The sequence below is a fragment of the Flavobacterium limi genome (assembly GCF_010645075.1).
Classification (GTDB): Bacteria; Bacteroidota; Bacteroidia; order Flavobacteriales; family Flavobacteriaceae; genus Flavobacterium; species Flavobacterium limi.
Window position 1 is genome coordinate 1 of the sequence record NZ_JAADZV010000015.1, and the last position, 115,343, is coordinate 115,343.

Sequence of the window (115,343 nt, forward strand, 5' to 3'; positions counted from 1 at the left end):
GTGCGCTTTATATAGCGCAACTCTTGAATCTTTTCCATAAGGATACTTTTTGTGTATCGCTATTTCAGGACAAGACAAAGTTTAAAAATAAAAACTCCTTTGTATCTCTATAAAGGAGTTTTTATTTTTAAATATGAGCAACCGATTGTATTTGTAGTCTATTGACTTGAATTTTAAATTTAAAGGCTTTTTATCAATTTTATTATGATGCAACCAATTGTCTTGTGTTATTTCTTTTATATTTTAACAATATTTTACTTTTTAATTTTGATGTTTTTCTATAAAACTAAATATTTATCATTTGTTTAGCTAATCAATAAATTATCTTCGAAATCAGTATTTTTAAAAGGAGATTATATTCTATAAATGAATATATCTTATTTATTTTGGATTTATATTATACAGAACGTTTTTTATTTGCTAAATATTATTAATTATTTAAAAAAAAAATTAAACAACCGATTGTGTGTTAATTGTTTTTTTCTACATTTGTTTCAAATACACTTATTGACTAAACCAAAATCAATTTTAATTATTTAAATCAATTTTTATGACTAACTATTTTGTTACAATTAAATCGAAGCATTTAAAATGCTTTTGTTTTTTGATCTTAATGTTTGGCTTGTCACTCAACGCGGGTGCGCAAACGAAAGTCAAAGGAACGGTATCGGATGCAAATGGTCCTATTCCCGGAGCTAATGTAAATTTAAAGGGTACTAAAAATGGTGTAAGTACCGGTTTTGATGGTACTTATTCTATTGATGTTCCATCAAATGGAGTACTTGTTTTTAGTTTTATCGGCTTAAAAAGTAAAGAAGTAGCGGTAAATGGACAAAGCCAGATCAACGTAAAGCTTGAAGAAGAATCAGGAGTTTTAAAAGAAGTGGTTGTTATTGGATACGGAACGCAAAGAAAAGAAGCAGTTACCGGGTCTGTAGCTTCTCTTGGAGGAAAAGAATTAAATGAAGTACAATCTGCAAACGTGACACAGGCACTACAGGGTAGGCTTGCTGGTGTTGAGCTGACACAGACTTCAACAAAACCAGGAGCAGCAATGCAGATTCGTATCCGTGGAACCAGATCCCTTACCGGAGATAATAATCCTTTAGTAGTACTCGACGGAGTTCCGTTTGGTGGACAAATAGGAGATATCAATCCCGTTGATATTAAGTCTGTGGATGTTTTAAAAGATGCCTCTGCAACGGCTATTTATGGTTCAAGAGGGGCAAATGGAGTTATATTGATTACCACCAACAAAGGTCGTAAAAATCAAAAGGCTACATTTACATATAATGGATTTACCGGTATCAAACAGGTTTTTGGTAAATATGATATGATGGATGGAGCTAAATTTGCTGCACTTCGTGATTATTCTACTTTATTTGCAGATGGAGTGGATGAAACAAGAGATATAAATACTGACTGGCAGGATTCATTATATGGTTCTGGTGAAATGTTAAGCCATGATGTGAGCGTTTCAGGAGGTACTGAGCGTGGTGCATACAATGCAGGTTTAGGATATTATAAAGAAGAGTCTGTTCTGCCTGGTCAAAAGTTTGAGCGTTTCAGTCTTAGAGGAGGTTTAGATCAGCAAATTGGAAAAATTTTCCGTATGGGATTTACTACTAATAGTAATTATACTGTTACCAATGGTGATAATATTGGTACAGGAACTGCCCTGGCAACTTCTCCATTGGCCAATCCTTATAATGCAGACGGATCCCTTAAAAGAACTGTTAGAATGGCAGCTGATGAAAACTGGGTATATACAAGAAAAACTATTGAAGGCTTAGGAGAATCGTATGTAAATCAAACGAGAGCTTTTAGTTCTTATAATAATATTTTTGCCGAGGTAAAAATTCCGGGAGTGGAAGGTTTAAAATATCGCATGAACACGGGATTAAACTTTCGTACTTCTAACAGTGGATACTATGAAGGATTTGGGGTATTTGATGTAAATCCTACAACTATATCAAATGCATCTATCAGTAACTCATTGACTACACAGTGGCTGATTGAGAACTTATTGACATATGATAGAACTTTTGCTGACAAACATACTATCAATTTTGTTGGCTTGTATTCAAATGAACAGCGTACAAGTAACAGTTCGCGTATAACAAGAAACGGTATTACTTCTGATGCATTTCAGTTTTATAACTTAGGACAGAGTGAAGAAGAAGCGGTTATTAGGCCTGAAGATCAGGATTATACTCAATGGGGGTTATCTTCCTATATGGCGAGATTAATGTACTCATATGATAATAAATATTTTATATCAGGTACAATTCGTTCAGATGGTTCGTCAAGATTAGCACCGGGCAATAAATGGTTTACTTATCCGGCAATCTCGGTTGGATGGACAGCCTCAAATGAATCTTTTATGAAAAATCTTTCATGGATTAATTTAATTAAACTGCGTGCCGGATATGGTAAAACGTCCAATCAGGACATCGCACCATATGCAACTTTAGGAGCTTTGGGTACCAGACCGTACAATTTTGGAAGCACCAATTCTACAGGTGTGTATGTTACAGAATTGCCTAATCCGCAATTAGGCTGGGAATTCTCTACTACCTGGAATTATGGACTTGATTTTGGATTCTTCAATAATCGTTTGTCAGGAACAATCGAATATTATAAAACGAATACAAGTGATGTTCTGCAAAAATTGCAATTGCCAGCAACAAATGGTGTGAGTACTTATGTTGCGAATATTGGAGAGACAGAAAATAAAGGTTATGAGATATCATTAAACGGAGTGATCATTGATAATCCAAAAGGGCTAAGCTGGTCTGTTGGTTTTAACTTATATGCCAACGATAACAAGTTAGTCAAACTTGCTTCAGGAGCTACAAGAGATGAAGGAAATTCATGGTTTGTAGGTCATAATATTAATTCTATTTATGATTATCAAAAAGTAGGTATCTGGCAGGAAGGTGATCCTTACATGTCAATATATGAGCCTGGACCAACAGGCATTGACCAACAAGGAACTGTAGTAGGATCTATTAAAGTGAAATATACAGGCGATTTTAATGCAGATGGCTCGCCAACACGTGCAATTAATGCAAGTGACAGACAAATTATAGATACTGATCCGGATTTTCAGGGAGGTTTCAATACAAATTTAACCTATAAAGGTTTCGATTTTTCTGCTGTTGGAGCATTTAGAAGCGGTGGTGTTTTAATTAGTACACTTTATGGAGGTGCAAGTTATCTTAATCTTCTTAACGGTCGTAGAAGTAATGTTGACGTAGATTACTGGACACCGGATAACAGAGATGCAGAATTTCCTAATCCAAGAGGAATCAGAAGTGGAGATAACCCAAAATATATGTCAACAATGGGGTACTTTGATGCATCCTATGTAAAAATCAGAGCCTTGACTCTTGGATATACATTAGATCAGCAATTTATGAGAGATTTGGGTATAGAAAAACTTAGGCTTTATGTAACAGCACAAAATCCTTTTGTACTTTTCTCTCCTTACCATAGAAAATCCGGAATGGATCCGGAAACAAATTCATTAGGTGATGAGAATCAGGCTGTAGCTTCATACAATAGAAGGTTCTTGGTTATTGGAACAAACACACCTTCAACCAGAAATTATTTATTCGGACTTAACTTAACATTTTAATCAGGAACAACCATGAAACGATATATTTTTAAAAAATTAATTATAGGATCAGTAGTATTGTTCTCCTTTGCAGGCTGCTCTGATATTTTAGAAGAAAAACCACACGACTTTTATGAACCGGGATATTTTAAAACAGAGGCGGGAGTAAAGCAGGGATTAACTTCACATTATGCTCATTTACGATGGATATACGGGCAGGCTTATTATTATAATTCTGTTCAGACAGGCACAGATGAAAATACGTATGGACAACAGGCCGACGGAAACTTCAAAGATCATGATTTATCGGGTGTTGGAGCAATTAATCCAAATTCAAGCAGAGCGGATGTAGTTTGGAACAATTCATACAATGATATCAATACTGCCAGTGGGATTATTGAAAATGGTGCATCTGTAGGTGTTGCAAACAGCCTTATTGCTGAGTCAAGATTTTTTAGAGCTTTTGATTACTTTTTATTGGTGCAGAATTTTGGTGGTGTGCCTTTAGATTTAGGAGCAGGTGAACTGAAATTTAACACTAAACCGTCAAGATCTTCTAAACGTAATACCGTATCAGAAGTTTACACCAAAGCTATTTTTCCGGATTTGGTAATGGCTGTAAATGATTTACCTGATGCACCAAGATTAACAGGTACAGCCACTAAAACATTAGCTCGTCTATTTTTGGCAAAAGCTTACCTGACATATGCATGGTGGTTAGAAAATCCAAATAATATTCCAACTTATCCTGATACGCCAAGAACAGATCCAGATGGACACAACGCACAATGGTATTTTCAGAAAGCTTATGACATCGCTTTAGAAGGAATTAATAATCCGGGTTCATATGGATTGTTGGATTATTATTATGATGTTAACTTAGGCTCAAATGATCGCAATAAAGAAATGATGCTTTATGCTGATCATACTGAAGAAAGTGAATATTACAATGGTGCCAGTCTAACTTACGGAAGCGGTGGATCACCTGATAATTTTGCAGGATGGATGGGTACATTCAATTATACTGCTATAAGAAGTAAAAATGGAACTGCTTCAGTTTCATCTGTCCAAAGAGCTGCTGACCAATTTTTAGGACGTCCATGGGTAAGAATGGTACCGCCTATTGAAGTTTTTACCAATACTTTTGCTGATAAGACTAACGACTCCAGATATGATGGAACATTCACTTCTGTTTATCGCGGAAATTGGAATTTGCTTGGAACCGGATTAACAAATGTAGCTACGCTTAACAATGCCAATGGACTGCCTGTAGCACCAAATGGAGCCATTTTAACTTTCTTAAATGATGAACCGGTTACACCAATTACATATCCTTCAGGAGCTGGTGACAGCGGTGTTGGTGCAGGAGTTTTACCAGGCAGGTCTGATTATGTTATTTCACCATCCGGAATAAGCAGAATAGTTTACCCAGGCTTATGGAAATTAGGACCATACCGTACTGATAATGCAGGAGGATTAGGACAGCCGAATGCGGGTAGTACAAGACCTTATCCTGTAGCTAAATTTTCAGAACTTTATTTTGTTGCCGCAGAAGCTGCAGTAAAAGGAGCGACTGGTTCTATGACAGCCAGAAGCCTTATAAATGTAATACGTGCCCGCGCAGGAAAATGGCGTTGGGATAATAATGGCAATGTAGCTAAAAGTGCAGACAATAGTGCTGTATTAACCAGTGCAACACCAGCTGTAATTACTATTAACTATATTTTGGCTGAACGTTCCAGAGAATATTACGGAGAGGGATACCGCTGGTATGACTTAGTAAGAACTCAAAAATGGAATGAACTTGCGGGTACTTACTCAATCAGTGGATCGAATTACGGTCAGCATACACCACAGGTTGTTACCAGAACTATTCAGCCCTATCATTATTTACGCCCAATTCCTCAGGGTCAGATAGATTTAATGGAAATGAGCGCTGCCGAAAAAGCAGAGTATCAGAATCCGGGATACAATTAATTTATACATAAGCAAATTTAGCCGTAATTATAAGTGTTAATTTTACAGAATTGCTTTTAAGTTGGTTATTTTAAGTTTGCTTAGGATTGAAGCCGGGGGATATTCCCTCGGCTTTTAAATTCCCAATTCAATACCTAAGGGCAGGTTTCTTGCATTATCTATTAAAGATGATGACAACACTGATGTAGCTGACATAAAATTGAATACTTTTAAATGTAGGACACTACAAGAAATGTTAATAATAAACCATTACAAATGAAGCAGAAACCAATATTTTTCTTATTATCGATATCATTATTATTTCTTTTTTCTTTTAATGAAGCAACGGTTAAAGATACTCTTCCAAAACTGAAGACAGAAAGAGGGCCGGTTTTTTCCAATGTTATTTATCAGGGAGATGATAACATTTATAAAAATAATCCATTGAAACCGAATGAATTTTATTCTCCAGTTTTGCAAGGGTGTTATCCGGATCCTGCCATTACCAGAAAAGGAGATGACTACTATATGGTTTGTTCTTCATTTGCCATGTTTCCGGGTGTCCCGATTTTCCATTCAAAAGATTTAGTCAACTGGACTGACTTAGGGGGAGTACTAAACAAGGTTTCAGAATTTAACCCTCACGACACAGGTATCAGTGCCGGAGTTTATGCTCCTGGGATAACATATAATCCACATAATGATACTTTCTATATGATTGTTACGGCTTTTTCAGGAGGTTTGGGCAATATTATAGTTAAAACAAAAGATCCTATGAAAGGCTGGGGAAGTCCTGTAAAATTAGCTTTTGAAGGAATTGATCCTTCTATATTCTTTGATGATAACGGAAAAGGTTATGTAGTTCATAATGATGCTCCTGATAAAGGAAAAGAATTATACCAGGGACATCGTGTAATTAAAGTTTGGGAATACGATCTTGAGAACGATAAAGTAATTCAGGGTACTGATAAAATAATAGTGGATGGAGGTGTCGATCTTTCTAAAAAACCAATATGGATTGAAGCACCACATTTATATAAAAAAGACGGTCGTTACTATTTAATGTGCGCTGAAGGAGGGACTGGCGGAAACCATAGTGAAGTTATTTTTGTCAGTGATAATCCAAAAGGGCCTTTTAAACCAGCATCAAACAACCCGATTCTTACTCAAAGATATTTCCCAAAAGACAGAGCCAATAAAGTAGACTGGGCCGGTCATGCAGATTTGGTTCTTGGACCTGATAATAAATATTATGGTGTGTTTTTAGGGGTTCGTCCTAATGACAAGGACAGGGTTAATACAGGACGCGAAACTTTTATGCTGCCTGTGGACTGGTCAGGCGTTTTTCCGGTTTTTGAAAACGGATTAGTACCTCTGGAACCTAAAATAAAAATGCCTCAAGGGGTTACTGAAAACAAAACAGGAAAGGATGGATTTTTCCCAAATGGGAATTTTACGTTTACTGAAAATTTTACTTCCGAAAAATTAGATTACAGATGGATAGGACTCAGAGGTCCTCGTGAAAATTTTATTTCTGTAACTAAAAAAGGATTACAGATTACTCCTTTTGAAGTAAACATAAAAGAAATGAAACCAACTTCGACGCTTTTTTACAGACAAATGCACAATACTTTTTCTTTTGCTGCGACAATAGATTATAAACCGGCATCTGAAAAGGATCTTGCAGGAATTGTATGTTTACAAAATGAGCGTTTTAATTATGTTTTTGGAATAACAAAAAAAGGAAAGGATACCTATATCTTGTTGGAAAGAACAGAAAAGGGGCAGTCGAAAATTATTGCGAGCACCAAAATTGAAATTAAAAAGCCAGTTCGTCTTCAGGTAAAAGCTAATGGAGACAGTTATGAATTTAGTTATGCTGTAAACGGTGCCGATTTTGAAAACTTAGGAGGAAGTGTTTCCGGAGATATACTTTCAACAAATGTCGCCGGAGGTTTTACAGGAGCATTGGTAGGGTTATATGCTACAGCTGCAAACGATGCTAAGGTTGAATAAATGTTTTAATTATACAAATTAAGAAGTATGTAAAATTTAAAAAGAAAAGAAACTACATACTTCTTAATCTTTAAATATCAAACAGGCAGATAACAATAAATATCTATACATGAAAAGAGCATATTTTAAATGGTTATTGTTGATACCTTTCTTTTTTTTGATTTTGGGATGTAAGTCCGGTCAATCATCCATAAAAGAAAAAGGCAGATCAGGTAATGAGAACTGGGTAGGTACCTGGGCAACGGCACAAATGCTGGTAGAGCCCAATAATATGCCGCCTGAACCGGGTCTGGGAGAAAATACGATTCGGCAAATTATCAGGGTTTCAATAGGAGGAAAGCAGCTGCGACTGCGTTTTTCTAATATATTCAGTGATCACCCAACCGTTTTGAAATCGGTAAGTGTTGCCAATGTTGCTGCTGCCCCGGGAATTGATCCCGCCACACAAAAAATACTGCGTTTCAACGGAAATCCTGAAATAACAATGAATCCCGAACAGGAAGTATTTTCAGACGCCTTTGATTTTGATTTAAAACCGGGCCAGCTTTTAGCCATTACCATTCATTATGGATCTGCTTCCCAAAAAACATCAGGGCATCCGGGTTCGCGGACAACTTCTTATATTTTGCAGGGTGATAACATTGCCAATGCAGCTTTTTCAGGCGCAATAAAAACAGATCACTGGTATTCCATTATGGGAGTAGATGTCGTCGCAACGAAAAAATCGGCGAATATAGTTTGTCTTGGAAATTCTATCACCGATGGGCGCGGATCCGGAACCAACAAACAAAACAGATGGACAGACATCTTATCTGCCCGATTGCTGGCCAACAAAAAAACCGATCATATTGGCGTATTGAATTTAGGAATAGGTGGAAATTGTGTGACCAAAGGCGGATTGGGACCAACAGCATTGAATCGCTTTGACAGGGATGTACTATCTCAAAAAGGTACAAAATGGTTGATAATCCTTGAAGGTGTAAATGATATTGGAGGAATTAAAAATCCTGAAAACACAACTCTTAAAGCTCAGGAACTGATTGAAGCTTACAAAGTCATAATTGATAAAGCACATGCTAAAGGAATCAAAGTATATGGCTGTACTATTTTACCTTTTCAGAAATCATTTTATGACGCACCCTACAGACAGGAAGCAAGAGATATCGTAAATGCATGGATTCGAAATAGTAACGCTTTTGATGCTGTAATTGATTATGATAAAGCGATGGCTTCACAAACTGACCCAAAAGCTATTTTATCAGACATGCATGACGGCGACTTTTTGCATCCAAATGAATCAGGTTACCTCAGAATGGGAGAAGCTGTAGATCTGGATTTATTTAAATAAGACTTAATGATTTTTGATAATAAAAATAGCTGTATGAAATTAATAACTAATTTTTTTGCATTTGCTCTCCTTTTTTCAATAGCACAAAAAGGATATTCCCAGGATCCTGATTTTCATGTTTATCTAAGTTTTGGCCAGTCTAACATGGAAGGATATGCTAAAATAGAAGCCCAGGACAAAATGGGGATTGATGACCGGTTTCAGGTTCTGGCAGCGGTTAACTGTCCGGAGACAGGACGTAAAATGGGGAATTGGTATACTGCAGTTCCACCCTTATGCCGTTGTAATACCGGATTAACACCTGTTGATTATTTTGGGAGAAATCTGATAGCCAATCTTCCAAAAAAAATAAAAGTGGGCGTTATCAATGTAGCAGTTGGAGGCTGTAAAATTGAACTTTTTGATAAAGATAAGTCAGCAGAATATGTTGCAACAGCACCTGACTGGATGAAGGGCATGCTTAAAGAATACGACGGAAATCCCTATGGAAGACTGGTTGAAATGGCAAAAATAGCACAGAAAAAAGGAGTTATTAAAGGCATTTTAATACATCAGGGAGAATCTAATACCGGTGATACACTTTGGCCTGAAAAGGTAAAAATTGTCTATGATAATTTAATGAAAGATCTGAATCTGGATCCGAAAAGAGTACCACTTCTTTCTGGTGAGACAGTAAATGAAGACCAGAACGGTAAATGTGGCAGTATGAATAAAATTATTGCGACACTGCCAAAAACGTTAGCAAATTCGTATGTAATTTCATCAAAAGGATGTACAGCGGAGCCTGATTTTCTACATTTTAATGCCTCAGGTTACAGAGAATTAGGAAAACGCTATGCACAGAAAATGCTTTCTTTATTGGGGTATAAATTCTCAGATAACGAAGTGCCTTTGAGAGTGCAGGCTCCTGTAGGTTTTGACCAGTTAAATGCAGGCATACCATCCGGAAAAATAGAAACTATTACTTATGAATCTAAAACGGTGGGCTCCATTCGAAAAGCTACTGTGTACACACCTCCGGGATTTAATAAAAAGAAAAAATATCCTGTGTTGTATCTTTTGCATGGAATAGGAGGCGATGAAAAAGAATGGCTCAACGGAGGTAATCCGCAGATTATTCTGGATAACCTTTACGCAGAAGGAACAATAGAACCTATGATTGTAGTCATGCCAAATGGCAGGGCAATGAAAGATGACAGTGCCACTGGGAATATAATGGCTCCCGATAAAGTACAGGCATTTTCTACTTTCGAAAAAGACTTATTGAATGATCTGATTCCTTTTATAGAAAAAAAATATCCGGTTCTGAAAGATAGAGAACACCGTGCTATTGCAGGTTTGTCTATGGGAGGTGGACAGTCCCTGAATTTTGGATTAGGCAATTTAGATAAATTTGCCTGGGTTGGTGCATTTTCTGCGGCTCCTAATACTAAAATCCCGAAAGAACTCCTTCCTAATCCTGAAGAAGCAAAAAAGAAATTAAAATTGCTCTGGATTTCCTGTGGCGATAACGACTGGCTTATCGATAACAGCAAACGCACTCACAATTATTTATATAAAAATGATGTTCCGCATGTCTACTACATAGAACCGGGAGTTCACGATTTTAAGGTATGGAAAAACGGTTTGTATATGTTCTCTCAGTTTTTGTTTAGGCCTGTAGATACTTCAAGTTTTTCAAAATATACTATCTTGGGAACACAGGCAGAAACGAATATCCGCAATGCTAAATATCCTCAAATACTGCCGGATAACAGGGTAGTTTTTAAAGTCAAGGCACCGGAAGCAGCAAAAGTACAAATTGATTTAGGAAAAAAATATGACCTGATAAAAGATGGAGAAGGAACATGGAATGTAACTACTGATGTCATTAATAAGGGATTTAATTATTATTCATTGCTTATTGATGGTGTTGCTGTTGCTGATCCGTCAAGTGAAAGTTTTTATGGTATGGGGCGTATGGCCAGCGGAATTGAAATCCCGAATAAAGAGGGTGAATTTTATGCCTTAAAAGATATTCCTCATGGTGATATCAGAATTAAAAAATACTTTTCAAAAACTGCTAATTCATGGCGTGAAATATACGTGTATACACCGCCTGGTTATGAGAATAGTACCGAAAAATATCCGGTTTTATATCTGTTGCACGGTGGAGGTGAAGATCAGAGAGGATGGGCAACTCAGGGTAAGGCTAATTTAATTTTAGACAATCTGATAGCCGATAATAAGGCAAAGCCAATGGTAATAGCCATGATTGACGGTAACATGGGAGGAAGTGAAGGTTTCAATGAAAATGCCCTGAAAGCTTTTGAAAATGAATTGAAATCGGGAGCCATACCATTTGTAGAAAGTAATTTTAAGGTTGCAGCCGATGCTAAAAACAGAGCTTTAGCCGGATTATCAATGGGCGGATTGCAGACTCTTTATACCGGTGTTAAAAATTCAGATATGTTTTCTTATATAGGTGTATTCAGTTCAGGCTGGTGGGCCAATAATAAAACACTGTCCGAACCTCAGTATGAATTTATGAAAAACAATACCGCTGTTATTAATTTTAATATTAAAGAATTTTGGATTTCGATGGGAGGCAAAGAAGATATAGCTTTTGAAAACTGCAAAATAATGATGAGCAAATTTGACCAGATAGGTATTAAATATAAATACAGTGAATACCCGGGAGGTCATACCTGGCCGGTATGGAGACACGATTTATTTATGTTTGCACCTCTGTTGTTCAAATAGAAGGAGTAATTTTTTATAATTGATTTTTAATAAAATACAATGAATAGATTTTCAATATTTATCATAACACTGCTCACCATTTGTATATCGGGAACGTCAAAAGCAGCCCAGCCTTTTATAACAGATAAAAAAAGTGGTGATATTCTTGTTCTGAAAGAGAAATCAACATCTCTTTCTTTTTTTGTCAATATCGGAACAGATCCCGGTATTGGGCGTGCAGTAAGCAATCTGCAGTCAGATTTTGAAAAGGTAACCGGTCAAAAGCCAGCCGTTTTTAATCAGAATCCAAATTCGTCTTCACCACTGATCATAATTGGAGCAATAGGAACCAATTCTATTATTGACGACTTAGTAAAACAGAAAAAAATAGACGAAAAACTCCTTAAAGCAAAAAATGAAAAATTTATTATTCAAAGTGTTAAAAATACATTCAGCGGAGTGGAGGAAGCTCTTGTAATTGCAGGCAGTGACAAACGGGGAACAATTTATGGTATCTATGAATTGTCCAGACAAATTGGTGTTTCTCCTTGGTATTACTGGGCTGATGTACCTGTTGAAAAAAAAGAAAACATCTATTTCATAAAAGGAACATACAGCGATGAAGAACCAGCCGTAAAATACAGAGGGATTTTTATAAATGATGAAGCACCTGCATTAAGTGGCTGGTCTAAAGCAACATTTGGAGGTTTTAACAGTAAGTTTTATGAAAAAGTTTTTGAATTGCTGCTTCGTCTGAAAGCCAATTATATCTGGCCGGCGATGTGGGGAAATGCTTTTTATGACGATGATGCAGCCAGTGGGCCTCTCGCTAATGAAATGGGAATTATTATTGGTACCTCACACCATGAACCAATGGCTTTAGCTCAAACCGACTGGCATCGGTATATTAAAAAAAACAATCTTCCAAATGTTTGGGATTATGCTAAAAATAAAACTGTTTTAGACGAATTCTGGAAAGGAGGCATAGAACGCAGTAAGAATTGGGAAAAACTGGTGACAGTTGGAATGCGCGGAGACGGGGACGAGGCAATGAGCGAAGGAACCAACATAAGCCTGCTGGAGAATATTGTAAAAGAACAGCGTAAAATTATTGCAGCCGTTACTCAGAAAAAAGCTGAACAAACACCTCAGGTATGGGCATTGTACAAGGAAGTACAGGATTATTATGATCAGGGAATGCGGGTACCCGACGATGTTATTCTGTTATTTTGTGATGATAACTGGGGAAATGTGCGCAAGCTTCCGGACCTGACAAAACCTATGCACAAAGGCGGTTACGGAATGTATTACCACTTTGATTATGTAGGAGGACCAAGAAACTCGAAATGGATTAATATAAATCCGATACAAAGAGTCTGGGAACAAATGAATCTTACCTACGAACACGGGGTAGATAAAATCTGGATTGTCAATGTAGGAGATCTTAAACCAATGGAATTTCCAATTAGTTTCTTTTTAGAAATGGCCTGGAGTCCTAAAAAGTTCAATTCTCAGAATCTTTTTGAATTTACCGAAAACTGGGCAGCAGATCAGTTCGGAAAAAAACATGCAAAGGAAATTGCCAGACTATTAAATACGTATCCAAAATTCAACAGAAGAGTTACTCCTGAAATGCTGGACAGCAGAACATACAGTCTTGAAAATTATAATGAATTCCAAAACGTGGTTACTGATTATAAGAATCTGTCACTTGACGCGTATCGAATTTATAATGATATTCCGCAGCAATACAAAGATGCCTATTTTCAGCTTGTTTTATATCCTATTGATGCCTGCAGCAATCTTTACGAAATGTATTTTGCTCAGGCAAAGAACAGAAAACTGGCTTCAGAAAAAAACATTTTAGCGAACACTTTTGCAGATCAGGTGAAAAGCAATTTTGCGAGAGATTCCATTCTTCAAAATAAATACAATAATGAAATTTCCGGTGGAAAATGGACTCACATCATGGATCAGATGAGAATTGGATATAAAGCCTGGCATGATACCCCAAAAAATATCCTTCCTGAAGTTACCTATGTGGCTGAAGAAAAAATTTCTAAAAAACCTGTTTTTCAGGAAAAAAACGGCTATGTCTCTATAGAAGCTGAAAATTATTCAGCTTTGAATAATTCTAAAAATATTCACTGGGAAGTCATTCCTGGCTTTGGGAAAACAAAATCAGGCATAACTACTTTTCCTCAAAATGCCTATCCAAAAAAAGATGAAAATATTTTTCTGGAATACGATATCAATTTTGAATCTAAAGGCGAAATGAGTGTTCAGCTCTGGTTGGCTCCAACACTAAATTTTAATAGCAACAAAGGCCTGAAATATGAAATTTCTTTTGATGGGAATGCGCCTCAAACTATAAATTTTAATGGACATTACAAAGGCGAGTTAGGAAAATGGCAGGCTGAACATATTATTAAATCCGTTACCAGGCACAGTATTTTAAATTCAGGGAAACACACAATGCGTATCCGTGCATTAGATCCTGGAATTGTATTGGAAAAAATCATTATCGATTGCGGCGGCTTAAAGCCCTCTTACCTTGGAGCTCCGGAAAGCGAAATTATCTATCAGGATAAATTCTAATTTTTGAATTAATTAAATTTTAGTAACCAAATAATAGTAAAGAATATGAAAAAATTATACCAGTTAAGTTTAATATTGTTTGCAGTTTTATTCGTGTTATCTGTTCAGTTAAATGCACAGAATGCGAAAGTACAGATTGATAAAAATAAAACATATCAAAAAGTTACCGGTTTTGGAGGTTTTGTCTGTAGTCCCCAGTTTGGCTATAATTATATGTCTGTTGAGGAAATCAAAAAAATGTGGGGAACAAACAGCGATGCCGGCTATACTATTATGCGCCTTTATATTCCCGGAGAAAGCAACTGGCCCTCTACACTTGCAACTGCCAAATTAGCCAAAAATGAACTGGGATTAACGATTTTTGCAAGTCCCTGGACAATGCCGGCAGAATGGAAAACCAACAATAGCGAAGTGGCCGTTTATACAGATGAAAACGGAGTTCAGCAAATTGGCTACCTGAAAGAAGAGCATTATGAGGATTATGCTTTGTATCTGAATCGTTATGTAGCCTATCTTCGTGATAACGGAGTAGAACTAGATTATATTTCAATTCAAAACGAGCCTGATGAAAGGGCAACTTATCAGGGCTGTATCTGGACACCTGTACAAATAGCTAATTTCGTTAAAAATTACGGTCATCTTATTAATTGTAAAGTTATTGCACCTGAAAGTGTTGGTTATTCAGATTCTTATGCAAATGCTTTTCTGGATGCCAGTGTAATGCAGAATTTTGAAGTTTACGGAGTTCATCAGTATGGAGGCATCCAGTCCAGATACAAACAGTTTCAAAATTACAATAAGCAGATATGGATGACAGAATATCTCATTAACTGGAATTCGGGAGGTACGGTTCGGGATTTCAATTGGGGAATTGATGCCTTTAGTTTCGCAAACAGCGTCAATGATGCGATGCTGGGAAATGTCAATGCCTGGATTCACTATGCTACTAAGCGATATTATGCTCTGATGGGTGACGGATCAAACGGAACAGTTGCCGGAGAAATTACCAAAAGAGGACATATACTTTCGCAATATGCAAAATTCACCACAGGTACAACACGTATAGAATCTACATGGAGTGATGCTACTGCACAGCTTAAAGGCTCATCGTACATCAATGATGCCGGTGATAAAATTATTCTTACCATAATTAATCCATCACAGAACACCTATAATCTGACTGTAGATTTGCCTTTTTATACTGTAAAAGGAACTAAAACAATTACCACCCAGAGTATTGATGTACAGAATACTGCGACTGCTTTTGCGGAAACATTTCGTCCGGTAGTGAGTATTGATGCTTCGAGTTTTATTACTTTGACTTTTGAAAAGAGAAAGGAAAGAGTACCCTCGCAAATGACCAGCAAAGAAGTTCATTATGCTAAAATTGAAAATCAGCCTGTTACAAATCCTGCCTTTGGAACAGCCTACCAGATTAGTGGCAAAACCGTGACATTTGCAAACGCAAATCCACTGATAAGTGCCAATATGACTGATTCTAACGGATATTTGAAATTAGACAACCGTTACAATAAATTGATAATACATGTTAAAAGTTTTACTACTGCTAACCAGTCTAATACTGATAATACAACATTGTATTATATCAATGATAATGGGGAAGTAAAATCGAAAAATTATGGAAAATTCAATTTTCCTACAGGGGTTGAATTTGATTTGACATTTGATATTTCTAAAGCGGTTCTAACAGATGGATGTACCGGAATTATTGGCTTGAGAAATTCTAATTACAGCTCAGTACTTACCTTGAATTTAGGTGATGTGTATTTTAATGTTGCTGACGAAAAAGCGGCTGAATTTGGAGGGATATATTCAGATGATGACAGTCTTTTGATGGATGCCCTGCAAAGCACAAACTATGTATCATTAGATTTTAGAAATACCGCAGGTATCAGTTCATCTCAGGACTGGCACACCAAATCAGCCAATAAAAACAGTATATTTTATGTGGTGGGCAATAATACTGCGACAAATGTAATATCCGGGACTTCGGGCAATAATTTAAGCCTTATTGATCAGGGCGGTGATTTTAATGTTCCTTTCGCTTTTTCAGCTACAACTGCATCTTTTACCAAAACGATTGCGGATTACGATATTTTAGTTCTTCCATTTGAAGCCAGTATACCTCAGGGTGTAACAGCTTACACGATGCAGCCTTCATCTGCTAAAATAACCTGTACTAAAATTGACGGTGTAATTCCGGCCAATACCCCTGTTCTATTGAACGGTTCAGGTACATTTGTTTTCAATGGTACCGGAAATGTTTCAACTCCAAAAGCATTAACGGTGAATCAGATGAATCCGGTTTATATTGGCATTAAAGCTCCTGCCGGAAGTTACACATTGAAGACAGTAAATAATATTACGGCATTTTATCCTGTAACAGCCGGAAGTGAGCCGGTAATTTCATCATTTCGTTTTTACTTAAGTGAAAAAAGCGGATATAATGCTGCCGTTCTTCCTTTTGAATTCACCACATTAAGTACAAATCAAAATGAGTTCAGCGAAGCAAATTTGAGATTGTATCCAAATCCTGCCGGATCGGAAATTTTTGTTGATATGATGTCTTCTGATTTTGATTATAAAATTTTTAATGCTCAGGGAAATTTAGTGAATTCAGGAACTTTGAAAGATGGTAATACCAGAATAAGAATTGAGTCATTGCCTGCCGGAGTTTATTTTATTAATGGAACAAACGGTCAGTCTAAAATAGCGAAGAAGTTTATAAAAAGATAAGACTGTAATAAGTAAATAACAGTAAAGGAGTTTTAAACTAAAGCTTTTGCTGAAATTTTTACCCTGCGATAATTTAATATCGCAGGGTTTTGTTCTAAAAAAGATTAAAGCCTTATCTGTTACGGGTAAAAGGTAAAATAATTGCAAAAGGAAATTTTTACATACTAAAATGCTAATTTTATATCGTCTGAAAAGAATCATTCGAACTGAATACTTATGAAAATTTATTTAATGAATAGTATGAAAAAAGTTTTTTTGAGGTATGAAATTGTATGTTTTGTACTGATATTGTTTACAGGATATTCTGCTGTGGCTCAAATGCAGCCATTTGATTTAAAACAGGTAAGATTAAAGAGCGGAATCTTTAAAAATGCTCAGGATGTTGACCTTAAGTATATTTTAGAACTGAATCCTGACAGGCTTTTGGCTCCTTACCTTATAGCTTCTGATATACCTGTAAAGGCAGAACGATACGGGAATTGGGAAAGTATAGGACTTGACGGGCACATCGCCGGACATTATCTTTCGGCACTGGCTATGATGTATGCTTCAACCGGAGATACAACTCTTAAAAATCGTTTAGATTACATGATTGATGAATTATCCTTATGCCAGAATAAGAATGGTAATGGTTATGTAGGAGGAATTCCACAGGGAAAAATTTTTTGGGACCGAATTCACAATGGGGATATCGATGGCAGTAACTTCGGACTAAACAACACCTGGGTTCCACTATATAATATCCATAAACTTTTTGCGGGTTTAAACGATGCGTATCATTATGCGGATAATAAAAAAGCAAAAGATATTCTAATAAAACTGGGAGACTGGTTTATAGAATTAATCCGTCCTCTTTCTGATGAGCAAATACAGAATATACTAAAAACAGAACATGGAGGAATAAACGAATCTTTTGCAGATTTGTACATTATTACAAAAAATAAAAAATATCTTGAAACAGCTGAAAAAATTTCACACTTAGCCATACTGAACCCACTCATTAAAAAGGAAGACAAATTAACAGGGTTGCATGCCAATACTCAAATTCCAAAAGTGATTGGTTTTGAAAAGATAGCTGTTCTTTCAGGTAAAAAAGAGTGGTCAGATGCCGTTGGGTTTTTCTGGGAAAATGTGACCCAAAAACGCAGTGTTTCTTTTGGAGGGAATAGTTTTGCAGAACATTTTAATCCTACTGATGATTTTAGTGGTATGATAAAATCAAATCAGGGACCGGAAACGTGTAACTCTTACAATATGGAGCGTTTAGGCAAAGCTTTATTTCTGGATAAAAATGATGTGTCTTATCTCGATTTTTATGAACGTACGCTTTACAATCATATTTTGTCAAGCCAGCATCCTGAAAAAGGAGGTTTTGTTTATTTTACACCTATCAGACCTAATCACTACAGGGTGTATTCACAGCCGGAAACAAGCATGTGGTGCTGTGTAGGTTCCGGGCTTGAAAATCATTCAAAATACGGAGAATTAATTTACAGCCACACTGGTGATGATATTTTTGTAAATCTTTTTATTCCATCCACATTAGACTGGAAAGAAAAAGGTATTTCTATAGAACAAAGCACAGAATTTCCCTATCAGAATAGTACAGATATCAGTTTAAAAATTAAAAAAAATAAAACATTTTCGCTGAATATCCGCTGTCCGGAATGGGCTGAAAATTTTGAAATTCTAATTAATGGAAAAATTCAGAATATAGAAGCCAAACCATCTAATTATTTGATTTTGAAAAGAAAATGGAAATCAGGAGACCAGATTACGGTTCAATTCAAAATTTCAACTCGTTTAGAAAGTTTACCGGACGGTTCAAATTGGAGCGCTTTTGTCAACGGCCCAATTGTACTGGCTGCCAAAACATCAAACAAAGACTTAGACGGATTATTTGCTGATGACAGCCGGATGGGACATGTTGCGGCGGGTAAATACTATCCTCTGGATCAGGCTTATGCTATCATAGGAGAAAAAGCAGATTATATTTCAAAACTTAAGGATTTAGGAAATATGCATTTTCGTCTGGATTCATTAGAGTTACAACCTTTTTTTGACCTCCATGATTCACGTTATCAAATGTATTTTCAAAACTATACCAAAGAACAGTATAAAGAAAAACATGACTTATTAAAACAGCAGGAAATCGAGGAGCTGGCTATAGAATCAAAAACAGTAGATAAGATTAATTGTGGCGAACAGCAGTCAGAAGTTGACCATGGTTATAAAGGTGAAAAAAGTGATTCAGGTTACGAAGATACAAAATCGTGGCGAAGTACCCGTTCCTATATTTCCTATCAGTTATTAAATAAAAATAAGGCAGGAAAATTTTTAGATATAAGCAGTATAAATGAATTTAAAACAAAGAACATTACAATTCTTGTAAATGAAAAACCAGCACAGGTAATTTCTTTAAAAGATAAATTGATAAGATTAGATATAGATAAAATTGAAACAGTAAATATTAGAATAACGGCTAATCCCGGTAGTAATAGTCCAAAGTTCCATCAGTTAAGAATTTTAAAAAATTAAAAAAGGATAATTTTTTAAAGTAAATCCTGAAATTCAAAAAATTAAAGAAGTTTCATAAAATAAATAGTTTAGAATTGATCGGTTAAAATTGCCATTGAATCCACTCAAATACACAAATTATTATAAATAACTGTTTTTTTGAATCATAAAAGTAATTCAGGATTATTATCTTTCACTTCTTTTACAAATAAAAATAAAGTAATTAATCTATCTAACCGCGTATTATGAATTTGAAGTATATTTTATGGTTATGTCTATTTAGTTTTTTAAAATTAAGTGCACAATCAGTTCTAAAAAGTCCTGATGGAAAACTAAAGGTTTCTGTTTCTGTAACGAATGGAATGCCCTTGTATAGTGTTTCATATAATGAAAAAAACTTCTTAGAAAATTCTCCTCTGGGTCTCAAAACCAATGTTGGTGATTTTACAACAGGATTAATTTTAAAAAACGATGCAGATCAAAATAAAATAGATGAAACCTATCAGCTGCCTAATATAAAGCAAAGCAGTGTGCATTATGAAGCTAATGAAGCTGTATTTTCTTTTACTAAAGATAACAAAGCAGCTATTGATATACTATTTAGGGTAAGCAATAATAATGTAGCTTTTAAATATAGAATACATCCGCAGAAAGAAGCCCGCGGATGTGTAGTTGAGGAAGAAGCTTCAGGTTTTCTTCTGCCTGAAGGAACCACTACATTTCTTTGTCCGCAAAGTAAGCCAATGACAGGGTATGCCAGAACAGCCCCAAGTTATGAAACGTCATATATATTAGATGCTCCAATGGGTAATAACGGTATTGGAGAAGGCTATACATTTCCATGTCTTTTTAAAGTTAATAATAATGGATGGGTTTTGATATCGGAAACAGGTGTGGACAGCGGTTATTGTGCAGGCAGACTAATTGGGCATGATAAAGGATTGTATACTATAGGATTTCCAATGGCAGGAGAGAATAACGGAAGCGGAACAACTGCTCCGGGAATACCGCTTATTGGAGAAACTCCCTGGCGTACTATTACAATTGGAGAAACCCTTGCGCCAATTGTAGAAACGACTATTCCGTTTGATTTGGTTAAGCCAAAGTATCAGGCTTCAAAAGAATACCAGTATACAAAAGGAAGCTGGAGCTGGATAATGAAAATGGATAGTAATACAACTTTTCCGGTACAGAAACAATACATCGATTTTAGTGCTGCTATGGGATATGAAACCGTCCTGATAGACGCACTTTGGGATACTCAGATAGGGAAGGATAAAATAGCTGAACTGGCTCAGTATGGCGCAGGAAAAGGCGTTGGTTTGTATTTATGGTATAATTCTAATGGATACTGGAATGATGCACCTCAGGGACCGAGAGGGATGATGGATAATATGTCAATCCGTCGTCAGGAAATGGCGTGGATGAAAAGTATAGGTATAAAAGGAATTAAGGTTGACTTTTTTGGAGGAGACAAACAAGTTACTATGAAATTATATGAAGATATCCTGACAGATGCTAATGATTTTGGCATAATGGTTATTTTTCATGGTTGTACATTGCCAAGAGGATGGGAAAGGATGTATCCGAATTACGCTTCCAGTGAAGCCGTTCTAGCCAGTGAAAATTTGCATTTCGGACAAGCAAGCTGTGACAATGAAGCTGTGAATGCCGCGACACATACTTTTATCCGAAATACAGTAGGAAGTATGGATTTTGGAGGGAGTGCGTTAAATAAATTTTATAACAGTGATAACACTCCCAATAAAGGATCAAAACGTAGAACTTCTGATGTATTTGCTTTAGCAACTGCAGTTCTGTTCCAAAGTGGGGTTCAGCATTTTGCTTTAGCACCTAATAATTTAACTGATGCTCCTGACTGGGCAGTTAATTTTATGAAAGAAGTGCCAACAACCTGGGATGAAGTTCGTTATTTAGATGGATATCCGGGTAAGTATGTTGTGCTTGCACGCCGAAAAGGAACTGAATGGTACATAGCGGGGGTAAATGCTCAAAAAGAAACACTAAAACTTAAAATAAAACTGCCTATGTTTGTTTCGGGAGCATCGTTAACGTACTATCATGATGATGAGCAATTAGAAGGAAAAATAAAAACAATAAAGCTAAAAAATACTTTGGAAGCTGAAATAATAATTCCGGGTAATGGAGGCGTACTTCTTTTAAATTAATGTTTATGTGATTTACTTAGGTTTAATAAATATGAAAAAAGCTGCTTATTTGCAGCTTTTTTTATTATTGAAAAGTGGTTTTAATCAGTCTGAAAACTTGTTACTGGATAGTCACAGCCAGACTGTTCACTATATTTTTAGCTGATGTAGCAGTGTAAAGTACAAATTCGCCTGATTCAATTTTCCATCCGGAAGTTTTTTCATCGTAAAAAGCCAGGTCTTTTACTTTCACTTTTAATTCAGCTGTTTTTTGTTCTCCCGGTGTCAGGAATATTTTGTCGAATGCTTTTAATTCCTTTTTAGGCCTTAAAACAGATGGGGAAGTTTGGCCTGCATACAATTGAACTACTTCCGCACCATTGGATTTCCCTGTGTTTTTAATGTTGAATTTCACTGTTATTTCATCATTAATTCCATAAACTTTTTTGTTAGAGGTAACGTTAGAAATTTCGAAAGAAGTATAAGAAAGACCATAACCAAAAGGATATTGAGGCTCAATTTCTTTAGTGTCAAACCAGCGATAACCCACGAGAATATCTTCATCATAATTCACTTTTAAATTATGTCCGGGATAAGCTCCTAAAGCATGGGCAGGAGACTGGCTTAAAGTGACCGGAATAGTAAAAGGCAGTTTTCCGGAAGGAAATTCTTTGCCGCTCAATACATCAACAACAGCATTACCGGCCTCCATTCCGCCATACCATCCCCAGACTAAAGCCGGAACACGGGATTCAATGCCAGCTAACTCAAGTGGAGAACCTGCAATAATTACGACAATCGTTTTAGGGTTTGCTTTGGCTACTTCCTGAATCAAAGTCTCTTGTCCGTATGGCAAACGCATGTGTAATCTGTCAAATGACTCTGAATCAAAATCATGGTTCAAACCTGCAAAAACGATGGCTACATCAGATTTCTTGGCTTGGGCTACTGCTTCATCGATTAATTTCCAGTCTGCTTTGTCGGTATTTAACTGACCGGCGCTGCTTCTTTCTACAACATGAGATTGCTTTTCATAACCCTGGGCAAAATTGATCTGCAACGATTTTCCGTATTTATTAGTCATAGCCTGAAGTGGCGTTACTTCGTATAAAGCTTTGATTTCTGAACTAAATCCTCCACCGCAATGTGTACGGGTGGCATTATCACCAATAACGGCTACTGATTTTAAAGTATTCATATTTAAAGGCAAAATTTCCTTTTCGTTTTTTAGTAAAACAACCGCTTCTACTGCTGAACGATAGGCAGCCTGTTGATGCTCTTTTGTATTTATAGAGCCTTTTACACGGGTTTCAGGATCGAAAACTTTGGTTTTGATCATAACTCTTAAAATGTTTGCCACTTTTTCATTCACAACGCTTTCTTTTACGCGCCCTTCCTTTACTGCTTTAATCAGAGGATCTGCGAAATACCAATCGCTGTAGTTTTCTTTTTCAGTTCCCATTTCTAAATCCAAACCAGCCAAAGCCGCTTTTTCAGTACTGTGTACAGCATCCCAATCAGACATATAAACGCCTTTGAAATTAAATTCATTTCGCAAAAGTGTTCGTCCCAGATAATTATTTTCAGTACAATATTCGCCTCTGAATTTATTATAAGCACCCATAATTCCTAATGCACCGGCATCAACAACTGAAGACCTGAAACCAGGAAGATAAATTTCACGTAAGGCTCTTTCACTCATAGTTACATCTACAACAAAACGATTTTCCTCCTGATTATTAGCTACGAAATGCTTCACGCAGGCAGCAACATCTTTTGTCTGTAGAGCCTGAATATAACTTGTTGAAAGCTGAGAAATAAGATAAGGGTCTTCACTTAAATATTCAAAGTTTCGCCCACAAAGCGGAGAACGAATGATATTGATTCCTGGCCCGAGTAAAACATCTTTTTTACGAAAACGTGCTTCTTCACCTAAAACAAATCCACGCTGTTTAGCCAGATTCAGGTTCCAGCTTGCTGCCATAGCTGTTCCAGGAGGAAAGCAGGTAGAAGAATCATCAGTTTGTCCCGTATACTTCCAGTCATGTCGGTTTATTTCTGCCCTGACTCCATGAGGTCCATCAGACAAAGCCCATTCCGGAATGCCAAGATGTTTTATTTCTTCGGTGTAAAATTTAGAATTTCCATGCAGCATTCCGACTTTTTCTTTCAAAGTCATTTTCTTAATCAACTGCTGAATTCTTTTCTCAACAGCATCATTTGTTTGTGAAAAAGAATTTTGAAAAAATACTGAAAACAAAACAATAGCCATAAATCGTAGTCTCATTTTATATGTTTTAGAGAACCTTTTGGGTTAAATTAAATAATTGATTTTAATTATAATCAGGGAATAAGACCCGGATTAAAAGTTTTCAAAAATAGCCGAATGACAGGTATCGGAATCATACAAATCGAGCATTTTATATAATAAATGAAGCAACCCTGAAGGAAAATAAGCGTTTTTTTAACCTTGATAAAAAATACATCTTGCCTGTTATTTAGTGTGAAATATTACTTGATTGAATATGATAAAGATGAATTAAACAAACCTATCAGGAAACTTTGAAAGGCAAAAAAATAATAGAATTTACTGTTCAGTGAAATAGGAATATAAAGAAAAAGTGCAATTCATCCTGTAGTGTTTTGCTTAAAAGACTAGGATGTATTTAAGCAATTTTCTTAAAAAGAACTTGAAACAGATTTTGATTTGGATACATGAGTTTATAAAACTTCAGTAAGAAAATGGCGGACAATGTCTTTTATTCTTGTTTAATTAAGAATTATATATTAACAAAATAACCGCCTCAAATTTTTGTATTGAGACGGTTACTTTTCAAATACTAACTCAACCTAACTAACTTCAATCTTTTAGTAACCAGGATTATTATCACTTGGTTTTATATTAGGGTTAGAAGATGTTTCTCTGTTTGGTATTGGCCATAATTCATTTTTACCAACAGTAAAACCAGTTCCCTGCAACTCAGTACTTGCAATTCCCCATCTGATAATGTCATCAAAACGACTTTGCTCACCAGCAAATTCTACCTTACGTTCATGAATTATTGCTTGAAACACATCATCTTTTGTTGCATTAATTGCAGTCAATAAACCTGCTCTGTCCCTAACTTCTTTAATATATGCAATAGCCGCTGTTTGTGAACCTCCTGTTCTTTGGTTTTCACATTCTGCTTTCATAAGTAATACATCTGCGTAACGCATAACCTTGAAGTTAATACTTGATTGTACAGCTTCATCTAGCTTTCGATAATAATTCTGATATTTTTTCCAACCTGAATTTCTAAGGCCTTCAGATGTAGTAAAATCAGTCGTTTTCATAGTGGCTTTTCCATTTAGATATAAAGATCCAGGTACATAAAAAGTATCACCAAAACGCAAATCACCAGTTTCATACGAGTTTATTAACTCATCTGCCGGATATACATTGTACCAGCTTAAATTACCGTATTCCTGGCCCCGAAGGGTTGACTCTTCAAAACCAGTTCCACCACTATTACCAGCATCACCCCATTTATCACCAACTCCATTTTTTTCATTAAATTCAATTTCAAAAATTGATTCTTTACCATGCTCGTTTTCTTCTGTGAAATTATCGAAAAAGTTTCCTTTATCTTCCAGGCTAAATCCAGTAACATTATTAAGTGCAACTAAAGCTTCATCATATTTCTTTTCATATAATAGTACTTTGCCCAAATAAGCATAAGCGGCTTCTTTAGTTGCTCTGCCTTTTTCTTCGACATCCTTAGACAAAAGATTTTGAGAAGCAAATTGCAAATCCTCCTTAATTAAGGTATAAACATCAGCTTTAGGACTTCTGGCTACGCTAATAATCGTTTGTTTTTTATAAATTGGCAAATCACCAAAACGATTCACTAAGAGAAAATAATAATAAGCTCTTAAAAAATGTGCTTCCCCCAAAAATTTATTTTTTTTCTCTGGTGTTAAAACTGAATTTGGTAAGGCATTAATTTTTTGCTCGTTATCTAACACAAAATTAGCTCTGGATATCCCTAAATAACAAGATTCCCAATAATATTGAATAATATCGTTACCTGCATTAAAAGAAAAATCATGGAAGGGTTTTTTGTTTCCTTCTAATTGAGGATTTGGTGACGTATCCTGGCTCATAAGATCCATTGCAAAGGCAAGATTTCGTCCATACAACCCTCTTGTCTGTAAATTTGCATACGCCGCATTGACAGCAGATTGTACCTGCTTTTCGGTTTGAAAGAAAGTATCAGGTGATAATGTGTTTGGATTAGTTAATTCTAAATCCGAAGTGTCACATGAATTTATTGTAAAAATTCCGAACACCATTGTAGCTATATATACTATTTTTTTCATCATTTTTATATTTTAAAATGTAACATCAAGACCAAAAATTACTGATTTTGGTTGTGGATATCGCCCTAAGTCAATACCAGCAGAGTTTGCATTCGTATCTGCACGGGCAATTTCAGGATCTAAACCGGAATATTTTGTTAGTGTAACAAGATTTTGACCACTTACATAGAATCTTATATTAGAAAAATAGCTTTTAAATACGTCTCCGGATAATGTATATCCTAAAGTTACATTTTTTAATCTTGTGTAAGAACCATCTTCAATGTAACGTTCATTGGCCGAAGACCAGTTTATATCAGCTCCCTTTGCTCTTGGAACAGTAGCTGATGGATTAGTAACCGCTCCATTTGTACCAATAATTGCTCTGTCTAAAACATCTGTACCTACGTTAAATAGTCGATTCATACCCTGTAAGTCAAAAATATTAGCATTATAAATATCATTTCCCTGAACTCCTGTTATGAAACAGTTGAAATCAAATTTTTTATATGCTGCTGTAATATTTAAACCGTAGGTAAAATCCGGATATGGATTTCCGATATTGGTTTTGTCATCTGCGGTAATTAATTTATCTCCATTACGGTCAATAATTCTAATATCACCCGGTTTTACAATAGTTTGACCTGGTCCAAAAACAGCATCTACTTCTGCCTGATTTTGATAAATTCCGTTTGTTTTATAACCATAAATATAAAATAATGGCTGGCCAACTTCAAGTCTTGAAAAATTTTCTAAACCGGCTCTTGGCACCGGACCGCCCAATACACTGGTTACACCCGGCGCTAAAGCTGTAACTTCATTTTTACTTGTTCCAAAATTAGCGGTAGCAGACCAGGTAAAATCACCTTGTCTATCATTATAGCTTAATGATAATTCATAACCGCTTACTTTAATATCGGCAATATTCTGCATTTGAGTTCCTCCGCCTGCAGAACCTACAGAAGCAGCTAATGGAACGGCAAAAAGAATGTCACTACTTTTATTATTAAAGTATTCAAAAGAACCTGTAAATTTTTCGTCAAATAAACCAAAATCCAAACCTATGTTTCGGTCATTTTTAGACTCCCATTTCAAATCAGGATTAGAAGCAACTCCAGCAGATACGCCAGGTGCATTTCCTCCGGCAATTGGATAATTGTAGTTTGCAATTAACGTAGCACTATACTGATAGTTGTCTATTCTGTCGTTTCCTGTTGTTCCTGTACTTGCTCTAAGTTTTAATGTACTAAAAACGGAATTGGCCATAAAGCTTTCTTTAGCTATATTCCAGCCTACAGCAACAGAATAAAAATTTCCCCAACGATTATTAGCTCCAAAACGAGAGGATGCATCTCTGCGTCCAGAGAGAGCTAATAAGTATTTATCATCAAAATCATAATTAAGTCGAACAATATATCCAATATTTTTTTCTACAAAATTTGAAGAACCCAGGCTTCCATTATTATATCTCAACTGATCAATTTCATTTGAAATATCATACTGGCTTCCAGCAGCTAAACTTTGTGATTTTACATCAATTTTGGTTATAACCCCTAATGCTTCAAAATTATGTTTTTCGGCAAAAGTAGTTTTGTAAGTTAAACTATTATCAAAAACAATGGTTTGTCCCTGACCATTTGTTTCATTGGTTGTAGAAAAAGCTTGTTTGTGTGCTGTACCGTCATAGAAACTTGGTACAAATGTATGATCTTTCGTAGTGTAATAATCTAAAGAGACTTGTGACCTGAATTTTAAGCCTTTGTAAATTTCTAATTCAGCATAAATATTTCCAATTATAGACAGACCATTAATTTTTTGATATCCCAGATTTGCAACACGCACAGGGTTTTCGGCATCATTAGAATCAACTGCACTAGGTCCCTGAAATCCTCCTGGATTACTTTCATTATAAATAGGAAAATAAGGTGCCATTTTAATAGCATGCTCTAACAATGTTCTTCCCCCTGCAGAGCGTTCAGGGTTGGTTTTAGTAAAAGAAACTCCAATATTGCTTCCTAATTTAAGTTTGCCAATATCTTGTGTATTATTTGCCCTAAAAGAATAACGTTCGAAGCCAGTATTTATAATTGTACCCTCTTGTTTTAAATATTCGGCAGAATAACGACTTGTAGAGTTCTCTGTTCCATTTGAAAAACTTAAATTATAATCCTGCATTAATCCAGTCCTGAAAATTTCGTCCTGCCAATTGGTATTTATATTACCAAATTCAGCAGCTCTTGATGTCAAATCACTTCCTAAATCTTTAGCATATTGGAGATATTGCTGTGTATTTAAGACGTCATATCTTTTAGTGACAGTTTGCGCACCTACGTAAGAGCTAAAAGTTAACTGACCTGGGCCTTTTTTACCTTTTTTAGTTGTTACCATTATAACTCCATTAAAAGCTTTTGAACCATATAATGCCGTTGTTGAAGCATCTTTTAAAACAGAGATGTTCTCAATGTCATTTGGACTTAATCCTGACAAGTTACTGGTTAAAACTCCATCTACTACATACAAAGGAGCACTATTTCCCATTGTGGCTAAACCTCGTATAGTAACTGTAGGGTTGGAACCTGGTGCGCCATTTACAACAGTAACACCAGCTGCTCTACCTTGTAAGGCAGACTCTGCATTCGTAATTGGTACAGCTACAATATCTTTCGAAGTAACTGTTGAAATCGCTCCGGTTACCTTTGCTCTTTTTTGAGTACCATATGCTACAACAACTTCATTTAAGGTTTGTGTAGATTCTGCTAATTTAACATTAATCACAGTCTGATTACCAACAGTGATTGTTTGTGAAGTTAATCCAACGTAAGAAAATGTTATTTTATCTGTAGCGTTAACCCCTTGTAAAGAGTAGTTGCCATCAAAGTCTGTTGATGCGCTATTTGTAGATCCTTCTACATTAATGCTGGCACCGGGTAAAGGAACTCCAGAAGGATCCGTCACTATACCCTTTACGATTTTTGATTGTGCCATCACATTTTGAGTGCTAACTATTAGCAATGCGATTATTGCAAATTTTAATTTCAACATCATAGTTAATTGGTTTTTTTGTTTAGTTAAATAATTGTTTGGCTGTAAAGTTTTTTATTTATTATGATTTAGTTTATAAACTACTTCCTGTCTCTTAAATTTTCAAATATCATTAGTAATATCTTTTTAGGTTAAATTCTTAAATCATATTATTAATTGATTTTTGATTTTAAAAAGGCTGGGTTCTAATAAATAATGTGTTTTCATTTCATGGTTAAATTGTTTTTAATATTTGTTAATAGTTTTATAGCATTATTAATCCAAAAATATAATCTTAACATAAATTTACTTACTACAAATGATGCAAAAACTATCAAATTTGTAGCATAAGACACACAAAAAAGCTAAAATTTATCTTTAGGATTGTTTTTAAGAGAAAAAAAGTAATTGAGAATTATTAATAAGTATTCTTTTAAATTTAAGTATGTAAAAAATAAAGCACTACTTATTAATATGTAGTAATATTGAGGATAAAATCTGAAATTAAATCTAAAGTTATAGTAGAGTAATTTGTTTTAGAAAAACTAATAAAAAGTAGTTTAAATAAACAAATTATTTGTTTCGTATATAACAAAAAAAAAGACGGCTATGCCGTCTAAATAATACTTCATAAAAATTATTGTTTGTTATTATGTTTAGGTAGGTGACCGTATTTTTCTTTATAGCATTTTGTAAAATAGGAAGGAGAGCTAAAACCAACTTTATAACTAATCTCTGTTATATTGTCATTTCCAAGTTCTATTAATTCTTTTGCTTTTTCCAAACGAACATTGCGTATAAATTCATTTACAGATACACCGGTTAGGGTTTTAATTTTTCGATATAATTGGCTTCTGCTCAAAAAAACCTTCGAAGCCAGAATTTCAACGCTTAATTCAGTTTCACTTAAATTTTCAGTAATATAACTAAGAATGTTTTTTATAAATTCATTGTCTAAAGTAGTGGTCTTTTCTTTAGCTTTTGGCGTAATTCCATTATAGAATTTATTAAACATAATCTGTCTGCTGTTAATGAGCCGGACCAGACTTGACCTCAAAATGTCCATATCAAAAGGTTTACTCAAATACATATCCGCTCCGGAATCTATCCCTTCTAATCGGTCTTTAACTAACGCTTTTGCAGACAACATCATTAACGGAATATGGCTGGTTTTTAAATCTGCCTTGATATTTTTGCACAACTCCAGGCCACTCATAACCGGCATAATTACATCTGTCAAAATCAAATCAGGTAATTTCTGCAAGGCTAATTCCAAACCAACCTGACCATTCTCAGCGACTAGAACTTTATATTCTTTTTTGAGTTCATTTTTTAAATAATTTCGTAGCTCAACATTATCCTCAACAATCAAAATGGTATAGACTCTATCTTGCTTTTCCTCATTATCTTGTGATTGTTCCTCGGTTTTTTCAATTACAGGTGTATAGCTTATTTTTTTCTCCTTTTTAAATTCCTCAAATGATATTTCATTGTCATTAAAAAAATCTTTTCCAACAGGAAATAGGAGTTTAAAAGTGGTACCAACTCCCAATTCACTTTCTACCTCGATTATTCCTTTATGTAATTCCACAAATCCGCGAACAACTTCTAATCCTATCCCCGTACTTCCATAATATGCTTTATTTAAGTTGTTTACCTGGTAAAAACGGTCAAAGATTCTCTTAATGTCTTTTTTATCCAGTCCTGCACCAGTGTCTTCAATAATTATCTCAAATGAGGGGTAAGTATTGACTGCACTTATCAGAGGAAAATTTGTATCTTCTTCATTGACTACTATTTTTACTTTTATTATGCCATTATCGGGAGTAACCTTAAAAGCATTTGAGATTACATTAAAAATAATTTTCTCGAACATTTTAGGGTCTATCCAGTCTTTCAAGGATGTTTTGTTAGACTCAAATCGCAGATCAATACCACGGCTGAATGCTTCTTCATCAAAATAACTGACAATTTCTTTTGTAAAGTTAATTACTTCAAGCAGCTGTAGTTTAATGGTCATTTTGTTAAACTGCAATTGATTAAAATCCATTAACTCATTAATTAGCCTGGAAAGCCTGTCTGAACTTTTTTGAATAGTTTTCAATTTATTGAGCACACCTTCTGGTAATTCAGGACTGTGATTTCTGATTATATCTCCTAACGGATTTAAAATTAAGGTGAGGGGAGTTCTGAACTCATGTGATATATTGGTAAAGAACTGCAACTTTTTATTATTTAATTTTTCAATTTGGATGGCTTTTTTCTGTTCAAATTCTATCATTTGTTTTTGTTTAAAACGATTTTGATAGTATTGATTGGCAAAATGAACTGCAGCAAAAAGTAATAAAGAATAAAACAGGTAAGCAAACGATGTTTTCCACCAGGGCGGTAAAATCTCAATTTTTAATTCCAATGGTTTATGGCTCCAGACTCCATTTTTTTCTGAAGCCTTTACTTTGAAAACATAATTCCCAGGTGCTAAGTTAGTGTAAGTGGCTGAACGTTTATTGCCTACATAATTCCAAGAGTCTTCAAATCCTTCTAAATAATAAGCGAATTCATTTCTGGCAGGAAAAGAATAATTGATGGCGATAAAATCAATTGTAAATACAGACTGATCATGTTTAAGGATTATTTTTTTAGTCTCAGATAGGACTTTAATTAAAGGCGAATTTTTTTCAAGTGGCGCAACAGACTTATTAAAAAGTTTTAAATCTGTTAAGTAAATTGGAAGCTGTTTTTTACTTTTAACTAAACTTGCAGGATTAAAGTAATTTAAGCCTTCGTAACTTCCAAAATAAAGCAGTCCGTTTTTATCTTTTAATACAGAATTATTATTAAAATCATTTCCCAAAAGTCCGTCATGCGCAGAATAATTGAAGGAAATTTTGCTTTTTAAATCCAGTTTGGTAATTCCCTTTTTTCCGCTTATCCAAATACATCCATCATTAGATTCAGAAATTGATGAAATTGATTTTTCATGCAGCCCTTTGAAATTAATATACCATTGTAGCAGGTCTGTTTTTTTATTGTAGCTAAATAATCCGGCACCATCAGTACCAATCCATATTTCTTTGTTTGTGGCCTGATATAAGGTGTTGATAGTATGAATGCTTTTGTGATTTTTAAGTTTTTCAGACATTTTATTCCGAAAAGAAGTTACTGAAAAAGTGACGAAATCATCTGTATTAACTTTGTACAGGCCGGTTGTCGAACCAACCCAGACGGCATTGTCAGAATCAGCAATCACTTTTCTGATATCTAAATTAATTAATCCATTTGTATAAAATGGTTTAGAATCACAATGATGAAACTGGCCGTCCGATGGGGTGTAATAATGAAGCCCTTTTGCAAAAGTTCCTATCCAGATTACGCCTCTGGAATCCTGTGCTATGCTCATGATATTGTCTGAAGTCAGACCTGGAGTGTTTTTTGTATTGTAATTAATAAAGTTTCTGCTTCCTTTCTTTAAAACAAAAATGCCTTCATTCCAGCTTGATAACCAAATATTCTGATGTTTATCTATAAAAACATTCGTGATATTATCATTAGTTAATCCGGAATAAAGGCTGTAATCAGATTTGGTAATATGTCTAAAAAGTTTAGTTTTCGGATTATAAACATCAACTCCTCCGCCTTCCATCGAGATCCATAACTGGCCTTCATTATCTTTGGCAATACCGGTGACACAACTGGTTTGTAATGATTGAGGGTTTCCCGGTAGGCTTTCTATAATATTTACTTTGCTGTTTATTTTGTCAAATACACCTAAGCCTTTGTTATAATAGCCCAGCCAGATTCTTTTTTCTTTATCTAAAAATAAAGACCACACAGAGTTTGAACTTAAGCTGCGGGTACTGAATTTACTGTTTACATACTTTTTTTGAATTGCACCCTCATCGTTTACAATGATTAGTCCATCATTTTCGGTTGCACATAAAATTGTTTTAGGATCTGTTGCCAGTAAGGACATGATTCTTTTTTGGGTGATGGGATACAAAACAGCCTGTTTGGTTTTAACATTTAAATCTACTTTTACCAGCCCCTTATAACCATTTCCTATCCATAAATTTTGTTTGCTGTCGATACACATCGATACTAATGTACCAGTAAGTAATTGATCTGCCTGACTAATTTCTAATTTTTTGATCTCATTTTTTACAGGGTCAACTGCTTTTAATCCAAAATTGGTACCTAAATATATAGTGCCATTTTTATCTTTTGCCAGACAATTGATAAGACAGTTTTTTGAATTTGGGATATTGAGTTTTATTTGAGTAATTTTTCGGGACTCTGTATTGAGTTTCAATAACCCCCCATTAAATGTTCCTAAGAAAAGATTCCCATTATTGTCTTCGATAATGCTTTTAACGGAAATTATCGTTTCTCTTCCGTTTTTTTTTTGGATATCAATATTTTCAAAAGTATTCAAATTCCTGTTATACAGGCACAATCCCTCGTCTGTACCTATCCACAATCGGTTGCGTGTATCGACGTATGCAACGTAAATAAGATTGCTGTTAATAGAATTGTTTGCTTTGGAGTTTTGCTCATACGCAATATAATTTACTCCATCGAATTTATACAAACCTGCTCCGTTTGTTCCAATCCAAATGACTCCGGATTGATCCTGTGCAATGGTATAAATACCACTTTTTGAAGTTTCTTTACTTACGAGTCTAAATTGATAGTTTTCAAATGTATTTTGAGAAAACAAACAATGCATTGTAAAGAATAATATGGCACAGATTCTAAAACATTTTTTTTGGGACATTTATATAATAATTAGTAAAATTATAATAAATATATACTATTTTAATTGAAAACCAACTATTTGTTTTTCAATATATTAATTTTTTGCGCTTTTTAATTGTAAGATTTATTGTGTTTTTTATTTTGGATTATTTAGATGTTTCCTTCTTTTTGTAGTGCTCAGAGACGATTTATCTTCTTTCTTTTAAATCTTTTTCAATCTCAATTTCCATGTTTTTGTCTATTACATAGAAACACAATAAAACGGCGCTTATGATAAAAATAAATCCCGGATAAATGCTTATTGATAGTTTAATTCCTTCAAGCGCTGCTGATACCTGATGAAATTCTCCGGCAACATAGCCATATTTAGATAAAAAGGCGGCTCCCAGTGCCCCTCCGATACTTATACCAATTTTTAATCCGAAAATCATAGCCGAAAAAACAGTTGCTGTCGCTCTTCGGTTATTTTTCCATTCGCTGTAGTCAGCTACATCAGCAATCATAGCCCATAGTAAGGGAATTGTTACTCCGTAAATAAATCCGTGTGCTAACTGGGTTAGGAATACCATTGTAATAGCTGTTTTGCTGTAAAAATTAAAAAGTAATAAGCTTATAGCAGATAAAAATATGAATGTAATGTAGATATTTCTTTTGCCAAAGGAATCTGCGAGAGACTTTGAAAACATAATTCCAAAAATCATAAAAAGAATTCCGCCAGCATTAAAGAGACTAAATGCAGAAGTAGGAATATCTTTCGGCCACTGGAGATCTGTTAATCCCATTCCCGTTAAAAAATTATTCAAATAGCCTATAAATGTAGTAAAGCCAATATTTTTCAAAAAAACAGTTTGTGCAGCAGGATCTAAATAATATTTAAAGTAAAAAACATACATTCCGCCTTTCAAGGATAAAGTTATAAATACCAAAATGGTAACTAGTAACATAATAAACCAGGGACCGTTTTTTGATAAATCTATAAAATCCTGTTTTATGGAAGATTCCTGATTCTTTTTGGGAATAATTCTTTCTTTTGTAGTAAAAAAAGTAATAAGCAGACAAATTACCCCGATAATTGCGAATAATAGCATTGTGTTTTTAAAGCCAACAGCTTTGTCGCCATGCCCTAAAATCAGGACTAATGGTAATAGAAGGGACTGAATAATAAACTGAGCAATCATTACAGCTACAAATCGATACGAAGAAAGACTGTTTCTTTCTTTCATGTCGCCTGTTAAGACACCACTTAAAGCCACATAGGGTAAATTGTTTGCCGCATAAATTAATACCAAAAAAAAGTAAGTGAGTAATGTATAGACTATCTTGCCGCTTAATCCAAAATCAGGAGTTAAAAAAGAGAGTACAGCAGCTACTCCAAAGGGAAAAGCGGTCCATAATATCCAGGGTCTGAACTTGCCCCACCGTGTTCTGGTACGGTCAGCAATAATTCCCATAATGATATTAAAAAAAGCACCTATAAAACCACCAATAAAAATAATAACACTTGCCGTTCCTGCAGGAATTTTATAAACATCCGTGTAAAAGAAAGCTAAAAAGGTCAGCAATGTCTGAAAAATCAAATTTGCAGCAAAATCACCTAAACCATAACCTATTTTTTCTAGTACTGAAAGTTTTTGTGATGTATTACTCATAAAGATGCTGTTTTTATTTCATTAGTCATTTATACCGATTTTAAAATTATTTGTAATAGATTTTATCAGAAAATGAATCTTTTTTTATCCATATTAATAAAAACTAAACGTAAAAATAGCTTGAAAGTTGAAATAAGATTGTCAATTTTGAAGCGTTTAATAGCATATTTGAAGCATAATTTGATTGCGGTAAATCTATTAAATATTAATTAGTATTTTACCTTCACAGTTAAAAACACGTACTCATTTCCACTGAGTTAAACTCCTTTTTTATTTCATTTAACTAATTGTAATCAATACCTTTTTTTGTAAAAAATAAGAAACCGGTTGTCTTTTTTATTTGTCGGAATATCAAAAAAGTAAAAACCTATCTGAAAACATAAGTAACATAATCACTTTTGTATGTGCTTCTCTTTTACTCTTAAAAAATTTACAAATTTTTAATGTTTTTATTAATGTATAGATTTGCTTTGGAGTCTTTTTTATTAATATCGATAATATAAAATATTCAATATATAAATAAATAGTATGTTTTTATATTCAATAAATTATTAAAAATCAATAAAAAAATATCAAACAACCGATTGTGTATTGAAATATTATTTTTATATTTGTAATAAACACACTTATTATTATAGATGTATTTTTTTTACTTAAAAGATCTTGAATTTAGATTTCCTTATTTGTGATGTATTGATGCCAGACTTAAGCGTTAGAAATAATTTTAAGCAGAATTTAAAAGTTAATAATTGGTTATGTGCTATTAGTAGTAGTTTATAGCTAATGTTAGTTAGTGTTAGTTTTTAAATTAAAGCCGGAAGTTCAAATCCCTTTCGGCTTTTTCATTACATAATGAATAAAATAACTATATGTAAAACAAAATGTTATTTGCAGTATTGAATATTTCCGTTAAGTTCTGGTTAAAAGAATAAATAAAAATGAGAAAACCACTATAATTAATTATAACACAAAAAACTACGAGCATGAAATTGAATACCAGAATTCTATTGGTGTTTTGCTGTATTTCGACGTTTGAAATAACAGCACAAAACCCTATCATTAAACATATTTTCACAGCCGATCCTTCACCTATTATCCATAAAGACACCTTGTTTTTATATACAGGGCATGACGTAGCAACCGAAGCAGATACCAATTATAAAATGTCAGATTGGCATGTGTTTTCTACAACCGATATGGCAACATGGAAAGACCATGGTGCACCACTCTCGCCAAATACCTTTTCATGGGCTACAGGAGATGCTTATGCAGCACAGTGTATCGAAAGAAATGGTAAATTTTATTGGTTTGTTTCTACATTTCATAAAAAAAGCGAAGTCAGTCAAGGCGGAGCAGCTATAGGTGTTGCGGTTTCAGACAGACCAACCGGACCTTTTAGAGATGCAATAGGTAAGGCGCTTATAATTAATGAAATGACTACAGATATGAAATACGCATGGGATGATATAGATCCTGCCGTATTTATTGATGATGATGGACAAGCTTATCTATTTTGGGGAAATGGGAGCTGTAAATGGGTTAAGCTCAAAGAAAATATGACAGAAATGGTAGGGGCAATTACTACTTTCAAACCCAAAAACTATATTGAAGGGCCCTGGGTATATAAAAGAAAAGATCTATATTATTTAGTATATGCAAGTGCAGGTACAAAACCGGAAATGATAGAATACTGCACTGCTAAGAGCCCGGACGGACCATGGACATATCAGGGAATTATCCAGGAAAATGTAACTAATAGTTTTACAACGCATCCCGGAATTATAGATTATAAAGGTAAATCATATTTTTTTTACCATAACGGAGCCTTACCTACCGGTGGTAGCTACAGACGTTCAGTTTGTGTAGATTACATGTATTATAACCCGGATGGTACCATTCAAAAAGTAATACAAACTACCAAGGGAGTAAATAAAATCAAATAATACATTTTATCTCAATCTCATGAAAAATAAAATCAGTTTCATCCTAATCTGCTTAAGTTTAATTATTCAAACGGCTGTTTCTCAGGAAAAAAAAGTTCACAACCCGACTGTTTTTGCTGATGTTCCCGATTTGGCTATAATCAGGGTAGGTCAAAATTATTATATGAGCAGTACTACAATGCATATGAACCCTGGTCTGCCCATTATGAAATCTACGGATCTGGTTAACTGGAAACTTATTAACTATGCTTACGATATATTAGCCGATATACCGGAATTAAATTTAACTAACGGTAAAAGTACTTATGGAAGAGGATCCTGGGCGAGTAGCCTGCGTTTTCATAAAGGAGTGTATTACGTAACAACTTTTTCGGGAACAACCGGGGAAACCTATATATTTAAAACAAAAGATATTGAAAAAGGAAATTGGCAAAGAATTTCTTTTAAGCCATCCTATCATGACCATTCTTTGTTTTTTGATGATGATGGCAGGTCTTATTTAATTTATGGATCCGAAAAAATAAAACTGGTTGAATTAAATCAGGGTCTCACAGGAATAAAAGATGGTTCTGTCGAAAAAGTCATTATTGAGAATGCCAGTAAGCCTGCAGGAGACAATATTATGCTGGGTTCAGAAGGATCTCAATTATTTAAAGTAAACGGGAAATATTATCTGTTTAACATTTGCTGGCCAAAGGGAGGAATGCGTACTGTTGTCATACACAGAGCTGACAATATTAATGGACCATGGGAAGGAAAAGTAGGTTTACAGGATTTAGGCGTTGCACAGGGAGGACTTATTGATACGCCTGACGGACGCTGGTTCTCCTATCTTTTTCGCGATTTTGGTGCAGTAGGGAGAATTCCTTATCTGGTTCCTGTAAAATGGGAGAACGGCTGGCCAATATTAGGGGAAAATGGAAAAGTGTCTGAAACATTAGAACTACCTGTTAGCAAAGGATTAATTCCTGGTATCGTTGCTACCGATGAATTTAATCGCAAGAAGGGACAAGAAGCACTTCCATTAGTATGGCAATGGAACCATAACCCGGATAATACACTCTGGTCCGTAAAAGAAAGAAAAGGGTACCTGCGACTTAAGACGGGAAGAATTGATACTGATTTTCTTCTGGCAAGAAACACACTTACACAACGCACTATTGGACCCACAAGTGCAGGTTCTGTTTCATTGGATGTTTCCAAAATGAAAGACGGAGATTTTGCCGGATTAAGTGTTTTGCAAAAAGATTATGGGTTAGTAGGGGTGAAAGTTGAAGGAATTCAAAAGTCAGTCGTAATGGTAAACACCAACAACGATAAAGCTGCAGAAGTTCAGCAGATTCCTTTGCATCAGGACCAGATTTATTTCAGGATTGATTGTGATTTTACGAATAAAAAAGATGAAGCTAATTTTTTCTATAGTTTAGATGGAAAGATTTGGAACCCGATAGGCGAAACTTTAAAAATGAAGTACACTATTCCGCATTTTATGGGCTATCGTTTTGGGTTATTTAATTATGCCACAAAAGAAACAGGCGGTTTTGTTGACTTTGATTGGTTTAGAATTAAAAATTAAAATCAAAAAAATATGGTAATAAATAAAAATTCCAAAACCGAATACTTGGTCAAAACGCGATTTTTAATACTCATTTTCGGATTAATAATACCTGTTTTAGCCATCTGCCAGGATAAGAAGAAAGTAGAATCCAAAATACCTCATTGCCGGAATCTGTTTAAAGAAGCAGGTTATAGCCAGGCTGAAATAGACAAGAAAGTAGCAAAAGCCTATTATGATGTATTTGAAGGGCCAAATAAAGTGTATTTTGAAGAAGGGGACTCTTTGGGATATGTTTCTGATGTGAAAAATAAAGATGCGCGTACAGAAGGAATGTCATACGGAATGATGGTTGCGGTCCAGTTCGATAAAAAAGAGATTTTCGACCGTATCTGGCGGTGGTCTGTAAAATACATGCAGCATCAGGATGGACCAAGAGAAGGCTATTTTGCGTGGAGTGTAAATCCACAAACCAAAAAACAAAATTCTGCCGGCTCTGCATCTGATGGGGAATTATATTACATAACCAGCCTGCTTTTTGCGTCTAACAAATGGGGTAATGATACAGGGATTAATTATTACAATGAAGCACGAAAAATATTAGATGCTATGTGGAAAAAAGATGGTACTGGTAATATTTATAATATCATCAATACAAAGCATAAGCAAATATCTTTTGTACCGGAAGGAGGCGGGTATAACTGGACAGATCCATCCTATCATGTTCCGGCATTTTATGAAATATGGGCTTTGTATGCCAAAGATGGCCATGAGCAGTTTTATAGAGAATGTGCAGAAGTTTCACGTAATTTTCTGCATAAGGCATGTCATCCTGTTACAGGCTTAAATTCAGATTATACTGAGTTTAACGGAGAACCACATCCAACACCATGGATGCCTCCCGGATTTCGTTACGATTCATGGCGTGTCCCTATGAATATTGCAATGGATTATACGTGGTACGGAAAAGATAAAAAATGGCAGGAAGAATATGCTGTAAAATTTCAAAATTTCCTCAGGTCTAAAGGAATAGAAACGTTTGTAGATCAATACAATCTTGATGGTTCCACACCAGATTTTATTCTGCAGGCCGGACCGGTCAAAAAACTCAGACACTCAATAGGCTTAGTAGGAACTTCAGCTACAGCTTCATTGGTGAACCCTGATAAAAAAAGTATGGATTTTGTTCATGCACTTTGGAATGCTAAGCTTGAACCTTACGAAGATGGTTATTTTGATCCCTATTATGATGGGCTAATGTATCTCTTTAGCCTGATGCATCTTAGCGGTAACTACCAAATTATTCCTCCGGTAGTTAAATAAATTTAATCTAAAATATAGTAAAAATATGAAACAGTATACAGTCGTAATGTTATACGCATTTATTTTATCAGGTTTTCTAGGTTTTTCGCAGGCAAGTCAGGTTTCCATTGTTGAGGATTTCAAACCTTCATCAGTTAATCAGCCTGGGCAGCAATATCCACAAGTAAATTCACAGAGCAGGGTGCGGGCAAGAATTTCTGCTCCTCAGGCCAATAAAGTACAGCTAGATCTTGGCGGTGTTAAATATGACATGGTAAAAGACGATAAAGGTACCTGGACAGGGGATTCTAATCCGCAGGATGAAGGATTTCATTATTATCAGTTAAATATAGATGGTGCTTCCGTCCCTGATCCGGGAACTTTATATTTTTATGGTGCCGGCCGGTTAGGGAGTGGGATAGAAATTCCTGCTAAAGATCAGGATTTTTTTGCTCTGAAAGATATACCGCATGGTTTGGTAAGTGAAAATATTTATTTCTCCAGGCTAACAAATTCTTTTAGACGCTGTTTCATCTACACACCACCGGGCTATAATGAAAATGCAACAACACATTACCCGGTACTCTATTTGCAGCACGGAAGTTTTGAAGATGAAACAGGCTGGTCTGCTCAGGGAAAAGCGAATTTAATTTTAGATAATCTGATTGCTGTAAAACAGGCAGTTCCTATGATTGTTGTAATGGATAACGGATATGCTTATAAAACACAAAATAATAATCGAGACAAAAAAGAACAGTTAGTTTCTGTTTTCGAAGAGGTTTTAATCACCGAAGTTATTCCAATGATTGACACTAAGTTTCGAACTATTGCTAATCGTGAAAATAGGGCTATAGCCGGTCTTTCTATGGGAGCCAATCAAACCATGAGAATTATGATGAAACATCTGGATACTTTTTCTCAATATGGCGGATTTAGCGGTACATCAAACTATCCCAGTTCAGATGTGATTGACCCTTCTGCATTTTTAAACGGAAAATATAAAGACGGTGATTTTATTAATAAAAAAATCAAACTTTTTTGGTTAGGCTTAGGTACTAAGGAACCTAGCCCTTTTCCTAAATCTGTTGGGGCTTTTCGAGCGATGTTAGACCAGCAGAAAATTAAATATGTATACTACGAATCGCCCGAAACAGCTCATGAGTGGCTTACATGGCGAAGATGTTTAAAACAGTTTGCTTCTAAGTTGTTCAGATAAAAATTACAGTATTGCCTATAAATATAATAAAATAAAATAAAATCATGATCATAATGAAACTATTAGAATAAGTTTAGAAATTTGAAGATTAGCAGTATTTTTTTTAATTGAATAATATTACTTTTTTATGTAAAGTGTTGTTTAAGCGCGTTTTAACTTTTTTTATTAAATTTGATGTAAGAATTTATATCAATAATCATTATGGAACATTTAAATCGCCCAATTTATTTAAAACCTGGCACTGATGATTTTTTTAAAAAGATTCGCAAAGAAGTTAATGAAACTGTTTTACAAAATTCCTCGTTGTACCAGTTTAATATCATAAAGTCTTTAGGACTTGTTGTTTTCTTCTTTTTATTTTATGCCTGTATTCTCTGGCTTGGAAACAGCACTCCTTTATTATTTTTATTTTATATTCTATCCGGAATTACGATGATCGTATTATTTATTAATGCATTTCATGATGCTGCGCACGGAGCATTGTTTAAAAAATCAAAGCATAATAAATGGTTTATGTATCTTTTGGAGCTTTTTGGAAGTAATCACTGGCTTTGGACACGTCGTCATATTAATCTTCATCATGCTTATCCAAACGTTCCCGACTGGGATGTAGACATAAAACAAAGCGATATCATCAGAATTTTTCCTAATAGCCCGCTATATCATTATCATAAATATCAGCATATATACATGTGGTTTATTTATCCACTGTATAGTCTTAATTGGATTTATATCAGGGATTTTAAAGACTTCTTTAGCAAAAAAGATAACTACGTAAAGAAAGTAGTAGATAAAATTCCAACAAAAGAAGTTTATATGCTGTTTACTGCAAAAGCTATTAATCTTTTTTACCTGCTTTTTATTCCAATGTTAGTTTTAAACCAGCCTTGGCATATTATTTTATTGGGCTGGATTACTATGCACATGTGCGGAAGCGCACTGGGTGTAGTAGCGCTTGTTTCTACACATGTTGATGAGGATGCGCATTTTCCCGGAACAGATGATGAAGGAAATCTTTCCGCTACATGGGCTTTGCACCAAATGATTGTAACAAAGGATTTTAGTACCAATAGCAAACTGGCTAATTTTTTATATGGCGGTTTTACACATCATGTAGCGCATCATCTTTTCCCATCAGTAGGCCATACTTACTATCCTTACATTACACCCATAATAAAGCGATATGCAGAAGAATATGGTCTTCCTTATACCTCTTATCCATTTCACCATGCTATACGCTCACATTTTCGAATGTTGAAAGACAAGGGGGGGCATGATAACATTTTGACAGCAGGGGAAATTTGATTGCGCAATAAATTTTAATATTCATAGCCGGAAAGTTTTCTTCCGGCTTTTTGTTTTAAAATCATTAAAGGTTCACTTTTTTTTATTCTTATATTTACTTTTTTAATAAAGCCAGTCAATTTTAAATGTTATTTTATGTCGAAAATCATCAAATTTTTGTTTTTTCAGGTTTCCTTTTTTTGGATTATTTTTTCCAATGCCCAAAATGAGGTCTGTAAATCTGAAGTGGTCATTGCTGATACAACGTTTGTAAATTTGAAAGATTACAGTAAAGATTTTATCTATGATATGAAATATGCTACTGAGGATAATTTTTTGAAAGCTAAAGTTTATGATTGTGCCGAATGTTTTTTACGACTAAAAACAGTTAAGGCACTGGTACAAGCTAACAAGGATTTTATGAAAAAAGGCTATAAAATAAAACTATATGACTGTTACAGACCACTATCTATTCAGAAAAAAATGTGGGAGATAGTTTCGAATCCGGAGTATGTAGCTGATCCAAAAAAAGGCTCCATCCATAATAGAGGAGGAGCCGTTGATATTTCTATTGTTGATTTCAAAGGAAAAGAAGTTGATATGGGAACTCCCTTTGATTTCTTCGGGATTGAGGCTGGACATTATTACACTAAACTTTCGAAAGAAGTTTTATCGAACAGAAAATTCCTTAAAAAAGTAATGATTAAAAACGGCTTTAATTCTTTTGATTCAGAATGGTGGCATTATAATTTAAAAACAGGTTTAAAAGATAAAGTTTCTAACCAAAAATGGGACTGCAAATGATTATTCAACACACCTGATGTTTTCCATAAAATAAGTATCAGGATGATATACTTTTCCGTTCATTTCAGAGGTTAGTTCACTTCTTACAATGTGGTCCTGAGTGTCAGTTAAATATTTAATACGCATAATTGTCACAGGAGATTTTTTCAATTCTTCATAATTATCTTTCACAAACATAAAAATCCCTGTATTGATTCTGTTGTTATATTCTTTATCACGAAGAAGCGTTCCGCAGTTCTCCTGATTAATGTGCATTAAAGTAACAACTTTGCCATTTTGCAATTGTAAAAACACTTTTGAGTTTTTGTCAAAACAATTGGCTTTTATAAAGTCCTTGCTCTTTTGGATTGACTGTAAATTTAATGTAGGCAGACCATCAGTTTGTGCCAAAGAAAAAAAGATATAATTAGAAGTATTACCAAAATTTTTCTCACTGATCAAATATTCATTTGTAACTTTATAAGTACCAATTGAATCCGTTACATTGGTACTATATTCACAAGGTTTTTGGGCAAATGCGGTAAAGGTTAACAGAAAAAAAGTTAGTGTAATTAGATGTTTCATTTTTAAGTTATTTTTCTGCAAATTAAAACTATTTTGTTATCATTTTTATCAGTTGTAAAAAAACAATATAAATTCCCTCCGTTTTTTATTTTCCATTTTTTTCGAATCGTTTCTACAGTGTCAGGAAAATTCCGTGTGGTAATATTGGCCTGTTGATTTAAAAGTTCTGCTTTCATATCATTTTTGCTGTATGAAATCACTTTTTCTATTTCAAAACGGCGTCCGGGAAAATCAATTAATTTATCAGAAGTATACAAATGAGAATGCTTATGAAGTTTACTTATTTGAAAAAAAACACTGACAGCATCAAAACCACCCGATTTCATAATGGCCGAATTAGGTTCATACAGGAACTTCATAGGTAAATCAAATGATGAATATTCTAATTCACCCAGAACAAATTCAAAAGTTTCGGTTTTATCCTTTAAAAGATTAGCAGTTTTTATGGTTATTCTGCCTGAAAAATGATTATGTATTTCAAAAAGCAATTCTTTTACTTCGTTTTCAAAAGCAATAATATGAATGTTTTTTACGAATTTCAATTCTGATAAGCCTGCTGAAATGTCTAATAATGGTGCAGTCTTAATTAAAATTGAATCCGTTTTTTCAAAGTAAAAATCCAAAGATTCAGGAACATTTGGCAAACAGTCTTTTAGCATGAAAACTTTGCCTTTTGCATCATTTCTACGGGATGGATCAATATAAATCCAGTCCCATTTGAAACCTGGTTCTGATTCATTTAAGATATTTGCAGAATCATCTGCATAACAAAAACAATTCTTCACATCTAATTGTCCAAAGTTATATTTTACAATTGCTGATAACTCCTTGTTTATTTCGCAGTGCGCAACGACTTTGAATTTTTTAGAAAAATAATAATCATCTACTCCAAAGCCTCCGGTTAAATCTATCAAAGTTTTTCCTGAAATCAAAGAAGCTTTATAAGCTGCAGTTTTTTCAGAAGAAGTTTGTTCAACAGATATTTTACCAGGATAAATAATGTTTTCTGTCGAAAACCACGTTGGTAATTTATCTTTGGCTTTGGTTTTGGCTTCAATCTGATTTAGAATCAAAATCCAGTCAGTTTCAGGAAAAGGATTTTTCTGAAGTGCTAATTTTGTAACAGAAGCACCAATATTCTGAGATATAAAATCTTGTATGTTTGTGTTTAAAATTGAATTGTTCAATGTTAGATTTTTTCTGTTATAACGGAAACAATTTTATTGTCTGGAAAAAACTCCTTCAGAATTACTTTCAGCATTGTATAAACCGGAATCGCAATAATCATCCCAACAATTCCAAAAGTAATTCCGCTTATTATTGTAATAAGAAATATTTCCAGAGGATGCGAATTTACACTTTTTGATGAAATGATAGGCTGGCTGATATTGTTGTCAATCGCCTGAACCAGTAAAAATCCAATCACAACATATATTGTAGTTGGTAAAATTTCAGACCGGAAATCATTTCCAATCAGGCTGATCATAGTAAGAATTGCAGCTAAGACTGTACCAATAATGGGACCGATATACGGAATGATATTTAAAATAGCACATAAAAAAGCAATAACAAGAGCATTTTGATTTCCGAAAATCAGTAAAACAATTAAGTACAATATGAATACAACAGTTAGCTGCAGCAACAATCCAATAAAATAACGGGTAAGCAAATGATTGATTTTGATAATGGAATTTATGATTTTGTCTTCATTTGAATCCGGAAGAATATTTCTGACGCCTATTTTAAAGCTCTGCTGGTCTTTAATAAAGAAAAATGTAATAAAAAAGACAGAAACTAAACCCATTCCCAGATCAGCCATAAAATTCATGATGGAGTTTATAAAACGGGTAAAATAGTTAAAATCAATTGCCGATGTAATTTTTGAATCTTTAAGAACTTTATTCAAATCCACATGCTGGATATTAAAATAAGCTTCAATATTTTTTTCGGTTTCTATAAACTGCGTCTGAAGCTGATTAGTATCTAAAAGTGCTAAATTATTAGCCTGGGAAATGATTAATGGTACAAATAAGAAAATAAAGCCAACAAGTAAAAGTATAAAAAGTATAATTGCGGTTGTTGCGGCTAATGAATTGCTGAATTTTAATTTGTTTTTTAAAAACAGTACCAGTGGATTTGCAATCAAACACAATATCAGGGAAATACACAGATATACAATTACGGTTTGTATTTCGTATAAAAAGTATAAGATTAGTCCAATGACCAGGATTGTTGCTAAAGCTCTTAAAATCCCATTTGAAATAGTTTTTGATGTTATCATGAATTCAGTTTTTGACTATAAATATAGAAAAAAGCTTTTAGATTGGGGAAGTGTAATAAAAAAAGCGAGATAGAATAATCCCGCTTTAATCATTAAAATCTTAAGAATTTTTAAATTCCAAAAGCAGCTCTTGGACCTCCGGAAGTAAAGATGGCTGCCATTCTGCTTTTTTGTCCATTGGTAAACATATACATGGCATTATCATTAGTGTAATCCATGTAGTTCATCGTCATTTCTACAGGTGTACCGGAGCATGTACTGTAATGTGGATAAGCTGGTACACCATAATTTTCTTCATTATGGGTTGGAGTATCAGAAACTAAATCGCTTCCGCAAGTTGCATCTCCCCAAATATGGCGTAAATTCATCCAGTGGCCTACTTCGTGAGTTCCCGTTCTTCCTAAATTGAAAGGAGCATTAGCAGCACCGGACAATCCAAAAAATCTATAGTCAATCACAACACCGTCTGTTGAAGATGGTCCACCCGGGAATTGGGCATAGCCAAGGATATCATTACCAATAACACATGACCATAAATTAAGTTTTGTTGTTGGTGATGTTGGGGCAATACCGCCCTGAGCAGTTTTTTTCATGGCATCGTTTGTTCCCCATTGAGTTTTGGTAGTTGATTTTCTAATTACCTGCTCTAAAACAAATGTTATTCCTACATTGGCTTTTACACCTGAAAAAAGAGCAGGGACATTGTTGTAATCTGAATTCAGGGCATTGAAATCTTTGTTTAGAACGTCAATTTGGGATTGAATTTGGGCCAAAGAAATATTTTGGGCTGTAGTTCTGTATAATACATTAACGACAACCGGAATTTCGATTTTACCATTTACTAAACGGTTTGTCAAAATACTTTTCTTTGTAAAGTTTTCAATTTCATTCATTCTGAGAGCCAGTGTAGGATCAGCTTTTAACTGTGCTTCAAAAACTTGTTGTGATGCGCATCCACGTCTCGAAACTGCATTTAAATTCGAATTTGAATCTGAAGATTCTGCCTGGTCATTTTGACAGGAAAACAGCATTAAAGCTGTAATTGCGGAAAAAAGAATTTTTTTCATGATAAAAGGGGTTTTTGTTATAAAATTGTTATTCGGTTAAATATTAACGCAATTTTATAACAAAAAATAGATTTAGCAAAATTTTCATAACAATTTGTTTACTAGAATTTTACAAACCCTTATGTAGTCTAGTTCTTATAAAAAGTTAAATTTTTTATTTAGAAGTTAATTCGTACAAAATTATGCTGGTAGCTTGAGAGACATTCATACTACTATTGTTTCCAAACATGTTAATATGAACAATTTGATGTGAAATTTTTAGAAGTTCGTTACTGATTCCGTTAATTTCGCTTCCTATTATAACTGCAATTTTTTTGTTTTCAGGAATTACAACTTCCTTTAATGGCTTGCTGTCACTTGCAATTTCTAAAGCAATAATTTCAAATTCATTTTCGATTAAATAATCAATTAATTCAGCTGTTTCTTCTACTACAGTATGAGGAACATGAAGGTGGGTACTTCTTGAAGTTTTGTTAATTTTTCTGGGAGTTAATGGAATATCTTTCCCTAAAAAGATGATGTTTTCGACTCCAAAAGCTTCACTAATTCTAAAAAGAGAACCAATATTTTGCTGAAAGTAGATATGATCGCAAACAAGGGTTATGGGAAATGTTTTCCTTTCAAATTGATTTTCTTCGTGAGTAAGCTGCACTTCTTGGAGATTAATTGGTGAAAATATAATTGATGATGTTAGCGCCCATTTTTAATGCTTTTTGACGCACTTCTACCGGGTCATTATTTACTTCGGGATCTTCCCATCCATCACCAAGATCACATTCATAAGTATAAAGCAGAACAAGCTTGTTTTCTACAAAAACTCCAAATGCCTGAGGTCTTTTGGCATCATGTTCATGAATTTTTGGCAGTCCGCTAGGAAAAGGAAAAGGTTTTTGAAAAATGGGATGATTTGCCGGAATTTCGACTAAATTGTTATTCGGAAATATTTTTTTGATTTCTTTTCTAATATAGTGATCCATTCCATAATTGTCATCTATGTGAAGAAAACCGCCACCATTTAAATAATTTCTGAGATTGTTTATATCAGCATCGCTAAAAACAACATTTCCATGTCCTGTCATGTGTACAAAAGGATACGAAAGCAAATCAGGATTGCCTGGTTCAACTGTTGAAGGTTTTGCCTTTATTTGTGTTTGAATGTTTGAATTACAAAAACGGATTAAATTAGGTAAGGAGGTAGGATTTGCATACCAGTCTCCGCCACCATTATATTTTAGTAGAGCAATTTCTTGTGAAAAGCAGGAAATGGAAACTAATAAGAACAGAAAAAATATTTTTCTCATAAGGCTATAAATTATCGAATAGTTTTTTTAAAAAATTTAAGACTCTTTTGTCATTTCGACGAAGGAGACCCGAGCGATAGCGAACAGACGAAGCAATCACACACGGGATTTGACAAAGATTGGAAACATACTTTGTGGAGTTTCTAGTGTGATTTCTCCCGAAAAAGCCGAAATGACAAAACTAACTTAATTTAGGATAATAAAACTAACTTTGATTAATATTATTCATTAAAAAAAACAACACTATGACAGGCTACTACGGCAGCAGTTTCTGTTCGTAAACGGGTATTTCCCAACGTAACAGGCTGAAATTTATTTTCAAGAGCCAATGCAATTTCTTTTTCAGAAAAATCTCCTTCCGGACCAATCAAAAGTGTTACATTTTGGTTTTGTTTTAATGCTTCTTTCAGCGATTTTTTATCTGTTTCTTCGCAATGTGCTATGAACTGTAATCCTTCATTTTTTTGTTTGAGGAATTCTTTAAATGAAACAGCTTCGTTTAATTTCGGCAAATAAGTTTCGTTGGATTGTTTCATTGCCGAAAGAATAATTTTCTCAAATCGTTCTTTATTTATGACTTTTCTTTCAGACCGGTCGCAGATGATTGGTGTTATTTCCTGGATTCCAATTTCGGTAGCTTTTTCCAGAAACCATTCAAAACGATCATTCATTTTTGTTGGAGCAACAGCTAAATGCAAATAAAATTTTGGTTCTGTAGATTTTTGTATGGAACGAACTTCTACAATACATTTATTATCTGAAGCAAGCGTAATTTCGGTTTCAAACAATAATCCCAAACCGTTTGTAACATACAGGATATCTGCATCTTTTTTTCGTAAAACCTTTATGATATGACGGCTTTCTTCTTTATCAAAAGAAAAAGTTTCAGTCGTCTCATCTATATTCGGATTATAAAATAATTGCATAATTAAAATTGAATTCGTGCTTTAGAAACTACAGAAGAATCTTCAAAACGATTTGATAAATATTTTTGATAACCAACAATTCCAATCATTGCGGCATTATCTGTTGTATACTCGAATTTTGGAACGAAAGTTTTCCAGCCATATTTACCTTCACTTTCTTTAAGTCGCATTCTGATTCCGGAATTTGCCGAAACTCCTCCGCCAATAGCAATTTGTTTAATTCCGGTTTCTTTTACTGCTAATTTTAATTTATCCATTAAAATTTCGATAATAGTATATTGAATAGACGCACAAATATCATTTAGGTTTTCTTCGATGAAATTTGGATTTGTCTGCTTGTTCTTTTGTATAAAATATAAAATAGCCGTTTTTAGTCCGGAAAAACTAAAATCCAAACCGGGAACTTTTGGTTTTGTAAACGAAAAGGCTTTTGGGTTTCCTTCTTTAGCATATTTGTCAATCAAAGGGCCTCCCGGATAAGGAAGTCCAAGGATTTTGGCACTTTTGTCAAAAGCTTCTCCAACAGCATCATCTGTAGTTTCTCCAATAATTTCCATATCAAAAAAGCCATTCACTTTTACAATTTGAGTATGTCCGCCGCTGATAGTTAAGGCTAAAAAAGGAAACTCGGGTTTGTCAAAACCTTCTTCATCTATAAAATGGGCTAAAATATGTGCATGCATATGATTAACAGCAATCAACGGAATTTTTAAAGCAAGAGATAATGACTTACTAAAAGAACTTCCAACTAACAAAGAACCCATTAAACCCGGTCCTTGTGTAAAAGCAATAGCTGTTAATTGTTCTTTTTGTATATTAGCTTTGCGTAGTGCAGCATCAATTACGGGCACGATATTTTGTTGATGTGCCCTGGAAGCGAGTTCAGGAACAACACCGCCATATTGATTGTGAATTAACTGATTTGCCACAACATTTGACAGTACTTTGTCGTTATGTAAAACCGCGGCGGCAGTATCATCGCAGGAACTTTCGATGGCAAGAATAAAAACCTCTGAATTTTGCATATAAAGGCACAAATTTTGAATTATATTTGACAAATCAAATTTTTAACTTCTTTAATTGTAAAAGAGGAGCCAAAATTAAAGAATTTTTATCAAAAACAGTCGTTCTTTGTCTGTTCAAAATAAATTTAAAAGTAAACTAAAATAAAAGCAGCTATCAAAAAAGTAAAGAAAATAATATCAAGAACCCTTATGGGGTTACTCTTACTTATACTGGTATTTGCAATTACCTTGTCTTTACCAGTGGTGCAAACCCAAATTGCACATTATATTGCTCAAAGACTCAATACCGATTTTAAGACAAATATAAGTATTGACAAAGTGGCAATAAACGCTTTTGGCGGTGTCAAACTTAAAAAAGTATTGATTCTGGATCATCACAAAAAAACTCTAATCTATTCTGACATTATTACCACTGATATTTTAAGTGTAACCAGATTGATTGATGGTGATTTGATTTTTGGAGACGTTCGTTTGACTGGCTTGATTTTTAATCTAAAAACCTACAAAAATGAAGATGAAAACAATATTAATGTATTCATCCGGCTATTTGAATCAGGGAAACCAACAAAATCAAAAAAACACTTTTTGCTGACAGCTAAGAATGCCTATATTTCGCAAGGAGCATTTTCTGCAATTGACGAAAATAAAAATACACCTAAGATTATAGATTTTAAAAAACTTAATACTTATATCAGTGATTTTAAAATATATGGTTCTGAAATAAACACCAATATTCATAGGTTTTCTTTTCTGGATCACAGAGGTCTTTATGTGACAAACCTGAGTTCTAAGTTTAGTTATACTAAAAAACAAATTAAGCTTGAAAATTTAGCCATAACAACTAAAAGATCTAATATTTACGGCAAGGCAATTTTAAATTATAATGTTAAAGACTTTTTAGAATTTACTGATAAAGTAAGATTTGATGTTGCGTTAGATTCGGCTTCACTGGCATCAAATGATATACACCATTTTTATAGCGGATTAGGAAAAAACCAGCATTTTAAAATCCGGACTAAAATACAAGGCCCACTAAACAACCTGAACTTAAATAATCTGAGATTAAGTGATAAAAACGGGACAAGAATAGTTGGAAACATTAATTTTAAAAATCTTTTGGGAAAGAAAACTCAAAAATTTTCTATGACTGGAAAATTCGACAAACTGATTTCCAGTTATGATAATTTAGCTGTTTTACTGCCTAATATTTTAGGTAAAAAATTACCCAAAGAACTTCAAAGAATTGGTAAATTTAATATTGTGGGTACAGTAAAAGTTTCAACCACTGACTTAGAAACAAAATTTAAAATAGCGACTGATTTAGGCAATGGACAAGCCGAACTGAATATAAATAATATGGATTTTATTGATAAAGCTTCATATTCAGGAAATATTGTTTTGGATAATTTTAATATTGGTGCTTTATTAAAAAGAAAAGATATTGGCAAAACCACTTTAAATTTAAATGTTGACGGAGTTGGTTTTTCAAAAAAATATCTTAACACTATTGTAAAAGGTGATATTGCTAAACTGGATTACAATAAATATACTTATAATAATATTGTTGTAAATGGTAATTTTAAGCTGCCTTATTATAAAGGACAGGTTTCTGTTAATGATCCTAATTTAAACTTGTCATTTGATGGTTTGGTTGATTTGAGCAAACGCGAGAATAAATATGATTTTCATATTAATGTAGAAAATTCAGATCTGCGAAAATTAAAATTTGTAAATGATTCGATCTCAAGTTTTACAGGGGATGCAATTGTTCAGGTTAGCGGAAATTCCCTGCAAAGCTTACACGGGAATATTTATATAAAAGATGCTGTCTACCAAAACCCGAAATCAACCTATGTTTTTGATGAAATAACGGTAAATTCAAGTTTTGATTCAGATAAATTGCGCACAATTACCGTTAATTCCACTGATGTTGTAAATGGTAAGATTGTAGGTAAATTTCAATTTGATCAGTTAGATAAATTGGTCATGAATTCAGTTGGAAGTCTTTATACGAATTATAAGCCCTATAAAGTTAAAAAAGGGCAGTTTTTGCGTTTTAATTTCCATGTTTACAATAAAGTTGTAGAAATGCTGTATCCGAATATTGAAATTGATTCTAGTACAGTGCTGCGAGGTAAGATTGATTCTGATAAACAAGAGTTTAAGTTTAGATTTAATTCCAAAAAAATTAAGGCTTCAAAAAACACATTCGATAATGTACGAATTAATATTGATAACAAGAATCCGCTATATAATGCTTTTGTCGAATTAGATAGTATCAAAACTCCCTACTACAAGATCCGTGATTTTAATTTGATTAATGTAACATCAAAAGATACATTGTTCGTTCGTTCTGAATTTAAAGGAGGTAATAAAGGTGAAGATTATTTTAATTTGAATTTATACCATACTATAGATAAGAACAAAAATAATATTGTTGGAATTCATAAATCAGAAATGAAATTTAAAGACTATTTATGGTATTTAAATGAAGATGAACAAGATGATAATAAGGTAGTTTTTGATAAAAAGTTTAAAAATTTCACTATCGATAATATTATACTATCACATGAAAATCAAAAAATCGATTTAAATGGAGTTATAAAAGGAAATGATTATAAAGACCTGGCGCTGAATTTTGAAGATGTTGATATTAATAAGATAACACCTTTAAATAACAAGTTTGTGGTTAACGGTAATTTGAACGGAAGCATAAATTATAAGCAGAATAAAAATATCTATCAGCCTACAGCATCTATTGAAATTGATCATTTAAATTTAAATAAAATTGATTTAGGAACATTAAAATTTGATATTTCAGGAGATGAAACGTTTAAAAAATTTACTATAAATTCTTCAATCGAAAATAATTTCACACAATCTTTCAGTGCAGAAGGAAATTTTGCCATTCAGAATAAGGAAACAATTTTAGATTTGAAATTAAAACTTGACGGTTTTAATCTGGCTACCTTAGGAACCATAGGAGGAAATGTTTTATCGAATATAAGAGGAAGTGTTTCCGGGAATGCAGCCATAGCAGGTAATCTCAAAAAACCGGAAATCAATGGAAGGCTTTACGTAGAAAAAGCAGGTATGACTGTTACTTACCTTAATACAGATTATGAATTAAACAATCGGACAGTTGTAGATTTAACAGACGAAAAATTTCTTTTTAGGAACAATCAGCTGACAGATACTAAGTTTAGAACTAAAGGTTTGTTAAACGGAAGTATTGAACATAAGAACTTTGGAGACTGGAAATTAGATTTAACAATAACTTCAAAACGATTGCTGGCATTAGATACAAAAGACAGTGATGATGCTGCTTATTTTGGAACAGCATTTATTAATGGTACGGCAAGTATAAAAGGGCCTACGGAAGCACTGTTTATTAAAGTTGATGCGAAATCTGATAAAGACACACAGATAAAAATACCAATCAGTAACGTACAAAGTGTAGGTGAAAAAAGTTTCATCCATTTTATAACACCTAAGGAAAAATACAATTTAGCCAATGGTATCGTTGAGAGAACAAAAAACTACAATGGTCTTGAATTGGAATTTGATTTTGATATTACTCCTGATGCAGAAATAGAGGTGATTTTGGACAGGGATTCAGGACACGGTATGAAAGGTAAAGGATATGGATCACTGCTGTTTAAAATCAATACACTAGGTAAGTTTAATATGTGGGGAGATTTTCAGGCTTATGAAGGAACTTATAATTTTAAATACGGCGGATTAATAGATAAAAAATTTGCTGTTAGAAAAGGAGGTTCTATTATTTGGGAAGGTAATCCTATGAGGGCACAATTAAATTTAGAAGCTGTATATAGAACAATAGCAAATCCTGCAGTATTATTGGAAAATTCTTCATTCAATAAAAAAGTACCTGTAGAAGTTGTAATTGGTTTAAGAGGGGATTTAGCGAGTCCTGAACCTAATTTTGATATTCAGTTTCCTTCGGTAAGCAGTGTTTTGAAATCAGAAATACAATATAAACTGGATGATAAAGATATTCGTCAGACTCAGGCTTTATATTTATTGTCTACAGGCTCTTTTATGAGTACAGATGGTTTTAGCCAGGGAGATTTGTCAGGCACATTTGCAGAAACAGCTTCAAGTTTATTGGGAGATATAATTAAGTCTGATAATGATAAAATAAATGTTGGATTTAATTATATTTCAGCAGACAGGCGTATAGGACAGGAGGCTGACGGTCAGGTAGTAGCAACTGTGTCATCACAAATTAATGAGCGTATTACTATTAATGGAAAAGTTGGAGTGCCTGTAGGCGGTATAAATGAATCGGCAATTGTAGGCGATATTGAAGTACAATACCGTATTAATGAAGACGGGACTGCAAACTTGCGTTTGTTTAATAAGGAAAACGATATTAGTTACGTGGGACAGGGAATTGGATACACTCAGGGTGTTGGTATTAGCTATGAAGTAGATTTTGATACTTTTAGTGAATTAGTTAATAAAATTTTCAAGAAGAGTAAATTAGGAAAACCAAGTAAAAGCACAAATGATATACAGGATTCTAGTCTGAATCCGGATTATATAAATTTTACAAACGCTAAAAAAGAAGCTGAAAAAGATAAAAAGAAATCTGACAAGAAGGAAGATGAGAAAAAGCCTCAACAAAACAACAACAACCAGGGACTAATCCCTGATAATGATTTCTAACTAAAATTATCTAATATTACTTTTTTGTGATCGTATTAATATTTGCGAGTTTTTATAAATTATCATAATTGTAAAATTTTATAACACTTGATTTACCGAATGTTAATTTTACATTATTAATTAAAAAAGACTACTTTTATTATTTTTAATGAATTTTTAGGTATCTAAAAACTTATTAACCGAAAACGTTTGAATTTAGTGGTTTTTACTAATTTATTATAATCATCAACTGAAAAGTGATGAATGTTTGCTAATTTTACACTTTAATACTTAAATAATGCCAAAAACAATAAAAAAAGTAGGTGTTCTTACCTCAGGAGGGGACTCACCAGGAATGAATGCAGCAATACGATCAGTTGTTCGAACATGCGCTTATCATAATATAGAATGTTTGGGAATTTATAGGGGGTATCAGGGAATGATTGAAGGAGACTTCAAAGAGATGGGACCACGAAGTGTAAATAATATTGTAAACAAAGGAGGGACGATTTTAAAATCGGCACGCTCAGTTGAATTCAGAACGCCTGAAGGTAGAAAAAAAGCTTACGATAATCTTGTAAAAGCAGGTGTTGACGCTCTTGTAGTTATTGGAGGAGATGGAAGTTTTACCGGAGGATTGATTTTTAATTCTGAATATGGTTTTCCTGTAATGGGTATTCCGGGTACAATTGATAATGATATTTTCGGGACTAGTCATACCTTAGGTTATGATACAGCCCTTAATACAGTTGTAGATTGTATTGATAAAATTAGAGATACCGCAAGTTCACATAACCGATTGTTTTTTGTAGAGGTTATGGGGAGAGATGCAGGGCATATTGCACTTAATGCAGGTATAGGTGCAGGTGCTGAAGAAATTCTTATTCCTGAAGAAGATTTAGGTCTTGAAAGGCTTTTAGACTCTCTTCAAAAAAGTAAGGCTTCAGGAAAATCATCAAGTATAGTAGTTATTGCAGAAGGCGATAAAATTGGTAAAAACGTATTCGAACTAAAAGATTATGTTGAAGCTAATCTGCCTGAGTATGATGTGCGTGTTTCGGTTCTCGGGCATATGCAGCGCGGTGGTTCTCCTTCATGTTTTGATCGTGTTCTTGCAAGCCGTTTAGGAGTAAAAGCGGTAGAATCATTACTAGATGGTAAATCAAATTATATGGTTGGTCTGCAGCAAGATAAAGTTACTTTGACTCCATTAGAACAAGCAATTAAAGGAAAATCAGAGATTGACATGGAACTGTTAAGAGTTTCTGATATCATGTCAACATAAAAGAAACGAAGTTTATAGTGAGAAAATTAAACTTTAAATTAGTAAAATAAGAACAAAAACAAAATCGAGTAAAATGTCAAAAGTAAAATTAGGAATAAACGGATTTGGACGTATTGGAAGAATCGTTTTTAGAGAATCTTTCAACAGGGATAACGTAGAAGTTGTTGCAATCAATGACTTATTAGATGTAGATCATTTAGCTTATTTATTGAAATATGATTCAGTACACGGTCGTTTCGACGGAACTGTAGAAGTTAAAGAAGGAAAACTTTACGTAAACGGAAGAAATATCCGTATTACTGCTGAAAGAAACCCTGCTGACTTAAAATGGAATGAAGTTGATGTAGATGTAGTTGCTGAATGTACTGGTATTTTCACAACAATCGAAACTGCAAGCGAGCACTTAAAAGGTGGTGCTAAAAAAGTAATAATTTCTGCTCCTTCTGCAGATGCTCCAATGTTTGTAATGGGTGTTAATCATGAAACTGCAAAAGCTTCTGATTTAGTTGTTTCTAATGCTTCTTGTACTACAAACTGTTTAGCTCCTTTAGCTAAAGTTATTAATGATAATTTTGGAATCGTTGAAGGTTTAATGACTACTGTTCATGCTACAACTTCAACTCAAATGACAGCTGACGGACCTTCTAGAAAAGACTGGAGAGGTGGGCGCGCAGCTGCAATAAACATCATTCCTTCTTCAACAGGTGCTGCAAAAGCGGTTGGAAAAGTTATCCCTTCTTTGAATGGAAAATTAACAGGTATGGCTTTCCGCGTTCCTACTGCTGACGTTTCTACAGTAGATTTAACTGTAAAATTAGCTAAAGAAACTTCATACGAAGAAATTATGGCTGTTTTGAAGAAAGCTTCGGAAAATGAACTAAAAGGTATTTTAGGATATACTGAGGATGCGGTTGTTTCTCAGGATTTTATTTCTGACAAAAGAACCTCAATTGTTGATGCAACTGCCGGAATTGGATTAAATTCAACTTTCTTTAAATTAGTATCATGGTACGATAATGAGTACGGATATTCTAGCAAATTAATTGATTTATCTGTGCATATCGCAGGTTTAAAATAATATTTTATAGAGTGAGAAAATCCCGTTATTTCCAAATAACGGGATTTCTTATTTTGTTACCTCTTTAATTAATGTAAAAAACACACTTTTAATTAAAGAAACTAATTAAAAAACTAAACTAACATGAAATTAATAGTTGATAGTGGATCTACCAAAGCTGACTGGATTGCAATTGATGATAGTGGGAAAGTGTTATTCACAACGCAAACTTTAGGGCTAAACCCTGAAATTCTTGATGGTCCTGAAATTATCGAAAGAGTAAATGATCGTTTTGATATTTCACAAAATAGAAAAGAAGCTACTCATTTGTTCTTTTATGGAGCAGGATGTGGTACTGATAGAATGCAAAAATCTTTATCTCAGGTATTCAGGGAGTATTTTGAAAATGCTATTGTAGAGGTTCACGAAGACACTTATGCTGCAGTGTATGCAACTACACCAAAAGGAGAAGAAGCGATTGTTAGTATTTTAGGAACAGGATCTAATTGTAGTTATTACGATGGTAAAATTTTACATCAAAAAGTACAATCATTAGGTTACATTGCGATGGATGATTGCAGTGGGAATGTGTTTGGAAAAGAATTGATCAGAAAGTATTATTTCAATAAGATGCCTAAAGAACTGGCTGTTGAGTTTGAAAAAGAATATAATTTAGATGCAGATTACATCAAAAACAAATTGTATAAAGAACCAAATCCAAATGCTTATCTGGCAACATTTGCTAAATTTCTGATTCAGCACAAAGATTCCGATTTTTGCAGAAAAATCATTTTCAAAGGAATGAAATCGTTCGTTAAAAACTATATTAGGCAATATGATAATTGCAAAGAAGTTCCTGTTCATTTTGTTGGCTCTATAGCTTTTTATTTAAAAGATGAACTACAGGAGATATTTGATAAATACGAACTTAAATTAGGTAATGTTTTAAGACGTCCAATTGACGGCCTTATTGCGTATCACGTTGCTAATAAATAAAAGAATCTGAATGGAAATTGCAATTATTGCGCATGATGGTAAAAAAGCAGATTTGATTAATTTTTTAATTAAAAATACTGAGGTTCTGCAAAATGAAAATATAAGTTTAATAGGTACAGGCACTACCGGAGGAAAAGCGGAAGCAGCAGGTTTTAAAACAAGACGAATGCTTTCGGGACCGTTAGGAGGTGATGCACAAATAGCAGGAAGAGTAGCAGAAGGCTTAACACATATGGTTTTCTTTTTTAAGGACCCTTTGTCGAGTCATCCTCATGAGGCGGATATTAATATGCTTATCAGAGTTTGTGATGTGCATAATGTGCCGCTGGCAACTAATGAAGCAACGGCACAATTATTATTAGACGCTATAGCTCTGCAATTATAGAAATCTCGACATTAACATTTTTTGGCAAACAAGCCACCTGAACCGTTTCACGCGCTGGAGCGGTTTTTTCATTAAAATAGGATCCGTAAACTGTGTTTATTGCAGCAAAATTATTCATATCCATTATGAAGATAGAAGCTTTTACAACATTCTCAAAAGTCATGTCTGCAGCTTCTAAAATAGCCGCAATATTTTGCATAACCTGATGTGTTTCGTCGTTAATGTTTGCTGTAATCAATTCTCCTGTTGATGGGTTTATCGCTATTTGTCCGGATGCATACAATGTATTTCCAGATAGTATAGCCTGATTATAAGGTCCGATAGGAGCAGGTGCTTTGTCGGTAAAGATTATTTTTTTCATATCTCATAAAATATTAAAATTGTAAGTAGGAATTTATCTGTTCGTATTGCTTCTTTTATCCCATTTAATATCGCTAAGCATTCCGGATTTTATTCCGATAAAGAAATTCCAGTTTGAATAAGTGCCAAGAGGCGTCCAGTTAAACGACATCCTCCAGCTTAGTAAATCTCTTTCAAAACGTAATTGTGTAAAAGTGACCCCTTTTTGTACAAAATCATAACCAGTTGAGATCCCGCCCTTCCATTTAGGGGTAATGTCCATATTTGCAGAAACCATGATAGAATTTCCTGTGATTTTATTTTCTCTGTTTGTATTGGAGTAAGTTAAGGAATAAGCCATAGTCATGTCCCAGGGAAGTTTCGAATTAAAAAATTCGGTAATTACATTTTCAGAATCTTCTTCGGCAAATTGACTTTTTCGGGTATCATTAAGGTCAGTATTAGTTCCAAATAAATCGTCACTACGACCACCGTTTCGCTCACTTTGTTTATTTTCTTCCTTCTTGTCATTTTTATTTGAAAATGAATAATTCAAAGTCATATTAGCACTTGTCATTCTAAATAAACTTCCACCGTTGTTGATGTTGAATTCATTTATTTGCTGACCTGAATTATCAATTGCATACGGATTTAGTGTGGCTGCAAAATTAACATTCATTTTGTTTTCAAATAATTGAGTTCCCCCGCTAACACGGACTGGTTCAAGAGCAAATGTCGTTTTTCCGTCAGCATTAAAATTATAGCTGGTGCTAAAATTTAGATTATTTAAAAGCATCATCTTTTTAGGTTCTGTTTTAGTACTGTCTTTGTCAGTTACTTTCGCTTCAAAAGTGTTGCTTAAATCAAATCCTATTATGTTTGAGTTAGATTTTCCGGGCTGTCCATAGACTCCATTTTCAAATCGGGTATAATCTTTATAAGTTGTGCCAGTGGCATCTATGGCATAAGTGTCATAATATTTTTCAAAACTTGGGGTGTATGAATATGAAAACGATGGACGCATGACGTGGCGTATAGCCTGTATTTTCTTAGTCTCTCCAAATTTAAAAGTACCATAGATAGTGGTTCCTAAGCTTGAACTGAAGTTGTATGTTCTAAAGGCATCGAAACCATTTACTGTTTTGTCTACAACTGTATTTATGTTGTTGTCATAAAATCGGTTAATTGTTTTTGTTACCCAGGTTTCCTGATAATTCGTAGAGGCACTGGCGCTAAAATATTTAAATATTTTAAAGTTGGTACTGAGAGGGATACTGTGCTGCATTCCAATTTGTGCATTCTCAAACATTTGAGGCTTAAAAAATAGAGAATCGGTTGTTACAAAACTGTTTTTACCGCTCACATTGTATTGTAAGTTGATGTTTTTGATCAATCCTTTTTTTACACCATCTTTGCCAACAAAAGGATATATACGATCAATACTTCCCTGTAAGGATGGTAAAGTCATGTTGATCTGTTCTGTTTGTGTGTTTTGGGAATGTGTTGCTGTTAAGGCTATTCTTGCCTGCGGAATTGTATTAAAAGTTTTATTCCAGGAAATAGATGAGCTAAGTGTGTTATTCAGGCTTGAACCAATATTAGCCTGATTAATGGATTGCTTGAAATATTTACTGCTTCCCATATTCACAGAAGCAGAAAAACTGGAATTAGGATTAGACTTTGAATCTTTTGAGTGTGACCACTGGATATTGTAAATGTTCTGTTTTGAATAATCAGGATAGCCTCTCTCGCTTGTAATTAAATTCTCAAACCTGAAGTTGACGTTTCCTCTATACTTGTATCTTGTGGCATATGAAGATTCAAAACGCATGGCATAGCTACCATTTGTATAATAATCACCTAAAGCTGTTAAATCGTAATTATCACTTAAAGCAAAATAATAACCTCCGTTTTGTAATGAAAAACCTCTGGTATTAGAGTCGTTATAACTTGGTATTATGATGCCCGAGACACTTTTTTCCTGACTCATAGGAAAATAGGCATAAGGGAGTGCTAGAGGTGTAGGTACGTCTGCAATAACCATATTAGTTAATCCGACTACTACTTTTTTTCCAGGAACAAATTTCACTCTGCTGGTTCTAAAATAATATTCAGGGTTGTCAACATCTGTAGAAGTTGTAAAACGGGCTCCCTTTAAAAAGTAAACAGAGTCATTTTCTTTTTTGGTTATTTGTGCTTTTATTTTAAATTCTCCCTGTTCGGTTCTTGAATTATAAATTAGAGCTTTTTTAGTTTTAAAATTAAAGCGAATTGAATCTGGCTGAACCTCATTTGAGCCTTGTTTGAAATTAGGATATTGTATCAGGACACCTGCAGAATCTTTTATTCTTCCGGCATATACTTCATCTTTATCTATGTCAAGAACAATGATACCGGATTTTAGCTCAATATCTTTATAGAATAATTCAGCTTCATCGTAAAGTGTCAGGGTATTCTTTTTTTTGTCTATTTTTTGATACCCTTTTGCTGTACGTTTTACTATTCCGTCCAGAAAGGGTTTTTTAGTTTTAACAGTGTCCAGTCTGATTGTATCCGTTATAGTCTTTGCGGTATCTGCAGTCGCTTTTTTTGTTTTATCAGTTTGTTTTTCAGAGGGTACTGTATTTTTTTTAGGTTTTATATCCTGAGAATATAATTTACCATATCCTAATGTTAGGAAAAATGATAATAAAACGATATTAAATAAGTTTGTATGCAAAGGTTTTAATGCTATTTTTGTAAAATTATGGCTTGTTTTTTGACATGTCAAACTTACATATAATTTTTTGGCAAAAATAATCAATTGTAAAAATTATAGCTTTGCATTTTATTAAAATTAACTTTTAGATTTATGAACATTTTTAACAAAACGAAACTAATATTCATTTTATTTCTGACCATAACATCTTTTTGTGCTTACTCTCAGTCTAACGTTTTTAAAGTAACCCTTGATGCAGGACATGGAGATCATGATTTTGGTGCTGTTTATAGTGGTCGTATTGAAAAAAATATTGCTTTGGCTATTGTGCTTAAAGTGGGAAAAATATTGGAAGCTAGCCCGAATGTTCATGTTATTTATACCCGAAAAACAGATGTTTTTATAGATTTAGTTGAAAGAGCGAATATTGCCAACAGGGCCAACTCTAATATTTTTGTTTCTATACACTGTAATGCAAATAAAAATACCGCTGCAGATGGTACAGAAACATATGTAATGGGTTTGACAAAATTAGCATCTAATCTGGAAGCCGCTAAAAAAGAAAACTCTGTTATTACTTTGGAAAAGGATTATAAACGTAAATACGAGGGCTTTGATCCTAATTCTCCTGAATCGATGACAGCAATGATGCTAATGCAGGAAGAATATTTAGATAATAGTATCTCATTAGCCAGCAAAATTGAAGATAATTTTGAAAAATTAGGAAAAAAACTTCGTCATGGGGGTGTAAAACAAGCTCCATTTATGGTGCTACATAAAGCTTATATGCCAAGGGTTTTAGTAGAAACAGGATTTGTGTCTAATCCTACCGAAGGAGATATACTTAATTCCGAGGCTGGTCAAAATGATATTGCTGAAGCAATCGCTCAGGCGATTTTGAGTTATAAAAGAGAGTATTTTGGAACGGGAGCACCTGAAGTAAATGATGTGAAGCCGGCAAAAGACACTTCTGTTCCTGTTAAACCAAAAACAGTTGAAGCTGCTCCAAAAGTAGTTAGGGATACTCCTAAAGGAACTTTTTTTAAGATACAACTCATTGCCAGCATAAAAAAAACACCATTAGAACCTAAAAATTTTAAAGGTTTGAAAAACGTAACGATGATTTATGAAAACAATATTTATAAATATTTTTATCAGGAAACCTCAGATTACGAATTGGCTAAAAAATATCTGCAAGAAGCTAAAAGTAAAGGTTATGGCGCTTCTTTTTTAGTGGCAACTAAAAACGGTGAAAAAATCAGTATTCAGGACGCTATCAAATAATACTGGTAAGTTCGAATATTTATATTAATTTTGTACAAACACTTACAATTTTGAAACTAACAAGAGAAATTAAAACGGCTATTTTAGTCATTGCGTCAATTTTATTATTTATTTGGGGTTATAGTTTTTTAAAAGGCAAAGATCTTTTTACGAACTACAAAACATTATATGTAGAATACGATAATGTTGAAGATCTGGCTTCTACAGCACCGGTTACATTAAACGGTCTTGTAATTGGTAAAGTAAATAAAATTACAATCAATGAAACAACAGGTAAATTATTAGTAGAACTTCAGCTAAAAACTGATTTTCCAATTTCTAAAACGAGTAAAGCTTCTTTGTATTCCCCAAGTTTGATTGGAGGGAAGCAAATCAAAATTATTCCAAATTTAGCAGACAAAACTCCTGCTGAAGATGGACAGAGTCTTGAGTCAACAGTTGAGTTAGGATTAACAGAATCTTTAGGAGGTAAAATTGAGCCTATCCAGCACAAATTAGATCTGATGCTTGCTAATATTAATACGCTGGTTTCCGGATTAAACAATGTTTTGGATAAAAAAGGGCAGGAAGATCTAAAAAAGTCATTATCTGAATTAAGTCAGACAATGGAGCAATTTCATAGAGCCTCAGGTAGTCTTAATTCTATTCTGGACACAAACAAAGGTCAGATTAACGGAGTTGTGACAAATTTTAATAAAATGTCAAGTAATTTCAATAAAATATCAGATTCTTTAAACAAAGCCGATTTAGGCAAAACGGTTAGAAACTTAAACCAGACATTAGCAAAAGTAGATGGCATTATGAGTAATTTAAACTCAGGAAAAGGAACTGCCGGGAAATTATTAAATGATGATGCCTTGTATAATAATTTATCTAAAACTTCAAAAGAGTTAGAGTTATTGTTGCAGGATGTGCGTCTTAATCCAACACGCTACGTAAACGTTTCTGTTTTTGGAAAGAAAAACAAACCTTATGTAGCTCCAAAAGAAGAGGAAAATCCGACGACTAAAAAATAACAGCAATGAGCTATCTTGATAATATTGTATTTGCTATAATACTAATAGCCGGTTTTGTTTTTTTTGCTTCAGGAGTAAAGAAAATAATCCGAAATATTAATTTAGGTGTTAACGTAGACAGAAAAGACAATCCTAAAGCACGCTGGACAAACATGGCCATGATTGCGCTTGGACAATCTAAAATGGTAAAACGACCTATAGCAGGAGTACTTCATATTTTTGTATATGTTGGATTTATAATTATCAATATCGAATTACTTGAAATTATTATTGATGGACTCTTTGGTACGCATAGAATTTTTGCACCTTATTTAGGGAGAGCTTATGATGTTTTAATAGCTTCTTTTGAAATATTAGCAATACTTGTGATTTTTTCTGTAACGGTTTTCTGGATTAGAAGAAACCTAATTAGACTGAAACGTTTCATACATTCGGATTTAAGTGGTTTTCCTAAAAATGATGCGAATTACATTTTGTACTTTGAAACCGTTCTCATGATTTTGTTTTTATTGATGAACGCTTCTGATCTGCATTTACAAAATGTTCCGGGTGGAGTTTTTCATAAAGCAGGAAGTTTCCCAATAAGTCAGTTTATAGCACCTGTTTTTAATGGAATGTCAAACGAATTGGTAATATTACTGTTTGAAATTTTCTGGTGGTTGCATATTGTTGGTATTTTGTGTTTCATGAACTATTTATACTTGTCAAAACACCTGCATATTATTTTGGCATTTCCAAATACGTATTTCGCCGACTTAAAACCAAAAGGACAATTTGATAATCTGGCATCCGTTACTAAAGAAGTTAAGCTGATGATGGACCCAAATGCTGATCCTTTTGCAGCTGCTCCTGTAGACGAAAATACTGTTCCTGCAAAATTTGGTGCAAGTGATGTTCAGGATTTAAACTGGGTACAATTATTAAATGCATATACGTGTACTGAATGCGGTCGTTGTACCTCTGCATGTCCGGCAAATCAGACCGGTAAAAAATTGTCTCCCCGTAAAATTATGATGGATACGAGAGACCGTTTGCAGGAAGTAGGGAAAAATATCGATGCTAATAAAGGCGTTTTTGTCCCTGATAATAAAACATTACTGAACGATTACATAACTCCCGAAGAATTGTGGGCTTGTACATCTTGTAATGCCTGCGTTGAAGAATGTCCGGTAAATATTAGTCCGTTGTCTATTATTATGGATATGCGCCGTTATCTGGTGATGGAACAAAGTGCAGCTCCGATGTCGTTAAATGCGATGATGAGCAATATTGAAAACAATGGTGCGCCTTGGCAATACAGCCAGCAAGACCGATTGAACTGGAAAAACGAGAATTAAAAAGTTTAACAGGTTAATTTGTTAACCTTTTGAATGATTAAATAAAATATAGTGAGGTTTTTATTGTGAAGGTTAGTCTTTAAAATGATTAACCAAATTAATGATTAACCGATTTAACAAATAAAGAAATGTCAGAAAGTTTAGTAGTACCAACAATGGCAGAGATGCTAGCCGAAGGAAAACAGCCCGAAGTGTTGTTTTGGGTTGGTTGTGCAGGAAGTTTTGATGATAGGGCAAAAAAAATCACAAAAGCTTTTGTGCGAATTCTAAATCGTACAAACGTTTCTTTTGCAGTACTTGGTACAGAAGAAAGCTGTACAGGTGATCCTGCTAAAAGAGCCGGAAATGAGTTTTTGTTTCAAATGCAGGCAATGATGAATATCGAGGTTTTAAACGCATATGAAGCTAAAAAAATAGTTACGGCATGTCCGCATTGTTTTAATACTTTAAAAAATGAATATCCCGAATTAGGAGGGAATTACGAAGTTATTCACCATACGGAGTTTTTAAAATCATTGATTGATGACGGAAGACTAACTGTTGAAGGCGGTCAATTCAAAGGAAAGAAAATAACTTTTCACGATCCTTGTTATTTAGGAAGAGCCAACAAGGTTTATGAAGCGCCAAGGGATTTGATTCAGAAACTGGATATTGAATTAGTAGAAATGAAGCGTTCGAAAGCAAATGGGTTATGCTGTGGAGCCGGAGGCGCGCAAATGTTTAAAGATGCTGAGCCGGGTAACAAAGAAGTGAATATCGAAAGAACCGAAGATGCACTTGAAACCCAGCCTGATATTATAGCAGCTGGTTGTCCATTCTGTAATACCATGTTAACGGATGGGATCAAAAACAAAGAAAAAGAAGGACAAGTTAAAGTAATGGATATTGCAGAGTTGATTGCAAATGCGCAAGATCTGTAAGTAAAGATGCAAAGGAACAAGGGTTTTGACTTTGAAAATTTAAACCTGAAACCTGAAACAATTTAACTAAAAGAAAAATTAAAAAATGTATATACCTTTTGAAAATTTACCTGGTGAGTCCAGAGTCTGGATTTATCAATCGAACAGAAAATTTTCTGAGGAAGAATTTTCTGAAATCGAAACTGATTTGAAATCATTTGTAGAACAATGGGCTGCACACGGAACAAGTCTTGAAGCCTCTTTTTTGCTTAAATACAACCGATTTATCATATTAGCAGTTAATCAGGAAGTTCAGTCTGCTACTGGATGTTCTATTGATAGTTCCGTAGAATTTATTCAAAGTTTGGAGAAGAAATATAACGTTGGTTTACTGGATAAAATGAACGTTACTTTTAAACTTGGGGAGCACATCGCCCATAAACCATTGATTGATTTTAAGAAAATGGTAAAAGACAAATCGGTTTCTGAAAATACAATTGTATTTAATAACCTGGTAAATAATATCGAAGAATTTAATGAATCATGGGAAGTTCCAGCAGCTGACAGTTGGCACAGCAGATTTTTCTAAGAAAAATTTATAGTATATTTGAGTAGGCATAAAATTTAGTTTTTATGCCTTTTTTGTTTTTTTTAATTTTAAGATAAATAATTTATAAATGAAATAATGAATATTTCTAATCAGAATTTTAGATGGGAAAAGGTTAAAATGGGAGATTGTATTTTGCACTTGTAAATTTACATATTCAAAAGAATGAAACTGGAAATGAAATTATAGAAGATTATTCAGGTTATAAATATTATACAGATTTGATGGATGTCAGATATCAAGGTTTCAATGTTTGGAAAAGCGGACTAAGAAACGGTCTTGAATTTGCACTTTCACACAGTTCGGATTTCTGGACTATTAGAATAAACGGGTTTTGTGCATCATATTTGCATACAAGTGCAACAGTTCTGGGGTATACAGGAATTTTAGCTTTTATTGAAGAAACAGATATTGTAATTAGTAATCTTCAGGAAGTTGAGGATTTTGTCTTTACAAGCTGGAATAATGGAATTATAGGTGAAATTCCAGATTTTAATGAATTGACTTTTACGAATGATGTTTAAAATTGAAAGTATCAAAATAAAATGTTCTTATGAAAACGAAAAACTCTAATCTGGCCCCGATGGGAGTGATATCCTTTTGTGGCGGGGTTCGCCATAAAAGATATAACGGAGAGCGGGACTGGTCGTGTGGTAAATGAAATATTTCTGCTCCTGAAAAGTAAAATTATGAATTATCCGTTGTCAGATTGTTGAACAGAATTAATCTGAATTTACAAAAAATCTAACATTCCAAAGCTTCAATTAAACGTGATTTTTGAGTACTTTCGTAGCATTAAATTTAATACATGAAAATAGCTATAGTTTGTTATCCTACATTTGGCGGTAGTGGGGTAGTAGCCACAGAATTAGGTCTTGAATTGGCCAGACGCGGACACGAAATCCATTTTATTACTTACAGCCAGCCTGTACGTTTGGCACTTTTGAATCCGAATGTTCATTATCACGAAGTAAATGTTCCTGAATATCCACTTTTTCATTATCAGCCTTATGAATTGGCTTTGTCAAGCAAATTAGTTGATATGGTAAAATTATATAAGATTGAACTGCTGCATGTGCATTATGCTATTCCTCATGCTTATGCGGGTTATATGGCGAAGCAAATGCTGAAAAATGAAGGTATTAATCTTCCGATGGTTACAACGCTTCACGGAACTGATATCACATTGGTAGGGAATCATCCTTTTTATAAACCGGCAGTAACTTTCAGTATCAATAAATCAGATTATGTGACTTCGGTTTCGCAAAGTCTGAAAGATGATACGTTGAAATTATTCAAAATCAAAAATAAAATTAAGGTAATTCCAAATTTTATTGAATTGGATAAAGTGGTTAAAGATCCTGCAGCTCCTTGTCATCGAAGTGTTATGGCAAATGAAAATGAACGCATTATCACACACATTAGTAACTTTAGAAAAGTAAAAAGAATTCCCGATATTATTAAAATTTTCTATCATATTCAAAAAGAAATGCCTGCAAAACTGATGATGGTTGGGGACGGACCTGAAAAAGAAAATGCAGAGATTTTATGTCAGGAATTAGGAATTCAGGATAAGGTAATTTTCTTTGGGAACAGTAATGAAATTGATAAAATTCTACTTTTGACCGATTTGTTTTTACTGCCATCAGAAACAGAAAGTTTTGGTTTGGCAGCTTTAGAAGCAATGGCTTGTGGGGTTCCGGTAATTTCGAGCAATTCCGGAGGTTTGCCAGAAGTAAATTTTGATGGTGTTTCAGGATATTTGAGCGATGTTGGTAATGTTGATGAAATGGCTGCAAACGCTATTAAAATTCTTAAGGACGACAACGTTTTAAAAGAGTTTAAAGACAATGCATTAGAAGTTGCAAAAAAATTTGACATTAAAAACATATTACCTATATATGAAGCCTTATATCAAAAAGCAATAGACGATTATAAAGAATAGAATCAACCTCTAAAATAAACGGTAAATGAAAAAAGTAATTTCGGTTTTAACAGTTTTTATTTTGATTTCCTGCGGAGCAAAAAAAACATCAGATTCCAATATGGCATTGTATGAAATTTTAACTGTGCAGCCTGATGGAGGAGGAAATATCAAATTTTTTGAGATCTTAAGTGAGCCAAATGAAATCATGATGCTTCTGAACGATCCTCTTTTAAAGGATAAAATGAAACACAATGATATTAGTACTTCTAATTATGTGATTCTGAATATGGGAGAAAAAAATACCGGAGGTTATTCGATAGAAGTTGAAAAGGTTGAAGAAACGGATAAAAATATTATTATTACTGTGAAAGAAAATGCTCCTGCTAAAGACGCTATGGTGATGCAGGTAATTAGTTATCCTTATACGGTTGTAAAAATACATTCTAAAAAAGAAATAATTATTAAATAAAAAAAATCCAGCTGTTTTTTATAGCGGCTGGATTTTTTTTTTATAAAGTAAGATGTATTTTATTTAGAATCTGAATCTTGCTCCAAACCCAACATCAAAACCAAAGTTGTCATCATCATAATATCCTGATCCAATTTCTGGTCTGGCATCAAATGATAAGGTAAGAGGGAATTCTTTAAATCTGTATTCTATACCGATATCACCAGCTGCAAAAACATATGTTCCACTGTCATCATAATCGGGTCCAGGTCCATTATAATCATAATCCCAGGCAGCAATACCACCACCAACACCGGCATACCAGTTAAAACCTCCTTCAATGTTCCATACCCATTGATAAAGTGCTACTCCTTTAATAGCATCTACATATCTGTGATCTCTCCAGCCTAAATCGAATTCTAGTCTGTTTTTTTGGTTTAGTCCTAATTGATATGATATTTCCCCTCCAAATCCGTTATTGTCTCCCAGACGTAATCCTAATGCGTGTTTGGAAATTTCTTGTGATTGTGCCGTAAATGCTAATCCTAATAGCATGATGGCAGATAAAATGATCTTTTTCATAAAAATAAAATGGTTATTAATTTTTTTCAAAATTATAATTACTGTACATTCAAAACGTATAAAATTGTTAAAAATTGTTATGTAATTCCCATGTTTTAATAAAAAGTACTCTTTTTTTTTATAAGTATTGAGTAAGTTGTTAAAATTGAAAAGGTTACTTTGTATTTATAATTGAAGTAAGTAATTGAGAAGTTAAAATATCTTCCATTTCAAAAAGATTTTCGTCGGTTTCTGCAAACTCTGCATTAGAATAAGAGAATAATTTCCAGCGTTTTTTATGATATTCCAAAGCTGTTAAATTTTCAATCCAGTCTCCTGAATTTAAATATAAGGTTGAGCCATATTTGTTCTCTTTTTCAATAATTTTAGGTTCATGAATATGTCCGCAGATAACATAATCGTATTTTTTTTCTATTGCCAGATCAGTAGCAGTTGTTTCAAAGTCAGAAATAAATTTGACTGCTTTTTTTACACTGGCTTTTATTTTTTTCGAAAAAGAATAAGGTTCTCTTCCTAATTTCGCCAGGCACCAATTTGCAAATCGATTGCACAATATTAAATAGTCATAACCAAGTCCTCCTAATTTTGCAATCCATTTTGAGTGTTGTACCGATGCATCAAAAACGTCTCCATGAAAAATCCATGCTTTTTTATTGTCTAATTCTAAAACTAATTTATCTACCAAAGAAAAATTCCCCATATTCATGTCGCTGAACTTTCTCAGGATTTCGTCATGATTTCCGGTGATATAGAACACTTTTGTACCTTTTGAGGCCATTCCGATAATTCGCTGAATGACTTTTAAATGTGATTTTGGAAAGTAAGATTTTCTAAATTGCCAGGCATCAATGATGTCACCGTTTAAAACTAATGTTTTGGGTTTAATGCTTGAAAGGTAATTGTTTAACTCTTTGGCATGGCTGCCGTAAGTTCCTAAATGCACATCGGAAATGATGACTAATTCTACATTTCGTTTTTTCAATTTTTCTCAATTTGAAGTTTAGCAAATTAAGTAAACCAAAACGGGTTTTGTTTTATCAAAAGGTTATCAAATTAGCTTCAGTTTTAATAAATTATGATTTTTTAAAGGTATTGATCAGCGGCAAATACTAATTTTAAATTTTTTAATTTAATTCATAAAACTTACATTTGCTCAAAACTAATTATAATGGCAGGAAACAGCTACGGCACACTATATAAAGTTACCACATTTGGAGAATCTCATGGGGAAGCTTTAGGCGGAATTATCGACGGTTGTCCATCAGGAATTCAGCTTGATTTTGAAGCAATTGAATTGGATATGGCAAGAAGAAAACCAGGACAATCCGCAATTGTAACACAAAGAAAAGAACCGGATGCGGTTCAGTTTTTATCAGGTATTTTTGAAGGTAAAACCACCGGAACTCCAATCGGATTTATTATTCCGAATACCAATCAAAAATCAGATGACTATTCACATATAAAAGACAACTACAGGCCAAGTCATGCCGATTATGTGTATGATCAGAAATATGGTTTCAGGGATTATCGCGGAGGAGGAAGAAGTTCAGCACGCGAAACAGCAAGCAGGGTAGTAGCTGGAGCAATTGCAAAACAAATGCTGCCGGAAATAAAAATTAACGCCTACGTTTCATCGGTAGGGCCAATTCATTTAGATACACCGTATCAGGAATTGGACTTCTCTAAAATAGAAAGTAATCCTGTACGTTGTCCAGATGAGAAATCAGCGGCAATTATGGAAGAATATATTCGTGATATCCGTAAACAGGGAGATACTGTCGGCGGAGTAGTTTCATGTGTAATTCAGAACGTTCCTGTTGGTCTGGGCGAGCCTGTTTTTGATAAACTACATGCTGAATTAGGTAAAGCTATGCTTTCAATCAATGCCGTAAAAGGTTTTGAATATGGAAGTGGTTTCTCAGGTTCAGAAATGAAAGGAAGCCAGCATAATGATTTATACAATCCAGACGGAACTACAAAAACGAATCTTTCAGGCGGAATTCAGGGTGGAATCAGCAACGGAATGGATATCTATTTCAGGGTAGCTTTCAAACCAGTTGCAACTATTATGCAGACCCAGGATTCATTAGATAATAAAGGTAATATTACACCAATGACCGGAAAAGGACGTCATGATCCATGTGTAGTACCAAGAGCTGTGCCTATTGTTGAGGCTATGGCAGCTATCGTTTTGGCTGATTTTTATTTAATCAACAAGACATATTAATTTAAAAGCAGGCAGTGAGGGTCTTTTTTTAATTTAAACTCAAAAAATAATGGATAAAATCCAAAATCAAAAGAAATCTTTTTTTTCAGGACTGACAGGTCAAATTTTAATAGCGATGGTTCTGGGAGCAACTTTAGGAATTATATTGCACAATACAATTTCATCTGAAGCTGCCCAATCATTCAGTACCAAAATAAAAATGCTTGCTACTATTTTTATTCGACTGGTCCAAATGATTATCTCGCCGTTAGTTTTTACAACTTTAGTAGTAGGAATTGCAAAACTCGGAGATATTAAAACTGTTGGAAGAATAGGAGGGAAAGCATTAGGATGGTTTTTTACAGCTTCATTTATATCTTTGTTGATTGGACTGTTTTATGTAAATCTTTTGCAGCCTGGTGTGGGTTTAAAACTCGAGAATGTAGATATGGCAACTGCTTCTGAGGTTACAGGCAAAACCCAAAATCTTTCTTTTGAAAACTTTGTTGAACACATTGTACCCAAAAGTATAATCGAAGCGATGGCAACCAATGAAATCCTGCAGATTGTGGTTTTTTCTATTTTCTTTGGATTGGCAGCGGCATCATTAGGTTCTACTGTTAAGCCTATTATTGTGGCTTTTGATAAATTATCGCACATCGTTTTAAAGATGGTGAATTATGTCATGAATTTTGCTCCAATTGGTGTTTTTGGAGCTATTGCAGCAGTATTTACAGTAAGAGATGCAGAGGAATTAGTAATTACTTATTTTAAATTTTTCGGATCGTTCTTAATCGGAATAAGTACATTGTGGGTTTTATTGGTTGCAATAGGATATATTTTTCTGAAAGGAAGAATGACTGAATTATTGAAACGTATTACAGGGCCATTAGCAATTGCTTTCGGTACTACCAGCAGTGAGGCTGTATTCCCTAAATTGACTGAAGAATTAGAGAGTTTTGGAGTAAAAGATAAGATAGTTTCTTTTATGCTTCCGCTGGGATATTCTTTTAATCTTGACGGCAGTATGATGTATATGACTTTTGCCAGTATTTTTATTGCTCAGTTTTATAATGTACATTTAGATTTAGGAACACAAATGGCGATGCTTTTGGTATTGATGTTGACCAGTAAAGGAATTGCAGGTGTCCCGAGAGCAAGTTTGGTAGTTGTAGCAGCTACTTGTGGTATGTTTGATATCCCAATTGAAGGAATTGCTTTGATTTTGCCAATTGATCACTTTTGTGATATGTTCAGAAGTGCAACCAATGTTTTAGGAAATGCCTTGGCAACTTCAGTAGTTGGGCAATGGGAAGGGAATAATGATTTAGAATCAGTTGCAGAAAATTAACATAATAATTATTTTAGAATTTCAATAAAATAAAAAACGCTGGTTAATACCAGCGTTTTTTATTTTGTTTAGAAGCATTAGATTTTCTCGATTTATGAGCACCACCGCTTCTGTTTGAATTTTTAGGTTTCTCAGCAGTTGCGTCAGGGCTTCCGGCATGCCATTGGTATGGATGGTCACTGATCGTTTTTACATCAACTTTTATTAGTTTTTGAATGTCTTTCCAATAGGGATGTTCATCTTTGCCACAAAATGATATTGCAATTCCGCCATTTCCGGCGCGTCCTGTCCTTCCAATTCTGTGCACGTAAGTTTCCGGAATATTAGGTAGATCAAAATTAATTACATATGGTAGTTGATCAATGTCGATTCCTCTTGCAGCAATGTCAGTTGCAACTAAAACACCAACTTCTTTGTTTTTAAAAGCATCTAAAACGCGTTGTCTTGCATTTTGAGATTTGTCACCATGAATCGCTTCTGCAGGAATATCTTTTTTACGCAGTGCTTTTACAACATTGTCTGCTCCGTGTTTAGTTCTTGCAAAAACCAATACATTTGACAGGCCTTCGGTTTTAATTAAGTGATATAATAGATTTCTTTTTTCAGTTTTATCCACAAAATAAATACGCTGTTCAATATTTTCTGCTGTTGATGAAACCGGAGATACAGTTACAGTTTCCGGATCAGTCAAAAACATTTCGGCCAGTTCCCGAATTGCAATTGGCATAGTTGCTGAAAAGAATAGTGTCTGTCTGTTTTTAGGTGTTAATTTTACGATTTTTTTGACATCGTTTACAAATCCCATATCCAGCATTTGATCTGCTTCGTCAAGAACTAAAATGTGTAAATGATTTAAATCCAGGAAACCTTGTTTTTGTAAATCTAAAAGTCTTCCGGGTGTGGCTACTAAAATATCAACCCCTTTTTTTAAGGTGTCAACCTGCGGATTTTGGGAAACACCGCCAAAAATTGTCAATTGGGTCAGGTTTGTGTATTTGGCATAAGTGTCAAAACTTTGTCCAATTTGTACTGCCAATTCACGGGTTGGGGTAACTATAAGGGCACGGATTTGTTTAGTTTTTTTTGATGAGCCGACAATTCGGTGTAGCTGATGTATAATTGGAATAGCAAATGCAGCTGTTTTTCCGGTACCAGTCTGTGCACAGCCAATCAAATCCCTGCCGGCTAAAACAATCGGAATAGATTGTTCCTGAATAGGGGTAGGGTTTAGGTAGCCTTCTTCAAAAACGGCTTTTTGTATACTTTTTGAAAGTGATAAATCTTCGAATAACATATCTTAGGTATTAAGAACTTAGTTTTAAGTACTAAAATTCGTTGCAAAGATAGTTTTATTCAGGCAATGGTTTAATTGAATTTAGGTTTATTTGGCAAAAGGGATAGCTCCAAATTTTAATATTAAACTTTTTCGTGATTTGCTTTTATAAAATCAGTAACCAGATAACCGATTAATTTGCCTATTAAATGATTGTTAGGAGAATTATCCAAATCAGGTGCACCTTCACAAATATGCAGATAAGCGGCATTTTTGTGCTGCCCAAAGTAGGAAATAAATTGTCGCAACTGCTCAATTGAAAAACCACTGATTGTCATGGCGCTGCTGGCAATATTAGGGATTGCATCCAGATCAATTTCTATTCCAAACGAATCTGTTTTTATGAACTCCAGTGCTGAAATCATTTCGTTTGTAAAATCTTTTTCTTCACGGATGTTTATACTGTCATATGTATTGTAACGAACTCTGTCTTCCAGCTTTTTTATAATGTCAAGTACGCTTTTTGAAGTATAATTTTCGTGTAAGCCAAAAATGAAGTATTTTTTCAGGAAACCTTCTTCATAGGCATAAGAAAAACCATTTCCACTATGCCGTCCTTCAAGAATTCTGAAATCAGAGTGTGCATCAAAATTGACTGCGTTTATTGATTTCCCTTTGGCTAAAGCCGTACCTTTTATATTGCCGTAAGCATTATTATGGCCTCCTCCAATTATAATAGGTGTTTTTCCGGCCTTAATTATAGTGAAAATAACATGTGATACTTCTTTATCAATTTTTTCAACCAGCTGACTTAGCTTTGAGCGATCATCTATATCATTGAAATCAAGATTTTCAACATCTCGCATTAGCTCGGAAACATTTATTTTGCCTAGAACAATAATCTGACTGCCTTTGCAAAAACGATTGTGCTGTATGTTTGCAATACTTTTTATAGCAGATTCCCATGCAGATGCAGCCCCGGGTCTCCCATAATTAGCACGGACACCTATGTCTTCCGGAATACCCAAAAGAACATATTTAGCCTCACTCTCTTTTAGAAAATCAAGTATATCTGTTCCTTTCGGAATAGTGATCATTTTTTCTCCAAATTTTATTTCACCGCTACGGTGATTAGTGACTTTTGCTAAATCATTAACAGTAAAAGGGATTAATTTATCCATAAAAAAAAATATTATCCAAAAATAATATAATTGCGCTAACTTACGTTATTAGGTTATATTAATTATTAAATTTGTTTTTAAGAAAATTATTAAATATGGAAAACCCAAACAAAAACAACTCAAGTCTAAAGGCGGTAATCGCTGTTTTAGCAGTCCTACTAATTGGTAGTTTAGTATACATTTTTAAACTTTCTTCAGATTCAGATGTTGTAAAAACGGAACTTACATCAACATTGACAGAAAAGGAATCTGTGATGAAAGACCTTCAGGAATTAAAAGCAACTTATGATGCTGCCATTGCTGAAAATACTTCTATGTCAGATGAATTAATTCAGGAAAGAGACAAAGTTGTAGCTTTAATGGATGATTTGAATAAGTCAAAAGGTGATGTTTCTAAATTTAAAACTCAAGTTCAGGGATTGCAGGCTAAAATGAAAACTTTGGTTGCTGAAAATGATGAATTAAAAAAACAAAATGGTGTTTTAACCGTTCAGAGAGACAGTACAATTGTTGTATTGGGGGAGTCTAAAAAATTCAACGAAGTTTTAGTTGGTCAAAATGAGGCTTTGTCTAAAACAGTTGAAAAAGGTTCTAAATTATCTGTTTTAAATACAAAAACAGCAGCTTACAAATTGAAAAGTTCAGGAAAGCAAATTGAAACGGATAAGGCAAGCCGTGCTGATGTTTTAAAAGTTAGTTTTACTATTGCTGAAAATCAAATTGCAAAGTCTGGAGATAAAACATATTATGTACAGGTGATTGATAGCAAAAATAATGTTTTGGGAGATAAAAAAACAGAAAGCTTTGGGGATAATTCATTGACATACAGCTTTAAGACAACTGTGCAGTACGAAAATAAAACTGTAAACGTTTCTGAAGATTTGCCAGGTAAAGATTTTGCAAAAGGAACTTATTTTATCAATATTTTTGATAATGATGAGTTAGTTTCTAAAACAAGCTTTTCTTTAAGATAAGGATTAAAGTATTAGATAAAAAAAAGAGGAGTTTTATACTCCTCTTTTTTTTATGCTAAAATTTCACCTTCAATAATTACATTTTCGATCAGGTTACTTCCAAAAGCATATGGAATCTTGTAATAAGATGAAATAGGTTTTGTAATAATCAAATTAGCCTTTTTGCCTTTTGTGATACTTCCATGAGTTTCTGAAAGTCCCATGGCATAAGCGCCATTTATGGTCGCAGCATTAATCGATTCTTCGGGAGTCATTTTCATTTTTATGCAGGCCGTTGCTACTACAAAATTCATATTGCCGGATGGGGTAGAGCCAGGGTTATAATCCGTTGCTAAAGCGATTGGTAAACCTGCATCAATCATTTTACGGGCAGGAGTGTAAGGAATGCTTAAAAAATAAGAGCATGATGGTAAAGCAACCGGCATCGTTTCAGAGTCTTTTAAAACTTCAATATCTTCTGGTTTCATGACTTCCAGATGATCTACAGAAAGAGCGTTGAATTTAACTCCGGACTGAATTCCGCCAATAGAATTAAACTGATTTGCATGGATTTTTGGTTTTAAGCCGAATTCGATTCCGGCTTGCATAATCTTTTCGGTTTCTTCAACAGAAAAGTAGCCGTTTTCGCAAAAGACATCTATGTATTCAGCCAATTTATTTTTTGAAATTTCGGGAAGCATTTTCGTGACAATCTCCTCGATATAACCTGTTTTGTTTTCTTTATAATGCGGTGGAAAAGCATGCGCTCCTAAAAATGTCGCTTTTATAGAAACAGGATAATTTTCTGCCAGTTTTTTAATAACGCGAAGCATTTTTATTTCTCCTTCAACGGTTAAGCCGTAACCTGATTTTATTTCGACAGCTCCGGTGCCCAAATACATTACTTCTTCCAGTCTAATTTTTGACTGCTCATAAATTTCTTTTTCAGGAGTTTCGTTTAATTTTTTTGCTGAGTTCAGGATTCCGCCTCCGCGATTTGCGATTTCCTCATAAGTTAATCCGTTAATTCGGTCTACGAATTCCTGCTCGCGATTACCCGCGTAAACGATGTGGGTGTGACTGTCGCACCAGCATGGAAGTACAATTCTTCCGGTTGCATCGATAATTTTATCAGCTGTAATTTCAGGAAGATTTTCCATTGCTCCAAAGTCAGCAATAATGTTGTCTTTTATTATCAGAAAAGCATTTTTTATGGTGGGAAGAATAGCCATTTCAGCTCCAGCAACTTTAGAAACAGGAGTTTCCCGAACCTGAAGCAGTTCTTTTATGTTGATGATAAGAGTTGTCATTTAGGATAGATTATAAAAACACAAATTTCACAAATTATCACGAAACAATCCGTGAAATCTGTGAAATTCGTGTTTTAGATTATTTTTTGTATGATTTATTCTGAAACTGTTATTTCGAACATTTTATCCCAATTTTTACCGGTAACAAAAATAGTTTTGGTTTTAGGATTGTAAGCGATTCCGTTTAAAACATCATCAGTAGTGATTTTACTGCTCATGTTTTTACGCAGATCAGTCATATTTAAAATGCCTTCTACAGCTCCTGAAAGCGGATTGATGACAGCAATTGCATCTTTTTGCCAAATATTTGCATAAATTTTTCCGTTAATCCATTCTAATTCATTAACGGCCTTGATTTTTGAATCTCCGGAATATACATTGATATAATCATTCAGTTTCTGAGTGGCCGGATCCATTTTCCATATTTTTTCTGTTCCGTCAGAATGGTAAATGTGTTTTCCGTCATTTGTCATTCCCCAACCTTGGATTTCTTTGTCGTAATTGAACTTTTTTTCTAGCTTTAAGGTTTTAGCATCATAGATAAAACCGGTTTTTTCTTTCCATGTTAGTTGGTATAATTTTCCATCTAAGATTGTAATTCCTTCACCAAAATATTCTTTATCAAGATCGGCCTGCTTGTAGGTTTTGCCTGTTTTGTAATCGTATTTTCTGATATAAGAAGTACCGTATTGCCCTGTACTTTCATATAAGGTGTCATTGTGAAATTCTAAACCTTCATTGAATGAAGCAGTATCATGAGGATAAGTATTTACGATTTTATATTTTAATAATTTAGGATTAACGTTTGAAACTAATTCTACTCTTTTTGTAGCATCAGATGAATCACTGCCAAAATAAACTGTTGCTTTTAGGTATTGATATCCTAATTTTTGATCTTTTAATTTAAATTTGAATTTTTCAGAACCTTTCTTGCTTCCCACTCTTTTATCGTTTACAAAGTAGGCAATGCTGTCGATTTCTTTTGATTTTGGATTTAAAACAGTGATAGAAATGGCATCCTGAGGCAGAAAATGTGCCGGAAAAGCAGAATCATCTATAGTAAATAAAGAATTTTCACCTTTATTTTTATCTCCGCATCCAATTAATGTGATTCCTAATAAAATGGCAGTTAGGAAGTTATGTTTTTTCATAGTCTAAAATTTGAATAGTCCAATATACAACGATATTTTTATAGCAACAAAGCTCTTGCAAAAATATAAAAAGATTGTATATTTGCACCGGCAAGTCCTACACGACCAGCTCCTGCAGACTCCCCCAGGATGGGAACATAGCAAGGGTACGTGGTTGAGCGGTGCGATGTAGGTCGCTTGCCATTTTTTTAGAATTTATACAAAAGTAGTCTTCCTTCGGGAGGATTTTTTTATTTTTACCCCTGTCGAAAGTTAGAAGTTATATGTGAAAGGTTAGAAGTTTTACCTACTACATAAAATTCTACACACAGACAAGCACTATTACTCATAACATTTAATATCTAACTTCAAAATGAACAAAGTCGTTTTAATTACAGGTGGATCTTCAGGGATTGGGAAATCAATTGGAGAATTTTTACATAAAAAAGGCTTCGTAGTTTATGGAACCAGTAGAAATCCTGAAAAAGTAGTAAATTCTGTTTTTCCACTTGTTGCTCTTGATGTTCGAAATGCGGAATCAATTAAAGCTGCTGTTTCTAAAATTATAGAAACTTCAGGTAGGCTTGATGTTGTAATTAATAATGCTGGTGTTGGAATTACAGGGCCTTTGGAAGAAATTCCGATGGAGGAAATCAAAAATAATTTTGAAACCAATTTTTTTGGTCCGATTGAAGTGATGAAATCTGTTTTGCCGCAGATGCGTGAACAGAAGTCGGGTTTGATTATCAATATTACTTCGATTGCAGCTTATATGGGACTGCCATATCGAAGTGTATATTCGGCTTCAAAAGGTGCTTTAGAGTTGATTACGGAAGCTTTACGTATGGAGGTAAAACAATTTGGTATTGAAATTACGAATGTTGCGCCAGGCGATTTTGCTACCAATATTGCTTCGGGGCGTTTTCATGCTCCGGTTATTAAGGGATCGGCTTATGAAAAAGTGTATGGTGATACGCTTGCTACAATGAATGAACATGTTGATGCGGGAAGTAATCCGAATGAAATGGCGGAAGCTGTTTATAAAATTATGCAGCAGAAAAGCCCGAAAGTGCATTATAAAGTAGGGGTTTTTATGCAGAAGTTTTCCATTGTCTTAAAACGTGCGTTGCCGGATAAAGTGTATGAGAAAATGTTGATGAATCATTATAAATTGTAGAATTATGGATAAAATAACGGAATATCTACCTACTATTTTAGGGGTTTTATTTTTGGTTTTTGTCTGGTTTATTATTAGAAGGATATTGAGTTCTATAAGTGATAAAATAAATAATGCAGAACTTTACAAAGCAGATACATTATCTGTTCTTGAAGAAATTAGAGATGAATTGAAAGAATTGAACAGAAACAATTCTTCTAAATAATTTTTAATTGTAATTTTGCACCGGATTTGCGTGAGGGGGTGAAGCGGCATCCTTTTTATTTTTTTCTTTAAAAAATAAAAAGATACAGCGGAAGACCCGACCCTTGTGGTCACGCCCAAATTATGAACACAATTAAATAAATATAATTATGAAATTTTTTATTGATACAGCTAATTTAGCTCAGATTAAGGAAGCACAGGCTTTAGGTGTTTTGGATGGTGTAACGACTAATCCGTCTTTGATGGCAAAAGAAGGAATTACCGGAAAAAACAACATTTTGAAGCATTATGTTGACATCTGTAATCTTGTTGATGGAGATGTAAGTGCTGAAGTAAATGCACTGGATTTTGACGGAATGGTGAAAGAAGGTGAAGAGTTAGCTGAATTGCACGATCAGATTGTAGTAAAACTGCCTATGACAAAAGAAGGTGTTATGGCTGCAAAATATTTTTCTGATAAAGGAATCAAAACAAACGTAACTCTTGTGTTTTCTGCAGGTCAGGCTTTATTGGCTGCAAAAGCGGGAGCAACTTATGTTTCACCTTTTATTGGCCGTTTGGATGATGTTTCTACAGACGGATTGAATCTGATTCAGGAAATTAGAGAAATCTATGATAACTACGGATATGAAACTCAAATTTTGGCAGCTTCTGTGCGTCACACTATGCATATCGTAAACTGTGCTAAAATTGGTGCAGATGTTATGACAGGACCATTATCGGCAATTGCAGGATTGTTGAAACATCCGTTAACAGATATCGGATTAGCTCAGTTTGTTGCTGATTTTGAGAAAGGTAACAAATAACACTTGAATCTCATAAAACAAGTGTTTACATTTAGTAAACAATGCTTGTAATTAAAAAATCCCGTATTGCAAACTATTTGTAATACGGGATTTTATCTGTTTTTTTGCTAGCTTAGTGTCCTCCCCCTTCGCTTACAACGTGAGCAATGCCTTGTTTTTTTAATATTTTAGGGCAATAAAAACCGTAAAATGCCAAATACGCAAAACCAAGAAGCGGGATAACATATGAAAAATGTGTATACGTTATTCCTAATATTCCTTCCGGATGTGTTGCGTCTAAATCGCAGATACTTCCCTGAACCAATGGGATAACTCCTCCTCCAAGAATCATCATGATTAAGAATGAAGAAGCTTTTCCAGTGTTTTTTCCTAATCCTGCGATCGCTAAATCGAAGATTGAAGGCCACATGATAGATAAGAATAAACCGCCTGAAATGAAGAAGAATTTAGCAATTTCAGGATTTGGCCAAAATAATCCAAATACCATCATTAATAATCCTGAAATTCCGAAAAGCATTAAAGTTTTTCCGGCGTTTTTACCTCCTACAAAACTTACTGCTATGAATAGTAAAATCCAGATTGGGTAAATGTAAAATGTGGAGACATCATGTGCAGCAAAAATATTAGCTCCAATAATTACTCCAAAAGCAAGAGCAGGCACAATAAATTTAAGAGCTGTATTTACAAGATTTGATGTATTGAAAACGTTTACACCGCCATTCCAGCGGCCTATCATTAAACTTCCCCAGTATAATGCAATGAATGGAGCGATAGCGTCTTCTAATACGTTTCCGAATTCTGTTGTGTGTAATAATGCAGGTAAGTTACTGATGATTGTAACCTCTGTTCCTACATAAATAAAGATTCCTAACATTCCTAAATATAGCTGAGGATAGTCAAGAATATTAAAACTAGTATGTTTGTTTTCTATTTTAGCTTCTTCTATTTTAGCAGGATCCTCAATTTTAGAAAAATACATAAAAATAGCTACGACTATAAAGGCAGCGCCTAAGATGATAAAAGGCAATTTGATGTCTTCAAGAGAGAGGTTTGTTTTTTTATTATCACCCATTCCAAACAATGCAATTCCTAATAAGATTGCCCCAATTGTTGTTCCGAAAGAATTTATACCTCCCGCCAATGTTAAACGGTGTGCTCCGGTTTCAGGGCTTCCCATTTTAATAGCTAGAGGATTAGCGACAATTTGCTGAATAGAAAATCCTAGTCCCACTGTAAACAGGGCAGTTAAAAAGAATGGAAAACTTTCCATTGTAGCAGCAGGAACAAATAAAAATGAACCAACTGCAGAGAGAAGTAAGCCGGCCGCGAGTGTTTTTTTGTATCCGAATTTTTGTAAGACATCTGATTTTAGTGATACTAAAAAGAAAATTATGGACCCCACAAAATAGGCGGCATAAAAAGCCCAGGCAACTAGTTGTGATTGTACCTGAGATAGTGTAAATACTTTTTTGAATACGGGAATCAGGATGTCATTGGCAGAACCAACAAAACCCCAAAAGAAAAAGACAATTATTAGTGAAATAAATTGCCCCCATTTGGTTTGTACATTTTCTGAATTCATGTGTAATAAAGTTTTTTTTAGTTTTTTAGTGGTTTTTAAAGTCGTAAATATATTTGTTACAATTTTTAAAAAAAAATAAAAAAGCATAAAAAATGCAGAAATTATACAAACAACATAATTTATTCAACAATGTGTTATTATTTTGAAAGTAACGATATCGATTTAGTGATTATTCCAAAATTTTGTTTTTTACATCTTTGCTGTAATTTCTACCTATGGGAATGGTGTAAGATAAAATTTGAATTCGGTTTCCTTCAATCGACTTAACTTTATTAAGAGCAATTACATACGATTTGTGAATTCGCATAAATTTGTCATTAGGCAATTCTTCTGATTGGGAAGTGAGGGATTTATGAGTAATGTAAGTTTTATCAGAAGTGACAATTTTGATATATTCTTTCATTCCTTCAACAAACAAAATTTCTTCAATATTAATTTTCATCATTTTTTTATCGACTTTAATAAAAATATGCGAATCGCCTTTTGCTGCTTCTGTTTTAATATTGTTCTTTGAATTGTATTCGGTAGTGATTTTGTTTATACACTTAATGAATCTTGGTAGCGGAATTGGTTTTACCAAATAATCCAGAACGTCAAGGTCATAGCTTTCGGCGGCAAATTCCCTAAAAGCAGTTGTAATGATCACTTTTGTTTTGTTTTCGATTAAGCTGATTAATTCAAAACCTGTCATCATGGGCATATTAATATCTAAAAAAACAGCATCGACAGGTGTACTGTTTATAAAATCCAGTGCTTCTAAAGAATTATTAAATGTACCTATAACCTCAAAGTCAGGAAAATTGGTAAAGTAATTTTGTAAAACTTTAATAGCTAAAGGTTCATCGTCGATTAATAAGCATTTAATCTTCATTATGAATAGGTATTTGCAAACTTATTATATAATAATTTAGCTTGGTTTTGTATTTTAGGCTAAAATTATTCTTGTAAATTAATTTTAATCTTTTCTTGGTATTCACTAAGCCGATACCACCTTTAGGATTATTTTTTTGTGAAATTACAAAATTATTAAGGATTTCAAAATGCAGTATTTTATGGTCAATAATTTTGCAGTTTATTTTAATCTTTAGATTCTGATTATTCAATCCTCCATGTTTAAAGGCGTTTTCAACTAGCGAAATAAAAATTAAAGGAGGGACTTTTATGTCCTCAATATTGGATTCCAGGTTAATAGCAACTTCAACATTTTTAAAACGGAGTTTTTCGATTTCGATATAATTCTGAATATAATCTATTTCTTTTATCAGAGGTACAGATTTAGTACCCTTTACATCATATAAAACATATTCCATGAGATTTGATAATTTAATAATCACATCAGGAACTTTATCGGAAGACTCTAATGACAATGCATATAAGTTATTCAGCGTATTAAAGAAAAAGTGAGGCTGAATCTGATTTTCGAGATATTTAAGTTTTATTTTAAATTGATTTTCCCGTAATGATCTGTTTCTTTCTCTTTCTCGAAGCCAGGTTAATGTCAGATAAACAGATGATGCCATGGCTAATACATATAGTTCACCAATGCATACTGCAAGAATATGATTGATATCAAAAGGCTGATATTCACGATTCGCCTCCGGCCAGATATTTTCAGAAATAATATAATAGGTAAGTGCCGTTTTGAGTAAATAGACTGTAAAAAGACTAACTAATAGTGCAATGGTATATTTAAAATATTTTTGTTTTAAAACATACCGACGGACCAAAACAAAAAGATTGAAGTAGACTAAAGGTATATGCAGTGAAAATTCAATTAGGTTTGACTTAAATGAATAATCGTAATCATTAAAGTAGGCACCCCATCTTAAAAAATTCAGTGTAAAATAACTCCCCCAGAACCAGATATGATTTCGAAGTTTAATATCAAAATTTAATTTTTGAATTTCACTCAATTTAGTAATGGATTAGGTATATTGTGGTTGGTTTAATTATTATGCAACTTTAAACAATTACTTGGTCAAACGCAATTTTTTTAAATAAAATTTTATAAAATTCTATAAACCGTGTATTATTTTGATAAGATAACGTTTTCGTAAAACGTATTATTGATTGTTTTATGTCGTTGGTTTAAAGTTTGGAGCTGTTGGTATAAATTATTTTTTTTAACAATCCCTTAAGAATAAATTTACACCATAACTAACAAAATAAATAAACATGAAAAAAATTTTATTAATCTTTATGATTGTTTTTACAGCGCAGGTTTCGCTTGCTCAGGTAAAAAATGTCAAGGGTTTGATTACAGATTCTGATGGGATGCCGTTACCAGGGGCATCTGTTTCTGTGCAAGGTGGCCAAAAAGGTACTACTACCGATTTTGACGGTTTGTACTCAATTGATGTACAAACCGGACAAACATTAATTTTTAGCTATGTAGGTCTTGAAACACAAAAGATAGTTGTTGGAGATGCTGCTGCAATTAATGTAAAAATGAAACTGGCGGCATCAAATTCTTTAAATGAAGTTGTGGTTACAGCATTAGGTATTAAAAGACAAAAGAAAGAACTGGGATACGCAGTCCAGGATCTTAAAGGAGACCAATTAAATAAAGTTATTACTACGAACGTTGCTACCGCGCTTTCAGGTAAGGTTGCCGGTGTTGATGTTTCTATTCCGGCCACTGGAGTGGGAGGATCAACGAGAGTTATTATTAGAGGTATTTCGAGTATTGGTGAAAGCAATCAGCCACTTTATATTGTAGATGGAGTTCCTATTGATAACTCAGGTTTGAACAATGATACTGCTGCTAACAGTAAATGGTTTGACGGAAGAGATAACGGAGACGGAATTTCAAGTATTAATCCAAATAATATTGAAAGCTTAACTGTACTTAAAGGAGCTGCTGCTGCTGCATTATACGGATCCCGGGCTTTAAATGGTGTTATTCTTATTACAACTAAAAAAGGAAGCAAAGGCAAGTTACAGGTAGAGCTTACAAGTGGTGTAAGTTTTGACAGAGTAGATGCTAAATATGCTGACTATCAGACTGAATATGGTTCCGGATCAAATGGTACTTTACCGGATCCTACAAAAGCACCTACTGAAATATACAGTTACACTACAAATGCATGGGGGCCTAAGTTCTCTGAAAGTGTGGGGCAGCAAATAAAAATATTTGATGGCTCTATGAAACCGTACGCCAGAGTTGAGAATAATATTCAGGACTTTTTCAAAACCGGAGTTACACTTTCAAACGGAATATCATTATCAGCAGGAAGCGAGAATGCTTTTGTTCGTTTCGGATATAACAACCTGACAAATGATGACGTTATTCCGGAATCTGGCTTAGAAAGAAATGATGCTAGTTTAAACGGAACTATAAAATCAGATAAATTTACTTTGGCTGCAAACGTAAATTACATGGTTGAAAATACACAGAACAGACCAGGATTAGGAGATTCACCAAATAACGTTGGTTATTCATTAAGCTCATTAGCACCAAGTTTCGATCAGGCATGGTTAAAAAATTATAAAAACGAAGAAACTGGTCAAATTTATCCATGGAACAATAATGTGTACCAGTTAAACCCATATTTTACTACACAGGAAAATCATAACTCATCTGTAAAAAATCGTTTTATTGGAAATGTTACCGGAACTTATCAGTTAAAAAACTGGGTAGGATTGACATTTAGAACTGGTTTAGACAGCTATGCTTTCAGTTCTAAAGACTTTATGGAAGCAGGAAGTACATGGCCGGGAAGAGATGAAGGGTACTTAGGACTTGATAATATAAATGTTTCAGAGATGAACACGGATATTATTGCCACTTTTAGTGATATAAAATTAGCTACAGACTTTACTTTTTCAGGAATTTTAGGTACAGGAAGAAGAGATTTTAAAAGAGAGCAAAATTCAAGATTCGGAACTAAAATTATTGAGCCGGGTACAGAATATATCAGCAACTTTGTAAACCAGACTGAAAATGCTCCTGTAGTAACAAGAACCAGAACAAACTCAGTTTACGGTTCTGCTAAATTTGATTACAAAGGATATTTATATGCTGAATTTACTGGAAGAAATGACTGGTTCAGTGTGATCAATAAAGATGCTTTTTATCCTGCAGCTTCGTTAGGCTTCATCTTTTCTGATGCTTTAAAGATTCAGAATGATACATTCAGCTATGGAAAATTCAGAGCTTCATGGGCGCAGGTTTCAAATGCACCGGGAGCGTATAAAAATGCACTAAATTATACTACTTTTTCATCTTATGACGGACAAAGTGTCGTTAATATTAAAAACTCTGCAGCACCAAATGCGAATTTGACTTATCAGTCTAAAACAGGAGTGGAATTTGGAATTGAAACAGCATTCTTTAAAAACAGATTAAAAGCAGATATTACGGTTTACCGTGAAGATACTGCTGATCAGACTCTTGATTTGGCTTCATCTGCAACATCTGGATATGAATTCCTTTCTGTAAATGCAGGACAATTAAGAAATGAAGGTATTGAGATTTTCTTATCAGGAACTCCAATCAAAACGGATAGCTTCGAATGGGGAATTGATCTGAACTTTTCGAAAAACAAAAACTCTATTATATCTTTACACCCGGATATTAATACGTATGCTATTTCTGAAGCTCGTTGGGCCGGAGCTGCTATTGTAGCTCAGGTTGGAGGTCAGTATGGAACTATCATCGGAAGGGATTTTCTAAGAACTCCTTCAGGTGAGAAAATAGTAGATGCAAACGGTATGCCTTTATTCACAGATTCTAAAGTGGCTTTAGGAAAAGGACTTCCTGACTGGTCTGCCGGTTTAACTAACAGATTCTCTTATAAAGGAATTACACTTCAGTTTTTAATTGATATGAAATTTGGAATGGATGTATATTCTATGACCAATTCATTAGCTGCACAAAAAGGACTTTTAGATATCACTACTGAAGGCAGGGATGCTTACAATGCAGCTAGAGCAGAAGCAGTTGCAAACGATCCTAATTTTAGCCAGGCCACATGGGTTCCTACTGCTGGTTATGTAGCGCAAGGTGTTGTAAATACAGGAACTGCTGCTAATCCTGTATATGTAGAAAATACTAAACCTGTAAATCCACAGGATTATTGGACTACTGTTTTCAACAATACACCTGCCCCTTTTATTTATGACGCTTCTTACGTAAAATTGAGAGAAGTAAGTTTAGGTTATACGATACCAAAGAGTGTTTTTAGCGGAGCAAAAATCAGTTCAGTTTATGTGTCTGCATTCGCAAGAAATTTATTGACTTTTAATAAGGATTTACCAAACGTTGACCCGGAATCTATGTATACTTCCGGTAATGGTCAGGGATTTGAATATGGTTCACTGCCATTCAGACAATCGTATGGTTTTAATATTAAAGTTGCATTCTAAAAAAAAGAAATTATGAAATTTAAAAAGATAATACTAGCCATAGCCATATTGTTAACCACAGTAGGCTGTACCGAAAATTTTGATGAACTGGAAAAAGATCCGGTTGCATTGTCAGCAAATCCGGCAGGACAGCTAACATTTACCCAATTGTGTATGTCTGGAGACGGATACTACCAGTGGAGAGCTAACTTAATTTATTCAGGTGGATTTGTGCAGCATTATTCCGGTGCGTGGAATCAAACAGAATATGGCAACAAATTCAAGAAAAGTGATGACTATGCAACAGCAATCTGGAGAAACGGTTATGCTAATGAGTTGAAAAATGTTGTGGATATTTTGGACAAAACCAGTGGTAATCCGGCTATGGTAAACATGAATGCTGTAGCAAAAATCATGAAAGTGATGGTGGCACAGCGTTTAACGGATCTTTATGGAGATATTCCTTATTCTCAGGCAGGAAAAGGGTTCTCAGAAGGAATTGTAACACCTAAATATGATACTCAGGAAGAAGTCTATACTGCTTTTTTCAGTGAATTAGACGAAGCTTACAACCAGTTAAATGCCGGAGGTGGTAGTGTTAAGGGGGATCTGTTTTACAATGGAGATATTTCAAAATGGAAAAAACTGGCTAATACGCTAAGATTACGTTTAGGAATGAGACTTTCAGAAGTAAAACCACAAGAAGCAGAGAAACAAGTAAAAGCAGCCCTGCAAAATGGTGTTTTTGAAAGTAACCTTGACAATTGTATTATGAAACACTTAGATGCAACCTTTAGTGATAATCCTGCGGCTATCGATTTTAGAGGAAATGGTTTGGCATATGCTTTTGTAGGTAATGAGCATGGGGATCATTTCAGCTCATTAGTAATAGATTATTTGAGAGACAACGGAGATCCTAGATTAACTATGCTTGCAACACCTAAAACAACGTCTGCTTTACCAGGAAAAGGTGGTCAGCCTGTTCAGCCGGGAGAAAAATTATACGAAGGGGTTCGTCCGGGCTCTTTTCAATGGGATGTTCCGGGTGGTGCGTCAGCAACTTCAGGGATCCAGTCTTATTTTAAACAAAAAACGACACCTTACTTACATGTGAGTTATTCAGAAACACAATTATTATTAGCTGAGGCTGCTCACAGAGGATGGGTAACTGGTACTTCTGCTGCTGAATATTACAGAAAAGGGGTTGAAGCTGGTATCAAACAATTGTTGATTTATGGCGCGACTCTGCCATCTCAGACAGATATTGATGCTTATTTAGATGCTAAGCCATTGGTTGCAGGAACAGAAAAACAGCAAATTGGAACACAGATTTGGATTACATACATATTTAATAGTATAGAAGCTTACTCCAACCAGAGAAGAACAGGATTTCCAGTCTTATTGCCAATTACAAACCCTGATTCAGAAACAGGTGGTGTGATGCCAAAACGTTTGTATTATCCAAATGATGAGATGCAGAAAAATGAAATAAATTATTTAAAAGCATTGGAAAGAATGGGCGGAACAAATGATTGGCTGAATAAAGTTTGGTGGGATGCCAACTAAAAAATAGTTCCCAAAGTTATGCCTGATGAGGTATTATTTTCATTCTAATTAAATTAAAAATAATGATAAAAAATAAAGCCTTATTAGGCATCCTTTTCTTTATTGGTTCGCTTTTTACCTCTTACAGCTGCTCTAAGGACAACGATACAGAGAATGATAATTCAAAAACCAAAACAGCCAGAGTTGTAGGATACCTATCAACGGATAATTTTGGAAAAATCAGTTCCGTACAATTTTGTAAGCTCACTCATCTTAATTTGTCATTCGCAAATCCGGACAACACAGGTAATTTAATTTTTGATGGTGATATTGATGCTGTCATTGCATATGTAAAGGGCATAAATCCGAATATTAAAATAAGTGTTTCTGTGGCCGGAGGAGTTATCTCGCCAGAACAGGCTGCAAATTGGTCATTGCTTATCGATACACCGGAAAACAGACCTGCTTTTATCAAAAAAATAATGGATTTCGTTGAGCTTCATAAATTGGATGGAGTCGATGTAGATCTGGAATGGGATGCGGTAACTATAGGGTATAGTGGTTTTGTTGTGGAATTAAAAAATGCCATAAAAAGCAAAAACAAACTTATAACGGCAGCTTTGCCAAATAACACAAGGTTTGTTAATATAAACAATGAAGCTCTTAATGCTTTCGACTTTATTAATATCATGGCTTATGATATGACAGGACCGTGGGCACCTGATAAACCGGGCCAGCATAGCTCTTTTAATGATGCAAAATCAGGAATCGATTTTTGGAATAAAATGCAGAATGTTCCAAAAGAAAAACTGACACTCGGCGTTCCGTTTTATGGCTATAATTTTACAGATGCAGTTGCTACAAGTGTGACTTACGGACAAATGGTTGCAGCCGGAAATCAATTTGCAGAACTGGATGAATTGGGTAAAATTTATTATAACGGGAGACCAACTATTGAGCAAAAAGTTCAATTGGCTTCGGAAATTACTGGCGGAATAATGATTTGGGAAATTGCCCAGGATTCATTTGATCAATATTCTTTATTGGATGTGATTCATAAAAAATATACAAAACTGGGATTTGTCACTACTGATTTGTGTGGTAACTAAAAGCCTTATAAATAGATGAATTTTTAAGGTTTACAAGTTCCTTTATTGTGCAAAAACGTGTTATTGACTAAATAGTGCTGTTCGTTTAAAAGTTTAAGCAGTTTGTATAAATAATTTTTTTAAGGAATCCTTTAAAAATAAATTTGCAGAAAAAGAATATAAGCTGGATTAGTAATTTATTAAGTTTTTATGAACTAAATATATGTCTTGCTTTTATATATAAAATTATCAAAAAAGAAAAAAAATGAAAAGTGCTTTAGAAATAAAACCTGATATCAGCTATAAGAGTGCAGGAAAATTTGAAGAAACAAGATTTGAAAAAATTCACAATGAAATCTTCAAAAGTTCAGCAGAAGCATCTTTAATTGTAGCACAGGAAATTGCTCAGTTAATTAGATCTAAACAAGAAAAAAATAAATCTTGTGTATTAGGTTTGGCAACAGGTTCTTCTCCTATAAAAGTATATGAGGAATTAGTGAGAATGCACAGAGAAGAAGGATTAAGTTTTAGCAATGTAATCACTTTTAATCTGGATGAATATTATCCAATGTCAAAAGAGAATAATCAGAGCTATCACTATTTTATGCATCAGCACCTTTTTAACCATATTGACATCGATCCTGAAAATATTAATATTCCTGACGGTACCGTTGCTATTGAGGAACTGAATCAATATTGCATCGATTATGAAATGAATATTAAACAAGCCGGAGGTCTTGATTTTCAATTGTTAGGTATAGGCCGCACGGGCCACGTAGGTTTCAATGAACCGGGATCGCATATTAACTCCGGTACAAGAATTATTACACTGGATCATATTACAAGAGTAGATGCTTCATCTGACTTTAATGGTATTGACAACGTTCCGAAAAGAGCTATTACGATGGGAGTTTCTACGATTATGAGATCGAAAAGAATTGTATTGATGGCATGGGGACAAAACAAAGCCGATATCATCAAAAGAACCATTCAGGGTGATATCAGTTCTGAAGTGCCTGCTACATTTTTACAAAATCATCCTAATGCAACTTTCGTTTTAGACCAGTCCGCAGCTTCAGAGTTAACGCGTTTCAAAACACCATGGTTGGTAGGAGAGTGTATCTGGACTCAGGAATTAAAAAGCAAAGCGATTGTTTGGTTGTGTCAAAAAACAAAACAGTCCATTTTAAAATTGACAGATCGTGATTACAACAATAACGGAATGTCTGATCTTTTGGCGCAGGAAGGTTCTGCTTACGATTTGAATATCAATATGTTCAACGTTTTACAGCATACTATTACGGGATGGCCGGGCGGAAAACCGAACACTGATGATTCACATCGTCCGGAAAGAGCCAATCCGGCAAAAAAACGAGTGATTCTTTTTAGCCCACACCCTGATGATGATGTAATTTCTATGGGAGGAACTTTTTCAAAATTAATTAAACAGGGACATGATGTACATGTCGTATATCAAACCTCAGGAAATATTGCGGTTACAGATGATGAAGCATTAAAATTTGCAGAAGTATGTAATGATTTTGTTGGCGATACTGATGGAAAAATTAATTTCAAATCGGTAATTGAATTTCTGAACAACAAATCTGAAGATCAGGTAGATTCACTGGAAGTTCGAAAATTAAAAGGATTGATCCGCAGAAGGGAATCATACGCTGCAACAAGATACATCGGACTAAAAGATGAAAATACACACTTTTTAGATCTTCCTTTTTATGAAACCGGACAGGTGAAGAAGAATCCGTTAGGTCCGGAAGATATTGCGATTGTTAAGGATATTATCGCCAAAATAAAACCACATCAGGTGTTTGCTGCGGGTGATCTTGCTGATCCGCACGGGACGCATGAAGTTTGTCTGAATGCCATATTTGCTGCGATGAAAGAACTGAAACCTCAAAAATACATGGATGACTGCTGGTTATGGCTGTACAGAGGAGCATGGCACGAATGGGATATTCACGAGATTGACATGGCTGTTCCGCTTTCTCCGTCTGAAGTATTATTGAAACGTCATGCGATTTTATACCACCAGTCTCAAAAGGACAGGGTTATGTTTCAGGGGAATGACTCAAGGGAGTTTTGGGTTAGGGCAGAAGACCGAAATAAAAATACAGCCATTCTGTACGACGAATTAGGTTTGGCAGAATACGAAGCTATTGAGGCTTTCAAACGTTTTGATTACTAAGATTATTTTTAGGATTTGATTTATAATAAATCAAATTACCCAATTCAGATTGATTTCTTACTGATAGTGAGGATCAGTAAAGAGATCATTCTGGATTTTTATCTATTTATTAATGTTGTCTCAGGACAACCATTTTCAAGCGCCACAAAATGAAATATATACTAGTCCTATTATTAGCAGGTTTAACTTCCAACGCTCAGATTAAAAAAGAGCAGCTAAATCTTATGCCCTGGCCGCAAAATGTTGTTTTAAATGACGGAAGTTTTACTTTGACTAAAAATTTTAAAGTGAATATTACCGGAAATCCAAATCCGAGAATTTTTGGAGGCGTAACTCGCTTTTTACGCCGTTTAGATGGCAGAACAGGTCTCTTTTTCTCGCAGGATTTTGTTACAAAACTAAATGAAGTTCCTACAGCAGAACTTCAGATAAACTGTGCCAAAAGCGGGAAAATTGGTTTATATGAAGATGAAAGTTACCATTTGGATATTAAACAAAACAAAATTACAATAGAGGCAACCAGCGATTTAGGGGCTTTACACGGTCTTGAAACGTTATTGCAGCTGTTGCAGAATAATAATAAATCATTTTATTTTCCGAACGCACAAATTTCAGATTTCCCTAGATTTACCTGGAGAGGTTTGATGATAGATGCTGCAAGACATTTTCAGCCCGTAGATGTAATCAAAAGAAATATAGACGGACTGGCTGCTATGAAAATGAATGTTTTTCACTGGCATTTGGTTGATGATCAGGGCTGGAGAATCGAAATGAAAAAACATCCAAAACTAATTGAACTGGCTTCGGATGGAATGTATTACACACAGGAAGAAATCAAAAATATCGTAAAATATGCTGATGAGCGCGGTATTTTAATTGTTCCGGAAATTGATGTTCCGGGTCACGGAACGGCGATATTGACAGCTTATCCTGAAATTGGAAGTAAAGCGATTGCATTAAAAGGCGGAGCAGAAAAAAATATTCAGGGAACAGGAATTACAACCTATACAGTCGAAAGAAATGCGGGTATTTTTACGCCTACATTAGATCCCACAAATCCAAAAACATATCAATTATTAGGCGAAATCTTCGACGAGGTATGTCCATTGTTTCCAGGAGATTATTTTCATATTGGAGGAGATGAAAATGAAGGAAAAGACTGGGATGCAAATCCTAAAATTCAGGAATTTAAAAAGAAAAATAAGTTAGCGACAAACCACGAATTACAAACTTATTTTACCATGCAATTGGCTCCCATGCTTAAAAAACACGGAAAGCAATTAATGGGCTGGGAAGAAATTTTAACCAAAAACCTTTCAAAAGAAGCCATTGTGCATTCATGGAGAGGTCCAAATGAAGGCGTTCTGCCAGGCCAGTCTTTAGCCGAAGCGGTAAAAAAAGGTTATAAAACAGTATTGTCAAACGGCTATTATATCGATTTGATGTACCCAATTGAAAGTCATTATTTAACAGACCCAATGCCAAAAGGAGTTGAGTTGACTGCAGCAGAAAAAGCAAGAATTCTAGGTGGAGAAGCCCCAATGTGGACAGAATTAGCAACACCGGAAACCATAGATTCCAGAATTTGGCCAAGAACAGCAGCAATTGCCGAAAGACTCTGGTCAGCCGAAAACATTACTGATATTGCCGATATGCGCAGACGCCTTGAAACTGTTTCGTTTCGATTAGAAGAATTAGGACTGACCCACATTCGCAACAAAGATGTGATTTTGAGAAATATTGCCAACAATCAAAACATAAAAGCACTAACTGAATTCTCAAATGTCTGCGAACCGTTAAAAGGATATACACGAAATAAGGATGGAACAGAATATCAAACCTATTCTCCGTTCACACTTTTTGCAGACGCCTGCACACCCGATGCAAAAGATGCATTGGCTTTTGATGAGGCCGTAAAACAATATTTGGCAGGCAAAACACCTGAAAACAAAGCAAAAGTCGCTGCATTTTTCAGCAAATGGATTGCCTTAAATAAGGAATTAAATGACTTAAGTACCAACGCTCCGTTAGTACAGCCAGTTCTGCCTTTGGTTAAAAAGCTGAGCGATGCATCACAGGAATTGTTACGTGTTTTAGATAATAAATCAACTTTAAAATCAGCAGATTTAAAAAGGTTGATTGAAGAATGTAATACAAAAGAACATGCCGATGTTGAGCTGGCAGTTTATACAAGTTTTAAAAAGTTAATATAAAAGTTTGAGTTAGTAAAGTTAAGTAGTTTAAGTGAAGTTGTGTTAATTGGTATCTGATTTCTCTGCCGGAAACAAATCCGGTAGAGATATTTTTAACCAGTTAATAAGTTGAATGTTTTAAAAGTAAGGAAATAAAAATTGGGAAGGTTAAAATTGAGTTTGGTTATTTATTTTTTAATCTAATTTGCATTTCCAAAATGTATCGATTTTAGGTAATTTGTTATTTGGTTTTTGCTTAGAGGAGAGCATTCTAAACCTGGCAAGCAATTGTCAGGTTTTTTTGTTTTTAAGTTTTGGGAGCTGATTCCTGCTATCCGTTACAATCTTTTGTGTCGCTAAAGAAGCGCCACAAAAGGATTTTCACTTCTATCAGGGCTAGGGCTTTAGCTTTCATAAGAATACCGGAGAAATTGCGAGGAACGAGGCAATCTCAGTTGCAGAATCAATAATTTGCTAAATCTGCAGAATCTGCGGGAAACATTAATTTTGCGTACTTTTGAGCCTAAAATTATCGATTAAAATTTCATGCAAAAATCAATTACACTTATAATCACACTTCTAATTTTTACTTTTTGTTCAGCCCAAAATAAATTCGGCAATCCCGAGGTTGATCCAATCCAAATTCAAAAGAATTTCAGCGAATGGTCAGCCTATCAAAATAAAAAACTCATGCTTTCCAGAGATTTCACTGCCTTTGATCTTCTTTCAAAAGAAATCTCAAAAGAAGCTTTCTTAAATCAGCTAGTAAACGGAAATCTAATCCCAATCCGATTAAAATCAGCTGATTCAGTTTACAATTATAAATTATTCAAAATTCTTCCAAAATCAGATACCAGTATAAAAGCCACAATCAATCAGCAGGCTTTTGATGCATTGCACAATTTTAAAATGGAAGGAACTCCTTTTCCTAAATTTTCATTCAAAGATTTAGACGGAAATGTAGTTTCAAATGAATCCATGAAAGGAAAAATCATCGTAATCAAATGCTGGTATATTCACTGTGCAGCCTGTATCAAAGAATTTCCCCAGGTCAACGCATTAGTTTCAAAATACAAAGACAGAAAAGACATTGTTTTTATAAGCCTTGCCGAAGATACGCCTGAGCAATTAAAAACATTTTTAGCAAGAAAACCATTGTCGTATTCAGTGATTCCAAACATGAAAGAATACATGAATGAAACGCTGCAGTTGAACGCGTTCCCAACACATTTTATTCTCAATAAAGAAGGTGTGATTAAAAAAGTAGTTTCCAATTTCGAAAGCCTCGAAGTCGCTTTAGACAAAGAAAGTAAGTTGTAAAAGGTTAGATGATAGATGTTAGATGTGAAAATTTAGATATTTTTTTATTTTAAATTAAATAACATTTTGCCTTTTACAGGTCACATTTCACCATTAACATTTCACATCTTACAATTCAAAAAGCATCTTTGCAACTCTGAACCTTTTTCCTTACTTTTGCACCAAATTAAATAAAAAGACATTCATGTTAACAGTCAATAATTTATCAGTACAATTTGGCAAACGAGTTTTGTTTGACGAAGTAAATACTACATTCACACACGGAAATATTTACGGCGTTATTGGAGCAAATGGTGCTGGAAAATCAACTTTCCTTAAAATCATTTCGGGCGATATGGACCCAACTTCCGGTCATATACATTTAGAACCGGGAAAACGTATGTCGGTTTTGAACCAGAACCACAACATGTTTGATGAGCATACTGTTTTGGAAACCGTTTTGATGGGAAATAAAGTGTTGTACGCTGTTAAAAAAGAAATGGATGAGCTTTATTTAGACTACAATGATAAAAATGCAGACAGAATAGGGGAGCTTCAGGTTCAGTTTGAAGAAATGAACGGCTGGAATGCCGATTCTGATGCTGCAGCGATGTTGTCTAACTTAGGAATCACAGAAGCAGATCATTATACTTTAATGGCTGATATGGAAGGAAAAATGAAAGTTCGTGTGCTTTTGGCGCAGGCACTTTTCGGAAATCCTGATGTATTGATTATGGATGAGCCTACCAACGATTTGGATTTCGAGACTATCGCCTGGTTAGAAAACTTCTTGGCAAACTACGAAAATACTGTAATTGTAGTATCTCACGACCGTCACTTTTTAGATGCGGTTTGTACTCATATTTCGGATATTGATTTCGGAAAAATCAATCACTATTCAGGAAACTATACGTTTTGGTACGAGTCGAGCCAATTAGCGGCGAAACAACGTGCACAGCAAAACAAAAAAGCAGAAGAAAAGAAACAGGAGCTTGAAGAATTTATTCGTCGTTTTAGTGCGAACGTGGCGAAATCTAAGCAAGCTACTTCCCGTAAAAAAATGATTTCTAAATTAAATATTGCCGAAATCAAACCATCCAGCCGTCGTTACCCTGCGATTATCTTCGATCAGGATCGTGAAGCCGGAGATCAGATTTTGAATGTACAAAACTTATCTGCTTCTGTAGATGGAGAAGTTTTATTCAAAGATGTAGATTTGAATATGGCAAAAGGCGATAAAATCGTGTTGTTCTCTAAAGATTCACGTGCTACAACAGCTTTCTACGAAATCTTAAACGGAGAACAAAAAGCAGACTCAGGATCTTTTGATTGGGGAATTACAACTAACCAGGCCTATTTACCGGCTGAAAATCATAAATACTTCGAAAACGATTTGACTTTAGTGGATTGGTTACGTCAATACGCAAAAACAGAAGAAGAGCGTGATGAGGTGTTTATTAGAGGTTTCTTAGGGAAAATGATTTTCTCCGGAGAAGAAGCTTTAAAAACTTCAAGAGTTTTATCAGGAGGAGAAAAAGTACGTTGTATGTTATCCAGAATGATGATGGAGCGCGCTAATATTTTGATGCTAGACGAGCCAACAAACCATTTAGATCTTGAGTCGATTACAGCTTTCAACAACTCATTGAAAAACTTTAAAGGTTCTGTAATCTTTACCACACATGACCACGAGTTTGCACAGACTGTTGGTAACAGAATTGTAGAATTGACACCAAACGGAGTAATCGACCGTTACATGACATTTGACGAATATCTTGATGATGAAAAGATTCAGGAGCAAAGAAAGAAGATGTACAATCTTTAATAAAAAACAAAATGCCCGTTATGAGAATAGCGGGCATTTTTTATGTTTTACCTTTTGAAGACCTTGGCAAAGATCCAGATAATGATCACGATTATAAAAACCACAATAAAGATTCCGACACCCATTCCGGCTTTAAAAATATCTCCAACTAATTCGCAGCTTGTAAATGAAAATAGTATAAACAATACCATTAACAATCTTGTAATTTTATTTTGCATGATTTTATGTTTTAAATTGCTTTAATAAAATTACTTAAGAAACGGAGAAATCTTTTATATAATTTTTGTGAAATGTTTTATGATTTGGATTGTTTTAGAGAATTCCATTCTTTGCAATTAATATAGTATGGATTTCTGCATCTTCACATTTAGGATAATTAACTTCGAACAATTTTATAATTTTAAAATTATTTTGAATAAGAGTAGTTTTTAAATTTTCTAAAGTATGATAATAAAAGTAAGTACGGTCTCCTGAGCTTCCGGAAATAAAGCCTGATTTAGAAGATTCGCCTTCTACAAAACTTAAGTACAAAATTCCATTTTGAGTAAGAATTTGTGCAGCATCACGAATTAGTTTCGAACAATCTGATTCGGATAAATAGGGTAAACAAAACCCGCACATAATGGAATCAAACTTTACATTTAACTCATTCAGTTTTCGGGTGTCCATTATTTTAAAATCAGCGGTAGGATTGTTTTTCTGAGCTAATTCAATCATTTTTGGTGCAATGTCAATACCTGTGATTTTTAAGTCAGGTCTTTTAGATAACAAATATTTGGTAATATTTCCAGGCCCACATCCAATTTCAAATACTTTCTGATGATCTTTTAAAAGGCTGCAAAAAAAATCATAAGTTTCATCATAGATACTTAGATTCATGAATTTGTCCTCGTAGAGATTTGCAATTTTGTTTCAGGTTTCAAAAGTTTCTTTGTATTTATCCATAATTGTTTTAGATTGAATTTTAACCTCTGAAAAGTTTCTATTTTTCTCTTATCATTTTTATTTCGATAAAAACAATTCCAGCTATTACTATTATTTCTCCTAAAAAGTAAGCTACACCAAATATAGTTATGCTTTTGCAATTGTAAAACATAATCCCGATTGTCAAAATACAATAAAGGATATTGGCAGTGCAGATAATTTTTAAAAAGGATTTCCAATGGCTGTTTACTAAGAAATAGCAGGAAACAGAATAGATTGAAAATACCAGAGCTAAAGCAGCAAGAAATTCCAAAGTGTTTTTTGATAAACCAAAGAAGTCATTAAAAGTACGAAGAACGAAAAAAATCAATAAAGTAGTAAGTAAAGCACCAAAACAATCTAACAGAAAGATGTTTTTAGGTTTTGTTATGAACCGTTGGATACTTTCTTTCATACAGTTTTTTTGATGATATAAACTAGTTTTGGTGAATACTTTTAATCGTGAATAATTCCAGTCTTCACTTCTCCAGATCGTTTGTAACTAACAGCAATTACACCGCTTGGTGTAACGGTACTTTCAATTAACGTAAATGCTGAAGGAATTGCACCATCATCAAACAATTTTTTCCCTTTACCCAAAAGTATAGGATAAATTAAAAGTCCAAGTTCATCAACCAAATCATGCTGAAGCAAAAGCTGAACAAGTGTAGCGCTTCCCCAGACTTTTATATCGCCGCCTTCTGAATTTTTGAGTTTTTGGATGTCTTCTATTGTGGAAAGGAATTCTGTGTTCTCCCAATCAGAGTTTTTTCTCGTTGTCGATAAAACATATTTCGAAACTTCATTAATTCCCGGCCAGCCATCTGCATGTTTAGGCCAATAGTCTTCAAAAATATCAAATGTTTTTCTGCCCAACAAAATATCTGCAGGTTCCATTTGTTTTTGCATAACTTTGCCGTATTCTTCATCTCCAAAAGGCGCTACCCAGCCTCCATATTCAAAACCGCCTGATGTATCTTCTTCTGGACCACCCGGTGCCTGCATGACGCCATCGATTGTAATCATGGATAGGACGATTATTTTTCTCATGATGTTTGATGTTTTTTGTTTTACTCAAATATAAGGAAAAACTGAAGAAAATTATTTTGTATAAGGAGTGATATATGCTTTACTGGCATGGAAAGAATTTACTAGCTATCGTTATGTATATCTGAGAGATCAGGATTGGTGGTTGTAGTTTTATCTTTTCGAAATTATTAAATATTGTACTTCTTAGTTATTTGGTTTTATCGAAATCATTTTTTATTATTTCAAATAAAATAATTGATATCCAGTTAATACCGTGATTGATTAATGGTTTAAAAAACAAATCAGGAAACAACAAATTAGTTGATTCTAAATTTGATTGCCATGAACCTTTAGCATTGTGAAAAAATCTATTTCTAATTTCGATCATAAAATCATAAAATACAATGAATTTTACTTCGATGCTTTCGTTTTCTATAGGTTGTCCAACAATTTTATTTTTTAATTTATCAAGGTAGATTTTATAATATAATGGGCGAATTTCTTCAATATCAATCAAGTGTAGGTTAATCAATAAGTTTGATTTGTAGAAGTCTTCTTCATGGAAAGTTTCAGAAACAAATCGTTTAAAGAAAGCTAGTTCTCCATCTTTATCTTTACCAAAAAATGCTTGCAGTTCACTGTAGGTTTTATTGTAATCCTTATTTTTGGAAACATACATTAAAGGAATGGAGTAGCTAATGCCTTCTATTATTCGATATAAGTAAAAAAAAGATTCCAAATATCGGTTATCGTGAGCGGCAATTAAACATTTTAATAGTTCAACTTCAATAGAATCATAGAATTTTTTATTATTTCTTGCTGTTTTAAAATATTTATCTAAATCTTTAATTTTTATTTCCTCTGGAAAATTGTTTAATATAGTTTTACTACTCAATTTATTGTTTTCTTCAAAAGGAAATGTGGTAAAGTTATTTCTGAATTTATAAATTATATTTTTATATTCATCCTCACAATTTATCGTTCCTGAAATTAGTCTAAAAATTCTCAAAATAGAATTTCCATTTTCAATTCTTAAATTTTGACTTAAACTATTTTCTCTAAAAATAATATCATGATATTTATAACGACTAATCATTTGTTAAATCGCTAAAATATTCCAATAATTCAAGACGCCCGAAGTTACTAAGCTTTGAGTAATTTTTAAAATAGTCAAATGAAAGTTCTCGACGTAATTTCCCCATTTTTATTTTGGACGGATTAAAATCAGTAAAGGCTTGGTCAAACAATTTTATGGCTTCCTCAAATTCTTCAATAGTTAGTGCTAATATCGCTTTTGATGAATACTTCATTCCAACAGCAAATCCTACTAAATTGTTTGCTTGTTTCAGCCATTTTAATGAAGTTGCACTTTTCTGGAATTTGGCTAAGGCATTTATTACATTTTCAAAAGTTGTATCACTGTCAACAGGTTCAGTTGAGATTATTTTGCTAACAATCAATTCATCCATTTTATCCTGTATTATTTTTTGATTGTCAACCATTGGGCTGTTTGCCATATATGCTAGATAAGCTTGAACTAAATCAGATTTATTAAACGAATTCATTTTAATTTTATCACCTCTTTCTTTTTCTGTTTGGACTTCAATACCTAATTTATCAAAGTTAAAAACATTTGCCATCATTACTTCAACCTGATGTCTTGGTGTCATTGGTTTTTGCCCATTATTTAAAGTAATCATGCGGTATAATAATTTATCAATATTATCGCAGAATATAATGTTTAAATAAAGCTTTTTTGTTAAATCGATTTTTTTAGAATCTGCAACTCTGTTTAAAGTGTTTAATCTTTGTATTCCGTCAAGAACAAATGAAGTGCTATAGTTTTTATTAAAAAAACTAATAACGTCAGTTGTATTAGATTTTCGAGTTATTTCATTATTAACATATGCTATCGTTATTGGAGGCATAATGCATCCGTTTTCAATATCTCTTTCTAATTTTTCGTAAAACTTTTTATCCTGTAACTTCCTTTGAAATTCAGTTTTGCTAATAAGGGGTACAAGTTTTTCAAGAGCATCTTTATATGTTATTGATCCGTTCGCAACTACCCCGTCGATTACGGAGTCGAAATCTTTATCGTATATATTCATAATTTGAATTATTAGTTAATTTTAAAAAAAATTACACTTAAAATAAGTAATTAATTTCAATGCTAAAATATATTTTTATACCAAATAGACCTATAAAAAGTAAGAATTTATTTTTAAAATAACATAGCAATGAGAGTCATAAAATTTGAATCTCAAATTCAAACATTTCCTACAAATTCAAAAAAAATATTTCCCAACCCAACACCCCAACAAATAAATTCCAATTCCGTATATTTGCGCAACCAAACATTACACTTAATTATGAGCCAAAAAGTATTACTTAATGCAAAAGAAGTTACTATCATACTCCATCGTTTGGCTTGTCAGTTAATCGAAAAACATCTTGATTTCTCCGATACTATTTTAATCGGAATTCAGCCAAGAGGTGTTTTTTTGGCAGAACGTTTAAAGCAAATTTTAGAAAGCGAATACAAAACACCGGAGATTTCTTTGGGTTATCTGGATATTACTTTCTTTAGAGACGATTTCCGCAGAACCGATAAACCTTTGGAAGCCAATAAAACTCAGATTAATTTTATAGTCGAAAACAAAAAAGTCATTTTTATCGATGATGTGTTGTTTACGGGAAGAAGTATTCGTTCAGCTTTAACAGCGATTCAGTCTTTCGGGAGACCTTCAGAAATTGAATTACTGGTGTTAATCGACAGACGTTTTAGTCGTAATTTGCCAATTCAGCCCGATTATCGAGGTCGTCAGGTAGATGCTATCAATGGAGAAAAAGTTAAGGTAAGCTGGAAAGAAAATGACGGTGAAGATGTGGTTTACTTAGTGACAAATTAGTTGAATTATAAAATCGTTTAATTGTTTAATCGCAAACGAAACGATTAAACAATTCAACAAATAAACATATAAACAAACACAATGAAAGAATTAAGCGTAAATCATTTATTAGGAATAAAATATATCAACGAAAATGATATTAACCTGATTTTTGAAACGGCAGATCATTTTAAAGAAGTCATTAACAGGCCAATTAAAAAAGTTCCTTCATTACGAGATATTACCATTGCTAATATTTTCTTCGAAAACAGTACCAGAACCAAGCTCTCTTTCGAATTAGCACAGAAACGTTTATCTGCTGATGTGATTAGTTTTTCTGCAGCACAGTCATCGGTTAAAAAAGGAGAAACGCTTATTGATACTGTAAATAATATCCTTTCGATGAAAGTGGATATGGTTGTCATGCGCCACTCCAATCCCGGAGCGGCTTATTTTTTATCCAAAAATGTTAAAGCCAGTATCGTAAACGCAGGCGATGGTGCGCACGAACACCCAACTCAGGCGTTACTCGACAGTTATTCAATCAGAGAAAAACTGGGCGATGTAGCCGGAAAAAAAGTGGTAATTGTTGGAGATATTCTGCATTCGAGAGTAGCATTGTCTAATATTTATGCTTTGCAGATGCAGGGAGCTGAGGTAAAAGTCTGCGGACCAAAAACACTGATTCCAAGATATATTGAATCTTTAGGAGTTACGGTTGAACCGAATTTGCGTAAGGCTTTAGAATGGTGTGATGTTGCCAACATGCTTCGTGTGCAAAACGAACGTATGGATGTGAATTTCTTCCCTTCAACGCGTGAATACGCACAGCAATATGGAGTCGATAAACCGCTTTTGGATTCGCTAGGGAAAGAAATCGTAATCATGCACCCGGGACCAATCAACAGAGGAGTCGAAATCACTTCTGAAGTGGCGGATTCCAATCATTCTGTGATTTTGAATCAAGTGGAGAATGGTGTAGCGATAAGAATGGCGGTTATTTATCTTTTGGCTTCTAAGATTCAATAAAATTTTGTTTCAAGTTTAATGTTTCAAGTTTCTCAGCGAACGTTTAAACTTGAAACCTGAAACTTGAAACAACAAAGAAAAACTTTGTACCTTTGCCTTCAGAAATATCAATTTTTATATAAGCCCCACAAATTATAAAATGAAAGTAGATCAAAAAGGACATACCGTTACGATTAAAGATACTCAGGGAGATTTTAAATCTTTCCTTGAGAAAGTGACGCAGCAGTTTAAAACCTTTGAAAAACAAAATATCATTATCGATTTAACTTCGGATTCCAATTTATCTGAAAATGATTTGAAGCTTTTTTTACCGCTTTCCAAACAGCAGAAAAAAGCAAAAAAATCATTTGTAATTGTAGCCCAAGAACTTGATTTCAATGCTATTTCTGATAAACTGACCGTTGTACCTTCTCTTTTGGAAGCGCATGATATTATCGAAATGGAAGAAATCGAAAGAGATTTAGGCTTCTAAAATTGTTTTTTTATTTATTCGTTTATTTGTTTAATCGATTTTTTATCTACTTTTAGCCCTTGGCGATTAAACGATTTACCCAATAAACGAATAGATATAAAATTGAAGTTAACCATACTTGGCTGCTATGCGGCGACTCCCAGAACAATTACAAACCCTACTTCGCAGGTTTTAGAGATTAAGAACAGACTGTTTTTGATTGACTGTGGCGAAGGAACCCAGGTTCAGCTTCGGAAAAATAAGATTAAATTTTCAAAAATTAATCACATTTTTATTTCGCATCTTCACGGAGACCATCTTTACGGATTAATTGGAACTGTTTCGACTTTTTCCCTTTTGGGAAGAACTACCGATTTGCATATTTATGGGCCAAAGGGAATTAAAGAACTCATTCTTCTTCAATTGAAACTGACTGAATCGTGGACAACTTATAGTTTGTTTTTTCATGAATTAGAATCAAAAGAAAGTGAAATTATTTTTGAAGATAAGAAAGTTGTAGTGAAGACGATTCCGTTAAAACATCGTGTTTATACCAATGGTTATCTCTTTACGGAAAAACCCGACGAAAGAAAATTAAATGTTGAAGCGGTTGAGCGTCATAATATTCATGTTGCTTATTATCAGAAAATAAAAAATGGTGGAGATATTACGCTTGATGACGGAACTGTAATCGAAAACGAAAAACTGACTTTTGATCCAATTCCGCCAAAAAGTTATGCTTTTTGTTCGGATACTGTTTACAATGAAAACATTATTCCGATTATTGAAAATGTTGATGTTTTGTATCACGAATCTACTTTTTTAGAATCCGAAGCGATTTTGGCTGAAAAAACATTGCATTCAACAGCGAAAGAAGCCGCAACAATAGCTTTAAAAGCAAATGCAAAGCAATTGGTATTAGGGCATTATTCAACAAGATACGAAGGGATTGATCCGTTTAAAGAAGAAGCTGAAACCGTTTTTCCAAATGTACTTTTGGGAGACGATGGGGTTTCTTTTGAATTTTAGCTGTGTAAAAAGTGAAAAGTAAAATGTAATATGTGTTTCGGTTGTACGTATTTTACATTTCACATCTTACAATTAACTTGTAACAAAAAACAAAAATGAATGATTTAAGTAATTATAGAAGGTCTTACGAAAAAAGTGAATTATTGGAAACTTCTATTCCCGAAGATCCAATTAATCTTTTTAACCGATGGTTTCATGAAGTAGAAGATTTTGGCGGAAGCGGTGAAGTCAATGCAATGACTGTTTCTACTATTGGATTAGATGGTTTCCCAAAATCAAGAGTGGTTTTATTAAAGAAATTCTCTGAAGAAGGATTTATTTTTTATACCAATTATAATTCGGAAAAAGGAAAAGCAATAGCAGCAAATCCGCATGTATGCTTGTCTTTTTTCTGGCAGGAAATGGAACGCCAGGTCATTATAAAAGGTATTGCCCAGAAAACTTCTGAAATCATATCAGACAATTATTTCGACTCACGTCCTGACGGAAGTAAATTGGGAGCGGTAGTTTCGAATCAGAGTGAGGTGATTCCATCAAGATCTTTTTTAGAAGAAAATTTAAAAAAGCTGGAAAATGCTTATGAAGGCAAATCGATTGCAAGACCGGAACATTGGGGTGGATATTTAGTCACTCCGTTAGAAGTAGAATTTTGGCAGGGAAGAGCTAATAGACTACATGACCGGATATCTTATAAAAGTCAGCCAGATTTTAGTTGGAGCATTCACCGATTATCGCCTTAATTGTAAGTTTTGTATTATAAATAAAAAATAAAAGTGCATTTCATCGATTAAATTTGTCATTTAAACGATAATTTTGTTTTTTTGAAGTGTAAATTAATAACGTTCCAAAATATTAAACGGATTTGTCCCAAATTCTGCTTGTATTTAACCTAATTATTTTATGAAGAAATTGCTTCAGACAATGTTGCTTTTGGCTGTTGTCTATATTTTTGGTTCTTGTTCATCAGATTCAGTTGAAAGCAGTAATGTTTCTAAATCTGAACTTGTGACAGAGTATAATTACAATGTTTCTGAAATAGAAGTGTTGCAGTTAATAAACGAATATCGTGTGAGTATAGGATTGAATAGTTTAGTAACAGTCAATCACATCTCTTTTAAATCAGAGGAACACGATAATTATATGATTACAAATAAAGTTGTAAATCATAATAATTTTGTAGCCCGTTCAGAGAACATTATTGCTGTTCTGGGTGCTAAAAAAGTAGGAGAAAATGTTGCATATAACTATCAAACCGCTGAAGGTGTTTTAAAAGCATGGTTAGATAGCCCAACCCATAAACAAAATATCGAAGGAGATTATACTCATTTTGGTATTGCTGTTAAAATTGATGCAGAAACCGGTAAAAAATATTATACCAATATTTTTGCAAAAATTTGAAAAGAGAGTTAGTATTCAGGTTTAGTTATTAAGTCGTTGTAAAGTTCATAATATTTACAACGACTTATTTTTTTAAAAAAAAAGCTACCCCGAAAGGTAGCTGAGGTGAATTGGTTTTTGGTGTTTTAATTTTATAAAGCCGTAATAATAAATTCGCTGCGTCTGTTTTCCTGATGTTTTTCTTCGCTACATTTTACATTATCAGAACATTCGTTTACAAGTTGTGTTTCGCCGTAGCCTCTGCCGGTCAAGCGATTTTTTGCTACACCATTTGTAATTAGCCATTCGATGGTTGATTTTGCTCTTCTGTCTGACAAAGATTCATTATATTTATGACTTGCCCGGCTGTCTGTATGAGAACGGATATCAAGTTTCATTTTAGGATTTTGATTTAGTACGTCTAATATTTTTTCTAAATCCAAAGCAGCTTCTTCTCTGATGTTAGATTTGTCAAGGTCAAAATAAATCATTTTTATACCGAAGCATTTTCCTAAATCATCCCCGATGGTGACTTTGCATTTAGCACTTTCTAAAGCTATCGGAAGATTTGTTTTGCCAGTTTTATCAGGAATTTCAATGCTTACTTCTTTGGTATTATATTCCGGTTTTTCTGCCCTTACATAATACGTTTCTTTACATTCGACTTTAAAATTATAATTTCCTGTGTCATCAGCATAGATGGTGCTTTTCAGATTTAATTCCCGGTCATATAAACTAACTTTTGCTCCAGGCAAAATCATTCCGGTAGCTTCATCTGTAATAAGACCGTATAATTCCTGAGTACATTTTAGTCTTCTGGTTTCTAAAAATTTATAGATATCATCAGAACCACGACCGCCATCTTTGTTGGAGCTAAAATAACCTTCTCTTGTTGCTGTATCAATTGTATAAGCAAAATCATCTTTAGGAGAATTGATGTCGGCACCCAGATTCTCGATATCGCTAATGCTTCCGTCAGGATCAATCTGGCCGACAAAAACATCCAGTCCTCCAAGTCCGGGATGGCCGTCTGAGGCAAAGTAAATTTCGTTTTCATTACCGACATACGGAAATGTTTCTTTGCCTTCGGTATTGATTGATTTGCCTAAGTTCTGTGGTTTACTATAGTCACCATTTTCATTGATGCTAACTTTAAATATATCAGACTGGCCAATACTTCCGGGCATATCAGAAGCAAAATATAAAGTTTTTTCATCAGGACTAAGTGCAGGATGAGCAGTACTGTAATTGTTGCTGCTGAAGGGAAGTTCTCTAATATTAGCCCATTTGCCATTTTCAAGAGTTGCTTTGTATATTTTGATAAAAGTAATTTTGTCTTCATTTTTTCCTTTTTTTCCATCTAAATAATTATTACGTGTGAAATAAATTGTTTTTCCGTCTTTTGTAAGCACTGGAGAAGATTCATGGAATTTAGTATTCAATGCGGTTCTAAATTTTTTTACTCTGGCAGAATCAACATCTGTAACATATAAATTGGTAAAATATTCGCCTGTCCATTTGTGTTTGCGCTGTGAAAAATTACCGGTATCCCTGGCCGATGCAAAATAGATTTTATTATTGGACACAAAAGTGCTATAGTCAGAATATTGGGAGTTGATTCCGGCATCTTCAATGTTATAACGACCTGAATTGGCTTTAATCTTATCAAGGTAATTTATATTTTCTTTATAAAGGTTACCACGGTTGTCATTCGGATATTGAGAGTTAAATTCGTTAAGGATTTTATTAGCCTGATCCGTTTGTCCTGTTGATTTTAGGGACTGGGCATATCTGTAATAAAACTCAGGTTCAGGATTTTTATTCATGGCAAATAACGCTCCGTACCATTTTGCAGCCCCTTCAAAATCGGAATTAAAATAATAGGCATTTCCCAGTTTTTTAAACATATCTTCAGACTTGTATCCTTTCCTGGCTACTCTTTCATAAGTTTTTATAGCATCAATATAAGCATAGCCATCGTATTTTTTATCAGCAGCGTTCACTTTCGATTGTTGGGCATAACATTTGAATGAAAAAACACTTATCATTGTGAAGCAAAGGAGTATAAACTTTTTCATAATAACAATTTTAGAAGAAACGAGGAGTTGTTATTTTACCATTTTTAGTAAAGAATTCATAACGCAGGAATATTTCATGGGATCCTGAATTATAGTTGTTTAAGTTGGTGGTTTCACGATCATAGCCATATCCGAGATAAAGACCGTCAGTAATCTGAAATCCAATCATAGCGCTTAATGAAGCACTCCATCTGTAAGCAACACCCACTACAAGTTTGTCGATAAACATAAAATTGGATGATACATCTACTTGTAGTGGGGCCCCTTCTACCATTTTAGTTAATAAAGCTGGTTTGAATCTTATATACTGGTACTTGTCCAGATCAAAAACATAACCGGCAATGAAATAATAATTGATTTTATCTTTATAAATAGCAATATCATTGTCGTTATAACGATTGGTTTCAATAAAATTCGGTACGGATAAACCTATATAGGCTTTATCAGAATGCCAGTAAACTCCTGCGCCGACATTAGGAGAAAATTTATTGTCAAAATCCTGAAATTGTGGATCTCCTGCAACATCCGGATTTAGTTTATTAACATCAAGATTGAACATGTTTGCTGTTCCTTTAATACCAAAAGACAATTTAAAATCAGCCGATGTCTGTACAGTATAAGAAATATCAACAGAGAAGTTGGTTTCATTTGTAGGGCCAATTTTGTCATTGACCAAAGAGCCGCCTATACCTAAATTACTATTGTTTATTGGTGTATTGACAGACAGGCATCCTGTTTCGGGAGCACCATCTAATCCGACCCATTGTGTACGGTATAAGCCGAAAACGCTTAAAGCTCCCCGGGAACCTGCATAAGCAGGATTAACGTTTATGGTATTGTACATGTATTGCGTAAATTGAGCATCTTGTTGTGCAAAACTTACCAAGGATACAAGCATAAGGGCGAAGGAAAATAATTTTGTTCTCATAGTAGCTATTTTTTTGCAATTATTACTAATGATTTTTATCAATGAAAATCCTTAACAATAAGCCCTTTATTTACTTACTCAAACAAGGATTTTTTTCTTAATTATTAGTAATTCGGTGTAAATGGTTTACACCGAACTACAAATGGTGTTTATTTTGACAAATAAAGAAAACCGTCTTTTTTATTAGACTGAAGGTTGTTATTACCATCTAAAGATTTGTAAGTGATAATGTAGAAATAGGTTCCTGTAGGCAGCCCTTCAGATTGTTTAATAGTCGTTCTGCCTCTTGAAGTTCCGTCAAAAGCGTTGGTGGTGTTATTGTAATTTGTAGTTTCAAATACCAATATTCCCCAGCGGTTATAGATTTCTACAGTATTTGCAGGATAACAAGTTGTTAGATCAATATTGTCAATTTTGAAAAAATCATTGATACCGTCACCATTAGGAGAGAAAGCATTATGTACTAATACATTCTCGCAGGCTAACACTCTGCAGTCATCATTTACAAGTAAGTTCAATGAAACACTTTTTGGACAATCTTCATTAGTTGTTTTATATTCAAAAGTATAACTGCCTAATGCCAGACCCAAAATATTCAGGATACTTCCTTGTAATGCATTTGTACCATTTGTATCGGTCCAGACTCCTGTTGTAGAAATGTTTTCCGGTAATAAGCTGGATAAGTTGAGAGGAGATGAATCAGCGTTACAGGCCTCGCCATTAAGGTTGATAATAACATTTTCAGGTTGTGTGATAGTCACGGTAGCTGTGGCTGAACAAACCTGGTTGTTATTGTTTACCGATGATGTTGCTGTAAGTGTGTAGACTCCGGCGCGTAAATTAGTATTACCAACCACTTCATTGTTTTGATTTCTGATGACAACTACAGAACCCGGGCTGCTAGTTACTAAAATAGAGCCGTTACTGCCTTCAAAGCAGGTAACATTCGAAGCTGTTCCCATTACTGAAATTTTATTTTCAACAGTAAAGGTTTGTACCAGTTCAGTTTTGTTACCTGCACAATCTGTTAAGGTATAAGTTCTGGTTAAGACATATGCATTTCCATCACAGCCGCTTCCTCCATTGTTCGAATCAGTTATCGAGATGTTTACGCTCTCGCTGCAATTATCTGCTGCATCTATTATATCTTGTGGGCTTCCGGCAGGTATATTGGCAATACTTTGTAAATTAGCAACACTCGCAGGTGCAGTTCCTGTAGGTGCAGTTGTGTCTCTTACTGTTATAATTTGAAAATGAGAAACTGTATTTCCGCTACAGTCACTTGTTGACCATATACGTGTTAGAGTGTAATTTGTAGGACATTCATTTTGAATGTTGCTTTTTGTTTCAGAAAAAACAACTGGCAAATTACTATTGCAATTATCAAAAGCTTCTAATGCCGCAGGTTCAGGAACTGCATCACAGGAAACGGTAACATCTGAAGGAAGATTTCCTGTAAACATTGGTATGGTTGTATCTTCGATAGTGATTACTTGTGTAAAAGTTTCAGAAGTGTTGCCACAATCGTCTTTTACCGTCCAGGTATTGGTATAGGTTCCGGAATTTCCACAACCTTCAGAAGCCATGAACTGACCGCTTACTTTTACGATATTGGACACATCGACATCACAAAGATCTGAAGCTACCGGGAACATTGCCTGAGCGTTTGCTAATCCTGAAGTGTCGCTACATTGCAGAGTCATATTCAAAGAAGCCATTTCAGTTGCCCAAGTTGGAGCAGTAGTATCTTCGATAGTGATTATTTGTGTGAAAGTTTCAGAAGTGTTTCCACAATCGTCTTTTACAGTCCAGGTATTGGTATAGGTTCCGGAATTTCCGCATCCTTCAGAAGCCATGAATTGACCGCTTACTTTTACGATATTGGACACATCGGCATCACAAAGATCAGAAGCTGTTGGGAATAATGCTTGTGCCAAAGCTAATCCTGCTGTATCGCTGCATTGAAGAGTTATATTCAAAGCATTTATTTCAGTAGCCCACATCGGAGCAGTAGTATCTTCGATAGTGATTATTTGCGTGAAAGTCTCAGAAGTATTGCCACAATCGTCTTTTACCGTCCAGGTATTGGTATAGGTTCCGGAATTTCCGCATCCTTCAGAAGCCATGAATTGACCGCTTACTTTTACGATATTGGACACATCGGCATCACAAAGATCAGAAGCTGTTGGGAATAATGCTTGTGCCAAAGCTAATCCTGCTGTATCGCTGCATTGAAGAGTTATATTCAAAGCATTTATTTCAGTAGCCCACATCGGAGCAGTAGTATCTTCGATTGTAATTATTTGTGTGAAAGTCTCGGAAGTGTTTCCACAATCGTCTTTTACAGTCCAGGTATTGGTATAGGTTCCGGAATTTCCACAACCTTCAGAAGCCATAAACTGACCGCTTACTTTTATGATATTGGATATATCGGCATCACAAAGATCAGAAGCTGTTGGGAATAATGCTTGTGCCAAAGCCAAACCTGCTGTATCGCTGCATTGCAGAGTTACATTTAAAGAAGCTGCAGCAGTTGTCCACATGGGAGCAGTAGTATCTTCGATAGTGATTATTTGCGTGAAAGTCTCAGAAGTATTGCCACAATCGTCTTTTACCGTCCAGGTGTTGGTATAGGTTCCGGCATTGGAACAGCCTTCAGAAGCCATAAACTGACCGCTTACTTTTATGATATTGGATATATCGGCATCACAAAGATCAGAAGCTGTTGGGAATAATGCTTGTGCCAAAGCCAAACCTGCTGTATCGCTGCATTGCAGAGTCACATTCAAAGAAGCCGTTTCAGTAGCCCATGTAGGAGCTGTGGTGTCTTCGATTGTAATTATTTGTGTGAAAGTCTCGGAAGTGTTTCCACAATCGTCTTTTACAGTCCAGGTATTGGTATAGGTTCCGGAATTTCCACAACCTTCAGAAGCCATGAACTGACCGCTTACTTTTACAATATTGGACACATCGGCATCACAAAGGTCAGAAGCTACTGGGAACATTGCCTGAGCGTTTGCTAATCCTGAAAGATCGCTGCATTGTAAGGTCATATTCAAAGAAGCCGTTTCAGTAGCCCATGTAGGAGCTGTGGTGTCTTCGATAGTGATTATTTGAGTAAAAGTATCGGTAACATTTCCGCAATCATCTTTTGCTATCCAGCTATTAGTGTAAGTCCCGGCATTGGCACAACCTTGAGAAGCTGCGAATTCACCACTGGTTTTAATATAAGTAACTATCGTACAATTTGCAGTTGCAGTTGGAGCCTGATTTTGAGCAGCTGTTAATCCAGTTGTATCGCTGCATTGTAGAGTAACATTTAAAGTTCCTGCCTGTGTAATCCATGTAGGGGCTGCATTATCTTCAATGGTAATTACTTGTGTAAAAACAGTTGAAGTGTTTTGACAAGTATCTATAGCTATCCAGGTATTTGTATAAGTTCCTGTACTTCCACAGTTCCCTTTTTCTAATTCTCCGCTTGTTTTGATATACGTTACGATTCCTCCGCAATTATCAGTTGCCATTGGAGCTGTTGCCTGAGCTGTTGCTAAACCAGATGTGTCGCTGCATTGTAAAGTCACATTCAACGAAGCTGCAGCCGTTGACCACATCGGAGCCGTAGTATCTTCGATAGTGATTACCTGAGTAAAAGTGGTTGAAGAATTGTTGCAGACATCTTTGGCAATCCAGGTATTAGTGTAAGTTCCGGAATTAACACAGGAACCTGCTACAAAGCTTCCGCTTGTTTTGGTGTAAGTCACAGTTCCTCCACAATTATCAGTTGCTATTGGAGCTGCTGCCTGAGCTGTTGCCAAACCAGATGTGTCGCTGCATTGCAAAGTCACATTCAACGAAGCTGCAGCCGTTGACCACATCGGAGCCGTTGTATCTTCGATAGTGATTACCTGAGTAAAAGTGGTTGAAGAATTGTTGCAGACATCTTTGGCAATCCAGGTATTAGTGTAAGTTCCGGAATTAACACAGGAACCTGCTACAAAGCTTCCGCTTGTTTTGGTATAAGTCACAGTTCCTCCACAATTATCAGTTGCTATTGGAGCTGCTGCCTGAGCTGTTGCCAGACCTGATGTGTCGCTACATTGCAAAGTCACATTTAAGGAAGCTGCAGTGGTTGTCCACATTGGAGCCGTTGTATCTTCGATAGTGATTACCTGAGTAAAAGTGGTTGAAGAATTGTTGCAGACATCTTTGGCAATCCAGGTATTAGTGTAAGTTCCGGAATTAACACAGGAACCTGCTACAAAGCTTCCGCTTGTTTTGGTGTAAGTCACAGTTCCTCCACAATTATCAGTTGCTATTGGAGCTGCTGCCTGAGCTGTTGCCAGACCTGATGTGTCGCTGCATTGCAAAGTCACATTCAACGAAGCTGCAGCCGTTGACCACATCGGAGCCGTTGTATCTTCGATAGTGATTACCTGAGTAAAAGTGGTTGAAGAATTGTTGCAGACATCTTTGGCAATCCAGGTATTAGTGTAAGTTCCGGAATTAACACAGGAACCTGCTACAAAGCTTCCGCTTGTTTTGGTATAAGTCACAGTTCCTCCACAATTATCAGTTGCTATTGGAGCTGCTGCCTGAGCTGTTGCCAAACCAGATGTGTCGCTGCATTGTAAA

At 34.3% G+C, this 115,343-nt stretch carries 80 protein-coding genes and 1 other RNA gene (1 of these 81 running past the window's edge); 48 read left to right on the forward strand and 33 right to left on the reverse strand.

Translation table 11 applies throughout. The features are described from left to right. The first annotated feature begins 550 nt into the window (after positions 1–550). From GXM16_RS21510 to GXM16_RS21550, 9 genes are all read left to right on the forward strand, one after another. Positions 551–3,640 carry a SusC/RagA family TonB-linked outer membrane protein gene (locus GXM16_RS21510; RefSeq protein WP_163396557.1) on the forward strand — a complete coding sequence of 1,030 codons (3,090 nt, stop codon included), beginning with the start codon at positions 551–553 and terminating at the stop codon, positions 3,638–3,640. Between the two features lie 12 nt (positions 3,641–3,652). Continuing rightward, positions 3,653–5,596, forward strand: coding sequence for a RagB/SusD family nutrient uptake outer membrane protein (locus GXM16_RS21515; RefSeq protein WP_163396558.1), 1,944 nt, complete (start codon positions 3,653–3,655; stop codon positions 5,594–5,596). Between the two features lie 255 nt (positions 5,597–5,851). Continuing rightward, positions 5,852–7,591 (forward strand): glycoside hydrolase family 43 protein, encoded by a 1,740-nt coding sequence (locus GXM16_RS21520; RefSeq protein ID WP_163396559.1) that lies wholly within the window; start codon positions 5,852–5,854, stop codon positions 7,589–7,591. Positions 7,592–7,700: 109 nt separating this feature from the next. Further along, positions 7,701–8,939, forward strand: a complete 1,239-nt coding sequence (locus GXM16_RS21525) for an SGNH/GDSL hydrolase family protein (protein ID WP_163396560.1) — start codon at positions 7,701–7,703, stop codon at positions 8,937–8,939. A 33-nt stretch (positions 8,940–8,972) separates the two neighbouring features. Next, positions 8,973–11,681 (forward strand): alpha/beta hydrolase-fold protein, encoded by a 2,709-nt coding sequence (locus GXM16_RS21530; protein WP_163396561.1) that lies wholly within the window; start codon positions 8,973–8,975, stop codon positions 11,679–11,681. A gap of 39 nt (positions 11,682–11,720) precedes the next feature. Next, the gene (locus tag GXM16_RS21535; protein WP_163396562.1) at positions 11,721–14,258 is read left to right on the forward strand and encodes a glycosyl hydrolase 115 family protein; all 2,538 of its coding nucleotides are present in this window, start codon (positions 11,721–11,723) and stop codon (positions 14,256–14,258) included. Positions 14,259–14,303: 45 nt separating this feature from the next. Next, on the forward strand, positions 14,304–17,015 hold the full coding sequence (locus tag GXM16_RS21540; protein WP_163396563.1) for a T9SS type A sorting domain-containing protein: 2,712 nt from the start codon (positions 14,304–14,306) through the stop codon (positions 17,013–17,015). A 240-nt stretch (positions 17,016–17,255) separates the two neighbouring features. Beyond that, positions 17,256–19,553 carry a glycoside hydrolase family 127 protein gene (locus GXM16_RS21545; RefSeq protein ID WP_163396564.1) on the forward strand — a complete coding sequence of 766 codons (2,298 nt, stop codon included), beginning with the start codon at positions 17,256–17,258 and terminating at the stop codon, positions 19,551–19,553. A 224-nt stretch (positions 19,554–19,777) separates the two neighbouring features. Further along, positions 19,778–21,721 (forward strand): glycoside hydrolase family 97 protein, encoded by a 1,944-nt coding sequence (locus GXM16_RS21550; protein ID WP_163396565.1) that lies wholly within the window; start codon positions 19,778–19,780, stop codon positions 21,719–21,721. 100 nt (positions 21,722–21,821) lie between these two features. On the opposite strand, the gene GXM16_RS21555 is transcribed toward GXM16_RS21550, so the two are convergent. The 5 genes from GXM16_RS21555 to GXM16_RS21575 all read right to left on the reverse strand — a co-directional run bounded on the left by GXM16_RS21555 (position 21,822) and on the right by GXM16_RS21575 (position 35,466). Then, positions 21,822–23,987: a beta-glucosidase gene (locus GXM16_RS21555; RefSeq protein ID WP_163396566.1), complete on the reverse strand. Its 2,166-nt coding sequence runs from the start codon at positions 23,985–23,987 to the stop codon at positions 21,822–21,824. A 581-nt stretch (positions 23,988–24,568) separates the two neighbouring features. Next, the gene (locus GXM16_RS21560) at positions 24,569–26,062 is read right to left on the reverse strand and encodes a RagB/SusD family nutrient uptake outer membrane protein (protein WP_229684197.1); all 1,494 of its coding nucleotides are present in this window, start codon (positions 26,060–26,062) and stop codon (positions 24,569–24,571) included. Positions 26,063–26,074: 12 nt separating this feature from the next. Beyond that, positions 26,075–29,026, reverse strand: a complete 2,952-nt coding sequence (locus tag GXM16_RS21565; RefSeq protein ID WP_229684200.1) for a SusC/RagA family TonB-linked outer membrane protein — start codon at positions 29,024–29,026, stop codon at positions 26,075–26,077. A gap of 673 nt (positions 29,027–29,699) precedes the next feature. Then, on the reverse strand, positions 29,700–33,836 hold the full coding sequence (locus GXM16_RS21570) for a hybrid sensor histidine kinase/response regulator transcription factor (RefSeq protein WP_163396569.1): 4,137 nt from the start codon (positions 33,834–33,836) through the stop codon (positions 29,700–29,702). A 169-nt stretch (positions 33,837–34,005) separates the two neighbouring features. Continuing rightward, on the reverse strand, positions 34,006–35,466 hold the full coding sequence (locus GXM16_RS21575; RefSeq protein ID WP_163396570.1) for an MFS transporter: 1,461 nt from the start codon (positions 35,464–35,466) through the stop codon (positions 34,006–34,008). 983 nt (positions 35,467–36,449) lie between these two features. On the opposite strand from GXM16_RS21575, the gene GXM16_RS21580 reads away from it, so the two are divergent. From GXM16_RS21580 to GXM16_RS21605, 6 genes are all read left to right on the forward strand, one after another. After that, the gene (locus tag GXM16_RS21580) at positions 36,450–37,409 is read left to right on the forward strand and encodes a glycoside hydrolase family 43 protein (RefSeq protein ID WP_163396571.1); all 960 of its coding nucleotides are present in this window, start codon (positions 36,450–36,452) and stop codon (positions 37,407–37,409) included. A gap of 19 nt (positions 37,410–37,428) precedes the next feature. Next, on the forward strand, positions 37,429–38,985 hold the full coding sequence (locus GXM16_RS21585; protein WP_163396572.1) for a glycoside hydrolase family 43 protein: 1,557 nt from the start codon (positions 37,429–37,431) through the stop codon (positions 38,983–38,985). A gap of 12 nt (positions 38,986–38,997) precedes the next feature. After that, a complete protein-coding gene (locus GXM16_RS21590) occupies positions 38,998–40,287 on the forward strand; it encodes a family 8 glycosyl hydrolase (RefSeq protein ID WP_163396573.1) in 1,290 nt (429 codons plus the stop codon). Positions 40,288–40,312: 25 nt separating this feature from the next. Then, positions 40,313–41,482, forward strand: a complete 1,170-nt coding sequence (locus GXM16_RS21595) for an alpha/beta hydrolase-fold protein (RefSeq protein WP_188726529.1) — start codon at positions 40,313–40,315, stop codon at positions 41,480–41,482. A gap of 201 nt (positions 41,483–41,683) precedes the next feature. Then, on the forward strand, positions 41,684–42,787 hold the full coding sequence (locus GXM16_RS21600) for a fatty acid desaturase family protein (RefSeq protein WP_163396574.1): 1,104 nt from the start codon (positions 41,684–41,686) through the stop codon (positions 42,785–42,787). A gap of 135 nt (positions 42,788–42,922) precedes the next feature. Continuing rightward, positions 42,923–43,570: a M15 family metallopeptidase gene (locus tag GXM16_RS21605; protein WP_229684202.1), complete on the forward strand. Its 648-nt coding sequence runs from the start codon at positions 42,923–42,925 to the stop codon at positions 43,568–43,570. Here GXM16_RS21605 and GXM16_RS21610 read toward each other — a convergent pair whose 3' ends face one another. The 8 genes from GXM16_RS21610 to tsaD form a co-directional block, all read right to left on the reverse strand. Then, the gene (locus GXM16_RS21610) at positions 43,571–44,134 is read right to left on the reverse strand and encodes a hypothetical protein (protein WP_163396575.1); all 564 of its coding nucleotides are present in this window, start codon (positions 44,132–44,134) and stop codon (positions 43,571–43,573) included. A gap of 2 nt (positions 44,135–44,136) precedes the next feature. Beyond that, positions 44,137–45,321, reverse strand: coding sequence for a THUMP-like domain-containing protein (locus GXM16_RS21615; protein ID WP_163396576.1), 1,185 nt, complete (start codon positions 45,319–45,321; stop codon positions 44,137–44,139). A gap of 2 nt (positions 45,322–45,323) precedes the next feature. Continuing rightward, positions 45,324–46,415 carry an AI-2E family transporter gene (locus tag GXM16_RS21620; protein ID WP_163396577.1) on the reverse strand — a complete coding sequence of 364 codons (1,092 nt, stop codon included), beginning with the start codon at positions 46,413–46,415 and terminating at the stop codon, positions 45,324–45,326. Between the two features lie 110 nt (positions 46,416–46,525). Continuing rightward, positions 46,526–47,482: a zinc metalloprotease gene (locus tag GXM16_RS21625; protein ID WP_163396578.1), complete on the reverse strand. Its 957-nt coding sequence runs from the start codon at positions 47,480–47,482 to the stop codon at positions 46,526–46,528. A gap of 154 nt (positions 47,483–47,636) precedes the next feature. Continuing rightward, the gene (locus GXM16_RS21630; RefSeq protein WP_163396579.1) at positions 47,637–48,134 is read right to left on the reverse strand and encodes a TrmH family RNA methyltransferase; all 498 of its coding nucleotides are present in this window, start codon (positions 48,132–48,134) and stop codon (positions 47,637–47,639) included. A 10-nt stretch (positions 48,135–48,144) separates the two neighbouring features. Continuing rightward, complete coding sequence (locus GXM16_RS21635) at positions 48,145–48,783, reverse strand: DUF4159 domain-containing protein (protein WP_163396580.1); 639 nt, start codon at positions 48,781–48,783, stop codon at positions 48,145–48,147. A 221-nt stretch (positions 48,784–49,004) separates the two neighbouring features. Further along, positions 49,005–49,709 carry a 16S rRNA (uracil(1498)-N(3))-methyltransferase gene (locus GXM16_RS21640; protein ID WP_163396581.1) on the reverse strand — a complete coding sequence of 235 codons (705 nt, stop codon included), beginning with the start codon at positions 49,707–49,709 and terminating at the stop codon, positions 49,005–49,007. 2 nt (positions 49,710–49,711) lie between these two features. Further along, entirely contained in the window at positions 49,712–50,734 is a 1,023-nt protein-coding gene (gene tsaD, locus GXM16_RS21645) for a tRNA (adenosine(37)-N6)-threonylcarbamoyltransferase complex transferase subunit TsaD (RefSeq protein WP_163396582.1), read from the reverse strand. Between the two features lie 189 nt (positions 50,735–50,923). On the opposite strand from tsaD, the gene GXM16_RS21650 reads away from it, so the two are divergent. From GXM16_RS21650 to GXM16_RS21670, 5 genes are all read left to right on the forward strand, one after another. Further along, positions 50,924–55,426, forward strand: coding sequence for a translocation/assembly module TamB domain-containing protein (locus tag GXM16_RS21650; RefSeq protein WP_167519882.1), 4,503 nt, complete (start codon positions 50,924–50,926; stop codon positions 55,424–55,426). A gap of 277 nt (positions 55,427–55,703) precedes the next feature. After that, positions 55,704–56,690: a 6-phosphofructokinase gene (gene pfkA / locus GXM16_RS21655; protein WP_163396583.1), complete on the forward strand. Its 987-nt coding sequence runs from the start codon at positions 55,704–55,706 to the stop codon at positions 56,688–56,690. Between the two features lie 73 nt (positions 56,691–56,763). Next, on the forward strand, positions 56,764–57,768 hold the full coding sequence (gene gap / locus GXM16_RS21660) for a type I glyceraldehyde-3-phosphate dehydrogenase (protein WP_163396584.1): 1,005 nt from the start codon (positions 56,764–56,766) through the stop codon (positions 57,766–57,768). Between the two features lie 123 nt (positions 57,769–57,891). Continuing rightward, positions 57,892–58,743: an N-acetylglucosamine kinase gene (locus GXM16_RS21665; RefSeq protein WP_163396585.1), complete on the forward strand. Its 852-nt coding sequence runs from the start codon at positions 57,892–57,894 to the stop codon at positions 58,741–58,743. A 10-nt stretch (positions 58,744–58,753) separates the two neighbouring features. Then, a complete protein-coding gene (locus GXM16_RS21670) occupies positions 58,754–59,128 on the forward strand; it encodes a methylglyoxal synthase (RefSeq protein ID WP_163396586.1) in 375 nt (124 codons plus the stop codon). Here GXM16_RS21670 and GXM16_RS21675 read toward each other — a convergent pair. Beyond that, positions 59,109–59,489, reverse strand: a complete 381-nt coding sequence (locus GXM16_RS21675; RefSeq protein ID WP_163396587.1) for a RidA family protein — start codon at positions 59,487–59,489, stop codon at positions 59,109–59,111. The two genes, GXM16_RS21670 and GXM16_RS21675, sit on opposite strands and share 20 nt — an antisense overlap. Before the next feature lie 33 nt (positions 59,490–59,522). Then, positions 59,523–62,237: a putative LPS assembly protein LptD gene (locus GXM16_RS21680; RefSeq protein ID WP_167519883.1), complete on the reverse strand. Its 2,715-nt coding sequence runs from the start codon at positions 62,235–62,237 to the stop codon at positions 59,523–59,525. An 81-nt stretch (positions 62,238–62,318) separates the two neighbouring features. Here GXM16_RS21680 and GXM16_RS21685 point away from each other — a divergent pair, with 81 nt between their 5' ends. The 8 genes from GXM16_RS21685 to GXM16_RS21720 all read left to right on the forward strand — a co-directional run bounded on the left by GXM16_RS21685 (position 62,319) and on the right by GXM16_RS21720 (position 69,704). Then, on the forward strand, positions 62,319–63,449 hold the full coding sequence (locus tag GXM16_RS21685; protein WP_163396589.1) for an N-acetylmuramoyl-L-alanine amidase family protein: 1,131 nt from the start codon (positions 62,319–62,321) through the stop codon (positions 63,447–63,449). Between the two features lie 50 nt (positions 63,450–63,499). Continuing rightward, a complete protein-coding gene (locus GXM16_RS21690; protein ID WP_163396590.1) occupies positions 63,500–64,465 on the forward strand; it encodes an MlaD family protein in 966 nt (321 codons plus the stop codon). A gap of 5 nt (positions 64,466–64,470) precedes the next feature. After that, positions 64,471–65,802, forward strand: coding sequence for a 4Fe-4S dicluster domain-containing protein (locus GXM16_RS21695; RefSeq protein WP_163396591.1), 1,332 nt, complete (start codon positions 64,471–64,473; stop codon positions 65,800–65,802). 128 nt (positions 65,803–65,930) lie between these two features. Next, positions 65,931–66,722, forward strand: a complete 792-nt coding sequence (locus tag GXM16_RS21700; protein WP_163396592.1) for a (Fe-S)-binding protein — start codon at positions 65,931–65,933, stop codon at positions 66,720–66,722. Between the two features lie 85 nt (positions 66,723–66,807). Then, the gene (locus GXM16_RS21705) at positions 66,808–67,290 is read left to right on the forward strand and encodes an ABC transporter ATPase (protein ID WP_163396593.1); all 483 of its coding nucleotides are present in this window, start codon (positions 66,808–66,810) and stop codon (positions 67,288–67,290) included. Between the two features lie 146 nt (positions 67,291–67,436). Next, positions 67,437–67,832 carry a hypothetical protein gene (locus GXM16_RS21710; RefSeq protein WP_163396594.1) on the forward strand — a complete coding sequence of 132 codons (396 nt, stop codon included), beginning with the start codon at positions 67,437–67,439 and terminating at the stop codon, positions 67,830–67,832. Positions 67,833–68,116: 284 nt separating this feature from the next. Continuing rightward, positions 68,117–69,253, forward strand: a complete 1,137-nt coding sequence (gene bshA / locus GXM16_RS21715) for an N-acetyl-alpha-D-glucosaminyl L-malate synthase BshA (protein ID WP_163396595.1) — start codon at positions 68,117–68,119, stop codon at positions 69,251–69,253. Between the two features lie 25 nt (positions 69,254–69,278). Continuing rightward, entirely contained in the window at positions 69,279–69,704 is a 426-nt protein-coding gene (locus tag GXM16_RS21720) for a protease complex subunit PrcB family protein (protein ID WP_163396596.1), read from the forward strand. 63 nt (positions 69,705–69,767) lie between these two features. Here the strand turns inward: GXM16_RS21720 and GXM16_RS21725 are convergent, their stop codons facing one another. Together GXM16_RS21725 and GXM16_RS21730 are read right to left on the reverse strand one after the other, a co-directional pair. After that, positions 69,768–70,265 carry a hypothetical protein gene (locus GXM16_RS21725; protein WP_163396597.1) on the reverse strand — a complete coding sequence of 166 codons (498 nt, stop codon included), beginning with the start codon at positions 70,263–70,265 and terminating at the stop codon, positions 69,768–69,770. Between the two features lie 154 nt (positions 70,266–70,419). Next, positions 70,420–71,247: a UDP-2,3-diacylglucosamine diphosphatase gene (locus GXM16_RS21730; RefSeq protein ID WP_163396598.1), complete on the reverse strand. Its 828-nt coding sequence runs from the start codon at positions 71,245–71,247 to the stop codon at positions 70,420–70,422. A 186-nt stretch (positions 71,248–71,433) separates the two neighbouring features. Between GXM16_RS21730 and aroC the strand changes: the two genes are divergently transcribed. Together aroC and GXM16_RS21740 are read left to right on the forward strand one after the other, a co-directional pair. Beyond that, the gene (gene aroC, locus GXM16_RS21735) at positions 71,434–72,492 is read left to right on the forward strand and encodes a chorismate synthase (protein ID WP_163396599.1); all 1,059 of its coding nucleotides are present in this window, start codon (positions 71,434–71,436) and stop codon (positions 72,490–72,492) included. A 49-nt stretch (positions 72,493–72,541) separates the two neighbouring features. Then, a complete protein-coding gene (locus GXM16_RS21740; RefSeq protein WP_163396600.1) occupies positions 72,542–73,822 on the forward strand; it encodes a dicarboxylate/amino acid:cation symporter in 1,281 nt (426 codons plus the stop codon). 43 nt (positions 73,823–73,865) lie between these two features. Here GXM16_RS21740 and GXM16_RS21745 read toward each other — a convergent pair whose 3' ends face one another. Together GXM16_RS21745 and GXM16_RS21750 are read right to left on the reverse strand one after the other, a co-directional pair. Beyond that, complete coding sequence (locus tag GXM16_RS21745) at positions 73,866–75,116, reverse strand: DEAD/DEAH box helicase (RefSeq protein ID WP_163396601.1); 1,251 nt, start codon at positions 75,114–75,116, stop codon at positions 73,866–73,868. Positions 75,117–75,238: 122 nt separating this feature from the next. After that, on the reverse strand, positions 75,239–76,276 hold the full coding sequence (locus tag GXM16_RS21750; protein ID WP_163396602.1) for a formimidoylglutamase: 1,038 nt from the start codon (positions 76,274–76,276) through the stop codon (positions 75,239–75,241). Between the two features lie 95 nt (positions 76,277–76,371). On the opposite strand from GXM16_RS21750, the gene GXM16_RS21755 reads away from it, so the two are divergent. Then, entirely contained in the window at positions 76,372–77,250 is an 879-nt protein-coding gene (locus GXM16_RS21755; protein WP_163396603.1) for a hypothetical protein, read from the forward strand. Positions 77,251–77,300: 50 nt separating this feature from the next. On the opposite strand, the gene hutI is transcribed toward GXM16_RS21755, so the two are convergent. After that, the gene (gene hutI, locus GXM16_RS21760) at positions 77,301–78,539 is read right to left on the reverse strand and encodes an imidazolonepropionase (protein WP_163396604.1); all 1,239 of its coding nucleotides are present in this window, start codon (positions 78,537–78,539) and stop codon (positions 77,301–77,303) included. A 95-nt stretch (positions 78,540–78,634) separates the two neighbouring features. Next, entirely contained in the window at positions 78,635–79,690 is a 1,056-nt protein-coding gene (locus GXM16_RS21765; protein WP_163396605.1) for a glutaminyl-peptide cyclotransferase, read from the reverse strand. Positions 79,691–79,778: 88 nt separating this feature from the next. Between GXM16_RS21765 and ffs the strand changes: the two genes are divergently transcribed. From ffs to fsa, 4 genes are all read left to right on the forward strand, one after another. Next, positions 79,779–79,876, forward strand: an RNA gene (ffs, locus tag GXM16_RS21770) — signal recognition particle sRNA small type. Positions 79,877–80,042: 166 nt separating this feature from the next. Continuing rightward, positions 80,043–80,846, forward strand: a complete 804-nt coding sequence (locus GXM16_RS21775) for an SDR family oxidoreductase (RefSeq protein WP_163396606.1) — start codon at positions 80,043–80,045, stop codon at positions 80,844–80,846. Positions 80,847–80,850: 4 nt separating this feature from the next. After that, the gene (locus GXM16_RS21780) at positions 80,851–81,051 is read left to right on the forward strand and encodes a hypothetical protein (protein WP_163396607.1); all 201 of its coding nucleotides are present in this window, start codon (positions 80,851–80,853) and stop codon (positions 81,049–81,051) included. A gap of 148 nt (positions 81,052–81,199) precedes the next feature. Next, complete coding sequence (fsa, locus tag GXM16_RS21785) at positions 81,200–81,856, forward strand: fructose-6-phosphate aldolase (protein WP_163396608.1); 657 nt, start codon at positions 81,200–81,202, stop codon at positions 81,854–81,856. A 112-nt stretch (positions 81,857–81,968) separates the two neighbouring features. Here fsa and GXM16_RS21790 read toward each other — a convergent pair whose 3' ends face one another. The 3 genes from GXM16_RS21790 to GXM16_RS21800 all read right to left on the reverse strand — a co-directional run bounded on the left by GXM16_RS21790 (position 81,969) and on the right by GXM16_RS21800 (position 85,351). Next, the gene (locus GXM16_RS21790) at positions 81,969–83,438 is read right to left on the reverse strand and encodes an MFS transporter (protein ID WP_163396609.1); all 1,470 of its coding nucleotides are present in this window, start codon (positions 83,436–83,438) and stop codon (positions 81,969–81,971) included. Positions 83,439–83,607: 169 nt separating this feature from the next. Next, a complete protein-coding gene (locus GXM16_RS21795) occupies positions 83,608–84,309 on the reverse strand; it encodes a LytR/AlgR family response regulator transcription factor (RefSeq protein ID WP_163396610.1) in 702 nt (233 codons plus the stop codon). Further along, positions 84,299–85,351: a sensor histidine kinase gene (locus GXM16_RS21800; protein WP_163396611.1), complete on the reverse strand. Its 1,053-nt coding sequence runs from the start codon at positions 85,349–85,351 to the stop codon at positions 84,299–84,301. Before GXM16_RS21800 ends, GXM16_RS21795 begins: the two co-directional genes overlap by 11 nt. A 262-nt stretch (positions 85,352–85,613) precedes the next feature. Between GXM16_RS21800 and GXM16_RS21805 the strand changes: the two genes are divergently transcribed. The 7 genes from GXM16_RS21805 (at position 85,614) to GXM16_RS21835 (ending at position 98,936) form a co-directional block, all read left to right on the forward strand. After that, entirely contained in the window at positions 85,614–88,805 is a 3,192-nt protein-coding gene (locus GXM16_RS21805) for a SusC/RagA family TonB-linked outer membrane protein (RefSeq protein WP_163396612.1), read from the forward strand. Positions 88,806–88,817: 12 nt separating this feature from the next. Then, positions 88,818–90,350 carry a SusD/RagB family nutrient-binding outer membrane lipoprotein gene (locus GXM16_RS21810; protein ID WP_163396613.1) on the forward strand — a complete coding sequence of 511 codons (1,533 nt, stop codon included), beginning with the start codon at positions 88,818–88,820 and terminating at the stop codon, positions 90,348–90,350. A gap of 62 nt (positions 90,351–90,412) precedes the next feature. Then, on the forward strand, positions 90,413–91,438 hold the full coding sequence (locus GXM16_RS21815) for a glycosyl hydrolase family 18 protein (RefSeq protein ID WP_163396614.1): 1,026 nt from the start codon (positions 90,413–90,415) through the stop codon (positions 91,436–91,438). A 244-nt stretch (positions 91,439–91,682) separates the two neighbouring features. Then, positions 91,683–93,620 carry a glucosamine-6-phosphate deaminase gene (nagB, locus tag GXM16_RS21820; protein ID WP_163396615.1) on the forward strand — a complete coding sequence of 646 codons (1,938 nt, stop codon included), beginning with the start codon at positions 91,683–91,685 and terminating at the stop codon, positions 93,618–93,620. Between the two features lie 149 nt (positions 93,621–93,769). Next, positions 93,770–95,833: a beta-N-acetylhexosaminidase gene (locus tag GXM16_RS21825; protein ID WP_163396616.1), complete on the forward strand. Its 2,064-nt coding sequence runs from the start codon at positions 93,770–93,772 to the stop codon at positions 95,831–95,833. Positions 95,834–96,358: 525 nt separating this feature from the next. Next, positions 96,359–97,132 carry a TlpA family protein disulfide reductase gene (locus GXM16_RS21830; RefSeq protein ID WP_163396617.1) on the forward strand — a complete coding sequence of 258 codons (774 nt, stop codon included), beginning with the start codon at positions 96,359–96,361 and terminating at the stop codon, positions 97,130–97,132. A 184-nt stretch (positions 97,133–97,316) separates the two neighbouring features. Next, positions 97,317–98,936 (forward strand): ABC-F family ATP-binding cassette domain-containing protein, encoded by a 1,620-nt coding sequence (locus tag GXM16_RS21835; protein WP_163396618.1) that lies wholly within the window; start codon positions 97,317–97,319, stop codon positions 98,934–98,936. Positions 98,937–98,983: 47 nt separating this feature from the next. On the opposite strand, the gene GXM16_RS22710 is transcribed toward GXM16_RS21835, so the two are convergent. The 6 genes from GXM16_RS22710 to GXM16_RS21860 all read right to left on the reverse strand — a co-directional run bounded on the left by GXM16_RS22710 (position 98,984) and on the right by GXM16_RS21860 (position 103,039). After that, positions 98,984–99,154 (reverse strand): hypothetical protein, encoded by a 171-nt coding sequence (locus GXM16_RS22710; protein ID WP_167519884.1) that lies wholly within the window; start codon positions 99,152–99,154, stop codon positions 98,984–98,986. A gap of 94 nt (positions 99,155–99,248) precedes the next feature. After that, positions 99,249–99,815 carry a class I SAM-dependent methyltransferase gene (locus tag GXM16_RS21840; RefSeq protein WP_229684204.1) on the reverse strand — a complete coding sequence of 189 codons (567 nt, stop codon included), beginning with the start codon at positions 99,813–99,815 and terminating at the stop codon, positions 99,249–99,251. A gap of 103 nt (positions 99,816–99,918) precedes the next feature. Continuing rightward, complete coding sequence (locus GXM16_RS21845; RefSeq protein ID WP_163396619.1) at positions 99,919–100,314, reverse strand: hypothetical protein; 396 nt, start codon at positions 100,312–100,314, stop codon at positions 99,919–99,921. Positions 100,315–100,355: 41 nt separating this feature from the next. Continuing rightward, positions 100,356–100,949 carry a dihydrofolate reductase family protein gene (locus GXM16_RS21850; protein ID WP_163396620.1) on the reverse strand — a complete coding sequence of 198 codons (594 nt, stop codon included), beginning with the start codon at positions 100,947–100,949 and terminating at the stop codon, positions 100,356–100,358. Positions 100,950–101,136: 187 nt separating this feature from the next. Continuing rightward, complete coding sequence (locus tag GXM16_RS21855) at positions 101,137–102,024, reverse strand: hypothetical protein (protein WP_163396621.1); 888 nt, start codon at positions 102,022–102,024, stop codon at positions 101,137–101,139. Beyond that, positions 102,017–103,039, reverse strand: coding sequence for a hypothetical protein (locus tag GXM16_RS21860; protein ID WP_163396622.1), 1,023 nt, complete (start codon positions 103,037–103,039; stop codon positions 102,017–102,019). The genes GXM16_RS21855 and GXM16_RS21860 overlap by 8 nt, the downstream gene beginning before the upstream one ends. A gap of 261 nt (positions 103,040–103,300) precedes the next feature. Between GXM16_RS21860 and pyrR the strand changes: the two genes are divergently transcribed. From pyrR to GXM16_RS21890, 6 genes are all read left to right on the forward strand, one after another. Next, on the forward strand, positions 103,301–103,840 hold the full coding sequence (gene pyrR / locus GXM16_RS21865) for a bifunctional pyr operon transcriptional regulator/uracil phosphoribosyltransferase PyrR (protein ID WP_163396623.1): 540 nt from the start codon (positions 103,301–103,303) through the stop codon (positions 103,838–103,840). A gap of 81 nt (positions 103,841–103,921) precedes the next feature. Next, positions 103,922–104,848 (forward strand): aspartate carbamoyltransferase catalytic subunit, encoded by a 927-nt coding sequence (locus GXM16_RS21870; protein WP_160373111.1) that lies wholly within the window; start codon positions 103,922–103,924, stop codon positions 104,846–104,848. Between the two features lie 139 nt (positions 104,849–104,987). Further along, positions 104,988–105,320, forward strand: a complete 333-nt coding sequence (locus GXM16_RS21875) for a ribonuclease Z (RefSeq protein WP_163396624.1) — start codon at positions 104,988–104,990, stop codon at positions 105,318–105,320. Between the two features lie 102 nt (positions 105,321–105,422). Continuing rightward, entirely contained in the window at positions 105,423–106,328 is a 906-nt protein-coding gene (locus GXM16_RS21880) for a ribonuclease Z (protein WP_163396625.1), read from the forward strand. A gap of 95 nt (positions 106,329–106,423) precedes the next feature. Continuing rightward, positions 106,424–107,068: a pyridoxamine 5'-phosphate oxidase gene (pdxH, locus tag GXM16_RS21885; RefSeq protein ID WP_163396626.1), complete on the forward strand. Its 645-nt coding sequence runs from the start codon at positions 106,424–106,426 to the stop codon at positions 107,066–107,068. A 160-nt stretch (positions 107,069–107,228) separates the two neighbouring features. Then, positions 107,229–107,726 (forward strand): CAP domain-containing protein, encoded by a 498-nt coding sequence (locus GXM16_RS21890; RefSeq protein ID WP_163396627.1) that lies wholly within the window; start codon positions 107,229–107,231, stop codon positions 107,724–107,726. Positions 107,727–107,857: 131 nt separating this feature from the next. Here the strand turns inward: GXM16_RS21890 and GXM16_RS21895 are convergent, their stop codons facing one another. From GXM16_RS21895 to GXM16_RS21905, 3 genes are all read right to left on the reverse strand, one after another. After that, a complete protein-coding gene (locus tag GXM16_RS21895) occupies positions 107,858–109,783 on the reverse strand; it encodes an OmpA family protein (protein ID WP_163396628.1) in 1,926 nt (641 codons plus the stop codon). A 10-nt stretch (positions 109,784–109,793) separates the two neighbouring features. Further along, a complete protein-coding gene (locus GXM16_RS21900) occupies positions 109,794–110,711 on the reverse strand; it encodes a PorP/SprF family type IX secretion system membrane protein (protein ID WP_163396629.1) in 918 nt (305 codons plus the stop codon). A 149-nt stretch (positions 110,712–110,860) separates the two neighbouring features. After that, positions 110,861–115,343 carry part of the coding region annotated (locus GXM16_RS21905; protein WP_163396630.1) for a T9SS type B sorting domain-containing protein on the reverse strand (this coding region is incomplete at its 5' end). 1,439 nt of the annotated region lie beyond the right edge of the window, so 4,483 of the 5,922 annotated nt are shown.

What these genes read in the sequence shown, in the direction of transcription:
- GXM16_RS21845 (WP_163396619.1), bottom strand. Translation starts at nt 100,314, where the DNA reads ATGAAAGAAAGTATCCAACGGTTCATAACAAAACCTAAAAACATCTTT.
- GXM16_RS21705 (WP_163396593.1), top strand. Translation starts at nt 66,808, where the DNA reads ATGTATATACCTTTTGAAAATTTACCTGGTGAGTCCAGAGTCTGGATT.
- GXM16_RS21795 (WP_163396610.1), bottom strand. Translation starts at nt 84,309, where the DNA reads ATGAAGATTAAATGCTTATTAATCGACGATGAACCTTTAGCTATTAAA.
- GXM16_RS21530 (WP_163396561.1), top strand. Translation starts at nt 8,973, where the DNA reads ATGAAATTAATAACTAATTTTTTTGCATTTGCTCTCCTTTTTTCAATA.
- GXM16_RS21625 (WP_163396578.1), bottom strand. Translation starts at nt 47,482, where the DNA reads ATGAAAAAAATTCTTTTTTCCGCAATTACAGCTTTAATGCTGTTTTCC.
- GXM16_RS21725 (WP_163396597.1), bottom strand. Translation starts at nt 70,265, where the DNA reads ATGAAAAAGATCATTTTATCTGCCATCATGCTATTAGGATTAGCATTT.
- GXM16_RS21520 (WP_163396559.1), top strand. Translation starts at nt 5,852, where the DNA reads ATGAAGCAGAAACCAATATTTTTCTTATTATCGATATCATTATTATTT.
- GXM16_RS21665 (WP_163396585.1), top strand. Translation starts at nt 57,892, where the DNA reads ATGAAATTAATAGTTGATAGTGGATCTACCAAAGCTGACTGGATTGCA.
- GXM16_RS21620 (WP_163396577.1), bottom strand. Translation starts at nt 46,415, where the DNA reads ATGATAACATCAAAAACTATTTCAAATGGGATTTTAAGAGCTTTAGCA.
- GXM16_RS21900 (WP_163396629.1), bottom strand. Translation starts at nt 110,711, where the DNA reads ATGAGAACAAAATTATTTTCCTTCGCCCTTATGCTTGTATCCTTGGTA.
- GXM16_RS21510 (WP_163396557.1), top strand. Translation starts at nt 551, where the DNA reads ATGACTAACTATTTTGTTACAATTAAATCGAAGCATTTAAAATGCTTT.
- GXM16_RS21815 (WP_163396614.1), top strand. Translation starts at nt 90,413, where the DNA reads ATGATAAAAAATAAAGCCTTATTAGGCATCCTTTTCTTTATTGGTTCG.
- GXM16_RS21745 (WP_163396601.1), bottom strand. Translation starts at nt 75,116, where the DNA reads ATGTTATTCGAAGATTTATCACTTTCAAAAAGTATACAAAAAGCCGTT.
- GXM16_RS21585 (WP_163396572.1), top strand. Translation starts at nt 37,429, where the DNA reads ATGAAAAATAAAATCAGTTTCATCCTAATCTGCTTAAGTTTAATTATT.
- GXM16_RS21875 (WP_163396624.1), top strand. Translation starts at nt 104,988, where the DNA reads ATGAAAGTAGATCAAAAAGGACATACCGTTACGATTAAAGATACTCAG.
- GXM16_RS21825 (WP_163396616.1), top strand. Translation starts at nt 93,770, where the DNA reads ATGAAATATATACTAGTCCTATTATTAGCAGGTTTAACTTCCAACGCT.
- GXM16_RS21810 (WP_163396613.1), top strand. Translation starts at nt 88,818, where the DNA reads ATGAAATTTAAAAAGATAATACTAGCCATAGCCATATTGTTAACCACA.
- GXM16_RS21515 (WP_163396558.1), top strand. Translation starts at nt 3,653, where the DNA reads ATGAAACGATATATTTTTAAAAAATTAATTATAGGATCAGTAGTATTG.
- GXM16_RS21590 (WP_163396573.1), top strand. Translation starts at nt 38,998, where the DNA reads ATGGTAATAAATAAAAATTCCAAAACCGAATACTTGGTCAAAACGCGA.
- GXM16_RS21670 (WP_163396586.1), top strand. Translation starts at nt 58,754, where the DNA reads ATGGAAATTGCAATTATTGCGCATGATGGTAAAAAAGCAGATTTGATT.
- nagB (WP_163396615.1), top strand. Translation starts at nt 91,683, where the DNA reads ATGAAAAGTGCTTTAGAAATAAAACCTGATATCAGCTATAAGAGTGCA.
- GXM16_RS21700 (WP_163396592.1), top strand. Translation starts at nt 65,931, where the DNA reads ATGTCAGAAAGTTTAGTAGTACCAACAATGGCAGAGATGCTAGCCGAA.
- pyrR (WP_163396623.1), top strand. Translation starts at nt 103,301, where the DNA reads ATGAGCCAAAAAGTATTACTTAATGCAAAAGAAGTTACTATCATACTC.
- gap (WP_163396584.1), top strand. Translation starts at nt 56,764, where the DNA reads ATGTCAAAAGTAAAATTAGGAATAAACGGATTTGGACGTATTGGAAGA.
- GXM16_RS21780 (WP_163396607.1), top strand. Translation starts at nt 80,851, where the DNA reads ATGGATAAAATAACGGAATATCTACCTACTATTTTAGGGGTTTTATTT.
- fsa (WP_163396608.1), top strand. Translation starts at nt 81,200, where the DNA reads ATGAAATTTTTTATTGATACAGCTAATTTAGCTCAGATTAAGGAAGCA.
- GXM16_RS22710 (WP_167519884.1), bottom strand. Translation starts at nt 99,154, where the DNA reads ATGCAAAATAAAATTACAAGATTGTTAATGGTATTGTTTATACTATTT.
- bshA (WP_163396595.1), top strand. Translation starts at nt 68,117, where the DNA reads ATGAAAATAGCTATAGTTTGTTATCCTACATTTGGCGGTAGTGGGGTA.
- GXM16_RS21565 (WP_229684200.1), bottom strand. Translation starts at nt 29,026, where the DNA reads ATGGCACAATCAAAAATCGTAAAGGGTATAGTGACGGATCCTTCTGGA.
- GXM16_RS21895 (WP_163396628.1), bottom strand. Translation starts at nt 109,783, where the DNA reads ATGAAAAAGTTTATACTCCTTTGCTTCACAATGATAAGTGTTTTTTCA.
- GXM16_RS21555 (WP_163396566.1), bottom strand. Translation starts at nt 23,987, where the DNA reads ATGAGACTACGATTTATGGCTATTGTTTTGTTTTCAGTATTTTTTCAA.
- GXM16_RS21840 (WP_229684204.1), bottom strand. Translation starts at nt 99,815, where the DNA reads ATGAATCTAAGTATCTATGATGAAACTTATGATTTTTTTTGCAGCCTT.
- GXM16_RS21890 (WP_163396627.1), top strand. Translation starts at nt 107,229, where the DNA reads ATGAAGAAATTGCTTCAGACAATGTTGCTTTTGGCTGTTGTCTATATT.
- GXM16_RS21580 (WP_163396571.1), top strand. Translation starts at nt 36,450, where the DNA reads ATGAAATTGAATACCAGAATTCTATTGGTGTTTTGCTGTATTTCGACG.
- pdxH (WP_163396626.1), top strand. Translation starts at nt 106,424, where the DNA reads ATGAATGATTTAAGTAATTATAGAAGGTCTTACGAAAAAAGTGAATTA.
- GXM16_RS21595 (WP_188726529.1), top strand. Translation starts at nt 40,313, where the DNA reads ATGAAACAGTATACAGTCGTAATGTTATACGCATTTATTTTATCAGGT.
- GXM16_RS21805 (WP_163396612.1), top strand. Translation starts at nt 85,614, where the DNA reads ATGAAAAAAATTTTATTAATCTTTATGATTGTTTTTACAGCGCAGGTT.
- GXM16_RS21835 (WP_163396618.1), top strand. Translation starts at nt 97,317, where the DNA reads ATGTTAACAGTCAATAATTTATCAGTACAATTTGGCAAACGAGTTTTG.
- GXM16_RS21755 (WP_163396603.1), top strand. Translation starts at nt 76,372, where the DNA reads ATGGAAAACCCAAACAAAAACAACTCAAGTCTAAAGGCGGTAATCGCT.
- GXM16_RS21855 (WP_163396621.1), bottom strand. Translation starts at nt 102,024, where the DNA reads ATGATTAGTCGTTATAAATATCATGATATTATTTTTAGAGAAAATAGT.
- GXM16_RS21640 (WP_163396581.1), bottom strand. Translation starts at nt 49,709, where the DNA reads ATGCAATTATTTTATAATCCGAATATAGATGAGACGACTGAAACTTTT.
- pfkA (WP_163396583.1), top strand. Translation starts at nt 55,704, where the DNA reads ATGCCAAAAACAATAAAAAAAGTAGGTGTTCTTACCTCAGGAGGGGAC.
- GXM16_RS21570 (WP_163396569.1), bottom strand. Translation starts at nt 33,836, where the DNA reads ATGTCCCAAAAAAAATGTTTTAGAATCTGTGCCATATTATTCTTTACA.
- GXM16_RS21610 (WP_163396575.1), bottom strand. Translation starts at nt 44,134, where the DNA reads ATGAAACATCTAATTACACTAACTTTTTTTCTGTTAACCTTTACCGCA.
- GXM16_RS21750 (WP_163396602.1), bottom strand. Translation starts at nt 76,276, where the DNA reads ATGGATAAATTAATCCCTTTTACTGTTAATGATTTAGCAAAAGTCACT.
- GXM16_RS21560 (WP_229684197.1), bottom strand. Translation starts at nt 26,062, where the DNA reads ATGAAAAAAATAGTATATATAGCTACAATGGTGTTCGGAATTTTTACA.
- hutI (WP_163396604.1), bottom strand. Translation starts at nt 78,539, where the DNA reads ATGACAACTCTTATCATCAACATAAAAGAACTGCTTCAGGTTCGGGAA.
- GXM16_RS21535 (WP_163396562.1), top strand. Translation starts at nt 11,721, where the DNA reads ATGAATAGATTTTCAATATTTATCATAACACTGCTCACCATTTGTATA.
- GXM16_RS21695 (WP_163396591.1), top strand. Translation starts at nt 64,471, where the DNA reads ATGAGCTATCTTGATAATATTGTATTTGCTATAATACTAATAGCCGGT.
- GXM16_RS21860 (WP_163396622.1), bottom strand. Translation starts at nt 103,039, where the DNA reads ATGAATATATACGATAAAGATTTCGACTCCGTAATCGACGGGGTAGTT.
- GXM16_RS21550 (WP_163396565.1), top strand. Translation starts at nt 19,778, where the DNA reads ATGAATTTGAAGTATATTTTATGGTTATGTCTATTTAGTTTTTTAAAA.
- GXM16_RS21720 (WP_163396596.1), top strand. Translation starts at nt 69,279, where the DNA reads ATGAAAAAAGTAATTTCGGTTTTAACAGTTTTTATTTTGATTTCCTGC.
- tsaD (WP_163396582.1), bottom strand. Translation starts at nt 50,734, where the DNA reads ATGCAAAATTCAGAGGTTTTTATTCTTGCCATCGAAAGTTCCTGCGAT.
- GXM16_RS21870 (WP_160373111.1), top strand. Translation starts at nt 103,922, where the DNA reads ATGAAAGAATTAAGCGTAAATCATTTATTAGGAATAAAATATATCAAC.
- GXM16_RS21850 (WP_163396620.1), bottom strand. Translation starts at nt 100,949, where the DNA reads ATGAGAAAAATAATCGTCCTATCCATGATTACAATCGATGGCGTCATG.
- GXM16_RS21675 (WP_163396587.1), bottom strand. Translation starts at nt 59,489, where the DNA reads ATGAAAAAAATAATCTTTACCGACAAAGCACCTGCTCCTATCGGACCT.
- GXM16_RS21830 (WP_163396617.1), top strand. Translation starts at nt 96,359, where the DNA reads ATGCAAAAATCAATTACACTTATAATCACACTTCTAATTTTTACTTTT.
- GXM16_RS21765 (WP_163396605.1), bottom strand. Translation starts at nt 79,690, where the DNA reads ATGAAAAAACATAACTTCCTAACTGCCATTTTATTAGGAATCACATTA.
- GXM16_RS21545 (WP_163396564.1), top strand. Translation starts at nt 17,256, where the DNA reads ATGAAAAAAGTTTTTTTGAGGTATGAAATTGTATGTTTTGTACTGATA.
- GXM16_RS21575 (WP_163396570.1), bottom strand. Translation starts at nt 35,466, where the DNA reads ATGAGTAATACATCACAAAAACTTTCAGTACTAGAAAAAATAGGTTAT.
- aroC (WP_163396599.1), top strand. Translation starts at nt 71,434, where the DNA reads ATGGCAGGAAACAGCTACGGCACACTATATAAAGTTACCACATTTGGA.
- GXM16_RS21740 (WP_163396600.1), top strand. Translation starts at nt 72,542, where the DNA reads ATGGATAAAATCCAAAATCAAAAGAAATCTTTTTTTTCAGGACTGACA.
- GXM16_RS21600 (WP_163396574.1), top strand. Translation starts at nt 41,684, where the DNA reads ATGGAACATTTAAATCGCCCAATTTATTTAAAACCTGGCACTGATGAT.
- GXM16_RS21790 (WP_163396609.1), bottom strand. Translation starts at nt 83,438, where the DNA reads ATGAATTCAGAAAATGTACAAACCAAATGGGGGCAATTTATTTCACTA.
- GXM16_RS21685 (WP_163396589.1), top strand. Translation starts at nt 62,319, where the DNA reads ATGAACATTTTTAACAAAACGAAACTAATATTCATTTTATTTCTGACC.
- GXM16_RS21775 (WP_163396606.1), top strand. Translation starts at nt 80,043, where the DNA reads ATGAACAAAGTCGTTTTAATTACAGGTGGATCTTCAGGGATTGGGAAA.
- GXM16_RS21650 (WP_167519882.1), top strand. Translation starts at nt 50,924, where the DNA reads ATGGGGTTACTCTTACTTATACTGGTATTTGCAATTACCTTGTCTTTA.
- GXM16_RS21635 (WP_163396580.1), bottom strand. Translation starts at nt 48,783, where the DNA reads ATGAGAAAAATATTTTTTCTGTTCTTATTAGTTTCCATTTCCTGCTTT.
- GXM16_RS21525 (WP_163396560.1), top strand. Translation starts at nt 7,701, where the DNA reads ATGAAAAGAGCATATTTTAAATGGTTATTGTTGATACCTTTCTTTTTT.
- GXM16_RS21540 (WP_163396563.1), top strand. Translation starts at nt 14,304, where the DNA reads ATGAAAAAATTATACCAGTTAAGTTTAATATTGTTTGCAGTTTTATTC.
- GXM16_RS21605 (WP_229684202.1), top strand. Translation starts at nt 42,923, where the DNA reads ATGTCGAAAATCATCAAATTTTTGTTTTTTCAGGTTTCCTTTTTTTGG.